Source organism: Bacillus sp. ISL-18, from assembly GCF_018613415.1.
Lineage (GTDB): Bacteria > Bacillota > Bacilli > Bacillales > Cytobacillaceae > Neobacillus.
In genome coordinates, this window is record NZ_JAGGQG010000002.1 from 748,105 (window position 1) to 863,447 (window position 115,343).

General features: G+C 40.4%; 100 protein-coding genes and 1 tRNA gene (2 of these 101 only partly in view). 95 read left to right on the forward strand and 6 right to left on the reverse strand.

Annotated features, from left to right (window positions below; all coding sequences use genetic code 11):
- From J7E81_RS03750 to J7E81_RS03995, 50 genes are all read left to right on the forward strand, one after another.
- On the forward strand, window positions 1-668 hold the 3' portion of the coding sequence (locus tag J7E81_RS03750) for a phosphatidate cytidylyltransferase (protein ID WP_215040780.1). The gene continues 127 nt to the left of window position 1, outside the view; 668 of the gene's 795 nt are visible here — the last part of the coding sequence; its start codon lies beyond the left edge, outside the window; the stop codon is at window positions 666-668.
- A 35-nt stretch (window positions 669-703) separates the two neighbouring features.
- Window positions 704-1,846, forward strand: coding sequence for a 1-deoxy-D-xylulose-5-phosphate reductoisomerase (gene dxr, locus J7E81_RS03755; RefSeq protein ID WP_215040781.1), 1,143 nt, complete (start codon window positions 704-706; stop codon window positions 1,844-1,846).
- A 40-nt stretch (window positions 1,847-1,886) separates the two neighbouring features.
- Window positions 1,887-3,146 (forward strand): RIP metalloprotease RseP, encoded by a 1,260-nt coding sequence (gene rseP / locus J7E81_RS03760; protein WP_215040782.1) that lies wholly within the window; start codon window positions 1,887-1,889, stop codon window positions 3,144-3,146.
- A gap of 159 nt (window positions 3,147-3,305) precedes the next feature.
- On the forward strand, window positions 3,306-7,631 hold the full coding sequence (locus tag J7E81_RS03765; protein ID WP_215040783.1) for a PolC-type DNA polymerase III: 4,326 nt from the start codon (window positions 3,306-3,308) through the stop codon (window positions 7,629-7,631).
- Window positions 7,632-8,235: 604 nt separating this feature from the next.
- Window positions 8,236-8,706: a ribosome maturation factor RimP gene (gene rimP, locus J7E81_RS03770; protein WP_215040784.1), complete on the forward strand. Its 471-nt coding sequence runs from the start codon at window positions 8,236-8,238 to the stop codon at window positions 8,704-8,706.
- Window positions 8,707-8,744: 38 nt separating this feature from the next.
- Window positions 8,745-9,869 (forward strand): transcription termination factor NusA, encoded by a 1,125-nt coding sequence (gene nusA / locus J7E81_RS03775; RefSeq protein ID WP_215040785.1) that lies wholly within the window; start codon window positions 8,745-8,747, stop codon window positions 9,867-9,869.
- A 16-nt stretch (window positions 9,870-9,885) separates the two neighbouring features.
- Window positions 9,886-10,158 (forward strand): RNase P modulator RnpM, encoded by a 273-nt coding sequence (rnpM, locus tag J7E81_RS03780; protein WP_215040786.1) that lies wholly within the window; start codon window positions 9,886-9,888, stop codon window positions 10,156-10,158.
- Between the two features lie 8 nt (window positions 10,159-10,166).
- Window positions 10,167-10,469 (forward strand): YlxQ family RNA-binding protein, encoded by a 303-nt coding sequence (locus tag J7E81_RS03785; RefSeq protein ID WP_215040787.1) that lies wholly within the window; start codon window positions 10,167-10,169, stop codon window positions 10,467-10,469.
- A 21-nt stretch (window positions 10,470-10,490) separates the two neighbouring features.
- Window positions 10,491-12,809, forward strand: a complete 2,319-nt coding sequence (infB, locus tag J7E81_RS03790) for a translation initiation factor IF-2 (RefSeq protein ID WP_215040788.1) — start codon at window positions 10,491-10,493, stop codon at window positions 12,807-12,809.
- The gene (locus tag J7E81_RS03795; RefSeq protein ID WP_215040789.1) at window positions 12,806-13,087 is read left to right on the forward strand and encodes a DUF503 domain-containing protein; all 282 of its coding nucleotides are present in this window, start codon (window positions 12,806-12,808) and stop codon (window positions 13,085-13,087) included. The genes infB and J7E81_RS03795 overlap by 4 nt, the downstream gene beginning before the upstream one ends.
- Before the next feature lie 17 nt (window positions 13,088-13,104).
- Window positions 13,105-13,479 carry a 30S ribosome-binding factor RbfA gene (gene rbfA / locus J7E81_RS03800; RefSeq protein ID WP_215040790.1) on the forward strand — a complete coding sequence of 125 codons (375 nt, stop codon included), beginning with the start codon at window positions 13,105-13,107 and terminating at the stop codon, window positions 13,477-13,479.
- A gap of 82 nt (window positions 13,480-13,561) precedes the next feature.
- Window positions 13,562-14,479, forward strand: coding sequence for a tRNA pseudouridine(55) synthase TruB (truB, locus tag J7E81_RS03805; RefSeq protein WP_215040791.1), 918 nt, complete (start codon window positions 13,562-13,564; stop codon window positions 14,477-14,479).
- A gap of 33 nt (window positions 14,480-14,512) precedes the next feature.
- Entirely contained in the window at window positions 14,513-15,463 is a 951-nt protein-coding gene (gene ribF, locus J7E81_RS03810; RefSeq protein ID WP_215040792.1) for a bifunctional riboflavin kinase/FAD synthetase, read from the forward strand.
- A gap of 170 nt (window positions 15,464-15,633) precedes the next feature.
- On the forward strand, window positions 15,634-15,903 hold the full coding sequence (gene rpsO / locus J7E81_RS03815) for a 30S ribosomal protein S15 (RefSeq protein WP_024026799.1): 270 nt from the start codon (window positions 15,634-15,636) through the stop codon (window positions 15,901-15,903).
- A gap of 223 nt (window positions 15,904-16,126) precedes the next feature.
- Window positions 16,127-18,244 carry a polyribonucleotide nucleotidyltransferase gene (gene pnp / locus J7E81_RS03820; RefSeq protein ID WP_215040793.1) on the forward strand — a complete coding sequence of 706 codons (2,118 nt, stop codon included), beginning with the start codon at window positions 16,127-16,129 and terminating at the stop codon, window positions 18,242-18,244.
- A gap of 127 nt (window positions 18,245-18,371) precedes the next feature.
- Complete coding sequence (locus J7E81_RS03825) at window positions 18,372-19,319, forward strand: polysaccharide deacetylase family protein (protein WP_215040794.1); 948 nt, start codon at window positions 18,372-18,374, stop codon at window positions 19,317-19,319.
- Between the two features lie 240 nt (window positions 19,320-19,559).
- On the forward strand, window positions 19,560-20,798 hold the full coding sequence (locus J7E81_RS03830; RefSeq protein WP_215040795.1) for a M16 family metallopeptidase: 1,239 nt from the start codon (window positions 19,560-19,562) through the stop codon (window positions 20,796-20,798).
- A 169-nt stretch (window positions 20,799-20,967) separates the two neighbouring features.
- A complete protein-coding gene (locus J7E81_RS03835; protein ID WP_215040796.1) occupies window positions 20,968-21,216 on the forward strand; it encodes a YlmC/YmxH family sporulation protein in 249 nt (82 codons plus the stop codon).
- 156 nt (window positions 21,217-21,372) lie between these two features.
- A complete protein-coding gene (dpaA, locus tag J7E81_RS03840) occupies window positions 21,373-22,275 on the forward strand; it encodes a dipicolinic acid synthetase subunit A (RefSeq protein WP_215040797.1) in 903 nt (300 codons plus the stop codon).
- Complete coding sequence (gene dpaB / locus J7E81_RS03845; RefSeq protein ID WP_215040798.1) at window positions 22,272-22,871, forward strand: dipicolinate synthase subunit B; 600 nt, start codon at window positions 22,272-22,274, stop codon at window positions 22,869-22,871. The genes dpaA and dpaB overlap by 4 nt, the downstream gene beginning before the upstream one ends.
- 147 nt (window positions 22,872-23,018) lie before the next feature.
- The gene (asd, locus tag J7E81_RS03850; protein WP_215040799.1) at window positions 23,019-24,068 is read left to right on the forward strand and encodes an aspartate-semialdehyde dehydrogenase; all 1,050 of its coding nucleotides are present in this window, start codon (window positions 23,019-23,021) and stop codon (window positions 24,066-24,068) included.
- Window positions 24,069-24,100: 32 nt separating this feature from the next.
- Window positions 24,101-25,336 (forward strand): aspartate kinase, encoded by a 1,236-nt coding sequence (dapG, locus tag J7E81_RS03855; RefSeq protein WP_215040800.1) that lies wholly within the window; start codon window positions 24,101-24,103, stop codon window positions 25,334-25,336.
- Window positions 25,337-25,419: 83 nt separating this feature from the next.
- Complete coding sequence (dapA, locus tag J7E81_RS03860) at window positions 25,420-26,292, forward strand: 4-hydroxy-tetrahydrodipicolinate synthase (protein WP_215040801.1); 873 nt, start codon at window positions 25,420-25,422, stop codon at window positions 26,290-26,292.
- A 240-nt stretch (window positions 26,293-26,532) separates the two neighbouring features.
- Window positions 26,533-28,200 carry a ribonuclease J gene (locus J7E81_RS03865; RefSeq protein WP_215040802.1) on the forward strand — a complete coding sequence of 556 codons (1,668 nt, stop codon included), beginning with the start codon at window positions 26,533-26,535 and terminating at the stop codon, window positions 28,198-28,200.
- A gap of 171 nt (window positions 28,201-28,371) precedes the next feature.
- Window positions 28,372-29,124, forward strand: coding sequence for a ClpP family protease (locus J7E81_RS03870; protein WP_215040803.1), 753 nt, complete (start codon window positions 28,372-28,374; stop codon window positions 29,122-29,124).
- Window positions 29,121-29,357: a YlzJ-like family protein gene (locus J7E81_RS03875; RefSeq protein ID WP_215040804.1), complete on the forward strand. Its 237-nt coding sequence runs from the start codon at window positions 29,121-29,123 to the stop codon at window positions 29,355-29,357. Before J7E81_RS03870 ends, J7E81_RS03875 begins: the two co-directional genes overlap by 4 nt.
- A 128-nt stretch (window positions 29,358-29,485) precedes the next feature.
- Window positions 29,486-31,843, forward strand: coding sequence for a DNA translocase FtsK (locus tag J7E81_RS03880; protein ID WP_215040805.1), 2,358 nt, complete (start codon window positions 29,486-29,488; stop codon window positions 31,841-31,843).
- A gap of 350 nt (window positions 31,844-32,193) precedes the next feature.
- Window positions 32,194-32,919, forward strand: coding sequence for a GntR family transcriptional regulator (locus J7E81_RS03885; RefSeq protein ID WP_215040806.1), 726 nt, complete (start codon window positions 32,194-32,196; stop codon window positions 32,917-32,919).
- A gap of 87 nt (window positions 32,920-33,006) precedes the next feature.
- Window positions 33,007-34,083, forward strand: coding sequence for a BMP family lipoprotein (locus J7E81_RS03890; RefSeq protein WP_215040807.1), 1,077 nt, complete (start codon window positions 33,007-33,009; stop codon window positions 34,081-34,083).
- A gap of 200 nt (window positions 34,084-34,283) precedes the next feature.
- Window positions 34,284-35,819 carry an ABC transporter ATP-binding protein gene (locus J7E81_RS03895; RefSeq protein WP_215040808.1) on the forward strand — a complete coding sequence of 512 codons (1,536 nt, stop codon included), beginning with the start codon at window positions 34,284-34,286 and terminating at the stop codon, window positions 35,817-35,819.
- Window positions 35,812-36,858, forward strand: a complete 1,047-nt coding sequence (locus tag J7E81_RS03900; RefSeq protein WP_215040809.1) for an ABC transporter permease — start codon at window positions 35,812-35,814, stop codon at window positions 36,856-36,858. The genes J7E81_RS03895 and J7E81_RS03900 overlap by 8 nt, the downstream gene beginning before the upstream one ends.
- Window position 36,859: 1 nt before the next feature.
- Window positions 36,860-37,819: an ABC transporter permease gene (locus J7E81_RS03905; RefSeq protein WP_215040810.1), complete on the forward strand. Its 960-nt coding sequence runs from the start codon at window positions 36,860-36,862 to the stop codon at window positions 37,817-37,819.
- A 368-nt stretch (window positions 37,820-38,187) separates the two neighbouring features.
- Complete coding sequence (gene yfmF / locus J7E81_RS03910) at window positions 38,188-39,468, forward strand: EF-P 5-aminopentanol modification-associated protein YfmF (protein WP_215040811.1); 1,281 nt, start codon at window positions 38,188-38,190, stop codon at window positions 39,466-39,468.
- Window positions 39,468-40,760, forward strand: coding sequence for an EF-P 5-aminopentanol modification-associated protein YfmH (gene yfmH / locus J7E81_RS03915; protein WP_215040812.1), 1,293 nt, complete (start codon window positions 39,468-39,470; stop codon window positions 40,758-40,760). The genes yfmF and yfmH overlap by 1 nt, the downstream gene beginning before the upstream one ends.
- 189 nt (window positions 40,761-40,949) lie before the next feature.
- On the forward strand, window positions 40,950-41,672 hold the full coding sequence (ymfI, locus tag J7E81_RS03920; RefSeq protein ID WP_215040813.1) for an elongation factor P 5-aminopentanone reductase: 723 nt from the start codon (window positions 40,950-40,952) through the stop codon (window positions 41,670-41,672).
- Window positions 41,673-41,754: 82 nt separating this feature from the next.
- A complete protein-coding gene (locus J7E81_RS03925; protein ID WP_215040814.1) occupies window positions 41,755-42,012 on the forward strand; it encodes a DUF3243 domain-containing protein in 258 nt (85 codons plus the stop codon).
- A gap of 190 nt (window positions 42,013-42,202) precedes the next feature.
- Window positions 42,203-42,991: a DUF3388 domain-containing protein gene (locus J7E81_RS03930; RefSeq protein ID WP_215040815.1), complete on the forward strand. Its 789-nt coding sequence runs from the start codon at window positions 42,203-42,205 to the stop codon at window positions 42,989-42,991.
- Between the two features lie 20 nt (window positions 42,992-43,011).
- On the forward strand, window positions 43,012-43,908 hold the full coding sequence (locus J7E81_RS03935; protein WP_215040816.1) for a helix-turn-helix domain-containing protein: 897 nt from the start codon (window positions 43,012-43,014) through the stop codon (window positions 43,906-43,908).
- Between the two features lie 51 nt (window positions 43,909-43,959).
- Complete coding sequence (pgsA, locus tag J7E81_RS03940) at window positions 43,960-44,544, forward strand: CDP-diacylglycerol--glycerol-3-phosphate 3-phosphatidyltransferase (protein WP_215040817.1); 585 nt, start codon at window positions 43,960-43,962, stop codon at window positions 44,542-44,544.
- 29 nt (window positions 44,545-44,573) lie between these two features.
- A complete protein-coding gene (locus J7E81_RS03945; protein WP_215040818.1) occupies window positions 44,574-45,827 on the forward strand; it encodes a competence/damage-inducible protein A in 1,254 nt (417 codons plus the stop codon).
- Between the two features lie 655 nt (window positions 45,828-46,482).
- Entirely contained in the window at window positions 46,483-47,526 is a 1,044-nt protein-coding gene (recA, locus tag J7E81_RS03950; RefSeq protein ID WP_215040819.1) for a recombinase RecA, read from the forward strand.
- Between the two features lie 319 nt (window positions 47,527-47,845).
- On the forward strand, window positions 47,846-49,405 hold the full coding sequence (gene rny, locus J7E81_RS03955; RefSeq protein ID WP_215040820.1) for a ribonuclease Y: 1,560 nt from the start codon (window positions 47,846-47,848) through the stop codon (window positions 49,403-49,405).
- A 112-nt stretch (window positions 49,406-49,517) separates the two neighbouring features.
- The gene (locus J7E81_RS03960; protein ID WP_215040821.1) at window positions 49,518-50,315 is read left to right on the forward strand and encodes a TIGR00282 family metallophosphoesterase; all 798 of its coding nucleotides are present in this window, start codon (window positions 49,518-49,520) and stop codon (window positions 50,313-50,315) included.
- Window positions 50,316-50,540: 225 nt separating this feature from the next.
- Window positions 50,541-50,801, forward strand: a complete 261-nt coding sequence (gene spoVS, locus J7E81_RS03965; RefSeq protein WP_003211281.1) for a stage V sporulation protein SpoVS — start codon at window positions 50,541-50,543, stop codon at window positions 50,799-50,801.
- 442 nt (window positions 50,802-51,243) lie between these two features.
- Window positions 51,244-52,980 (forward strand): 2-oxoacid:acceptor oxidoreductase subunit alpha, encoded by a 1,737-nt coding sequence (locus J7E81_RS03970; RefSeq protein ID WP_215040822.1) that lies wholly within the window; start codon window positions 51,244-51,246, stop codon window positions 52,978-52,980.
- Entirely contained in the window at window positions 52,981-53,847 is an 867-nt protein-coding gene (locus J7E81_RS03975; protein WP_215040823.1) for a 2-oxoacid:ferredoxin oxidoreductase subunit beta, read from the forward strand.
- 267 nt (window positions 53,848-54,114) lie between these two features.
- The gene (gene miaB, locus J7E81_RS03980) at window positions 54,115-55,659 is read left to right on the forward strand and encodes a tRNA (N6-isopentenyl adenosine(37)-C2)-methylthiotransferase MiaB (RefSeq protein WP_215040824.1); all 1,545 of its coding nucleotides are present in this window, start codon (window positions 54,115-54,117) and stop codon (window positions 55,657-55,659) included.
- Between the two features lies 1 nt (window position 55,660).
- Window positions 55,661-56,116, forward strand: a complete 456-nt coding sequence (locus J7E81_RS03985) for a YlbF/YmcA family competence regulator (RefSeq protein ID WP_215040825.1) — start codon at window positions 55,661-55,663, stop codon at window positions 56,114-56,116.
- Between the two features lie 232 nt (window positions 56,117-56,348).
- Window positions 56,349-56,894, forward strand: a complete 546-nt coding sequence (locus tag J7E81_RS03990) for an outer spore coat protein CotE (protein WP_215040826.1) — start codon at window positions 56,349-56,351, stop codon at window positions 56,892-56,894.
- A 218-nt stretch (window positions 56,895-57,112) separates the two neighbouring features.
- Window positions 57,113-57,313 carry a hypothetical protein gene (locus tag J7E81_RS03995; protein WP_215040827.1) on the forward strand — a complete coding sequence of 67 codons (201 nt, stop codon included), beginning with the start codon at window positions 57,113-57,115 and terminating at the stop codon, window positions 57,311-57,313.
- A 9-nt stretch (window positions 57,314-57,322) separates the two neighbouring features.
- Here the strand turns inward: J7E81_RS03995 and J7E81_RS04000 are convergent, their stop codons facing one another.
- Entirely contained in the window at window positions 57,323-57,877 is a 555-nt protein-coding gene (locus J7E81_RS04000; protein WP_215040828.1) for a GNAT family N-acetyltransferase, read from the reverse strand.
- A 172-nt stretch (window positions 57,878-58,049) separates the two neighbouring features.
- Between J7E81_RS04000 and J7E81_RS04005 the strand changes: the two genes are divergently transcribed.
- The 39 genes from J7E81_RS04005 (at window position 58,050) to J7E81_RS04195 (ending at window position 102,805) form a co-directional block, all read left to right on the forward strand.
- A complete protein-coding gene (locus J7E81_RS04005; protein WP_215040829.1) occupies window positions 58,050-58,703 on the forward strand; it encodes a serine/threonine protein kinase in 654 nt (217 codons plus the stop codon).
- A 62-nt stretch (window positions 58,704-58,765) separates the two neighbouring features.
- Window positions 58,766-59,509, forward strand: a complete 744-nt coding sequence (locus tag J7E81_RS04010) for a prolipoprotein diacylglyceryl transferase (protein ID WP_308162129.1) — start codon at window positions 58,766-58,768, stop codon at window positions 59,507-59,509.
- Window positions 59,502-60,923: a radical SAM protein gene (locus J7E81_RS04015; protein ID WP_215040830.1), complete on the forward strand. Its 1,422-nt coding sequence runs from the start codon at window positions 59,502-59,504 to the stop codon at window positions 60,921-60,923. Before J7E81_RS04010 ends, J7E81_RS04015 begins: the two co-directional genes overlap by 8 nt.
- Before the next feature lie 33 nt (window positions 60,924-60,956).
- Complete coding sequence (locus tag J7E81_RS04020; protein ID WP_215040831.1) at window positions 60,957-61,235, forward strand: hypothetical protein; 279 nt, start codon at window positions 60,957-60,959, stop codon at window positions 61,233-61,235.
- 14 nt (window positions 61,236-61,249) lie between these two features.
- Entirely contained in the window at window positions 61,250-61,714 is a 465-nt protein-coding gene (locus tag J7E81_RS04025; RefSeq protein ID WP_215040832.1) for a flavin reductase family protein, read from the forward strand.
- 419 nt (window positions 61,715-62,133) lie between these two features.
- Window positions 62,134-63,333, forward strand: coding sequence for an MFS transporter (locus J7E81_RS04030; RefSeq protein WP_215040833.1), 1,200 nt, complete (start codon window positions 62,134-62,136; stop codon window positions 63,331-63,333).
- 130 nt (window positions 63,334-63,463) lie between these two features.
- On the forward strand, window positions 63,464-65,761 hold the full coding sequence (locus J7E81_RS04035; RefSeq protein ID WP_215040834.1) for an arylsulfatase: 2,298 nt from the start codon (window positions 63,464-63,466) through the stop codon (window positions 65,759-65,761).
- Window positions 65,762-65,849: 88 nt separating this feature from the next.
- A complete protein-coding gene (locus J7E81_RS04040) occupies window positions 65,850-67,106 on the forward strand; it encodes an anaerobic sulfatase maturase (protein WP_215040835.1) in 1,257 nt (418 codons plus the stop codon).
- Between the two features lie 188 nt (window positions 67,107-67,294).
- Complete coding sequence (locus J7E81_RS04045) at window positions 67,295-68,140, forward strand: alpha/beta fold hydrolase (protein ID WP_215040836.1); 846 nt, start codon at window positions 67,295-67,297, stop codon at window positions 68,138-68,140.
- A gap of 121 nt (window positions 68,141-68,261) precedes the next feature.
- Window positions 68,262-68,915: a GntR family transcriptional regulator gene (locus J7E81_RS04050; protein ID WP_215040837.1), complete on the forward strand. Its 654-nt coding sequence runs from the start codon at window positions 68,262-68,264 to the stop codon at window positions 68,913-68,915.
- A 32-nt stretch (window positions 68,916-68,947) separates the two neighbouring features.
- Window positions 68,948-70,141 (forward strand): acyl-CoA dehydrogenase family protein, encoded by a 1,194-nt coding sequence (locus J7E81_RS04055; RefSeq protein WP_215040838.1) that lies wholly within the window; start codon window positions 68,948-68,950, stop codon window positions 70,139-70,141.
- 93 nt (window positions 70,142-70,234) lie between these two features.
- A complete protein-coding gene (locus J7E81_RS04060; RefSeq protein WP_215040839.1) occupies window positions 70,235-71,188 on the forward strand; it encodes a VOC family protein in 954 nt (317 codons plus the stop codon).
- Between the two features lie 45 nt (window positions 71,189-71,233).
- Complete coding sequence (locus J7E81_RS04065; RefSeq protein ID WP_215040840.1) at window positions 71,234-71,716, forward strand: flavin reductase family protein; 483 nt, start codon at window positions 71,234-71,236, stop codon at window positions 71,714-71,716.
- A 92-nt stretch (window positions 71,717-71,808) separates the two neighbouring features.
- Window positions 71,809-73,668, forward strand: coding sequence for a V4R domain-containing protein (locus tag J7E81_RS04070; protein ID WP_215040841.1), 1,860 nt, complete (start codon window positions 71,809-71,811; stop codon window positions 73,666-73,668).
- A 381-nt stretch (window positions 73,669-74,049) separates the two neighbouring features.
- Entirely contained in the window at window positions 74,050-75,363 is a 1,314-nt protein-coding gene (locus J7E81_RS04075) for an MFS transporter (RefSeq protein WP_215040842.1), read from the forward strand.
- A gap of 224 nt (window positions 75,364-75,587) precedes the next feature.
- Window positions 75,588-76,427, forward strand: a complete 840-nt coding sequence (locus J7E81_RS04080) for an alpha/beta fold hydrolase (RefSeq protein WP_215040843.1) — start codon at window positions 75,588-75,590, stop codon at window positions 76,425-76,427.
- A gap of 14 nt (window positions 76,428-76,441) precedes the next feature.
- The gene (locus J7E81_RS04085; RefSeq protein ID WP_215040844.1) at window positions 76,442-77,395 is read left to right on the forward strand and encodes a VOC family protein; all 954 of its coding nucleotides are present in this window, start codon (window positions 76,442-76,444) and stop codon (window positions 77,393-77,395) included.
- A gap of 59 nt (window positions 77,396-77,454) precedes the next feature.
- A complete protein-coding gene (gene tcuA, locus J7E81_RS04090; RefSeq protein ID WP_215040845.1) occupies window positions 77,455-78,954 on the forward strand; it encodes an FAD-dependent tricarballylate dehydrogenase TcuA in 1,500 nt (499 codons plus the stop codon).
- Window positions 78,955-79,009: 55 nt separating this feature from the next.
- Window positions 79,010-80,182 carry an acyl-CoA dehydrogenase family protein gene (locus J7E81_RS04095; protein WP_215040846.1) on the forward strand — a complete coding sequence of 391 codons (1,173 nt, stop codon included), beginning with the start codon at window positions 79,010-79,012 and terminating at the stop codon, window positions 80,180-80,182.
- 31 nt (window positions 80,183-80,213) lie between these two features.
- Complete coding sequence (locus J7E81_RS04100) at window positions 80,214-81,083, forward strand: FAD synthetase family protein (protein ID WP_215040847.1); 870 nt, start codon at window positions 80,214-80,216, stop codon at window positions 81,081-81,083.
- A 461-nt stretch (window positions 81,084-81,544) separates the two neighbouring features.
- The gene (locus J7E81_RS04105; protein ID WP_215040848.1) at window positions 81,545-82,240 is read left to right on the forward strand and encodes a GntR family transcriptional regulator; all 696 of its coding nucleotides are present in this window, start codon (window positions 81,545-81,547) and stop codon (window positions 82,238-82,240) included.
- A 480-nt stretch (window positions 82,241-82,720) separates the two neighbouring features.
- Complete coding sequence (gene tcuA, locus J7E81_RS04110) at window positions 82,721-84,235, forward strand: FAD-dependent tricarballylate dehydrogenase TcuA (protein WP_215040849.1); 1,515 nt, start codon at window positions 82,721-82,723, stop codon at window positions 84,233-84,235.
- The gene (locus tag J7E81_RS04115; RefSeq protein WP_215040850.1) at window positions 84,216-85,778 is read left to right on the forward strand and encodes an ABC transporter substrate-binding protein; all 1,563 of its coding nucleotides are present in this window, start codon (window positions 84,216-84,218) and stop codon (window positions 85,776-85,778) included. The genes tcuA (J7E81_RS04110) and J7E81_RS04115 overlap by 20 nt, the downstream gene beginning before the upstream one ends.
- Window positions 85,779-85,799: 21 nt before the next feature.
- Complete coding sequence (locus tag J7E81_RS04120; protein ID WP_215040851.1) at window positions 85,800-86,744, forward strand: ABC transporter permease; 945 nt, start codon at window positions 85,800-85,802, stop codon at window positions 86,742-86,744.
- A 16-nt stretch (window positions 86,745-86,760) separates the two neighbouring features.
- Complete coding sequence (locus J7E81_RS04125) at window positions 86,761-87,600, forward strand: ABC transporter permease (RefSeq protein ID WP_215040852.1); 840 nt, start codon at window positions 86,761-86,763, stop codon at window positions 87,598-87,600.
- A 17-nt stretch (window positions 87,601-87,617) separates the two neighbouring features.
- Complete coding sequence (locus tag J7E81_RS04130) at window positions 87,618-88,640, forward strand: ABC transporter ATP-binding protein (RefSeq protein ID WP_215040853.1); 1,023 nt, start codon at window positions 87,618-87,620, stop codon at window positions 88,638-88,640.
- Window positions 88,615-89,607, forward strand: a complete 993-nt coding sequence (locus tag J7E81_RS04135; RefSeq protein WP_215040854.1) for an ABC transporter ATP-binding protein — start codon at window positions 88,615-88,617, stop codon at window positions 89,605-89,607. Before J7E81_RS04130 ends, J7E81_RS04135 begins: the two co-directional genes overlap by 26 nt.
- Before the next feature lie 109 nt (window positions 89,608-89,716).
- A complete protein-coding gene (locus tag J7E81_RS04140; protein WP_215040855.1) occupies window positions 89,717-91,063 on the forward strand; it encodes an MmgE/PrpD family protein in 1,347 nt (448 codons plus the stop codon).
- Between the two features lie 207 nt (window positions 91,064-91,270).
- Window positions 91,271-92,158 (forward strand): isocitrate lyase/PEP mutase family protein, encoded by an 888-nt coding sequence (locus J7E81_RS04145; protein ID WP_215040856.1) that lies wholly within the window; start codon window positions 91,271-91,273, stop codon window positions 92,156-92,158.
- 25 nt (window positions 92,159-92,183) lie between these two features.
- The gene (locus J7E81_RS04150) at window positions 92,184-93,605 is read left to right on the forward strand and encodes an FAD-binding protein (protein WP_215040857.1); all 1,422 of its coding nucleotides are present in this window, start codon (window positions 92,184-92,186) and stop codon (window positions 93,603-93,605) included.
- Between the two features lie 46 nt (window positions 93,606-93,651).
- Window positions 93,652-94,389, forward strand: coding sequence for an SDR family NAD(P)-dependent oxidoreductase (locus tag J7E81_RS04155; RefSeq protein ID WP_251028413.1), 738 nt, complete (start codon window positions 93,652-93,654; stop codon window positions 94,387-94,389).
- Window positions 94,390-94,425: 36 nt separating this feature from the next.
- Complete coding sequence (locus J7E81_RS04160) at window positions 94,426-94,863, forward strand: GlcG/HbpS family heme-binding protein (protein WP_215040859.1); 438 nt, start codon at window positions 94,426-94,428, stop codon at window positions 94,861-94,863.
- 147 nt (window positions 94,864-95,010) lie between these two features.
- Window positions 95,011-96,294: an MFS transporter gene (locus J7E81_RS04165; protein ID WP_215040860.1), complete on the forward strand. Its 1,284-nt coding sequence runs from the start codon at window positions 95,011-95,013 to the stop codon at window positions 96,292-96,294.
- 38 nt (window positions 96,295-96,332) lie between these two features.
- On the forward strand, window positions 96,333-97,709 hold the full coding sequence (locus tag J7E81_RS04170) for an FAD-dependent oxidoreductase (RefSeq protein WP_215040861.1): 1,377 nt from the start codon (window positions 96,333-96,335) through the stop codon (window positions 97,707-97,709).
- 249 nt (window positions 97,710-97,958) lie between these two features.
- On the forward strand, window positions 97,959-98,816 hold the full coding sequence (locus tag J7E81_RS04175; RefSeq protein WP_215040862.1) for an aspartate/glutamate racemase family protein: 858 nt from the start codon (window positions 97,959-97,961) through the stop codon (window positions 98,814-98,816).
- Between the two features lie 157 nt (window positions 98,817-98,973).
- Window positions 98,974-99,657, forward strand: a complete 684-nt coding sequence (locus J7E81_RS04180; RefSeq protein ID WP_215040863.1) for an electron transfer flavoprotein subunit beta/FixA family protein — start codon at window positions 98,974-98,976, stop codon at window positions 99,655-99,657.
- Between the two features lie 12 nt (window positions 99,658-99,669).
- Window positions 99,670-100,650, forward strand: coding sequence for an electron transfer flavoprotein subunit alpha/FixB family protein (locus J7E81_RS04185; RefSeq protein ID WP_215040864.1), 981 nt, complete (start codon window positions 99,670-99,672; stop codon window positions 100,648-100,650).
- A gap of 93 nt (window positions 100,651-100,743) precedes the next feature.
- Window positions 100,744-101,550 (forward strand): ABC transporter ATP-binding protein, encoded by an 807-nt coding sequence (locus J7E81_RS04190; RefSeq protein ID WP_215040865.1) that lies wholly within the window; start codon window positions 100,744-100,746, stop codon window positions 101,548-101,550.
- A gap of 139 nt (window positions 101,551-101,689) precedes the next feature.
- Window positions 101,690-102,805 (forward strand): thermonuclease family protein, encoded by a 1,116-nt coding sequence (locus tag J7E81_RS04195; RefSeq protein WP_308162130.1) that lies wholly within the window; start codon window positions 101,690-101,692, stop codon window positions 102,803-102,805.
- An 87-nt stretch (window positions 102,806-102,892) separates the two neighbouring features.
- Here the strand turns inward: J7E81_RS04195 and J7E81_RS04200 are convergent, their stop codons facing one another.
- Window positions 102,893-104,011 (reverse strand): serine hydrolase, encoded by a 1,119-nt coding sequence (locus J7E81_RS04200; protein WP_215040866.1) that lies wholly within the window; start codon window positions 104,009-104,011, stop codon window positions 102,893-102,895.
- A gap of 262 nt (window positions 104,012-104,273) precedes the next feature.
- Here J7E81_RS04200 and J7E81_RS04205 point away from each other — a divergent pair, with 262 nt between their 5' ends.
- Entirely contained in the window at window positions 104,274-106,280 is a 2,007-nt protein-coding gene (locus J7E81_RS04205; RefSeq protein WP_215040867.1) for a catalase, read from the forward strand.
- Window positions 106,281-106,433: 153 nt separating this feature from the next.
- Here the strand turns inward: J7E81_RS04205 and J7E81_RS04210 are convergent, their stop codons facing one another.
- Complete coding sequence (locus J7E81_RS04210; RefSeq protein WP_215040868.1) at window positions 106,434-106,898, reverse strand: low molecular weight protein-tyrosine-phosphatase; 465 nt, start codon at window positions 106,896-106,898, stop codon at window positions 106,434-106,436.
- A gap of 284 nt (window positions 106,899-107,182) precedes the next feature.
- On the opposite strand from J7E81_RS04210, the gene J7E81_RS04215 reads away from it, so the two are divergent.
- The 3 genes from J7E81_RS04215 (at window position 107,183) to J7E81_RS04225 (ending at window position 108,855) form a co-directional block, all read left to right on the forward strand.
- Window positions 107,183-107,599 (forward strand): VOC family protein, encoded by a 417-nt coding sequence (locus tag J7E81_RS04215; protein ID WP_215040869.1) that lies wholly within the window; start codon window positions 107,183-107,185, stop codon window positions 107,597-107,599.
- 475 nt (window positions 107,600-108,074) lie between these two features.
- A complete protein-coding gene (locus J7E81_RS04220) occupies window positions 108,075-108,362 on the forward strand; it encodes a putative quinol monooxygenase (protein WP_215040870.1) in 288 nt (95 codons plus the stop codon).
- 100 nt (window positions 108,363-108,462) lie between these two features.
- Window positions 108,463-108,855, forward strand: coding sequence for a VOC family protein (locus tag J7E81_RS04225; RefSeq protein WP_215040871.1), 393 nt, complete (start codon window positions 108,463-108,465; stop codon window positions 108,853-108,855).
- Between the two features lie 147 nt (window positions 108,856-109,002).
- Here J7E81_RS04225 and J7E81_RS04230 read toward each other — a convergent pair.
- Both J7E81_RS04230 and J7E81_RS04235 read right to left on the reverse strand, forming a co-directional pair.
- Window positions 109,003-109,076 (reverse strand) — tRNA-Arg (locus tag J7E81_RS04230).
- Window positions 109,077-109,137: 61 nt separating this feature from the next.
- Entirely contained in the window at window positions 109,138-109,878 is a 741-nt protein-coding gene (locus J7E81_RS04235; protein ID WP_215040872.1) for a YwaF family protein, read from the reverse strand.
- A 370-nt stretch (window positions 109,879-110,248) separates the two neighbouring features.
- Between J7E81_RS04235 and mutS the strand changes: the two genes are divergently transcribed.
- Window positions 110,249-112,861, forward strand: coding sequence for a DNA mismatch repair protein MutS (gene mutS / locus J7E81_RS04240; RefSeq protein WP_215040873.1), 2,613 nt, complete (start codon window positions 110,249-110,251; stop codon window positions 112,859-112,861).
- 13 nt (window positions 112,862-112,874) lie between these two features.
- On the forward strand, window positions 112,875-114,803 hold the full coding sequence (gene mutL, locus J7E81_RS04245) for a DNA mismatch repair endonuclease MutL (RefSeq protein ID WP_215040874.1): 1,929 nt from the start codon (window positions 112,875-112,877) through the stop codon (window positions 114,801-114,803).
- Between the two features lie 339 nt (window positions 114,804-115,142).
- Here mutL and mreBH read toward each other — a convergent pair whose 3' ends face one another.
- A protein-coding gene (mreBH, locus tag J7E81_RS04250; protein WP_215040875.1) for a rod-share determining protein MreBH crosses the window boundary here: on the reverse strand, window positions 115,143-115,343 show its final stretch. It continues 807 nt past the right edge of the window; only the last 201 of its 1,008 coding nucleotides appear in the window; its start codon lies beyond the right edge, outside the window; its stop codon occupies window positions 115,143-115,145.

Sequence of the window (115,343 nt, forward strand, 5' to 3'; positions counted from 1 at the left end):
AAATGAAACAATTAAGTATCTTTTCGGTTCATGGACTACTATCGCTTTTATTTTTATGGGTGATTATTTTTCCTAAGCAATATCAACATGTTCTCTCGGATTTTTATTATTCGAAAACAGAGATCGCGATTATATTTATTTTGTTGTTTTTAGCCTATACGGTTGTTACAAAAAATCGATTTACCTTTGAAGATGTCTCATTTTGTATACTATCGGCGATTTATGTAGGAATTGGGTTTTACTTTTTTATTGAAACCCGCGAAGCAGGACTTGTTTATGTTTTTTATTCCCTATTTATCATTTGGGCCACAGACTCTGGCGCTTATTTTGTTGGCAAAGCAATGGGAAAAAACAAACTATGGCCTGAAATTAGTCCCAACAAAACAGTAGAAGGATCATTAGGCGGTGTTGTATGTGCTGTAATCGTGGGAATATTATTTTCGTTATTTTCCACGACCATCCCTGTAGGCCTGGTTACTTTAATGGGAATTACCGTTGTTCTTTCTGTTTTTGGACAAATAGGCGACCTTGTCCAATCTGCTTTTAAACGTCATTTTAACGTAAAGGATTCAGGAAACATTCTTCCAGGTCATGGGGGGATTCTTGATCGCTTTGATAGCTTATTATTTGTATTGCCATTATTAAACCTATTCCATCTTTGGACATAGTGGCGGTTCTTTTTACTTATTAGGAGTTGAAACACTTGAAGACAATTAGTTTATTAGGTGCTACGGGTTCAGTAGGAATCCAAACGATTGATATCATTCGTGAGCACTGTAACGAATTTCAACTAGCAGCATTTTCAGTTGGAAAAAATATTGAATTAGCACGTAAATTAATTATTGAATTTAAACCACTGCTTGTCTCTGTGCAGGAATCTAGTGATTGTGCTTTATTAAGAGCAGAATACCCGAACACTAAGTTTACTTTTGGCAATGAAGGATTGATTGAGGTAGCTGTCTTTGAAAAGTCAGATATCCTTGTCAATGCTGTCCTTGGCAGTGTAGGACTGCATCCCACATTACAAGCCATTGAATGCGGAAAAGTCATTGCAATCGCGAATAAAGAAACGTTAGTTACTGCAGGACATTTAGTAATAGAAGCGGCTAAACGAAATAATGTACCGCTCCTCCCTGTTGACAGCGAACATTCTGCCATTTTTCAAGCTTTGCAAGGAGAAATGGATAAAAATATTGAAAGATTAATCTTAACAGCATCTGGCGGCAGTTTCCGTGACCGTACCCGGGCGGAGCTAAAGGATGTGACCGTAGAACAGGCGTTAAACCATCCGAACTGGTCGATGGGTGCGAAAATTACCATTGATTCAGCGACAATGATGAATAAAGGGTTAGAGGTAATCGAAGCACATTGGTTGTTTGGAGTTCCATTTGAAAAAATAGATGTTTTGCTGCACAAAGAAAGTATTATTCATTCAATGGTAGAATTTCATGACTCTAGCATTATTGCTCAATTGGGAACACCAGATATGAGAGTGCCAATCCAATATGCACTGACCTACCCGGACCGGCTTCCGCTGCACTCGACTAATCGGTTGAATCTTGCGGAAGTGGGTAAGCTGCATTTTGAGGAAATGGATTTAAAACGTTTCCGCTGCTTAGATTTTGCCTATCATGCTGGTAAAATAGGCGGCACCATGCCAACGGTGCTAAATGCAGCGAACGAAGCGGCAGTGGCTGCTTTCTTAAAAGGGAAAATACGTTTCTTACAGATTGAGGATTTCATTGAACAAGCATTAAATAAACATCAAGTCATTGAAAATCCAAGTTTAGCTATAATAGAAGAAGTTGACAAAGAGACTCGTCAGTTTGTACACTCACTTCTATAGGAATGATCCTTCCCTATCCTGAAAAAAGGTGGTTATGTCATTGACTACAGTTATTGCCTTCATAGTGATTTTTGGCGCACTGGTCTTCTTCCATGAATTCGGACATTTCTTTTTTGCAAAAAGAGCGGGTATTCTCTGCCGTGAATTTGCGATTGGGATGGGACCAAAGGTGTTTACTCATAAAAAAGGAGAAACTACCTATACCATCCGTCTATTACCGATCGGCGGCTTCGTCCGAATGGCAGGTGAAGATCCGGAAATGGTCGAAATTAAGCCTGGTTACCGGATTGGACTTATGTTTGATAAGCAAGAAAACGTCAATAAAATCATTTTAAATAATAAAGAGAAATATCCTAAAGCAAGGATTGTTGAAGTCGAGTATGCTGATATTGAAAAGGATTTAATCATAAAAGGATATCCGGAAGACGAAAACGAAAGTTTACAGACCTTCTCCATTGATCCTAAAGCAGTGATTGTTGAAAATGGGATTGAATCACAAATTGCCCCAATTGACCGTCAATTTGGATCTAAAACTTTACCACAAAGATTTATGGCCATTTTTGCGGGTCCTATGATGAATTTTGTTTTAGCATTCGTTTTGTTTATAATCATTGCTTTGTTACAAGGTGTGCCATCGAATGACCCTAAATTAGGCGTCATTACTCCTGATGGAGCTGCAAAATCGGCAGGTCTCCAGAAAGGGGATATTGTCCAAAGTATTAATGATTCGGAAATTTCAAGCTGGTCAGATGTAGTCGAAATTATCCGGAAAAACCCAAATAAAAAACTCGATTTCTCCATCGTTCGAAATGGAAAAGAAAAAGAAATTGAAGTAACTCCGCTTGAAAAGACAGTTGATGGCGATAAAATGGGGATTATCGGTGTTTATAGCCCTGTCGAAAAATCACCTGTTCAAGCTGTGAAATCTGGATTTACCGAGACCTACTTCTGGACAAAGCAAATATTTGTTATGCTAGGTAAGTTGGTTACAGGTCAATTTTCAATTGATGCCCTATCAGGTCCGGTTGGAATCTATAAGTCCACAGATGAAGTAGCCAAATCAGGAATCTTTTATTTAATGAAGTGGGCTGGTATATTAAGCATTAACTTGGGAATTATGAACTTACTGCCAATTCCTGCCCTTGATGGTGGAAGGTTAATGTTCTTTGCAGTTGAAGCGGTTAGAGGAAAACCAATTGACAGACAAAAGGAAGGAATGGTCCATTTTATCGGCTTTGCTCTCCTTATGCTGCTCATGCTGGTAGTTACCTGGAATGATATCCAGCGATTTTTTCTATAAATGATCAAGTAAATTTGTTATCCTTAATAAGGATCGCCTAGACGCGGTCCTTGTTTTTTTGTGGAATAAATGTCGAAATAAACCGAATCAGCGGTTATCGTGGTATAATTAATTTTTGATATAGATAAATAATAGTTTTTAATAGATGGGAGAGAGACGATGAGCGAACATGCCTTAGGCAATAAAGAGCGATTCCAACTCTTGCTCCAGCAGCTGCAACTGGTAGAAGATGCTGTAGTAGTACATTTCCAAAATGCACAAATTGAAAGGCTTCTGGTTGAAAAGAAGGAAAGGAAGTGGCACTTTCAATTTTTATTTGAAAACATACTTCCATTCAATGTGTATCTCAAGTTTACTACACAACTCGAAAGAACATTCACAAACATCGCAACCATTTCCTACAATATCCAGGTAACGAATCAAGCCAGCACACCGCAGCTTTTGCTAGAATATTGGAATTACTGCATTCAGCAAATTGACGGTATTGCACCGCCGCTTGTTAAACTTCTAAATGAACAAATCCCTGAAGTCAGCGGGAATAAACTAACCGTTTCTGTAAGAAATGAAGCGGAAGGACTCGCCTTAAAGCGAAAATATGGTCCTGTTATCGGAAATATCTATCAGTCCTTTGGTTTTCCACTGTTAGCGATTGATACTGAAATAAAAAGTGAAGAAAAAAATGAAGAATATCAGCAATTCTTACTGGCTAAACAGAAAGAAGACCAAGAGCGTGCTCACATGGCCGTTATAGAAATGCAAAAGAAAGAAACGGATAAGGCTCAAGCGGGAGGAGAGGCCCCTTCAGGTCCGCTTTCAATTGGGTTAACGATCAAGGATGATAGCGAGCTTCGCAGCTTGATTGATATCGTTGATGAGGAAAGACGAGTTGTCGTCCAAGGGTATATCTTTGATGCGGAAATAAGGGAGCTTCGCAGCGGACGTTCCCTATTAACTTTTAAAATTACAGATTATACAAGCTCGATCATCGTAAAAATGTTTTCTCGTGATAAAGAAGATGCTGCCCTATTTCAGCTGGTTAAAAAAGGCTTATGGGTAAAGGTTCGGGGAAGCGTTCAAAACGATACCTTTGTCCGTGATCTAGTCATGATTTGTAATGATATCAATGAAATAAAACCTGCTGGACGAAAAGATACAGCACCTGAGGATGAAAAACGGGTAGAATTGCATCTTCATACACCAATGAGTCAAATGGATGCCGTGACTCCAGTAAGTGCACTAATTGCACAAGCAAGTAAGTGGGGTCATAAAGCGATTGCTGTTACAGATCATGCTGTTGCCCAGTCATTCCCTGAGGCTTATGGGGCAGGGAAAAAGAATGATATTAAGATCCTTTACGGTGTGGAAGTGAACTTGGTGGATGATGGGGTACCAATCGCTTATAATGATGCCCATCGTTTGCTGGCCGAGGATACATTTGTTGTATTTGACGTTGAGACAACAGGACTTTCTGCTGTATATAATACGATCATTGAGCTCGCAGCGGTTAAAATTCACAATGGGGAAATTATTGACCGGTTCGAATCATTTGCAAATCCACATCAACGTCTTTCAGCCACAATTATTAACTTAACTAGTATTACAGATGACATGCTTAAAGATGCTCCAGAAGTTGATGAAGTAATTAAGAACTTTTATGACTGGGCAGGAGATGCTGTTTTAGTTGCCCATAACGCTTCCTTTGATATGGGCTTCTTGAATGTAGCCTATAAGCAAATAGGCTTAGAAAAAGCCAAAAATCCTGTCATTGATACTTTAGAGTTAGGGCGTTTTTTATACCCAGAAATGAAAAATCATCGCTTAAATACATTAGCCAAAAAGTTTGATATTGATTTAACTCAGCATCACCGGGCCATATACGATACCGAAGCAACTGGCTACCTGCTCTTGAAAATGCTAAAGGACGCTCTTGAAAAAGGAATTGAGTATCATGATGAGTTCAACAATAACATGGGTAAAGGAAATGCTTATCAACGTGCACGTCCTTATCACTGCACCCTTTTAGCCCAGACAGAAGCAGGTTTGAAAAACCTATTCAAACTAATTTCGATCTCACATATTGAGTATTTTTACAGGGTTCCAAGACTCCCAAGATCCGTATTGCAAAAATATCGTGAAGGAATTTTAGTTGGGTCAGGGTGTAATAAAGGGGAAATATTTGAAGGCATGATGCAAAAATCCCCTGAAGAAGTCGAAGCACATGCCGGCTTCTATGACTATCTTGAAGTCATGCCAAAAGAAGTGAACGCACCGCTGATCGAAATGGAATTGGTACGTGACGAGAAAGCGATGGAGGACATCATTGGTAAAATTGTTGCCCTTGGTGATAAATTGGGGATTCCTGTCGTCGCGACAGGAAATGTTCATTATTTAACTGAAAATGATAAAATTTATCGAAAAATATTAATTAACTCTCAAGGCGGGGCAAACCCATTAAACAGACATCAACTGCCAGATGTTCATTTTAGAACGACCAACGAAATGCTTGATGCTTTCTCGTTTTTAGGAGCAGAAAAAGCGAAAGAAATAGTCGTCACCAATACGAATAAAATTGCCGACATGATTGATGTTATTAAGCCAATCAAAGATGATTTGTATACACCTCGAATTGAAGGTGCAGATGAAGAAATGCGTGAAATGAGTTACGCAATGGCACGGAGTATTTATGGTGATCAGCTTCCAGAAATCGTCGAAGCGAGGCTGGAAAAAGAATTAAAAAGTATCATTGGACACGGATTTGCCGTTATTTATTTGATTTCACATAAATTGGTTAAAAAGTCACTCGATGATGGCTACCTTGTTGGATCAAGGGGATCTGTCGGTTCATCGTTAGTTGCGACCATGACAGAGATTACAGAGGTAAATCCACTGCCGCCGCATTATGTCTGTCCGAACTGTAAACATTCTGAGTTCTTTAACGACGGTTCGGTCGGTTCCGGATTCGACTTACCGGATAAAGATTGTCCAAATTGCGGAGGAAAATACCGGAAAGACGGTCATGATATACCCTTCGAAACATTCCTAGGTTTCAAGGGAGACAAGGTCCCCGATATCGACTTGAACTTTTCCGGAGAATACCAGCCGCGTGCCCACAACTATACAAAGGTATTATTCGGTGAGGAATACGTGTATCGTGCCGGAACAATTGGTACGGTTGCCGATAAAACGGCGTTTGGTTATGTGAAAGCCTATCAGCAGGATAATAACCTGCAAATCCGTGGTGCTGAGATTGAACGGCTGGCTTCCGGCTGTACGGGCGTAAAAAGGACAACCGGTCAGCATCCAGGGGGAATTATTGTTATCCCCGACTATATGGATGTCTATGACTTTACTCCGATTCAATTCCCGGCCGATGATCGAAATTCAGAATGGAAAACAACTCATTTTGACTTCCATTCCATTCATGATAACGTCCTAAAGCTTGATATACTTGGACACGACGATCCGACCGTCATCAGGATGCTTCAGGATCTTAGCGGAATTGATCCCAAAACGATACCGACGGATGACCCTGAGGTAATGAAAATTTTTAGCAGTACTGAATCATTAGGTGTAACAGAGCAGCAAATCATGTGTAAAACCGGTACCTTAGGAATTCCTGAATTTGGTACGCGATTTGTTCGGCAAATGCTAGAAGATACGAAGCCAACGACCTTCTCTGAGCTTGTCCAGATTTCCGGCTTATCACATGGAACGGATGTATGGCTTGGAAATGCACAGGAATTGATTCATAACCAAATCTGTAACTTAAGTGAAGTAATTGGTTGCCGTGATGATATTATGGTGTACTTGATTTATCAGGGACTTGACCCTTCCTTTGCCTTTAAAATCATGGAGTCTGTGCGTAAAGGGAAAGGTTTAAGCGAAGAAATGGAAGCAGAGATGCGCAGAAATGAAGTGCCAGAATGGTACATTGATTCCTGTAAAAAAATTAAGTATATGTTCCCTAAAGCTCACGCCGCTGCCTATGTATTAATGGCAGTCAGGATTGCTTATTTTAAGGTTCATCTTCCACTTCTTTATTATGCTGCCTACTTCACGGTTCGTGCTGAGGACTTTGATATTGAAGCTATGTCAAGGGGTTCTGAAGCAATCCGGGCCAAACTTGAGGAAATTAATGCAAAAGGTCTGGAGGCTTCAAATAAAGAGAAGAACTTATTAACCGTCTTAGAGCTTGCCCTTGAAATGACGGAAAGAGGCTTCAGCTTCCAAAACTATGATCTATATAAATCGGATGCATCCGATTTTATTATCGAAGGAAATACCTTAATTCCTCCGTTCAATTCTATTCCGGGATTAGGAACGAATGCTGCCTTTAATATTGTAAAGGCGAGAGAAGATGGAGAATTCCTCTCAAAAGAAGACTTACAGCAGCGTGGTAAGGTATCTAAGACCATCCTTGAATATCTCGATAAACAAGGCTGTCTTGCAGCCCTGCCTGAACAAAACCAGCTTTCACTGTTCTAGCAAGGCGCTTCCGGTTTTGATCATCCAGCTGCAGCGCCTAGGGGCTCGGGGTCATAAGCTTATCCAGTTGCGGCTCCTTGGGACTCGAAGCATAAGCCACCCTCTGAAGAAGGCAAAAAGCGCCTTCTTGCAGGGTTCGTCTTATGCTTTCGTCCCAGGACAGTCGCCTCCACATTTAACTCAATCCGTCAGGAAGGTTAAAGAACAACCTTCCCGCCGGCTTGTCTTATGCCTGTCGCTCCTGTACAAGGCGCTTTCGCTTTTGATTATCCAGCTGCAGCGCCTAAGGGCTCGGGGTCATAAGCCAATCCGACAGAAAGGTTAAAGAGCAACCTTTCCGCCGGCTCGTCTTATGCCTGTCGCCCTTGAGCAAGGCGCTTTCGCTTTTGGTGTTTGCATATAAACTATGGTTATGGTATAGTTTTATTGGAAATACTAAGAAATACTCTCGAGTTCAAGAGTGGGGAAACCCACTCTTTCGTTATGTAACCAAGCTGCTTTAAATGCATCTTGGTTTTGTTTACTATTTGTTTTTTATATTTGATAAAACTTTCCGTGAACTACATAGAATTTGGGTGAAATAATAGAGAAAAGGAGGTAAAGCATGAGCAAAGTAACGGAAGTTGTTGAAGAGCTGGCTGCACCAATTTTTCAAGAGCTTGGATTAGAGTTAGTGGAAATCGAGTACGTGAAAGAAGGAAAAAGTTGGTTTCTTCGCGTATATATCGATAAGGATGCCGGTGTAGATATCGAGGACTGTGGTATCGTCAGCGAACGGCTGAGTGAGAAATTGGATGAATTAGACCCCATTCCCCATAACTATTTCCTAGAGGTATCCTCCCCAGGTGCAGAGAGGCCATTAAAAAAGGCAAAAGACTTTGAAAAGGCTGTAGGTAAAAATGTCTTTATCAAAACCTATGAGCCCATCGATGGGGAAAACAAGTTCGAGGGCACTTTAGTGGATTTTGATGGCCAACATGTTACCGTTGAAATTAAGATTAAAACCCGGAAAAAATCAATACAAATTCCATTTGAAAAAGTAGCAAGTGCACGTTTGGCTGTTACCTTTTCATAAAAAAGAAAATTAAATAAGGATTAGGGGGATACAAGCAAATGAGCAGCGAATTATTAGATGCTCTTACAATACTGGAAAGAGAGAAAGGCATTTCCAGGGATGTTTTAATGGACGCCATTGAAGCAGCACTAATTTCAGCATACCGCCGAAATTTCAATCAGGCTCAAAATGTCCGCATCGATTTAAATTTAGGAACAGGTTCTATGCGTGTTTTTGCACGTAAAGAGGTAGTTGATCAAGTTTTTGATCCTCGTCTGGAAATATCGATCGAAGATGCCCAACGAATCAACCCAAATTATCAAGTTGAAGATGTTGTCGAAATGGAAGTAACACCTAAAGACTTCGGCAGGATTGCGGCACAAACAGCAAAACAAGTGGTTACCCAGCGTGTAAGAGAAGCAGAACGGGGAATTATTTATTCTGAATTTATCGACCGTGAAGAAGATATTATGACGGGTATCGTTCAAAGACTAGACTCAAAATTTATTTATGTCAGCCTCGGAAAAATTGAAGCTTTACTGCCCGTAAATGAACAAATGCCGAATGAACGATACAAACCGCACGATCGTATCAAAGTTTTTATTACAAAGGTTGAAAAAACAACCAAAGGACCACAGATTTTTGTATCGCGTACGCATCCGGGGTTATTAAAACGATTATTCGAAATTGAAGTTCCGGAAATTTATGACGGTACAGTGGAAATTAAATCCGTTGCCCGTGAAGCAGGGGATCGCTCGAAAATTTCTGTACATTCCGATAATCCTGAAGTTGACCCGGTTGGATCATGCGTTGGTCCAAAAGGAACCCGCGTTCAGGCTGTTGTCAATGAATTAAAGGGTGAAAAAATTGATATTGTTAAGTGGTCTGATGACCCAGTGGTGTTTGTGGCTAATTCATTAAGCCCATCTAAGGTGCTTGATGTTATGGTAAACGAAGCTGATAAAGCAACCACGGTTATAGTACCTGACTATCAACTTTCACTAGCTATTGGGAAACGCGGACAAAATGCCCGCCTTGCTGCCAAATTAACCGGCTGGAAAATTGATATTAAATCAGAAACAGAAGCACGGGAATTAGGAATTTATCCACGTGAGGAAACAATCAGACTATTCGACGATCAAGTCGAAAATGATTTTGATTTTGATGAAGAGTTAGATGATTAGGTGAGGTGAATGACGAGTGAACACTAGAAAAAAAGTTCCTATGCGCAAATGTGTGGCAACCGGTGAAATGAAACCGAAAAAAGAACTCGTTCGCATCGTTCGTTCAAAAGAAGGGGAAGTTTCAATCGATTTGACTGGAAAGAAATCCGGCCGTGGTGCATACCTTTCTTTGAACAAAGAAGCTGTATTGTTAGCCAAGAAAAAAAACACCTTATCTAATCACTTAGAGGTACCGATAAATGATTCGATCTATGAAGAACTACTTGAGTTAATAGAGAAGGAGAACTGACTATCCAAATGAAGGACAATCAATGGATGTCATTGCTTGGCTTAGCCAATCGAGCACGTAAAATCATATCAGGTGAGGAACTTGCCCTTAAGGAAATTCGAAACAATAAGGCAAAACTCATTTTAATAGCCGCAGATGCATCTGCAAATACAACGAAAAAATTTACAGATAAATGTAATTCTTATCATGTGCCTTTAAAAATGGTGGAAAATCGTCATCTTCTTGGTCAGGCAATTGGCAAAGAAGCCCGCGTTGTTGTAGCTGTTTTGGATGGTGGATTTGCAAAGAAATTGGTAACGTTGCTCGATTAAATCTAGCGGGGGTGAAACAAAATGAGTAAAATCCGTGTATATGAATACGCAAAGAAACACAATATTTCAAGCAAAGAAATAATAAATAAATTAAAAGAAATGAATATAGAGGTATCCAATCATATGGCAACAATAGAAGATGCAGATGTAAAAAAGCTGGATGCCACATATAACAAAAAGGCAGAAGGTTCTACTTCCCAGCCAAAACAAAATAGTGGTCAGCAAAACCGTTCAAATAGCCGTCCAGGAGGGCAGCAAAACCGTCAAAATTCAAGACCTGCGCAAACAGGTCAAAAACCTCAAGTACAGGCGAGATCACCAAAAGCATTTGAAGAAGCTGCAGATAAAAATACAGCTCCTAGCAAGGTGAAAGTTGTCTCACCACCAAAGAAGGTGGAAGGCAAAAAGCAAAACCAAGAAACTCAATCAAAAGAAAATAAAGTATTTAATAATGCTGATAAAGCTAAGGCTAGACCATATAATAATAACCAAAATCGCAATAATAACCAAAATCGTAATAATAATAAAAAGAAATCTCATACCCCAGTTCAACATTCTCAGCCTGTTAAGAAAAAGGAAAAAGAGCTTCCAGCAAAAATTACCTTTACAGAATCTTTAACGGTTGGAGAATTAGCGAAAAAAATCTATCGTGAACCATCTGAAATCATTAAAAAGCTGTTTTTACTTGGCGTAATGGCAACCATCAATCAGGTGCTTGATAAAGATGCGATTGAATTAATTGCTGGTGAGTATGGCGTTGAAGTAGAAGAAGAAATTAAAATCGATACCACAGATTTAGAAGTGTATTTCACAGAAGACGCACCAGAAACCTTAGTGGAGAGACCTTCGGTTGTAACCATTATGGGTCACGTTGACCATGGTAAAACAACCTTACTTGATTCCATTCGGAACACAAAGGTAACAGAAGGCGAAGCTGGTGGAATTACCCAGCATATCGGTGCTTACCAAGTTGTTGAAAATGGTAAGAAAATTACCTTCCTAGATACTCCTGGACACGCTGCCTTTACAACGATGCGTGCCCGTGGTGCTCAAATAACGGATATTACCATTCTTGTGGTAGCAGCCGATGACGGCGTAATGCCACAAACGGTTGAAGCGATTAACCACGCAAAAGCTGCAGAAGTACCAATTATTGTCGCAGTTAATAAAATGGATAAAGAAGCTGCCAATGCTGACCGTGTTATGCAGGAATTAACTGAACATGGATTAGTAGCAGAAGCATGGGGTGGGGATACTATCTTTGTACCACTTTCCGCAAAAACAGGAGAAGGTATCGACAACCTGCTTGAAATGATTCTGCTTGTCGGCGAAGTAGAAGAATATAAAGCAAATCCTAACCGGAATGCAGTTGGAACAGTAATCGAAGCCCAATTAGATAAAGGACGCGGCTCTGTTGCAACATTATTAGTTCAAAATGGTACACTAAAAATAGGTGATCCAATCGTTGTTGGAAATACATTTGGCCGTGTTCGTGCCATGGTTAATGATAAAGGACGCCGTGTGAAAGAGGCAGGACCATCTACTCCTGTTGAAATCACAGGTTTGAATGATGTACCGCAAGCAGGGGATCGTTTCGTCGTATTTGAAGACGAAAAAACAGCTCGTCAAATTGGTGAAGCCCGTGCCCAAGTGGCATTAGCAGCCCATCGCGGTGAAAAGTCAATTGTGAGCCTGGATAATCTATTTGAGCAGTTGAAGCAAGGTGAAATGAAGGATCTAAACATTATTCTAAAAGCTGATGTTCAAGGATCCGCTGAAGCCGTAGCAGCTTCCCTGCAGAAAATCGATGTGGAAGGTGTTAATATTAAAATCATTCATAATGGCGTTGGTGCTATTAATGAATCTGATATTTCTCTTGCGGCTGCATCAAATGCGATCGTAATTGGTTTTAACGTTCGTCCGGATGTAAATGCAAAACGTGCGGCTGAGGCTGAAAAAGTCGATGTTCGTCTGCACCGGATTATTTATAAAGTAATTGAGGAAATTGAAGCAGCAATGAAAGGGATGCTTGACCCAGAATTCCAAGAAAAAATTATTGGTCAGGCTGAAATTCGTCAAACCTTTAAGGTATCAAAAGTTGGTACGATTGCTGGTTCTTATGTTACCGATGGTAAAATCACTCGTGACAGCGGAATCCGTTTGATCCGTAATGGTGTTGTCATCTTTGAAGGGCAAATTGATGCTTTGAAACGATTTAAAGACGACGCTAAAGAAGTTGCCCAAGGTTACGAATGTGGAATCACAATTAAAAACTTCAATGATGTTAAAGAAGGAGATATCATTGAGGCATATGTAATGGAAGAAATTGAGCGTAAATGATTGTTGGTGTAGCCGAATGTGAATGCTTAATCTATAATGCCCATTCATTAAAAGAAAAACGGGCAGTGCTGCAACGGATTCTAACCCGGTTAAAACAGAGATTTAATGTATCTGTTGCAGAAGTAGATTATCAAGATACCTGGCAAAGAACAAAAATTGCTATTGCAGTCGTTACCTCTACGCGGGTAGCTACCGAGCAGGAATTGCAAAATGCATTCAAACTAATCGACTCATTTCCAGAAATAGAAAGAACGATCACCGAGATAGAATGGCTTTAAGTTAAGAGGTGAATGCAATGAGCCACAGAGCAAATCGTGTTGGAGAACAAATGAAAAAAGAACTTAGTGACATTATCGGCCGCAAAATTAAAGATCCGCGGATCGGTTTTGTGACCGTTACAGATGTTCAAGTTACAGGAGATCTTCAACAAGCTAAAGTATTTATATCCGTTTTAGGTGATGACGAGCAAAAGGAGAATACATTAAAAGGCCTAGCTAAAGCAAAAGGGTTTATCCGAACCGAAATAGGTCACCGTATCCGCCTTCGTAAAACACCTGAAATCATCTTTGAATGGGATGAATCAATCGATTACGGAAATCGAATTGAAACCCTTCTACATCAATTGCATACGGACGATGATAAACCGTATGAAAAGCACGAAGAAGAATAGAGGATAGACATCATGTCTATCCCTTTTTTTAATGGTTCGTTAAAAATAGTAGATAATCATATGGAAAGAAAGGAGAAGTTAAATGGAAGGAATACTGCCATTATATAAGCCCGCCGGATTAACATCCCATGATTGCGTTTTTAGGCTGCGGAAAATATTAAAAACAAAAAAAGTGGGTCATACCGGTACGTTGGATCCAGACGTTACGGGTGTCCTGCCAATTTGTATTGGCAAAGCCACAAAGGTAGCGGAATACATAACAGATGCTGGAAAAGCCTACTTAGGGGAAGTAACAATTGGATTCTCCACGACAACGGAAGATTCTTCTGGTGAGGTAGTAGAATGTAAAGCGGTTAATCGCGTGATTACAAGGGAAGAAATTCTACAGGTGCTGCAAACATTGACAGGGGAGATTGAACAAACACCGCCCATGTATTCAGCCGTTAAGGTAGGAGGTGTCCGTCTTTACGAATATGCCCGAAAAGGGATAGAGGTGGAACGGCCAACAAGAGTGGTATCCATTTACTCCATTGAATTACTTGATGAACGAGAGCAATTTGAGGGAGAAACCATTTCATTTCGTTTTCAGGTTCGTTGCAGCAAAGGAACCTATATCCGTACGTTAGCGGTGATGATTGGGGAGATTCTTGGTTTTCCTGCTCATATGTCCTATTTACAAAGAATTCAATCAGCCAGTTTTCATTTGGAGGATTGTTTAACCTTTGAAGACATTGAAAAGTGTATGGAAGAGGGGACGATTTCGAACGTTTTAAGACCGTTAGAAACCGCACTCTCTCATTTGCCGAAATTTCGTATTAATGATACAGTAGCAGAGAAAGTGAAAAATGGTGCACTGTTACAAATACCAGATCATTTAAAAACAATTAACGGACCAATTATCGCTGAAACGGACGATGGAACGGCACTAGCTATTTATGCTAAGCATCCTAGCAAGCCAGATCTCCTCAAACCCGTTAAGGTGTTACGAAACGATCGTTAATAATAAGGTACGGAATAGAAAAGGTGAGTTTCATTGGAAGTAATACGGCTTAGTTACCCCATTAATATTGATGCAGAGTTCCCTTCTTTAGCAATGGCTTTAGGTTATTTTGACGGTGTCCACCTCGGACATCAACAAGTAATTCTTGAGGCAAAAAGACAGGCGGAAGAAAAAGCTCTATCTAGCGCTGTGATGACATTCGACCCTCATCCATCCGTTGTATTAGGGAAGAATACACAGCATGTTCACTATATTACCCCCTTATCTGAAAAGGTGACAATCATTGAAGAGTTAGGGATTGATTATTTATTTATAATTGAGTTCACCCCAGAATTTGCCTCTCTTTTACCACAAGAATTTATTGACCAATATGTGATTGGTCTAAATGTTAAACACGTTGTGGCGGGATTTGATTTTACCTATGGCAGGATGGGGAAAGGAACGATGGAGACCTTGCCATTTCACTCACGAGATCAATTTAGTTATACGGTTGTTCCGGAATATGTGCAAGGGAATGAAAAGGTAAGTTCCACAAGAATCCGCCGTCTGCTCAAGGAAGGTGAAACGATGGAGCTTCCGATTCTACTTGGTCGCTTCTATACGACAACAGGAATTGTCGTCCACGGAGATAAACGCGGGCGGACAATCGGTTTTCCTACAGCCAATGTTGATCTTTATGACGAATATATAATTCCGCCAACTGGTGTTTATGCCGTTAGATTTAAGGTTGCTAAGCGCTGGTTTGATGGAGTATGTAATGTTGGCTATAAACCTACCTTTAACAAAGAATCATTAAAACTTTCTGTAGAAGTTCACTTGTTTGATTATAATGAGGATATCTATGGCAATGAGGTAGTAATTGAATGGCATCTTTACCTTCGTAAAGAACAGAAATTTTCTGGTATCGACGAACTGGTTGCCCAGATTGAAAAAGATAAACAAAACGCACTTGCCTATTTTGAGAAAAATCGACATTCTTTCTAACTTCTTGGCAAAAAGAAGGATTTCCTACAATATGTTCAGGTTTTAACTTGCATTTTGCCGTAAAACCATGTATTCTTAAATACGTATTAAAACAAACCTTTACTTGGCAAGTCGAGTCTCCGACGCTTGCTCGGTAACAGGGGATATGAAAATTTTAGGAGGTGAACCGGATGGCAATCACTCAAGAACGTAAAAACGAACTTATCAATGAGTACAAAACTCATGAAAGCGACACTGGATCTGCTGAAGTTCAAATCGCTGTCCTTACAGAATCAATTAATAATTTGAACGAGCACTTACGTACACACAAGAAAGATCACCACTCACGTCGCGGTCTTTTGAAAATGGTAGGTAAACGTCGTAATCTTTTAACTTTCTTACGTAATAAAGATGTTCAACGTTACCGTGTACTTATTAATAAGCTTGGTCTACGTCGTTAGTTAACAGAAGCGGGATTTTTCCCGCTTTTTTGTTAGCAAAAAAACATTTTTTTTATACATAATTTTAAGTCTAAGCTTTTCTGTGCATACTATTAATAATTTGGTTTAAACAATAAGCTTTAAAGGCTTTTTTTATATGAGTTAGAATTAGTTTGATGATTAACCGAGAGGGTTTTTCTTTCGTATCATCCTTCTAAGGATTTAGTTAGAGAGGGGTAAAAATATGGAACAAATAAAACATGAATATTCTATGGATTGGGCCGGCCGTAAATTAACGGTTGAAATTGGCCAATTAGCGAAGCAAGCAAGCGGTGCAGTGTTGGTCCGTTATGGAGATACAGCCGTATTAAGTACTGCTACTGCATCAAAAGAGCCAAAAAACCTCGACTTTTTTCCATTAACAGTTAACTACGAAGAACGTCTATATGCGGTTGGTAAAATCCCTGGCGGCTTTATTAAACGGGAAGGACGACCAAGTGAGAAGGCCATTTTAGCAAGCCGTTTGATTGATCGTCCGATTCGTCCGCTTTTTGCTGATGGGTTCCGAAATGATGTACAAGTTATCAGCATTGTCATGAGCGTTGATCAAGATTGCTCAACGGAAATGGCTGCTATGTTCGGCTCTTCGTTGGCACTTAGTACATCTGATATCCCTTTTGAGGGGCCAATTGCGGGTGTTGTAGTTGGACGTGTAAATAATGAATTCGTTATTAATCCAACAGTTGAGCAGGCGGAAAAAAGTGACATTCACTTAACGGTTGCCGGCACAAAAGATGCGATTAACATGGTAGAAGCAGGGGCTTTGGAAGTTCCCGAAGAAATCATGCTTGAAGCCATCATGTTTGGTCATGATGAAATCAAGCGGTTAATTGAGTTCCAAGAAAAAATTGTCGCTGAAATTGGAAAAGAAAAACGACAAATCAGCTTATATGAAATCGATCAAGAACTTGAAGCTGAGGTTCGAGGACTTTGCGAAGCTGACATGGTAAAAGCGATTCAGGTTCAAGAAAAGCATGCTCGTGAGGATGCCATTAAAGAGGTTAAAAACCAAGTTATAGCCAAATACGAAGAACAAGAAGCTACCGATGAAGATATGAAGCAAGTTAAGCAAATTTTGGACAAGATTGTTAAGGGTGAAGTCCGCCGGTTAATTACGGTTGAAAAGGTACGTCCTGATGGCCGTAAAATAGATGAAATTCGCCCATTGTCCTCCCAGGTAAGCATATTACCTCGTACGCACGGTTCCGGTTTATTTACCCGTGGACAGACTCAAGCATTAAGTATTTGTACCCTTGGGGCAATGGGGGATGTTCAAATCCTTGATGGATTAGGAATTGAAGAGGAAAAACGGTTTATGCACCACTATAATTTCCCATCCTTTAGTGTAGGGGAAACAGGTCCGATCCGTGGTCCAGGCCGTCGTGAAATTGGACACGGTGCACTTGGAGAACGTGCCCTTGAACCAGTGATTCCGTCCGAAAAGGATTTCCCATATACAATCCGCCTTGTTTCTGAAGTACTTGAATCCAATGGTTCCACATCACAGGCTAGTATTTGTGCAAGTACACTAGCGATGATGGATGCCGGTGTTCCGATCAAGGCTCCAGTTGCCGGGATTGCGATGGGACTAGTTAAATCAGGTGAGCATTATACGGTTTTATCTGATATTCAAGGAATGGAAGACCATCTTGGGGACATGGACTTTAAGGTTGCTGGAACAGCAAAGGGTGTTACAGCTCTTCAAATGGATATTAAAATTGAAGGTCTTTCTCGTGAGATTTTAGAAGAGGCCTTGCAACAAGCAAAAGTGGGCAGAATGCATATCTTGGATTCCATGCTCGCTACGATTACGGAACCAAGAACAGAGCTATCGCAATTTGCTCCAAAAATCTTAACGATGACCATCAATCCAGATAAGATTCGTGATGTTATTGGACCAAGCGGTAAACAAATCAATAAGATTATTGAAGAAACCGGCGTTAAGATTGATATCGAACAAGATGGTACAGTCTTTATTGCCTCTACTAATCAAGAAATGAACCAAAAGGCGAAGAAAATCATTGAAGATATCGTCCGTGAAGTTCAAGTAGGCGAAATGTACCTTGGTAAGGTTAAGCGGATTGAAAAGTTTGGCGCCTTTGTTGAAATCTTCGCTGGAAAAGACGGTCTTGTTCATATTTCTGAACTTGCTGAAGAGCGAGTAGGAAAAGTGGAAGATGTCGTGAAAATTGGCGATGAACTTTTGGTAAAGGTAACGGAAATTGACAAGCAAGGCCGAGTAAACCTATCTCGTAAAGCAGTTTTAAAAGAACAGCGTGAAAAGGCCGAAGAAAAACAGTAATGTTGAAGTCATAGGTAAAAGGAAAAAAGTCAGGGAATCCCTGGCTTTTTTTTGTAAACCGGCTTAGATTTCTAATGTTCTACCTTGTCCTCTTTAGACATAATCTTTAAGGAAGGGGGAATGGTAGATGAAAAAGGCTGGTATTTTAATTGTCATTTGTTTAGCAGCTTGGTTTTCCGTCAACAATCCTATTGTTGAAGACTATATAGCATCGTTAACAGAATCTGCACTTCCGGTCGTGAAGCAGACAGATCCTCTGTATCAAAAAATAGTAAAAAATGCACATACATATGAAGTCCCGCCTTCCGATGCAAAGATTGATCCTGTTTGGAAGGCCATTCCTGGATATAATGGAATGAAAGTAGATATTGCAGCGTCCTATAAAAAGATGAAGGAAAGAGGCGAATTTGATGAGCAAAAGCTTGTATTCGTCCAAACAAAACCAAAAGTGCATCTTGAAAATTTGCCGCCCACTCCTATTTATAAAGGCCATCCTGATAAACCAATGGTTTCGTTTATTATAAATGTAGCATGGGGAAATGAATATTTATCCGATATGCTTGCAACATTAAAAAGGCATAACGTATCGGCCACCTTTTTTCTTGAAGGGAACTGGACAAAAAAAAATCCTGAACTCGCCAAAATGATTGTTAGTGCTGGTCATGAGGTAGGAAATCATTCCTATTCACATCCAGATATGAGCAAGCTGACCGCCGCGAAAGCAAAAGAACAAATAATCAAAACAAATGAAATTATAGAAGCCGCCACAGGTGAAAAAAGTGTATGGTTTGCACCGCCAAGCGGGAGCTACCGTGATGAAACGGTTAAAATTGCTCATGATTTAAACATGAAGACAGTGATGTGGACGGTTGACACAGTTGATTGGCGAAAGCCGTCTCCAGACGTTTTGATTAATCGAGTTATCTCTAAAATTGACAAAGGCTCAATGGTTCTTATGCACCCTACTGAAGCGACAGCAAAATCTCTAGATCGGTTAATTACGTTAATTGAAAAAAAGAATTTGCACATAGGTACGGTTAGTGAATTAATGGATGAGGAAAGAATAATAAAATAATTAAGGCAAATTATCTCAGAAATTGGAGAAAATACATTTAAGTAAGTATAATAAATAATTGGAGTAGCAGCGTCTGCATTTTAATCCTACTAAACATGAATAAGAAGACAACAGCTTTTGAAAACTTAGAGGAAGATATTCTATAGGCGGGGGCCAGCTGCCTGTAAAAGTCCGATTAGTTTAGGCAGTGGGGCATCCCCTTGCTGTTTGAAGTTTCGCTGTATAGACAGGAGGAAGTCAATGATTAATAAGTACACTTGCCAAAACGGAGTAAGAATTGTTCTAGAAAATATCCCTACCGTAAGGTCAGTTGCGATTGGTGTATGGATTGGAACAGGTTCTAGGAATGAGGATCCGCAAACAAATGGTATTTCTCATTTCCTTGAACATATGTTCTTCAAAGGAACAACAACAAGATCAGCAAAGGAAATTGCTGAATCATTTGATAGTATTGGCGGTCAAGTAAATGCCTTTACATCGAAGGAGTATACTTGCTACTACGCAAAAGTACTGGATACCCATTCTAAGTTTGCCTTAGATGTATTAGCCGACATGTTCTTTAACTCTACTTTTGTCGAAGAAGAGTTAAACAAAGAAAGAAATGTTGTCTTGGAAGAAATCAAAATGTATGAAGATACGCCAGATGATATTGTTCATGATTTGTTGAGCAGGGCAGTATTCGAAGATCATCCGCTTGGATATCCGATCCTTGGGACCGAAGAAACCTTGAATACATTTACAGGTGAGTCATTAAAGGAATATATTCATCAGCGGTATACACCCGAAAATGTCGTTATTTCGATTGCCGGAAATGTATCCGAGAGTTTTATTAAGGAAGTTGAAAATTATTTTGGTTCTTACCAAGGTGATTCAAAGGAAGCACCTGAGAATATCCCTGTTTTTCATTCAAACCGAATTTCCAGAAAGAAAGAAACTGAACAAGCTCACCTCTGTATTGGTTTTGAAGGCTTGAAGGTTGGACATGAGGATGTTTATAGTTTAATTACCTTAAATAATATTTTAGGCGGCAGCATGAGTTCCAGGTTATTTCAAGAGGTACGTGAACAACGAGGGCTGGCCTATTCTGTATTCTCGTACCATTCAGCCTATTTAGATAGCGGGATTTTGACAGTCTATGGAGGAACCGGGGCTAAACAGCTGGACCTCTTATTTGAGACCATTCAAGAAACGTTAGATAAGTTAAAACAAGATGGTATTACCGAAAAGGAACTTACAAATAGCAAAGAACAATTAAAGGGCAGTTTGATGTTGAGTTTAGAGAGCACCAATAGCCGCATGAGCCGTAATGGAAAAAATGAGCTTCTATTAAAACGCCATCGCTCACTCGATGAAATTATCGAGCAGATCGATGCGGTTACGAAAAAGAGTGTTGATGGAATGGCAAGAGACATCTTTACTGACAAATACTCGGTAACTTTAATTAGTCCGAACGGTGAATTCCCAAATAAATTAGCTTAATGGAACGAGGTATCCCAGTTTTAGTGGATACCTCTTTTTCTGTCATGTTAGTTCAAACTCCTAGCAGCTTAGAACTTGCTTGCTAAACCTGCGAATTCGCTTTTCTTATTCTAAAATTTGTCCTCCCTTTATACACTAATAGAAAAAGTGATGGTGGGGGGTTAAGGCTATGAGGTTAAGTGAATTAAGCGGGAAAGAAATTGTCGATGTAAAAAAGGCAGAGCGCCTTGGGGTGTTAGGACAAACAGATTTAGAAATAAATGAGAACACAGGTCAGATTCAGGCACTGCTAATTCCCTCCCTAAAATGGTTTGGTTTTCGTAAACAAGGGGAGGAAGTCAGAGTGCCATGGCAGCATATTAAAAAAATAGGTTCCGATATGATTATCATTGATGTTCCAGAAGAAGATAGCCGCTAGGAAAGAAGCCCAAGCAAAATAACCGTTGCTTGGGCTTTTTTTATTTCCTTTCATGGAAAACTCACCGAATCAACCAATCTTACATAAGATGTTGAAGTGATAACAGTAAAAGGAATTCTAAGTTGGATTTATAAAAAAAAGAAGGTGAATGTTTTCATGCTGACAGGGATGCAGATAGCCGTAATGGGCGGTGATGCCAGACAGCTGGAAATCATCCGTAGGTTAACCGAATTAGACGCGAGATTATCGCTTATTGGATTTGAACAGCTTGATCACGCCTTTACCGGTGCCGTCAAAGAAAGGCTCGATGAAGTTGATTTTTCCAATGTGGATGCCCTGATTCTGCCAGTGCCTGGAACAAACTTAGAAGGACAGGTAGAAACCATCTTTTCAAACGAAAAGGTAATTTTAACAGGTGATATTTTAAGCAAAACACCCGAACATTGCACCGTGTATTCAGGCATCACCAACTCTTATTTAAATGAAATAACAAAAGTGGCAAACCGGCCCTTGATTCAATTATTTGAACGGGATGATGTTGCCATTTACAATTCGATCCCGACTGTCGAAGGAACCATTATGATGGCCATTCAGCATACAGACTTTACTATTCATGGATCGAATGTGACCGTACTAGGTTTAGGCAGAGTGGGGATGAGTGTAGCAAGAACTTTTGCAGCTCTTGGAGCAAAGGTAAAGGTTGGGGCACGAAAAAGCGAGCACCTGGCAAGGATTACAGAAATGGGTCTTACTCCATTCCACTTAAGTGAATTGGTGAATGAAGTAAAAGATACCGATATTTTAATTAATACGGCACCACATCTAATTGTTACAGCCATGGTCATCTCCAAACTCCCTGCCCATACCCTCATTATCGACCTTGCCTCCAAGCCTGGCGGTACGGATTTCAGATATGCAGAAAAGAGAGGGATAAAAGCACTGCTCGCTCCCGGCTTACCAGGAATTGTAGCGCCTAAAACAGCAGGTCAAATACTTGCCAATATCCTAGCCCAACTGCTTCAAGAGGATGTTGGAAAGCGAAAGGGGAAAGTGAAATGAGTTTAAAAGGTAAAAGAATTGGCTTCGGTCTAACAGGCTCACATTGTACGTATGATGCTGTATTCCCGGAAATAGAAAAACTCGTTCAAGCCGGTGCGGAGGTAATTCCAATTGTAACCTTTAACGTTCAAAATACAGATACACGTTTTGGCAAGGGGGAAGATTGGATTCAAAGAATTGAAGACTTGACTGGAAATAAGGTCATTGACTCGATTGTAAAAGCAGAGCCGTTAGGTCCTAAAATTCCTCTGGATTGCATGGTCATTGCGCCTTTAACAGGTGTTTCGATGAGTAAGTTTGCAAATGCTTTGAATGATAGTCCGGTATTAATGGCTGCTAAGGCGACACTAAGGAATTTAAAACCCGTTGTCCTTGGAATTTCCACAAATGATGCTCTAGGGTTAAATGGAATCAACCTCATGAGATTAATGGCCACCAAAAATATTTATTTTATTCCATATGGTCAAGACGATCCTGAGAATAAGCCAAATTCAATGGTTGCCAGAATGCCGCTTTTAACACAAACAGTAGAAGCTGCGCTTGAAGGAAAACAACTCCAGCCTGTTTTAGTGGAGAGATATAAGGATTCCGACTAAATTTCCCCCACTTTCGCTAAAAAAGGTTATTTCTTAATAAGAATATGTTAAAATAAATTAATCTTTCATCAGAGGGGTCAACCCCTTCTGATGTAAATTTAAGAATAACCACTAATGTTCAGTGCAGGTTTGAAAGGGGAACTAGAAATGAGTCAGCAAAAAGGTTTTCACGTTGCGGTGGTAGGAGCAACAGGAGCGGTTGGACAACAAATGATCCAAACACTAGTGAAAGAGAATTTTCCTATTAGCAAACTTACCCTACTATCATCGGCCCGCTCGGCTGGAAAAGTAGTCGAAGTAAATGGACAGGAAATTACCATTCAAGAAGCAAAGCCTGAAAGCTTTGAAGGTGTTGATATTGCATTATTTAGTGCAGGTGGTAATGTGTCTAAGGAACTGGCTCCAGAAGCGGTTAAACGTGGTGCCATCGTCGTGGACAACACTAGTGCATTCAGAATGGATGCAGATAAGCCATTAGTTGTACCTGAAGTAAACGAAGCGGATTTACATGAACACACGGGCATTATTGCCAACCCAAACTGCTCTACGATTCAAATGGTTGTTGCGTTAGAACCAATCCGTCAAAAATTCGGCTTAAAAAAGGTCATAGTTTCCACCTATCAAGCAGTTTCTGGAGCAGGGGCTGTGGCTGTTGAAGAATTAATGGAACAAACCAAATCGATTTTAGCGGGAGAATCAGTCGAACCTAAAATTTTACCGGTGAAAGCTGACAAAAATCATTATCAAATTGCATTTAACGCAATTCCACAAATAGATAAATTTCAAGAAAACGGCTATACATTTGAAGAAATGAAAATGATTAATGAAACGAAAAAAATCATGCATCTTCCTGATTTACAAGTTTCTGCAACTTGTGTAAGACTTCCTGTTGCAGTGGGACACTCAGAATCAGTTTATTTTGAAGTGGAAACAGATGGTGTCAGTGCTCAGGAAATCAAGGCTTTATTAAAGGATGCTCCTGGAGTAGTTTTACAGGATGATCCAGAAAATCAACTATATCCGATGCCTGCACATTGCGTAGGAAAGAATGATGTGTTCGTAGGACGTATTAGAAAAGACATTGATGAAGACCGCGGCTTCCATATGTGGGTGGTTTCAGATAACTTACTTAAAGGGGCAGCTTGGAATTCAGTTCAAATTGCGGAAAGGTTAGTAGAATTAGGTCTAGTTAAATAAGGCTACATCATAAAGGCAGGGTTTGGTGTTAAATGAAAATAATTGTACAAAAATTTGGCGGGACATCTGTTAAAGATGACGAAAGCAGAAAACATGCCCAAGGCCATATTGAAAAAGCATTAAGTGAAGGCTACAAAGTGGTTGTAGTGGTTTCTGCTATGGGTAGAAAAGGAGACCCGTATGCAACTGATACACTTTTATCCTTAATCGGCGGCAATCTTAGCAAGATATCCAAACGGGAACATGATCTCCTTTTATCCTGCGGTGAGGTTATCTCGAGTATTGTCTTTACCAATATGTTACTAGAGAGCGGAATCAACGCTGCAGCCTTAACAGGAGCACAAGCAGGCTTCCGTACTAATAATGATCATACGAATGCAAAAATCATTGAAATGAAATGTGACAGAATTCTAAGGGAATTAGAGACGAATGATGTTGTCGTTGTGGCAGGGTTTCAAGGAGCTGCGAAAAATGGGGATGTAACCACGATTGGACGCGGCGGTAGTGATACATCCGCTGCTGCTTTAGGTGCCGCTTTGAACGCTGAATGGATTGATATCTTTACAGATGTTGAAGGGATTATGACGGCCGACCCGCGTATTGCTGAAAACGCACGGCCACTTTCTGTTGTTACCTATACAGAGGTATGTAACCTAGCCTATCAGGGGGCAAAAGTTATTCATCCTAGAGCGGTTGAGATTGCTATGCAGGCAAAAGTACCGATTCGAATTCGCTCCACTTATTCTGATTCACTTGGGACATTGGTCACGTCCGTTAATAAAGATAATCGCGGCAGTGATATTAAAGAACGCACCGTGACAGGGATCGCCCATGTATCTAATGTTACACAAATAAAGGTCTTTGCTAAAAAAGATCAATATAACCTTCAGGCAGAAGTATTTAAAGCAATGGCAAATGAAAAAATCAGTGTTGATTTTATCAATATTTCTCCGAACGGAGTTGTCTATACGGTAACAGATGAAATGACCGATCGGGCAATTCAGGTCCTGAAAGAAATAGGTCATGAACCGGTAGTTGAGCGCCATTGTGCAAAGGTTTCCGTAGTAGGTGCAGGGATTGCAGGAGTACCAGGAATCACCTTTAAAATCGTAACAGCCTTATCAAATTATGGAATTCGTATTTTGCAATCAGCAGACAGCCATACAACTATTTGGGTACTGGTTAAACAAGAGGACTTAGTTAAATCCGTCAATTCCTTGCACGATGCCTTTCAATTAGAGGAAGAAACAGTTGAGTATGATTTCTGAGGCAATAAAGAAGAAAGAACGTTTTTATTGAATGCTGCTTGTTGCAGCAGATAAGTTCCGATTGTATTGAAAGGAGTACTAAAATGGTTCATTTCGGGCGAGTATCAACAGCAATGGTAACCCCTTTTGATAAAAATGGGCATATCGACTTTGGAAAAACCACTCAATTGGTTAATTATTTAATTGATAATGGCACGGATTCCCTCGTAATTGCAGGAACAACAGGAGAATCCCCGACGCTTTCCAAAGAAGAAAAGCTGGCTCTATTTGATCATGTAGTGAAAGTTGTCAAAAAACGTATTCCAGTAATCGCTGGAACGGGGAGTAATAATACGTACGCCTCGGTAGAATTAACCAAAAAGGCTGAGCAGCTCGGTGTTGATGCTATTATGGCGGTCGGTCCTTATTATAATAAACCAAACCAAGAAGGTTTGTACCAGCATTTTAAGGCCATTGCAGAAGCCACAACCCTGCCGATGATGGTTTATAATATTCCGGGGAGATCATCCGTTACGATTCAGCCGCAGACAGTGATCCGTCTTTCTAAAATTCCAAATATCGTCGCGGTAAAGGAAGCCAGCGGCGACTTAAACGCCATGACGCATATCATTGCAAATACGGCAGATGATTTTGTCCTCTATAGCGGGGATGATAGTTTAACCATCCCGGTTCTATCGATTGGTGGTGCAGGGGTTATTTCGGTGGCGTCACATGTGATTGGAAATGAATTACAAGAAATGGTCAAAGCATTTTTTGATGGAGAACAGGCTAAATCTGCTAAATTACATCAACACTTGCTTCCGCTCATGCAAGGGCTTTTTGCTGCACCAAGCCCTGGGCCAGTTAAAACTGCCTTACAAATCAAAGGGCTGGATGTAGGGCCAGTCAGGCTTCCGCTTGTAGGTCTAACGGGGGAAGAACGAGCTACACTCATATCGCTTCTTAAAAGTATATAAATGACAGAGGGCTAATCGAATGTTCTGTTCGATTAGCTCTTTTTTTGAAAAACAGCGATATTACTTTAAAAAAATGATTATTGGTTGTAAAGGTTTTCAGGTATCAAGTATAATAATTATAACTGATCTTGGGTCGGCGATTGAAAGTGAACAACCATATTTAGCTTTTACTCATTCATGGTTGCTTTGCTGGGCTTTATTTGAGTATCTATTTATTGTCAGCATAGGAGGAAACGCAAATTGGTAAAGAAAAAGAATACATCCATTAAGTTGATTACACTTGGTGGTATTGGAGAAATCGGAAAAAATATGTATCTTGTTGAGGTGGACAAGGACATATTTATTATTGATGCTGGCTTAATGTTCCCCGAGGAAGAAATGCTCGGTATCGATATGGTCATACCTGATATTACATATGTAAGAGAAAATAAGGAACGGGTGAAGGCCATTTTTTTAACACATGGTCATGAAGACCATATTGGTGCGCTGTCTTATGTACTCTCACATGTTGATGTCCCTGTTTATGGAATGAAACTTACCCTTGCACTAGCAAATGCAAAGCTAAGGGAACAAGAATTTACTGGTACTGCTAATTTGATCGAAGTGGATTCAGACACGACGGTGGAATTAGACACAGTACAGGCAAGTTTTTTTAGAACGAATCATAGTATTCCGGACTCTGTCGGCGTTTGCATTCATACGTCCGAAGGAATTATTGTCTATACTGGTGATTTTAAATTTGACCAGGGGGCAACCAAGCTTTATAAGGCAGAAGTCGGCAAGATGGCTGCCATTGGAGACCAAGGAGTATTGTGCTTATTATCCGATAGTACAGAGGCTGAAGCCCCTGGATATACCACTTCAGAAACCAAGGTTGAACGAGAAATGTCTAATGCCTTTTATAATGCCCCAGGCCGAATTATTGCCGCTTGTTTTGCATCTGACATAAACCGGATCCAGCATATTTTTAATGCTGCGAGTGAAAATGGACGTAAAGTTACGGTTGTTGGAAAGAGCCTTGAACAAATTTATCATATCGCACTCGATTTAGGTTATTTAGAAGTTGATGAGGATCTGATTATCCCTGTTAGCGAAATTAAAAATTACCAGGACCGTGAAATTGTCGTTTTAATGACAGGCAGCCAGGGTGAACCGATTGAGGCATTACAGAAAATGGCCAAGCAATCACATAAACTTTTAAATATCCAACCAGGTGATACCGTCTTAATTGCCGCCTCACCTCTAAAGGGAAGTGAAGTCTTTTTATTTAAAACGATTGACATGCTTTTTAGAGCGGGTGCTAATGTGATTTCTGGCAAACGGGCCCTTCATGTATCCAGTCACGGCAGCCAAGAAGAATTGAAATTCATGATTAATTTAATGAAACCGAAATTTTTCATTCCTGTCCACGGAGAATATAAGATGCTCAAAGCACACAGGAAAGTGGCATTGGAATGTGGACTTACCGATCAACAAATCATCATACCTGATCGCGGTGATGTGGTTGAATGGAAGGAAGGCGGCATTGGTATTACCGGTAAAGTCCCATCAGGAAATGTTTTAATTGATGGGATTGGTGTGGGTGACGTGGGCAATATTGTGTTACGTGATCGAAAGCTTTTATCTCAAGATGGTATTCTGATTGTTGTTGTCACGTTGACAAAACAGGAAAAGAAAATTGCTGCTGGACCTGAAATTATTTCAAGAGGCTTTGTTTATGTACGTGAGTCAGAAAAGTTAATGGATGATTCTACAAAATTAGTCCGTGATATCGTAGAAAGGAATACAGCAAAAGGTACGTTTGAATGGGCCAGCTTAAAACAGGAAATAAGAGATGAGTTGAATCGATCTTTATATGAAAAAACAAAGAGAAGACCAATGATACTTCCAATCATAATGGAGATTTAAAAGCGGAAGCGCCTAGATGCTGAAGCTTGATAATCTAAAAGTCAATTTTGAAACTATTATTTTTTAGAGCACGGCACTGGTGGGATGAACCAGTGCCTTTTTATATTTAGAGCATGAAATTGTATCTCGAGTAAATACTAAACATATATCATGCTTGAAGGGAGTAGTAGGATGAATAACGAATATCAAGGTAATGATACCGGCAAACAAGAAGGTCAAGAGCCTCAAAAAGAGGAAAAGACTTCTCCATTATTAGAAAAAATACAACAATTGGGCCAAACAAATGTGCCGCAGCTCTCAGCTGATTCTAGTATTCATTGCTTAACCATAATAGGCCAAATAGAAGGACATCTTGCCTTACCGCCACAAAATAAAACAACCAAATATGAGCATTTACTTCCACAGTTAGTCGCTATTGAACAAAACCCGAAAATTGAAGGGGTCCTAATTATTCTGAATACGGTTGGCGGTGATGTAGAAGCCGGACTAGCCATTTCAGAGATGATTGCTTCCCTATCAAAACCAACAGTTTCAATTGTCTTAGGGGGAGGACATTCCATCGGGGTGCCAATTGCTGTTTCGTGTGATTATTCATTTATTGCTGAAACTGCTACGATGACCATCCATCCTATTCGCCTGACCGGACTCGTGATTGGAGTCCCTGCAACCTTTGAATATTTAGATAAAATGCAAGAGCGGGTTGTTAAATTTGTGACAGGACATTCGAAAATTAAAGAAGAAACCTTTAAAGATTTAATGTTTGCGAAAGGTAATTTAACGAGAGATATTGGGACAAATGTCATTGGTATTGATGCGGTTAAATACGGATTAATTGATGAAGTAGGCGGTCTAGGACCTGCGATGAAGAAATTAAATGAAATGATTGAACTCCAAAAAGGGGAAAATGAGGGGCTGATTCAATGATTTTATATACGATGATGCCAAGTGAACTGATCTTTCCCGCCGAACAAGTGGAAGAGAGCAAACAAAAATTGATCACTTATCAGGGTGTCTCCATGCTGGTAGAGCAAACAGACTCAGAGCATGTAGAAGTAGTTCGTATTCTAAGCAGTGACCCGCAGCATTATTTAAATCAGCAGCTTTGCCCGGGAGCAAAAATTTCTTTTGCTAACCTCGGAGGTTTATCGGCATTGTAATAGTAGATTATGGTATAATTATCAAAGAGAAAAAAAGCAGCCAAATTTGGGCTGCTTTCTTTATACATATATATGAGTTAACGTTAGTATATTTCTCCAATAACATATTTTTCGTACAAGGTGATAAAATGGCCAAAAAAAAGAGAAGACAACCAAAAAAGAGAGACAATCATTTAAAACGGACCGTTCAATTTGAACTATCGGCCCTTGCCATTTTAGCGCTAGCAATCATTTCAATTGCCAAGCTCGGGGCAGTTGGAAAAGCCACCGTTCTATTCTTCCGTTTTTGGATGGGCGAATGGTATATGCTTGGTTTGTTAGGGCTAGTTATATTAAGTGTTTATTTAATGTGGAAAAGAAGTATCCCTTTTTTCTTTCATATTAAATTAGTTGGCACCTATTTTATTATTTCGGCAATCCTCCTATTGAGTCATGTAACACTATTCCATTTGCTTACTAATAATGGGAAATTTAAGGACCCTAGTGTAATAAGTAACACTTGGGAGTTATTTATGATGGAAGTCAGAGGGGAGACAAGCACCACTGACCTTGGCGGAGGTATACTTGGAGCTATTTTATTTGCCTTATTTCACTATCTATTCGCAGAAACAGGAACAAAAATTATTGCATTTATATTTATATTAATCGGAATCATTTTGCTAACAGGAAAGTCAATAGGTGATTTCGTTGGAAAAATTATTATGACTGTTTTCGATTTTTCAAGAGGTCAATGGGAAGCCTTTAAACTGGATATGTCCGAATGGAAGCAGAAACAAACAGAGCGCCGTAATGAGCGCATTGCTGAAAAACAACAGGAAAGAGAGAATCGGCAAAGACAGCCTGCCCCAGTCCTCAACAATGTTCCACATGAACAGGAAGAAACCATTATTCCTGAGCCTATTATCTCTAGTTTTGCGGATCGGGCCTATGTAGAAGAACCATCCATCTCTAAACCTGAAACAGAACAAGCAAAAGGGAAAGAACAAAAGAGTAAAACAGAAGAGGTTGATGATGACAATACCCCGCCAATCTCATTTACTGAAGAGGTAGTGGAAAACGTAACATACGAATTACCGCCGCTCCGGCTGTTAAAGGCGCCAAGGAAGACAGATCAGAGTGGTGAATATGAATTAATACACGCCAATGCGGCAAAGCTCGAACGGACATTCCAATCCTTCGGGGTAAAAGCCCGCGTTACCCAAGTTCACTTAGGACCTGCTGTTACAAAATACGAGGTCCATCCTGATGTCGGAGTAAAAGTTAGTAAAATTGTCAGCTTAAGTGATGACATTGCCTTAGCCCTTGCTGCTAAAGGGATCCGGATTGAAGCACCAATTCCAGGCAAATCGGCGATCGGAATTGAGGTTCCAAATTCCGAGGTAGCCATGGTTTCCTTACGGGAAGTACTTGAAGCTACTCAGAATGATAAGCCCGATGCCAAACTATTAATTGGGCTTGGCAGGGACATCACTGGAGAAGCCGTTCTAGCAGAATTAAATAAAATGCCGCACTTACTTGTTGCCGGGGCTACCGGAAGCGGAAAAAGTGTTTGCATCAATGGAATCATCACAAGCGTTCTTATGAGAGCAAAACCACATGAAGTGAAATTAATGATGATTGACCCGAAAATGGTCGAATTAAATGTTTATAATGGTATTCCACACCTGCTAGCACCGGTAGTAACCGATGCAAAAAAAGCATCACAAGCCTTAAAAAAAGTAGTAAGTGAAATGGAAAGACGATATGAACTGTTTTCTCATACAGGTACACGTAATATTGAAGGCTATAATGAGCATGTAAGAAGACATAATCTTGAAGAAAATGATAAGCAGCCCTTATTACCATATATTGTCGTCATTGTCGACGAGTTGGCGGACCTAATGATGGTTGCTTCATCAGATGTTGAAGATTCGATTACACGACTAGCGCAAATGGCCCGCGCAGCCGGAATTCATTTAATTATTGCCACCCAGCGTCCGTCTGTGGATGTCATAACTGGAGTTATTAAAGCGAATATTCCATCACGAATTGCCTTTGCCGTTTCAAGTGCAACCGATTCAAGGACAATCCTCGATATGGGCGGCGCAGAGAAACTGCTGGGAAGAGGGGATATGCTATTCCTGCCTGTAGGAGCATCCAAGCCTGTCCGCGTTCAAGGTGCCTTTTTGTCAGACCAAGAGGTAGAAGATACAGTTGAATTTGTGATTTCGCAGCAAAAGGCACAATATCAAGAAGAAATGATTCCGGATGATATTCCAGAGGTAACAGGAGCCGTCGATGATGAATTGTACAACGATGCCGTCGACTTAATTATTGATATGCAGACGGCATCTGTATCGATGCTGCAGCGCAGGTTCCGGATTGGATATACGAGGGCTGCACGTCTTATCGATGAAATGGAGGCCCGTGGTGTGGTAGGACCATATGAAGGAAGTAAGCCGCGGACCGTATTACAGGCAAAACCAAATGAAGAGCAGAGTTCCTAAACTCATTTAGAAAAGGAAGGAATTTCTCAACTAGATAAAAAAGTAGTAAAAAAGAGCCATCCGGCTCTTTTTTTGTAAGTCTAATTTCTATAAAAAGTGATACTATAGTAGTGGAAGGAAGTGATAGCTCATTAATTGATTATTGCTACTTTTCTACTTTTTTCGACATAATTCATGGTTTTCTTCCGTAATTTGTAAGCGTTTTTATAAATGTTAGCTTATTTCCCCCTTTTTTCGACGAAATTCCATATTCCTATTTATTTATCACAAAAAAAATGTTAATATAAATCCGATTAGTAGGAATGATATCAGATGTCTGATGTCTTAGGAAAAAGGCTGGAGGAAACAGCATGTCTATAAAGTCAGATAACCGGCACTTATATTTACAAGTAATCGATCGGTTGAAGCAGGATATTGAAAATGGAGTCTATAAAGAAAAAGAAAAACTGCCTTCAGAATTCGATCTTGCGAAACAACTGGGGGTAAGCAGGGCAACTCTTAGGGAAGCACTCCGTATTCTTGAAGAGGAGAACGTTATCATAAGGCGCCATGGTGTTGGTACCTTTGTAAACGGAAGGCCTATGTTTACTTCTGGGATTGAACAACTAAATAGTGTCACTGACACGATCAAACAAGCTGGGATGAAGCCCGGGACTATTTTCTTAAGTTCATCAACTCAAGGTCCTACCGAGGAGGACATTCGTCGTTTTTCATGTTCTGCTAATGAGGAGATTTTCGTGATGGAGAGGGTTAGAACTGCAAACGGAGAACCGGTTGTTTACTGCATAGACAAGGTTCCGGAAAGCATTTTGCCTGAAACATTTTCCCATGAGGAAGAATCTATTTTTCAGATTTTAGATGAGGCGGCAAATCGTAGAATTACATACGCAGTTGCCCAAATAGAACCTTTAGGTTACCACGAGAAAATTTCACCCATTTTGGAATGTGATCCAGAAACTGCTTTGTTAGTGTTAAAGCAAATGCATTTTGATGAAACGGATGAACCTGTTCTATTCTCGGTAAACTATTTTAAGGCGGATAAATTTAGTTTTCATGTATTAAGAAAAAGAACATAATTTTTTTGTTAATAGGTGTAAACGCTAAACAAATGAAGTGTAAACATTTCTACTAAATCAAACAACATTCTTAGGGGGTATATTTCTTTGAAATTGCGTAAAATTGGAATGGCGCTTTCTCTAGTTCTTGCTGCTGGAACACTTTTAGGTGCTTGTGGAAAAAGCAATGATACAAGCAAGGGTGGAACAACAGATAAATCAAAAGCATTCTCTGTAGCAATGGTTACTGACGTTGGCGGTGTAGATGACAAATCATTTAACCAATCAGCTTGGGAAGGTCTTCAGAAATTTGGTAAAGACAATAACATGTCCAAAGGTAAAGGCGGATATGATTACGTACAATCAAAATCTGACGCTGACTATTCTACTAACTTAAATACACTTGCTCGTCAAAATTTCAGCTTAGTATTTGGTATTGGTTATTTAATGCAAGGTGCAGTTGAAGAAATTGCTAAGCAGCAAAAAGATAAGCATTTCGCCATTGTTGACTCAGAAGTGAAACAGCCTAACGTTGCTAGTATTCTATTTAAAGAACAAGAAGCTTCATTCCTAGCGGGCGTTGCAGCAGCAATGACAACCAAATCCAACAAGATTGGATTTATTGGCGGTATTGAAGGTGCTGTTATTGAACGTTTTGAATCAGGATTTGTAGCGGGTGTTAAAGCGGCGAAGCCAGAAGCAACTGTTGACATTCAATATGCGGGTGCATTTGATAAAGCAGAACTTGGCCAATCTATCGCTTCAAAAATGTACTCTTCCGGCGCAGATGTCGTTTTCCACGCAGCTGGTGGAACCGGTGTTGGTTTATTTAAAGAAGCTAATGACCTTAAGAAAAAAGATCCATCTCGTGAGATTTGGGCAATCGGGGTAGACAGTGATCAAGCTAATATGGGTCCAGATGTTGTTTTAACTTCCGCTCTTAAACGAGTAGACAATGCTGTTATAGACGTTTCTACAAAAGCAAAAAATGGTAATTTCCCTGGCGGAAAAGTTGCCTTATACGGTCTTGCTGAAGACGGTGTTGGTTTATCACCAATCAATAGCAAAGCACCAAATAAAGCCGCTATTGAAACTGCTGTCAAAGAATGGACGGACAAAATTAAAGCGGGTACTGTAAAAGTTCCTGGTACTCGTGCAGAATTAAAAACATTTAGCGCAAAATAATAATAAAGGGGAATAAGCTGGCCTTGCTGCCTGCTTATTCCTTCTTAATGAAATCCTAACTGAAGTGTAGAAGCATATTCTACCTTTCATTTAAGATTTTAGTGGGGAGGAATCCCTGTTTTTTTAAAAATCTGAAAGGTCTGACCTCTTACTACTATTGGTCAAATTTTCCTTTTATCTTATCGCAGGGAGTGAGAAAGATGGATTTTGTAATTGAAATGCTCAACATTCGTAAAGAATTTGGCGGTTTCGTTGCGAATGATAATATTACCCTTCAGTTAAAGAAGGGCGAAATTCATGCATTACTTGGTGAAAATGGTGCAGGTAAATCCACCTTAATGAACGTACTTTTTGGGCTATATCAACCGGAGCAAGGTGAAATTCGTGTCAAAGGGAAACCTGTGAAAATCACCAACCCTAACATTGCAAATGATCTAGGAATAGGTATGGTGCACCAGCACTTTATGCTTGTCGATACTTTTACGGTAACAGAAAATATTATACTTGGCAGAGAAATCACAACTGGCGGAAGAATAGATCTTAAAAAGGCAGAAAAAGAGGTTCGTGAAATTTCTGAACGTTATGGTCTAGCAGTTGATCCGCAAGCAAAGATATCTGATATTTCCGTGGGAATGCAGCAAAGGGTCGAAATTCTAAAAACTTTATACCGTGGTGCGGAGATCGTCATTTTTGATGAACCTTCTGCTGTACTTACGCCTCAGGAAATTAAAGAACTTATGCAAATTATGAAAACGCTTATAAAAGAAGGTAAATCTATTATTCTCATTACCCACAAATTGAAAGAGATTATGGAAGTGGCTGACCGCTGTACGGTCATCCGTAAAGGTAAAGGGATCGGTACCGTTAATGTAAGTGAAACAAATCCTAACGAACTGGCGAGCTTAATGGTTGGACGTGAAGTGGTCTTTAAAACAGAAAAGACTGAAGCAAAACCACAACAAGACGTCCTATCTGTTCAAAATTTAGTTGTAAAAGATCCACGCGGCATTAATATTGTCAACGATTTAAATCTAAGTGTGAAAGCTGGTGAAATTGTTGGTATCGCCGGGATTGATGGTAATGGGCAAACTGAATTAATTGAAGCCATTACCGGATTACGAAAGGCAGAAAGCGGCAGCATTAAATTAAACGGAAAAGAACTAATTAACCAAACACCACGCAAGATTACAGAATCAGGGGTTGGCCATATCCCGCAGGACCGTCATAAACATGGACTGGTTTTAAACTTTCCAATAGGCGAGAACATGGTGTTGCAAACGTATAATAAAAAGCCATTCTCAAAAGGCGGAGTCCTAAACTTTAAAGAAATTTATAAAAAAGCGCGAACTTTAATTAGTGAGTTTGATGTTCGAACACCAACCGAATATACTTTGGCTCGTGCCTTATCCGGCGGTAATCAGCAAAAGGCGATTATTGGCCGAGAGGTCGATCGGAATCCGGATCTGTTAATTGCAGCACAGCCTACACGCGGCTTGGATGTCGGGGCAATTGAATTTATTCATAAACGTCTGATTGAACAGCGTGACAATGGTAAAGCCGTTTTACTCGTTTCATTTGAATTGGATGAAATTCTAAACGTAAGTGACCGAATTGCTGTTATCTATGAGGGGAAGATCGTTGCTATCGTCAATCCTAAAGAAACATCGGAGCAGGAGCTTGGCTTGTTGATGGCTGGGTCAAATAGAAAGGAAGCAGGTGAACACTCCCATGCTTAAACGCTTTAATAGTATTTTAACACCGATTATTTCTGTTTTATTAGGTATTATTGTTGGTACCATTATTATGGTTATCAGCGGTTATGATCCTGTGGCAGCTTTCTCGGCCCTCTGGAATGGGGCTTTTGGTGAGTCTTATTATATAGGGGAATCGATCAGACAAGTTACACCTTATATTCTTGCTGGTTTAGCGGTTGCATTTGCCTTCCGTGTAGGCTTGTTTAATATCGGGGTAGAAGGACAATTTCTCGTCGGCTGGCTTGCGGCAGTGTGGGTGGGAGTAGCCTTTGATCTTCCAAAAGTTATTCATCTACCACTTGCCATTTTAGCGGCCATGGCAGCAGGGGCTTTGTGGGCATTCATTCCTGGTTTTTTAAAAGCTCGTTTCCGCGTTCATGAAGTAATCGTAACAATTATGATGAACTATATTGCCTTACATGTTTCCAATTACATTATTAAAAATATCATTACCGATAATAAAGATAAAACCGATATGATTAAGGAATCTGCATCCTTAAGATCTGACTGGTTACAAAGTATTACGGATTATTCACGGCTCCATTGGGGTATTGTAATTGCCATTATTGGTTGTATTGTTATGTGGTTTTTACTTGAAAGAACAACAAGAGGATTTGAATTACGTGCTGTTGGTTTTAACCAGCATGCGGCTCATTACGCAGGAATGAGTGTAAATAAAAATATTATCCTTTCTATGGTTATTGCTGGTGCTTTTGCTGGATTGGCAGGATCAATGGAAGGATTAGGTACTTTCGGCTATGCGACAGTAAAAGGCGGTTTCACTGGTGTCGGATTTGATGGGATTGCGGTTGCCTTACTTGGTGCCAATACCTCATTAGGTGTATTTTTCGCGGCATTACTATTTGGTTCATTAAAAGTAGGGGCATTGAATATGCCGCTTGAGGCCGGTGTTCCCAATGAACTAGTTGATATCATTATTGCCTTGATTGTATTCTTTGTTGCTTCAAGTTATATAATAAGGGTATTTCTTGACCGATTTAGTAAAAAGGAGGTGAAGTAAGTTGAGCTTAATGGAAATTTTAATCATCGTCGTTCCATCCACATTGTTATGGGCAGCTCCTCTTGTCTTCACTGCATTAGGCGGTATTTTTTCAGAGCGTTCAGGTGTTGTAAACATTGGTCTTGAGGGTTTAATGGTAATCGGGGCATTTACTGCGATTGTTTTCAATCTTACCTTTGTCGACACGTTTGGAAGCTTAACTCCATGGCTTGCGATCATTGTTGCTATGGTTGCAGGTGCGATCTTTTCATTGTTACATGCGGTTGCAGCCATCACTTTCCGTGCTGACCATACCGTTTCCGGTGTGGCGATAAACTTATTAGCAACAGGTTTAACCTTGTTCCTTGTCAAGCTTATCTATGATAAGGGTGAAACAGATATTATCAACAAAGGTTTTAACAAAATTGATATTCCAGTTTTAAAAGATATCCCGATTATTGGGGAAATATTCTTCCAAAACACTTATTGGACATCATTCCTTGCTATTATTGTGGCAATTATCGTTTGGTACATTGTCTATAAAACACCATTTGGTCTTCGTCTTCGTTCTGTTGGGGAACATCCAATGGCGGCAGATACAATGGGGATTAACGTGACAAAAATGCGTTACCTAGGTGTAATCATTTCAGGAGCATTAGGTGGAATCGGCGGCGGAGTTTACGCTCAATCGATTACCTCTAACTTCAGCCACTCTACGATCAGTGGTCAAGGTTTTATGGCAATCGCAGCGATGATTTTTGGTAAATGGCATCCACTTGGTGCAATGGGTGCAGCGATTTTCTTTGGTTTTGCTCAAAGTATCAGTATCATCGGTTCAAGTTTACCGTTCTTAAAAGAAATTCCAAATGTCTACTTGTTAATTGCTCCATATGTATTAACCATCCTTGCTTTAACCGGATTTATCGGCCGTGCCGATGCTCCGAAAGCAAGTGGTACCCATTATATTAAAGGCAGTCGGTAAATGGAAGAGCTCTCAGTTAAATGAGAGCTCTTTTTTTAATGGCTGTGTAAATCTTGAATGTTGATTTCCGCTCCAGGCGGCTTCGCTTTCCGCGGGCGTGCCGGGGAGCCTCCTCGGCGCACTTGCGCCTGTTGGGTCTCCCCTGCCCCGTACTCCCGCAGGAGTCTTCGCCGCCTTCCGCTCCAATCACATGCTGAAAATTAACAGTAACCTTTAACACAACTTTTTTAATAAATAAGCGTAATTTCTTGTATTGTACGGGCTTGGCAAATTATAGTAAGAAGTATAGGTATTTTTACAAAAGGAAAAGATATAAAGAAAAATGTTTACATATTATAAGTAAGCCCTTTAGAAAAAGGAGGATTACAATGGACTCAACTGCAGAAAAAATCACAGAATTGCAGGGTTATAAACTCCATGTGATTGCAACTGAAAAGTATAAGACCAATACATTCGTTTGGCGAATGAAAGCACCTTTAACAAAAGAAGATGTAACGAAACGGGCCCTGCTTCCGCATGTATTACAAAGCAGCTCAGCCAAACATACATCTACAACAGCATTACGCTCTTATTTAGATGAGCTTTACGGTGCAACTCTTTATGTTGATTTGGCTAAAAAAGGTGAATATCATGTGATGAGTGTATCCTTAGAAATTGCCAATGAAAAATTTTTAAGTGACCCAGCCCCGCTGTTAAAAAAAGGATTTGAACTGTTATCAGAAATTTTAACGAATCCAAATGCAAGCGGAAATGCCTTTGACCGGGATACAGTGGAAAAGGAAAAAAGAGTCCTTAAATCTCGGATTCAATCTGTTTTCGATGATAAAATGCGCTATTCGAGTGTCCGCCTATTAGAAGAAATGTGTAAAGATGAACCGTATGCCCTCCAGGTTAATGGGGAAGCCAGCGATGTTGATGCAATCACACCGGAAAATTTATATGAATATTATCAAAAGGCCTTTTCAGAAGATGAAATGGACCTTTATGTAATTGGTGATGTGAAAGAAGAGGAAGTAAAACAACTAGCAGGCCAGTTACTACAGTTTGAAAATCGTACCCCGAAAAAAATTCAAACTGAAAAGTCAGCCCCTAGATCGAATGTGAATGAAGTAAAAGAAGTACAGGATGTAAAACAAGGTAAGTTAAATATCGGGTACAGGACAAATATTGTTTATGGAGATCCTGATTATTTTGCTCTTCAAGTATTTAATGGGGTTTTTGGCGGCTTTTCACATTCTAAACTATTTATTAATGTTCGTGAAAAGGCAAGTCTTGCTTATTATGCGGCTAGCCGGCTTGAGAGCCATAAAGGCCTAATGCTGGTCATGTCAGGGATTGATTTGAAAAACTATGACCAGGCAGTCGGAATCATTCATGAACAGATGGATGCGATGAAAAAGGGCGATTTTACCGACCAAGAATTAGAGCAGACCAAAGCCGTTATCCAAAATCAAATTATGGAGACAGTGGACACGGCCAGAGGCCTAACCGAAATTCTTTATCATAATGTGGTTGCAGATACGACGATTTCTCTTGATACCTGGATGAATGAAATGAATAAAGTGACAAAGGAAGAAATCACAGCTGTGGCAGAAAAGATTCAGCTTGATACGATTTATTTCTTAACGGGAACGGAGGCGGGCAAATAATGGAGAAAATTACGTTTGACCAGCTTCAAGAAGAACTTTTTCATGAAAAAATGTCTAATGGCTTAAATGTATATATCCTGCCAAAGAAAGGTTTTAATAAAACCTATTGTACCTTTACAACCAAATACGGTTCGGTAGACAATACCTTTGTGCCGCTAGGCAAAGACGAGTATGTCAAGGTCCCAGATGGGATTGCCCACTTTCTAGAGCATAAACTGTTCGAAAAAGAAGATGGCGATGTGTTCCAGCAGTTTAGCCGTCAAGGAGCATCGGCCAATGCGTTTACATCGTTTACGCGGACGGCTTATTTATTTTCTAGTACGTCTGATGTCGAAAAAAACTTAGAAACACTGATTGATTTTGTCCAGAGCCCTTATTTCTCCGAAAAAACGGTCGAAAAGGAAAAAGGAATCATTGGTCAGGAAATTACCATGTATGATGATAATCCTGATTGGCGGTTATACTTTGGTTTAATCCAGAATTTATATCAAAATCATCCAGTGAAAATTGATATTGCTGGTACCATTGAGTCGATTGCGGAGATTGATAAAGATTGGCTGTATGAGTGTTACAATACCTTTTATCACCCAAGCAATATGCTATTATTTATTGTTGGTCCTGTTGACCCGGAAAAAATAATGACGCAAGTGAGAGATAACCAGGCCAAAAAAGATTATAAGGCGATGCCGGAGATTAAACGGAAATTTGAAGAGGAGCCGCCGCAGGCTGCTGAAAAGAAACAGGTTCTTCAAATGAATGTGCAAACTTCCAAATCTCTCTTAGGAATTAAAGCCCTTCATGTGGATCAGACAGGTGAAGTGCTGCTTAAAAACGAGCTAACCATGAATGTGCTGCTTGATTTATTGTTTGGAAAAAGTTCGGATAACTATACTAAGCTTTATGACGAGGGTCTTGTCGATGAAACTTTTTCCTATGACTATACGCAGGAACAAGGCTTTGGCTTTGCGATGATTGGAGGAGATACGGCGGAGCCGGATAAACTCTCTGACAGTCTGAAACAAATGCTTCTTGATGCCAAACAAGGCAGTGTGTTTAATGAGGAACAGTTAGTAAGAGCGAAAAAGAAGAAAATCGGTGCCTTCCTGCGAGCTGTGAATTCACCTGAATATATTGCCAACCAGTTTACTCGGTATGCGTTTAATGATATGAATTTATTCGACGTTGTGCCAACGCTCGAAAAGATAACCCTGCAGGACTTACAAACGTTAGCTTCTGAAGTGATTTCAGAGGAACGATTTTCGGTATGCCAAGTGATCCCGAAACAAAAGTAGGCGAGGAAGCGTCGTAACCCGGCGCTTCTTTGGCGTTGGAAGGGTGAGAAGTTGTGTTGTGTGGGTTTACTGGCGGATAGTATTTGGTTAGTGGCGCAAGAGATGAAACACTGGCACAAGAGATAAAATACTAGCGGATAGCAACAAATTAGTGGCGTGTGGGCCTTACTAAATGAAAGAGTGATGTAATTGAAAAAATATGTGTTAGTAACGGGAGCAAGTGGAGGAATTGGACAAGCGGTGGCCATGAATTTAGCCGCTAAAGGGTATCATTTGTACCTGCATTACAATCAAAACGAACAATCGATCAGGAATTTAATCACCAAGCTTGAATCATATGGCGGTGAATATATCCCCATTCAGGCTGATTTTTCCACAGCTAATGGTTATCAATCTGTGCTGCCGCAAATCTTTTCCTTAGATGCGATCATCCATTGCGGGGGGAAAAGTCATTATGGTCTGCTGATCGATTTAAAGCATGACGAAGCCGAAGAGTTAATGAATATTCATGTACTAAATCCCCTGATGCTAACCAAAGAATTATTACCTAAATTAGTATCAAAACGGACAGGGAATATTATTGTTATTACCTCTATTTGGGGGCAGACAGGTGCTGCTTGTGAAGTAGCTTACTCTGCTGCAAAAGGGGCACAAATTGCCTTTGTAAAAGCGCTAAGTAAAGAAGTGGCTTTAAATGGAATTCGCGTCAATGCCATTGCTCCAGGCGCTGTGGATACACCCATGATGGAGGCCTTCACCTCTGAAGAACGAGAGCAAGTTTCATTTGAGATTCCAATGGGACGAATGGCAAAGCCTGCAGAAATTGCTGCCAGTGTCGCCTTTTTACTTTCGGATGAGTCCTCCTATATCACAGGTCAGGTGTTGTCGGTCAATGGGGGATGGTACACCTAAAAAATATTTCATCGTTTGCAATGAATAGTTCAGGGTCCTTCTTCGCAAAATAACCTTGTACTATTCTAAAGGAGGGAATACAATGTCTGTTTTAGAAAACTGGAAACAGTGGGAAGACTTCTTAGCGGATCGTTTACATCATGCACAAAGCGAAGGCATGAGTGAAGGTGCTGTTAGTAACCTTGCTTTTCAAATTGGTGACTACTTAGCAAACCAGGTAGAGCCTAAAAATGAACAGGAAAGAATTCTTGCAGATCTTTGGTCTGTTGCGGATAAACAAGAACAGCAAGCAATTGCTAACATGATGGTAAAGTTAATTTCAAATAACGGATCACGCTAAGAGAGAGGGACCTAAGGGTCTCCTCTCTTTTTGGTTTTTGCAAACATTATTGTCTCTCCGCTTAGATTTTTAATAAATATGTCATATTCATTGTTTTTCCTTTCATCTTCTATCAAAATCATTTATTATAAGGTTTAGACGTGACAGTGTAAAAAATTTGTCGAAACTTCTTTTTGGGGGTTTTTTATTAATGAAAAAAGAATGGTACTTAGAATATGAGATTCAGAAAAACCGACCTGGTCTTTTGGGTGACATTTCCTCTTTATTAGGGATGCTTGCAATTAATATTGTCACCATAAATGGTGTGGATGAAGGCAGGCGTGGATTGTTAATCTTAGCAAAAGATGATGATCAAATTAAACGGCTTGAGTCAATTTTAAATACTATGGACACAATAAAACTAATAAAACTAAGAGAGCCAAAACTTCGTGACAGGCTGGCAGTTAGACATGGCCGTTATATTCAAAGGGACGCTGATGATAAAAAAACATTCCGGTTTGTGAGGGATGAGCTTGGATTATTAGTTGATTTTATGGCAGAATTATTTAAGCAGGAGGGGCATAAACTAATCGGTATTCGTGGAATGCCTCGCGTTGGTAAGACAGAATCACTCGTTGCAGCAAGTGTTTGTGCGAATAAGCGCTGGTTGTTTGTTTCATCGACTTTGTTAAAACAAACGATCCGTAATCAGCTGATTGAGGATGAATATAACGCCAACAATTTGTTTATCCTTGATGGAATTGTCTCTACTAGACGTGCTAATGAACGGCACTGGCAGCTAGTACGTGAAATTATGCGCTTGCCTTCCGTTAAAGTGATTGAGCATCCTGATATCTTTGTGCAGAACTCAGAGTACACGCTAGACGATTTCGATTATATCATTGAACTTCGCAACGACGCTGAAGAAGAAATCACCTACGATGTCGTTGATCAGCATAATATGTTCTCCGGATCTGATTTTGGAGATTTTGATTTTTAATAAATTGGAAGGTGTTAAAGGTGACGGAACTAGGGAATCGATTAAAGGAAGCCCGAATAGCTAAAAACTTAAGCTTAGACGATCTTCAGACTATAACCAAAATTCAAAAGCGATATTTAGTAGGGATCGAAGAAGGTAATTATGCCAGCATGCCTGGGAATTTTTATGTGAGGGCTTTTATTAAACAATATGCAGAAGCGCTAGATCTAAATCCCGATGAAATCTTTGAAACCTATAAAAACGAAATCCCAGCCTCCCATAATGATGAAATCCATCATTTATCACGAGTGAATACGCACAAAGCGATCTCAAAAGGCGACTCAAAAGTATTTGATTTCCTGCCAAAGGTTTTAATAGGTGTTTTTGTCATAGGGATTGCTAGTCTTTTATATTACTTTATTGCCAACCATGCCGGTAATACGAAGAATGAAACAATCAGTAATGACCGGGAGCAGGTTAAACTTGAAAAATCAACCAAACTTGAAAAGGTTAAAGCAGATGAAGTAACCAAAAAAGACGAGACCAAAAATGACACAGAAACAGCTAAGCCAAATGAGGAAACGACCCCGCCAGTTGAAACACCAAAGCAGGTGGTAACAGCTGTTCAAACACAAGGGAACACCACAACCTATGATTTAAAAAATGCTGATAAATTTGTCATTAAGTTAGTTTCCAAAGGACAAACTTGGGTAAGCATCAAAAATGGAAAACAGAAGACCTTTTTCCAAGGAACCCTTAGAAAAGGGGCAACTGAGAGTCAAACTCAAGATTTATCCGCAGAAAATTTGGCTGTGATTAGGGTCGGAAATGCTGCAGATACAGATATTTATATTAATGATCAAAAGCTTGAGTATGCAATACCAGCAACAGCTAATGTTCAGAATATCAAGATTCAACATGTTCTGAAGAATGAATAGTCATCTGCTGATGGCTATTTTTCACTTTTTCAATGATAAGGAGAAAAAAATATGAATATTCCTAATAGAATAACGGTATCAAGGATCCTATTAATTCCATTATTCTTAATTATGATGCTTGTACCTTTTGACTGGGGAAACATGCATCTTCTTGGGGCAGATTTACCTGTTACCCATTTTGTAGGTGCACTCATTTTTATAATTGCTTCATGCACAGACTGGGTGGACGGTCATTATGCCCGTAAATATAACCTTGTGACGAATATGGGGAAATTCCTTGATCCATTGGCTGATAAATTACTAGTGTCAGCTGCTTTAATTGTTCTTGTTGAACTTCCTGATGTCTATGCACCATCTTGGATCGTCATCATTATTATCAGCAGAGAATTTGCGGTAACTGGACTTCGCTTGTTACTTGCCGGGGAAGGTGAGGTTGTTGCAGCGAATATGCTTGGCAAAATTAAAACATGGACCCAAATTATCGCCATTTCTTCACTTTTATTACATAATATACTTTTTGAAATGATCTCATTTCGATTTGATATTTTATCATTATGGGTAGCCATGATTTTTACGATTTGGTCTGGCTGGGATTATTTTGCAAAAAACAGCCATGTACTAAAAAATTCAAAATAGGACTGCCATGTTTTTAAGGAGGAATAGGTTTGAAGAATGCTGAAATCATTGCAGTAGGTTCGGAGTTATTGCTCGGGCAAATTGTCAACACCAATGCCAAATTTATTTCACAGCAATTAGCGGATCTGGGCATTAATGTTTATTTTCATACCGTTGTAGGGGACAATCCTGACAGGCTGCTATCTGCCATTAAAACAGCGGAAGGCCGAGCGAACATCATTATCTTTACCGGTGGTTTGGGACCAACCAAGGATGATTTAACCAAGGAAACAATTGCCCGCCACCTAAGTAAAAATCTGGTGATGGACCAACAGGCATTAGTGTCGATTGAGCAATATTTCGCACGGACCAGTCGTGTGATGACGGAAAATAATCGTAAGCAGGCATTGGTATTAGAGGGCGCGCATATTCTTCCAAATGACAATGGTATGGCTCCTGGAATGGTACTGGAGACAAACGGTAACACGTATATGCTTTTACCTGGCCCTCCAAAGGAAATGGAACCGATGTTTCAGCATTATGGCTGCCCGGCCCTGGCCTCTAAGGATACGGCGAATGAGAAAATTGTTTCTAGGGTACTGCGTTTCTTTGGAATCGGGGAAGCGGCCTTGGAAACGGAAATTATCGATATCATAGATGCACAGAGTAATCCTACGATTGCCCCGCTAGCCGGCGATGGAGAAGTGACCCTGCGCTTAACGGCAAAACACGAGGACGAGGATGTTGCCCAGTCGATGCTGGATGAAGTGGAAAAGACAATTAGTCAACGAGTTGGTCAGTATATCTATGGATATGATCAAACTTCATTATTTGCTGAATTGACGAAGGTATTGAAAGAACGGAACCTAACAATTACGGCTGCGGAGAGTTTAACCGGGGGCTTGTTCCAGAAGGAGTTAACTGCGATTGCTGGTGTAAGTTCTGTTTATAAAGGTGGAGTGGTTTGCTATTCAAATGAAGTAAAGCACAAGATTTTGCAAGTGAAACAGGAAACGCTTGAGAATGATGGTGCGGTTAGTGAACAGTGTGCGTTAGAGCTTGCGGAAAATACTGCTTCGTTAGTAGGCGCTGCTATTGGGATCAGTTTCACGGGTGTAGCAGGTCCGGATGAGCTGGAAGGAAAGCCGGTGGGCACGGTTTATATAGGGGTTTCGCGTAAGGGAAGGCCGACGATAGTAGAAAAGCTAACTCTTGGAGGAACAAGGGAAGCAATCCGCAATCGTGCGGTGAAATATGGTTGTTATTTTGTTTTGAAAACGTTAAAAGAATCACAGAATGCTTAATAGCGTTCTGTGGTTTTTTTTTGGGAGTGGTGTTGGTCGGGAGAGCGTGATGTTTTGTTGCTGTTGAACAAGTTATTAGATGGCGAGGGGTTTTTGTTCAAAAGGGTGGTTCTAATGGACAGTATAGGTTCGATGAAAGAGGATTTTGTCCAATAGGCTGATTCTATTGGACAGTATAGGTTCGATGAAGAGGATTTTGTCCAATAGGGTGATTCTAATGGACAGTTTAGGTTTGATGAAAGAGGATTTTGTCCAATAGAGTGCTTCTATTGGACAGTTTAGCTAAGGAATAAGAGGGTATTGTTCTATAGAGGCCTCCTATTAGACAAATTACAAGAGCATCAAAGGAATTTGTCCAATAAGCAATTTCTAATGAGGATCTGATTTCTCTAAAAAATCCTTCTTTAAAAGATTATAGAAGTTTCACTTTTCAGATAAAGGGAAAAAATGTAATTATCAGCTAGTTTTAAACAGTTAAAAGCCAAAAACAGGGTTAATACAGCTGTTTTCCTAGTATAAAATGTTAATAATTAAGTCGAATAAATGTTCGCTTTTTTACTCGACAAATAGACTAAAAGAAGGTATAGTAATAATAGGATTTATATTCATAGACTTCAACACTTTAATTCTTTATATATAAAAGGAGGAACTATTTGTGAGTGACCGTAAGGCCGCCTTAGAAATGGCGTTAAAGCAAATAGAAAAACAATTCGGTAAAGGTTCCATTATGAAAATGGGAGAAAAAACCGAAACAAGAATACAAACTGTTCCGAGCGGCTCCTTAGCACTTGATGTGGCACTTGGAGTGGGCGGATACCCTAGAGGACGTATTATTGAAATTTATGGCCCAGAAAGTTCTGGTAAAACAACCGTTGCCCTTCATGCAATTGCAGAAGTACAAGCAAAAGGCGGACAAGCTGCGTTTATCGATGCCGAGCACGCACTTGATCCAACCTATGCACAAAAACTTGGTGTTAACATTGATGAATTACTATTATCACAACCTGACACAGGTGAACAGGCACTTGAAATCGCTGAAGCTTTAGTACGAAGCGGTGCAGTTGACATTATTGTCATTGACTCCGTTGCTGCCCTAGTTCCTAAAGCAGAAATCGAAGGCGAAATGGGTGACGCACACGTAGGTTTACAAGCACGCTTAATGTCGCAAGCCCTTCGTAAACTATCAGGGGCGATCAATAAATCTAAAACAATCGCAATCTTTATTAACCAGATTCGTGAGAAAGTCGGAATCATGTTCGGAAATCCAGAGACGACACCTGGTGGTCGGGCCTTAAAGTTCTATTCCACTGTCCGTCTTGAAGTACGCCGTGCGGAAACTTTAAAGCAAGGCACTGAAATGGTTGGTAACAGAACCAAAATTAAAGTCGTAAAGAACAAAGTAGCTCCGCCATTCCGTACGGCTGAAGTTGATATTATGTATGGAGAAGGTATCTCTAAAGAAGGCGAAATCGTCGATTTAGGTTCTGAATTAGATATCGTCCAAAAAAGCGGTTCATGGTACTCCTATAACAATGAAAGAGTTGGCCAAGGCCGTGAAAATGCGAAGTTATTCTTAAAAGAAAATACTGAAACCCGGGATGCAATCAGCCAAAAAATCCGTGAACACTTCGGTTTAGATGGGGAAAAGATTGTAACGGAATCAGAAGATGAAGATGAACAGATTAATTTATTAGAATAGGTCTGAGTAGAGCAAAGCCTGGAAATGGTTTTGCTTTTTTGTTAAAATGAATAAATATCCATCCATATTTATAAATATACACATTGGGTATTATAACCTATTGATTAGATTAGACTAATTTCTAAATATTTCAAAAAGCTAATCGGACAAAGCCTTGACAATAAATATTCACAGCTTTACAATTAACATGTATATTTTACATTTTTGGAAATATTACATTGCGAAAAGCCTTGGTGCTTGCTGTATGTTGAGTCTAAACAATGTACATGCCGACACTTAAAAAAAAAACAAAAGTTCATAGCAAGAGGAGGTGTAACGATTGGATTTAATTACTATCATCTCCATTTTGCTTGGCCTTATCGTCGGTGCCGTTGTTGGCTATTTTGTTCATAAATCCATTGCTGATGCAAAAGTAGCAGGTGCAAAGAATGCTGCAGAGCAGATTCTTGAAGATGCGAAACGTGATGCTGATTCATTGAAAAAAGAAGCTTTGCTAGAAGCAAAGGATGAAATTCACAAGCTTCGTACTGAAGCTGAACGTGAGGTTCGTGAACGAAGAAATGAAATGCAAAAACAAGAAAACCGTTTACTGCAAAGAGAAGAGAATTTAGATCGAAAAGAGGAAACGTTAAACAAGCGTGAAAATCTTTTAGAAAAGAAGGATGATTCTCTAAACCAAAGACAACAGCATATTGAAGAGATGGAAAGCAAAGTGGACGAGTTGGTACGAAAACAACAAACTGAACTCGAACGTATTTCGAGCTTAACGCGCGAGGAAGCAAAAACAATCATTGTCGACAGAATGGAACAAGAATTATCCCATGACACGGCTATAATGATTAAAGAAAGTGAAAATCGAGCGAAAGAGGAAGCCGACAAGAAAGCGAAGGAAATTCTTTCCTTAGCCATCCAGCGTTGCGCTGCTGACCATGTTGCGGAAACGACTGTTTCTGTCGTCAACCTTCCAAATGATGAAATGAAAGGTCGGATTATCGGCCGTGAAGGACGAAATATTCGCACCCTTGAAACCTTAACTGGAATTGATTTGATTATTGATGACACTCCTGAAGCTGTCATTCTATCAGGCTTTGATCCTATTCGGAGAGAGACGGCTCGCTTAGCTTTAGAAAAGTTAGTTCAAGACGGACGAATCCATCCAGCCCGAATCGAGGAAATGGTTGAAAAGTCCCGTCGGGAAGTGGATGAATATATTCGTGAAGTCGGGGAGCAAACAACTTTTGAAGTGGGAGTACATGGACTTCATCCAGATCTTATCAAAATTCTTGGCCGCTTAAAATTCCGTACTAGCTACGGTCAAAACGTCCTTAAGCATTCTATGGAAGTGGCTCAGCTTTCAGGGTTATTGGCTGCTGAACTTGGTCAGGATGAAACACTGGCCCGTCGTGCAGGATTGCTTCATGACATAGGTAAAGCAATTGATCATGAGGTAGAAGGAAGCCATGTGGAAATCGGGGTAGAACTTGCAACGAAATACAAGGAGCACCCAGTTGTAATCAATAGTATTGCATCCCACCATGGCGATACAGAACCTACATCCATCATTGCCGTCCTTGTGGCCGCAGCAGATGCTTTATCAGCTGCTAGACCAGGAGCTCGTAGTGAAACACTCGAAAACTATATCCGCCGCCTTGAAAAGCTTGAGGAGATTTCAGAGTCTTATGAAGGCGTTGAAAAATCTTTTGCGATTCAAGCAGGTAGAGAAGTCCGTATTATTGTAAGACCAGACGCAGTTGATGATCTTGCTGCACATCGATTGGCACGAGATATTCGAAAACGAATCGAAGAGGAACTTGATTATCCTGGACATATTAAAGTAACGGTAATCCGTGAAACACGGGCTGTTGAATATGCAAAATAAAGCGGTGCGAATGCACTGCTTTATTTTTTTGATCGGCCTTATTTGGATTAAATAAGAACCATATGTGATACAATTTAAACAATACGAATTTTTATCAACGAAAGGGAATAAAATGAACCTACTTTTTATCGGTGACGTCGTCGGCTCCCCTGGTCGAGACATGGTGAAGGAATATCTGCCAAAGTTAAAGGAAAAATACCGGCCCCATTTTACCATCATTAATGGAGAAAATGCAGCGGGTGGAAAAGGGATAACCGAAAAAATCTATCGTGAATTTTTGAGCCATGGTGCCCAAGCGGTTACGCTGGGTAATCATGCATGGGATAACCGAGAGATATTTGAATTTATCGATTCGGCAAAAAATATGGTGCGGCCTGCGAATTTCCCAGAAGGAACACCGGGAAAAGGACTTGCCTTTTTTAAAATAAATGAATTCGAAATAGCTGTTATTAATCTTCAGGGTCGAACCTTTATGGCGCCATTGGATTGTCCTTTTAAAAAAGCGGATGAATTAGTCCAAATTGCCAGAGAAAGGACGCCGTTCATTTTTGTGGACTTTCATGCGGAAGTCACCAGTGAGAAGCAGGCCATGGGCTGGTATTTAGATGGAACAGTATCGGCTGTTGTTGGTACCCATACGCATGTCCAAACGGCTGATAACCGGGTTTTGCCAGGCGGTACTGGCTATTTATCAGATGTGGGCATGACAGGCCCTTACGACGGTATTCTTGGGGTGGAAAGGGAGGCTGTACTTAAAAGGTTCCTAACAAGCCTGCCAGTCCGATTTGAAGTACCAACGTCCGGCAGAAATCAGCTGAGTGCTGTTTACATTGAATTAGATCGAAAAACAGGATTTTCTAAAAAGATGGTCCCAATCCTAATTAATGACGACCATCCATTTTATAGTTAAAAACTTCCGATTAGGAAGTTTTTTTGAGTCTTTTTAAAGTATGATGGTACTCCCTAAAAAAATCGCCAATTAATGAGTTAGTTTTATTGCGAATATATTGACTTTTTTCGTCCAAGCCGGAATATGTCATTTCACAGCTGAATATAGTAGCAGTGGAATGTTATAACCTGATTTGTTCATGAAATGCTCATGCGGGATCGGGATTTTTCTAAGGGGGAGCTAGGAATGGAAATATTAAAAGTTTCAGCAAAATCTAATCCTAATTCTGTAGCTGGTGCACTTGCCGGAGTTCTGCGTGAAAGAGGTGCAGCAGAAATACAGGCAATTGGTGCGGGTGCATTGAATCAAGCCGTTAAGGCAGTAGCGATTGCAAGAGGATTTGTAGCACCTAGCGGAGTTGATTTGATCTGTATCCCTGCGTTCACCGATATTTTGATTGACGGGGAAGAACGTACAGCCATTAAGCTAATTGTAGAGCCGCGTTGAAAGAGATAGGCCTCAGGACATAAACAGCAAAAACCTGCTTGGAAATCATTCCAGCAGGTTTTTTGCTGTTAATGGTATATAAAAATTAAGAAAATACTATTCTGCTATATAACACAAACTTAAACGAGAATACTAATTATAGTAAAAAAATCCAGTATTTGCGTATCTAAACGTTTATTTTAACCCAATTTTCCTAGTGATGTAATAGCCATTTTTTAATAATAAAAAAATATTCATATTTTAGACAATATTTGATGCCAAAGGGTTGCAATTTTGAGTTCTTAGGTCTAGAATTGTAAGCGTTTAGTACATATTCTCAATTCTGACTATTTAGTCTTCATGGCGTTTTCATAGGCTAATTTCTAGTGGGTTACTTGGAATTGTGCTACAATTAAAATGATTTAGACTACTTAATTATACATATCCAAAGGGGTGTAAGGGAATGATCAATCAACTTTCGTGGAAAGTTGGCGGACAACAAGGGGAAGGTATTGAAAGTACTGGGGAAATCTTTGCTATCGCACTGAATCGCCTAGGATATTACTTGTATGGCTATCGTCACTTTTCATCACGTATTAAAGGCGGTCATACAAATAATAAAATCAGAGTTAGTACAACAGAGGTTCGCTCTATTTCTGATGACCTGGATATCCTTGTAGGATTCGACCAAGAAACTATTGATGTTAACTACAAAGAACTGCACAGTAATGGTGTAATCTTAGCTGATGCAAAATTTGATCCAAAGAAACCTGAAGACACTGAAGCCTCCTTGTATGCGGTTCCATTCACTGAAATTGCAACAGAATTAGGGACTTCCTTAATGAAGAACATGGTTGCCATTGGGGCTACCTCTGCCGTTCTTGATTTGGATATTCAAGTTTTTGAAGAAGTAGTTCGAGAGATTTTTGGTAAAAAAGGTGATAAGGTTGTAGCCAAAAATATGGATGCCATTAAAGCAGGCTACGATTACATGAAAGAAAAAATGGATGCATCTGTACCGACGATGGTACTTGAAAAAGCAGACGGCAAACGCCGGATGTATATGATTGGAAATGATGCAATCGCACTAGGTGCTATGGCAGGCGGATGCCGATTCATGGCTGCTTACCCTATTACACCTGCTTCTGATATCATGGAATATTTAATTAAGAAATTACCGGCTGTTGGCGGCACAGTAATTCAAACAGAAGATGAAATTGCTGCATGTACAATGACGATTGGTGCAAGTTACGGTGGTATTCGTGCGATCACAGCTTCATCTGGTCCAGGATTATCCTTGAAAATGGAAGCAATCGGACTAGCTGGTATTACAGAAACTCCGCTTGTTATTGTTGATACACAACGTGGCGGCCCTTCTACTGGTCTTCCAACAAAGCAAGAACAGTCTGACTTAATGGCCATGATTTACGGAACACATGGTGAAATTCCAAAAATCGTTTTAGCACCAAGTACTGTTCAAGAAGCATTCTATGATACTGCAGAAGCATTTAACCTTGCTGAAGAATACCAGTGTCCGGTCATCGTATTGTCTGACCTTCAATTATCATTAGGTAAGCAAACGGTTGAACCTTTAGATGTATCTAAAGTAGAAATCCGACGCGGAAAGCTTGTAACCGAAGAGCTTCCTGAAATTGAAAACAAAGGTTATTTCAAGCGCTATGAAGTAACAGAAGATGGCATTTCACCTCGTACCATTCCTGGTATGAAAAACGGAATCCACCATGTTACTGGTGTTGAGCATGCGGAAACAGGTAAACCATCAGAATCAGCTTCAAACCGGATTGCGCAAATGGATAAACGCTTCCGTAAAGTTGAAAAGATTCGCTTTAACACACCTGTTTATAAAAATGCACCATATGAAAATCCAGACATCTTAATCGTAGGGTTTAACTCTACTCGCGGTGCCATTGAGGAAGCAATGGTTCGATTAGAGAAGGACGGCTTGAAAGTAAATCATGCCCAAATTCGCCTAATTCATCCATTCCCAACTGAAGAAGTACTTCCATTAGTTCAAGCTGCGAAAAAGGTACTCGTTGTCGAAAACAATGCAACTGGACAGTTAGCAAACATTATGAAAATGAATATTGGTCATGCTGATAAAATTACTAAATATGTTAAATACGATGGGAACCCATTCCTACCCCACGAAGTTCATTCAAAATGTAAGGAGTTGTTCTAAGTGGCCACTTTTAAAGACTTTAGAAATGATGTTAAACCGAACTGGTGCCCTGGCTGTGGCGACTTCTCTGTACAGGCAGCAATGCAGCGTGCAGCAGCAAACTGTGGTTTAGAACCAGAAAATTTAGCAGTTGTTTCAGGGATCGGCTGTTCAGGACGTATCTCTGGTTATATTAATTCGTACGGCTTCCATGGCATTCATGGCCGTTCGCTTCCAATTGCCCAAGGTGTAAAAATGGCAAACCGTGATTTAACTGTTATTGCTTCCGGCGGTGATGGAGACGGGTATGCGATTGGAATGGGCCACACCATCCATGCGATTCGTCGTAACGTTGACATTACTTACATTGTTATGGATAACCAAATTTATGGTTTAACAAAGGGACAAACATCCCCTCGTTCGGCTGTAGGTTTTAAAACAAAATCCACTCCAATGGGTTCGATTGAACAAGCTATTTCTCCAATGGAGATGGCACTAACAGTTGGCGCTACATTTGTCGCACAAAGCTTCTCGACAGATTTAAAGGATCTGACAGCATTAATTGAAGCAGGAATTAAACATAAAGGATTCTCCTTAATTAACGTGTTCAGCCCATGTGTCACTTACAATAAAGTCAACACATATGACTGGTTTAAGGAAAACCTTACAAAGCTAAGTACAATTGAAGGATATGATCCTTCTAATCGCGAACAAGCAATGCAGACATTAATGCAGCATAACGGCTTAGTAACCGGTCTAATCTACCAAAACACTGAGCGTCCTTCCTACCAAGAATTAATTCCTAGTTATTCGGAAGAACCATTAACGAAGGCAGAATTGAATCTTGATCAGGCACACTTTGATAAATTAGTTGCTGAATTTATGTAATTGATGAAACACCACCCGTGGACAATCCACGGGTTTTTTAGCGTTTTTTTAAACAGCCGGCTATTAAAGAACATCTATTTAATAATATTTCTTATCAGTGATTTCTCATGATAACTCGCGTGTTGACAGGGATTTCTATTGTTTTCAGTCATGTAAACCTTTATACTATTATAATGTGTGGACTTTCATATAAAGCACAGGTAATAAATAACAATTGGAAAATTAATAGACATTTGAGGCTATTTTTAAAGAAAGGGGTTTAGGAACATGAATGAAAAACAACGATTAGAAGGTCAACAAGTAGCAGCTGCTAATTCTTCGGACAAAAAATCCGCCAAGGATTACAGCAAATACTTCGAACAAGTGATTACGGCACCTTCTTTAAAAGATGCGAAAAAACGTGGTAAGGAAGAAGTAAAGTACCATAATGACTTCGCGATACCTGAAGAATTTCGTGGAATGGGTGAAGGCCGTAAGTTCTATATCCGTACTTATGGATGTCAAATGAACGAACATGATACGGAGGTTATGGCAGGGATCTTTCTTGCATTAGGCTATGAACCAACCGACAACACGGAGGATGCGAATGTTATTCTTCTTAATACATGTGCGATCCGTGAAAATGCGGAAAACAAAGTTTTCGGCGAACTTGGACATTTAAAAGCACTAAAATTGGAAAAGCCGGACTTGCTCATAGGCGTTTGTGGCTGTATGTCACAGGAAGAATCGGTTGTTAATAAAATTCTAAAAACCTATCATCATGTGGATATGATTTTTGGCACACACAATATCCACCGCCTTCCAAATATTTTGAATGAAGCATACATGTCAAAAGAAATGGTTGTCGAAGTATGGTCAAAAGAAGGCGACGTTATTGAAAACCTTCCAAAAGTACGTCGTGGAAAAATCAAAGCATGGGTCAACATTATGTACGGCTGTGATAAATTCTGTACCTATTGTATTGTTCCGTATACACGTGGGAAAGAACGAAGCCGCAGACCAGAAGAAATTATCCAGGAAGTTCGCCATTTAGCCGCACAAGGTTATCAGGAAGTGACCTTACTAGGTCAAAACGTAAATGCATATGGAAAAGACTTAGAAGGAATGAACTATGGTCTAGGAGACCTAATGGATGAATTACGTAAAATTGATATTCCAAGAATTCGTTTTACTACAAGCCATCCGCGCGACTTTGATGACCGTTTGATTGAGGTTCTTGCCAAGGGCGGTAACCTAATGGATCATATTCACCTTCCAGTTCAATCAGGGTCAACAGATGTCTTAAAAATTATGGCTCGTAAATATACAAGAGAACAATATCTAGAGCTAGTAAGAAAAATTAAGGCAGCGATCCCAAATGTAGCCCTGACAACCGATATCATTGTTGGCTATCCTAATGAAACAGATGAGCAGTTTGAAGAAACAATGTCCCTTTATCGTGAGGTAGGGTATGAATTAGCGTATACCTTTATTTATTCCCCGCGTGAAGGTACACCAGCTGCAAAAATGGAAGATAATGTTCCGTTAGAAGTGAAGAAAGAACGTCTTCAACGTTTAAACAATTTGGTGAATGAGCTTTCGTTAGAAGCCATGAAGAAGCATGTAGGTCAAACCGTTGATGTATTAATCGAAGGGGAAAGTAAGAACAATCCGGACGTCCTTGCAGGTTATACGACGAGAAATAAGCTTGTAAATGTGATCGCACCAAAATCAGCGATTGGAAAAATCATTAAAGTAAAGATTACAGATGCAAAAACATGGTCATTAAATGGAGAAATGGTTGAAGAATTAGAACCAGTTGAGGTGAAATAAAGTGGCGAAGTATACAAAAGACGATATCGTCGCTCGTGCAGCAGATCTAGCTCGAATGATTGCAGAAACAGACGAAGTAGATTTTTTTAAACGGGCAGAAGCTCATATTAATGAAAACCAAAAGGTTAAAACGTTAATTTCTGATATTAAGGGACTGCAAAAGCAGGCTGTGAACTTACAGCATTATGGTAAATCAGAAGCATTGAAGAAGGTTGAAGATAAAATATCTACAATCGAAAAGGAATTGGATGAGATTCCAGTAGTTCAGGATTTCAAACAATCCCAATTGGATGTAAATGAACTGCTTCAGTTGATTGCTTCCACTATTTCTAATACGGTTACCGATGAAATCATCCTTTCCACAGGTGGAGACGTATTAATGGGGGAGACAGGCTCGAGCTTGAAAAATGGCGGCGGGGCTTGTGATAACCATAACGACTGTGATCACGACCATTAAAATAGCTGACCAGACTTCGCAATGAAGTCTGGTTTTCTTTTTGTTCTTTTTTAGACAAAATCATCATCATCGTCCTTTTTAAAGTACAGGCATTGTAAGTCACACACCTATAAATCCCGCATAAAATGAAGCATGACTAAACTTTTAACCAGTATTCACAAAATTATATATCACACTAGTCTAAGTTCACGCATACGATGAAATGAAAATGAATGAGGAGGGTTCGCGCGAAATGGGAGAATATAGAGAGATAATTACAAAGGCCGTAGTAGCGAAAGGACGAAAATTCACTCAGTCCAATCATACGATTAGCCCGGCGCACAATCCAACAAGTATTCTTGGCTGTTGGATCATCAACCATAAATACAAAGCGAAAAAAGTGGGCAAAACGGTAGAGATACATGGCTCGTATGATATCAATGTTTGGTATTCATATAATGATAATACCAAAACAGAGGTTGTAACTGAATGCGTTCAGTACAAAGATACCATTAAGTTAAAGTATCGTGACCATGACTGCCTCGATGACAATGAAATTTGTGCTCGAGTGCTGCAACAGCCGAACTGCTGTGAAGCCGTCATCTCCCCTAATGGTAACCGCATCATCGTCCATGTCGAAAGGGAATTCCTTGTCGAGGTTATAGGCGAAACGAAGGTATGTGTCCGAGTAAGCCTAGAAGCATGCAAAGACAAAGATGATGAATGGGGATTAGATGTGGATGACGAAGAATTTGAGGAACTAAACCCAGATTTCTTAGTCGGCGGGGAAGAGGAGTAAGGACACTAGGAAGGTAACACTTCCTAGTTTTTTCTTTTTATTAACATATGAAAAAAAATCCGGGTTTAGACTGACAGAATAAACGAAGCCCCAAATGATAGGAGCAGCGCCCTGAGGACCTTGACGGTTGGCGGATGTACTGATGAATTCTGCCTGGATGTAAGTTTGATGAATGAATATTGAAAAACTCAGCAAGCTAGATTCTAGGAGGTGCTAATATGGAGCCGCGACAAACTGGAAATAAAAAAATGCCTGATTTTGATCAATTAAATGATCGGATCATTCTTGAAAGTACACCAACACCGATGATCGTGATCAAAACGAATCTTGACCCGAAGAACGTAACAGAAAATAATCCTTATTATCAGGATGAAGAAGTAAAAGACCCAAAAGCTGTAAAGGATTACTTTGAAGAATAAAAGCCAGGATTATTTTTCCTGGCTCTTTTCCCATTCTGGTTTTAATAACGATAACATAAACGTATCATGGAACTGCTCCTCTTGAAACATATAGCCTCGCAGTAACCCTTCATGTCTAAAACCTAATTTATCCAGTAATGACAGGGAGGCAATATTTTCTGGATAAACAATTGCACCGATTCGATATAATCCCAGCTGTTCAAAACTAAACCGAATGACTTCACTGACGGCCTCGGCTGCAAACCCTTGTCTCCACAAAGCGGGATGCAGCTCATAGCCGATTTCCGCCCGTTTATTTTTAAGATTGAGAACGTTTAGACCAACGGTACCAATGATTCTTTGATTTTCCCTTAATTTGATTCCCCAGCGAATTCCCCGCTTATCCAAATAGTGCTTGTGATACATATCAATTAATCGAGTGGCTTCTGCTTGTAAGGTAAAGGGACTGGTTCCATAAAAACGAGTCACTTCATCTAATGATAGTATCTCATAAACCGCATTCATATGTTGATGGGTTAGTTCAATTAGTTTTAATCTCTTCGTTTCCAAAATCGGAAAAGTCATCGGCACACCTCTTTTTTTCACCGTTTCCATCTAAAATGGCAGTCAGAGTAAATATTTCTTTAATTGTATATTGGCTGAATAGAAATATCTAGGCTAAACCCAACAATGGATGAATATTTTTGGTAAAATGCAACCAAAGGGACGAAAGTCAAGAATGATAGAAGGTGTGTAAATGAACGTTAAAGACTATATTAACCTGATCGATACAGAATTATTGCCGAATATAAACTTATCTGTGTTAAATCCATTTGATCCAATCGTGGTGGAAAATCGCTCCAGTTCATGGAAGACGATAGGCTGTGGCAATTATGCAGGGGTTTTCTTACATGAGTCCTACCCGGATTTAGTAGTAAAAGTGTATGGCCGAAATCATGCGGAGCTTGTCAACGAGATGGAGGTTTATCAAAAACTAGGGATACATGAAACCTTTTCAAGACTTTATGCTTATGGAGAAAATTACTTGGTCTTAAAAAAGCTAGAAGGCATCACGTTATTTAATGCACTGATAAAAGGGATTCAGATTCCTAAGCTCGTCATTGAGGATATTGATGATGGTTTAGAGTATGCCCGATCAGTCGGTTTAAATCCTTTTGATGTCCATGGAAAGAATGTTGTAATGTTTGCGGGAAGAGGCTATATAGTGGATGTATCTGATTTTTATAAACAAGGCTATTGCCAAAAGTGGGACGATTTGAAAAAGGCTTATTACAAAATTTATCGGCCTTTTCTGTTTAAATACCATCCGCCCATTCCTTTTTCAGTTGTTGACGGAATTCGTAAAGGTTATCGAATGTATCGAAGATTAAAAAGAAAATGGAAAAAATAAACTATTCGCTAAGTTTTCTGATAATATAGAATAGTATCTATAAACGGGAAGGAGACTGTAATGTGCATTTCCCTGTCTATCTTTTTGGCATGCACCCACACCTCTTGTTCGAATCACTGGCCTATTTTATTGGGTTCAGGGTTTATTTATATACAAGAAATAAGGAAAGAATTCCATTAGATAAAGCCATTTGGGTGGTTGTGGGTGCAACATTAGGTGCTGCGATAGGATCAAAAGTTTTATATTGGTTTGAAAGCCCAGTGAAAACAGTTGAAAACTGGAATAATATCATTTACTTAGTCGAAGGGAAGACGATTGTGGGCGGGTTATTAGGCGGACTCATTGGTGTTGAAAGTGCCAAAAAGTGCATTGGCTGGACACGATCGACCGGTGATGACTTCGTGCTGCCAATAACAATTGGCATGATGATTGGTCGAATCGGCTGTTTTTTAACCGGGTTAGATGATCATACCTATGGGACTCCAACTACTTGGATAACGGGAATTGATTTTGGTGATGGGATAAACCGGCATCCCACCCAGTTATATGAAATCATTTTTTTACTTTTACTCATCATCATTCTAACTTATCTAAAAAGAAAGCAGCTAGGCTGGGAAGGCTTCTTGTTTCAATTATTTATGCTTGGTTATTTAATCTTTCGTTTTTTGATTGATTTTATTAAACCAACCCCGCATCCGTACTTGATTCTTAACAACATTCAACTTGCTAGTTTACTAGGAATCATCTATTACATAGCGCTTGTCTTAAAAAAACAAACGGAAAAAAGGAGAGAGATTCATGCCTAATCGCCCTTATTTATTTTATGAGCTGACAAATAGTATTTGTTCCACCTGTTTAAGAAAAGTAGAAGCGAAAGTAATCATCGAAAATGAGAAAGTCTATTTGGTGAAAAATTGCTTCCAGCATGGGCGGGAGAAGGTACTGATATCGACCGATGTTGCCTATTACAAATGGTGCCGGGAGTTTATCAAACCATCCGAAATGCCTTACCGCTGGAATACCCCCATTAAGTATGGCTGTCCATATGATTGCGGCTTATGTCCGGATCATGAGCAGCATAGCTGTTTAACTCTGTTAGAAGTAACGGAACGCTGTAATTTGAAATGTCCCATCTGCTATGCTGAATCCTCACCTCAAAAAGGCAGTTTCCGCAGCTTAGATAAAATTGAATTTATGCTTGATAATATTATTAAAAATGAACGGCATGCTGATATTGTCCAAATTAGCGGCGGGGAGCCTACAATCCATCCCCAGTTCTTTGACATTCTTGATTTGGCAAAATTAAGGCCTATTCGTCATATAATGGTTAACACGAATGGTCTTCGCATTGCGACCGATAAGGAGTTTGTGAAACGCTTGGCTGCTTATTCTCCCGGCTTTGAAATCTATCTTCAATTTGATAGTTTTGAGAAAGAAGCACTTGAGGAGCTAAGAGGAGTGGACCTAAGGGACATACGAAAGCAAGCTATCGAAAATTTAAATGAGTATAATATCTCGACGACCCTAGTTGTGACCCTTAAGAAGGGATTGAATGATCACGAGGTTGGAACCATCATTCAATATGGCCTGAAACAAAGATGTGTGAGAGGAGTAACGTTTCAGCCGATCCAAGCGGCAGGGCGATTGGAAGAATACGACCCAGCGACGAACCGGTTAACGTTAAGTGAAGTACGGCAGATGATCATCGATCAATCGGAAGTGTTTGGCCCAAAGGATATCATTCCTGTCCCATGTCACCCTGATTGTTTAGCAATGGGTTATGCGTTAAAACAAAATGAATCGGTTACGCCATTAACCGGTCTGATTGATCCTAACATTCTCTTAGAAGGTGAACGAAATACAATTGTATTTGAACAAGATGATCATATAAAGGAAATGATTTTTAAACTATTTTCTCTGAATCATTCACCAGATTCATCGGCATTATCCTTACAAGATCTTTTGTGCTGTCTTCCGAAGGTATCGATGCCAGGACAAATTGGTTATGATAATGTTTTTCGGGTGATTATTATGCAATTTTTAGATGCATATAACTTCGATGTTCGTTCCGTCAAGAAATCCTGTGTTCACATCGCACACCCGGATGGGAGGATTATTCCGTTTGATACTTATAATTTATTTTACCGTGATGATAAAGAGCAGGAATTAAAGAAAATCCAGGCTGAACTTGAGGGGAAAACTTACATTCAGGCAGAATAATTCTTTTTCAAATTGTGGTTAGGGGGTCATTTATTGAGCAAGAATCAAAACGATGGTTCATTAAAGCAACTATGGTTGGGAATAGGGATTGCGCTGGGTATATACCTTCTGGGTGTAATATTATTAATAGCTTCTTCCACCCTAACTCTTCCTTATATGCTGTTTGCTGGAATTGCACTTATCGTCTTCCCAATCGTATCCTTCTCAATGGGAAAGAAACGCCTAGGGCAGGGGGCATTAATTGGCTTAGGGTTAAATATACTGTTATTTTCAGCGTGTGCTGGAATTTTGATAGCCAATTTAGGCGGATGAGGGGGAGAAGCAGGATGGATGATCGTCACTTTCGCAATGCAATGGGCAAGTTTGCCACAGGGGTAACCGTTGTGGCTGTGGAAGTCGAGGGGAGCGTGCATGGCATGACGGCGAATGCCTTTATGTCTGTATCACTCAGCCCAAAACTGGTAGTAGTCTCTATTTCTGAAAGAGCACAAATGTTAGAAAAAATGAACCAAAGCGGAAAATTTTCCGTTAATATCCTAAGCCGTTCGCAGCAGGAGCTATCGATGATTTTTGCGGGGCAGCAAAAAAATCAACAAGAGGTGAAATTTGAGCGGTTAGGCGGGGTTCCGGTATTAGCTGGTGCCGTGGCACAGATTGCCTGTGAAATTTCTGCGGCATATGTCGAGGGGGACCATACCCTGTTTATCGGAAGGGTAACGGACATCCATATCGAAGATTTTGAGCCGCTCATTTATTTTAGTGGAAAATACCGGGCTCTCGCAGAAGAATAAGCTCATATAATAGTTTTTTACTAATTTTAAAGCTTAAACGCTAAATAACGCGGTAAATGGTAAGGTTATTCGTAATATTTTATTAGATAGTCGGGATAAAAAATACGCTGAAAAGATCAGCGTATTTTTTTGTGTTTTCGTACAATAATGATTTTTGTTCTGAAAATAAAAAATATTTAGAATATGTTGACAAGTATATTTGGCCTATGTAGAATTACAGTTAGTAAAAGAAAGCGCTTTTTTTACCGTTTTCACTCAGTAATTATCCGAAATCTATAAGGTTGAAATTTTAGTTTGGGTAAGCTACGACTTTTTTTCTGTTGTTCTTGGTGGCCAACAAAACAACAGAAAAAGTTATTCTGTATCATCACCTCTGGGTAACATCTTTGCATCTATTTTAGATTATAGGAGGTTCCACAATGGCAATGAAGACAATCAGTAGAAATTTTCTTAAGTTTTTGGTTGTAATTCTTGCATTTCAAGATGTAGCTGCAGGGGTAGCAGGATCGATCATGGCAGATATTATTAAAGCATTTCCAAACTACGACCCGACGATTGTCATGCTAGTCGCAACCTTTCCTGGATTAATTCAAATAGTACCAGCCCTCTTTTATGGAAAACTTTCCAAAACGTTTAAGAAAAGAACACTTCTTTTTGTTGGTCTAGGTCTTTTCATCATAGGTGGTACGCTGCCAACATTTATGGACAGTCTGCCATTGATTATAGCGATGAGGGGAGTTTTAGGGTTAGGTGTAGGGATTACCATGCCTTTATCAGTGGATGTCATTACTGATTTCTTTGAAGGCAGAGAAAGAGATTTCTTAATTGGCTTTGGGACCTCTACGATTGCCTGTATCGGGGCCATCTTTTTCCAGCTAGTCGGTGGAATTTTAGCTGATGCTTATGGCTGGCAATATGGGTTTTTAACGTACCTCTTCCCGATTTGGATCTTAGCTGTAACAATTCTTTATTTACCGGAGCCTGAAAAGAAACAGCCAATTGAATCAGCAGGAAATGAAACTCGTGTAAAAGTGAAATTACCAAAAGCAATCTATTGGGTGTGCCTTGGACAAGTTTTATTCTCAGGACTAATCTTTGGTTATGTTACGAATATTTCCGTTGTTATTCAAGCAGATAAATTAGGAAGTGCAACTGAGGCGGGCTTGGCAATCTCTGTTTTTACTTTTGGAACGCTGCTTGCCGGGTTTTTATTCGGGAAAATCAAGCATAAACTTCCGAATTATTACTTGCCGATTGCAGTCATCATAACAGGAATTGGGATGGCGATCTGTTATTTTGCACCTTCCTTGCCAGTTATATTTGCCGGAAGCTTAGTCGGCGGGTTTGGGATGGGGGTTGGACTTCCTGGAGTATTTACAAAGGTTACCGAGCTTACACCGGCTGGAGCCGCATCCGGAGCGGGTTTAGTTGTTGTCGGTCAAGGACTTGGCGGAATTCTTGGGCCATTTGGGTTCCAAGTAGTTCAAAATCTGTTTCATCAAGGAATTGGCAGATTCCCATTAGCGGTAAGTGCGGCAGGTTTAGTTGTTTTGGCGCTTATCTGGGCGTTGTCAATTAGAGCACCAAAAAGTGACGTAGAGGTTCCAATCGGACAGTAAGACTAGAAAAATAGTAATATTTAAAGCTAAAATAATGCGGTCATTTTTCATTATTTTAGCTTTACTAATTTCTTGGAATGGGATGTGAGGTTGAAAGGTTAAGCCCATGAAGATTTAGGAGGAGGATTTAATGGATAAAGGGTTAAAGGTACTAAGAAAATCACCGTTTCAAAAGTTGACAGTTGTAGCTTCTGCTTTAGCTTTAATGTCAGGCTGTTCCTCTAAGATGATCACGGGTCAGGAAGTAAAAGCAGAAGTTTTAAAAACAAAGTCCAACGAACAAAATAAAACTCAGAAAAATGGAGAAAATTCGTCTAAACCAAATATCGTCTATATCGTTTTAGATGACTCCGGGTTTTCTGATATTGGCAGCTACGGTTCAGAAATTAAAACTCCAAACCTAGACTGGTTAGCGGAAAATGGACTGCGATATAACAATTCTCATGTCACACCAGTTTGCTCACCAACACGTGCCTCTTTACTTACAGGAAGAAATCCTCATGATATCGGAATGTCGACAGTAGCTAATTTTGATATGGGTCCTGACTATCCTAATAAACGCGGCCGGATTTATCCTGAGGCGGGCACGATTGCTGAAGTACTAAATGAACATGGCTATAACAATTATGCTTTAGGTAAGTGGCACTTAGCTCCTGCCCATCAAGTTACCCCTGCAGGTCCTTATGAAAATTGGCCGCTTGGAAAGGGCTTTGACCGCTTTTATGGCTTTCTTGAGGATTCTGGTGATCAATACAGACCGGAACTTATACAAGATAATAGTCCAGTAGATGTACCTAAAAAAGAAAACTACCATTTTTCAGAAGATATTGTAGATCGAGCTAACCAATATGTGACGGACCAAGTATCTGTAAATCCGGATAAACCTTTTTTCCTTTATTTATCGTTTGGAGCACAGCACCAACCCGTACAGGTCCCTCAAAAGTATATCGATATGTATAAGGGGGTTTACGACAAGGGCTGGGATAAAATCCGTGAAGATCGATTTAATAAGCAGAAGGAATTAGGGATTATCCCAAAGGACACCAAATTAACTGGACTGAACCCAGGTGTAAAGCCGTGGGCGCAACTTTCGGAGGAGGAGAAAAAGGTATTTGTTCGTTTCCAAGAAACCTATGCCGGCTTTTTAACGCATACAGATGAGCAAATAGGCAGATTTATCCATCAATTAAGCACTTTAGGTCAATTGGATAATACCATGATTGTCTTTCTATCAGACAACGGGACAAGTTCTATGGGGAAAAATACGGGTTCCATCAATCATACATTACCTTATAATGACGTACCAGAAAAGTTAGCGGATGTTGTTAAACACATAGACGATATTGGAAGCGATCGAGCAGGAGCAGAATTTCCGACAGGATGGGCACAAGTAAGTAATACCCCATTCAAATTTTATAAGGCCACAACCTTTGAGGCCGGTGTACATACACCATTGATCATTTATTATCCAAAAAAGATCAAGGATAAGGGGGGCATACGAAATCAATACCTTCACGTAAGTGATATTACACCAACGGTATATGATGTTTTAGGAATCGATTTGCCAAAGGAAATTAATGGAGTAAAACAAATGCCCCTTCAAGGGAAAAGTTTTGCTGACACATTTGACAATCCAAAAGCTTCCGGCAGGGATGTCCAATATTATGAAAACAATGGTCAACGTGCCATCTATGAAGACGGTTGGAAAGCGGTGGCCCTCCATAAGTCGGGTGACCCTTATGAAAATGATAACTGGCAGCTTTATCATACAGCGGAGGATTTTTCTGAGACTCAAGATCTCGCAGCCAAATATCCAAAAAAGCTAAAGGAGTTACAAGCGTTATGGGAGAGGGAAGCCAGGAAGTACGGAGTTTTCCCAATGACAGATATAGCAGGGGATGGTTTTTTAACGATTCCTTCCGATTCTAACCGTGCTAAAAATAGTTTCACGTTTTATCCGGGAATGTCACGTTTGTCCGAGGCCGCTTCCCCCTTTATCATAAATCGCTCGTATTCCATTACAATCCCAATAAATCGTAATAAGGCTTCAGATGATGGTGTTCTCCTTGCATTAGGAGGCTACGAAAGCGGCTATGCCTTATATATTAAAAGTAATAAGCTCATTTACGAATACAACATGGGAAATGCTGTCTATAGAATTCAATCCAATAGTGAGGTACCTACTGGTCCATCCACTATTCGCTACGATTTCACGAAAACGGAAGCAAACAAAGGCATAGGTTGTTTATTTATTAATGGACAGGAAGTAGCCGAAGGAACAATTGAGCACACCCATCAATATAAAATTGCCTTTGAAGGGTTGGATATTGGAAAGGACACGCTTTATCCAGTTAGTTCAGAATACAAAGATGAAGGTGAGTTTAAATTCACAGGGGAAATAGAGAAAGTGATTTATCAACTAAATTAGGATAAGGTCTATTAAATAATCAAAGGACAGAAGCCAGTAACATTCAAATTTGTTACTGGCTTAAATTTTAGAAGTGAGGGAAGTTAAAATGAGCAACGTTCAAGAGCAAGATAAGGGATTTCACATAATAGCAAAACCATCAGGCCCGATCTGTAATTTAGATTGCAAATATTGTTTTTATACGGAAAAGGAGGCTTTATTCACGGGTAACAGGTATCTTCACATGTCAGAGGAGGCCTTAGAGGAGTTTATTCGGCAATACATATCCTCACAAAAGGTGATCGATATTCCTTTCGTTTGGCAGGGAGGAGAACCGACTTTAATGGGGCTGGACTTTTATAAGAGAGTGGTAGAATTACAAGCAAAATACAGCAAAGGCAAGCGAATTACGAATTCATTGCAGACTAACGGTACTCTATTAAATAAGGAGTGGTGTGAATTTTTAGCGAAAAATCATTTTTTAGTGGGATTAAGTATCGACGGACCAGAAAATATTCACAATCATTACAGGGTAGATAGGGGGGGAGGGGCGACGTTTAAAAAAGTTCAACACGCCTTACATCTTTTAAAAAGATATAAGGTCGAGTTTAATGTATTAGTTTGTGTAACCAGCTACTCTTCAAACTATCCCCTTGAAATCTATCATTTTTTAAAAGATCAAGGTGCAGCGTTTATTCAATTTATTCCAATTGTGGAACGATTGCCGGATGTGGAAGCAAAAAAACTGGGTCTCCGTCATGCAACACCGCCACCTGTTAATCACGCAGATTTACAAGAAACCGTTTCCTCTTGGACTGTCGAATCAGAGAAATATGGAGACTTTCTGATTGCTATTTTTGATGAGTGGGTGAGAAATGACGTAGGTACCGTACATGTAATGAATTTTGAACACGCGCTAACCTCCTGGCTGGGGCTGCCTTCAACATCCTGTATCTTTGCCGAGACCTGTGGCAGGGCAGCAATGATAGAACATAATGGCGATGTCTACTCTTGCGACCACTATATGTACCCAGAGTATAAATTGGGTAACATTTTTGATGCTACCTTTACTGGAATGATGGAGTCTAATCAACAGCGAGTATTTGGTGAGAATAAAAAGACTTCACTTCCGAAATACTGCCAAACATGCGAGGTGCGTTTTGCTTGTAATGGAGAATGCCCTAAGCATCGTTTCCTCCACACACCCGATGGGGAACCTGGGCTAAATTATTTGTGTGCAGGCTACAAAAAGTACTTTCATCATATACACCGATATCTGAAAGTCATAGTGCAGTTGATTGAAAATGGACTACCTGCATCCGATGTAATGAAGGTTATTGAAAGACCGCTTATATTGAAAAAATAGTAGGCTGATTCTTTTAATGAAAAAATATTTAGAATTTATTGACAAGGAAAGATTGATAGAGGTAAAATTATAGATAATTAGAGAAAGCGCTTTAATCAGGGGGATTTACCCTTTTAACAGTGGTAATTTCTAATACTAAAATTTTAGTTATGAATAATGAACATAATTCTGGTAACGGAGGTAAACGAATGACATTTGTTGAAACCAAGAAAATTCAGACTGGAAACTACCAAACTTACATCCATGAGGGCGGAGAAAAACCTTCTGAGACAATTATTTTTCTTCATGGAAGCGGACCAGGGGCAAGTGCTAATACAAATTGGAAGCATATCTTACCGAATTTTAAAGAAAAATTTCATGTAGTCGCACCTGATATTTTTGGGTTCGGTCAAACCGATCATCCAAATGAATATCCCAAAAATGGCGCTGAATGGATGAGTGAGCGTGTGCAGCAAGTATTGGCTATAATGGACACATTAGAAATAGAAAAAGCTCACTTAGTTGGAAACTCTCTTGGAGGTGTGATTGCTCTTCATCTCCTAATGTATGCTCCGAATCGGTTTGATCGTGTGGTCTTAATGGGGGCTGGCGGTGGTTTAACGGAACCAACTCCAGAGCTTGCCAAACTGGCAAACTTCCATAAGGATCCTAATCCAGTAGCCTTTAAAAACTTATTAAGCTGGTTCTTATATGATAAAAGCATGCTTGAAAATGAACTCGACGCCATCGTGGCCGAGCGATTAGAGATGTTTTTAAAACCGGAAGTACGTAGATCTTACGAGGAGAATTTCACCAAATCACATCTTTCAGATATGCTAATCCCACCTTCTGCCTTAAAACAAATGGATCATCCAATCTTACTTATCCACGGACATGGAGACCGATTCGTACCAATGGAAAGCAGTCTTTATGTTATGGACTATCTGCCAAATGCTCAACTCCACATTTTTAAACGCTGCGGCCATTGGGCACAGGTAGAGCAAAAAGAAAGATTTATAAAATTAACATCCGATTTTTTCAACGGTGAACTTTAAAATCAACATCCCATACACCGTTGCTTCCCTATTATTAGTAGTTTAGATAATAATAGACACCATGAAAAAATTACCATAATATAGGGGTAACTAAATCCTTGAAAACTAGTAGGTGTATGTGATGAAAATTGAAAAGGCTTATCGTTATATAAAAAGATTAATTATCGAAGGAATTTTAGAGCCCGATACCGCCATTAATGTGAATGAAATTGCCGAGACCTTAAAGATGAGCCGGACACCCGTACACAAAGCGCTATCCAAGCTGGAACAAGAAGGCTTTCTTTCGATTGTGCCGCAGGTAGGAGTCTATGTGAAAAGACCTGATCCTGAAGAAGTATTAGAACGTCTTCTAGTCTGTGCGAATCTGGATGCATTGATGACCGAGCAGGCCGCGTTATTCTTAACGCAAGAAGAATTTACTTATATGGAGTCCATCTTAGAACGAATGGATCAACCGGAATTGTCTGCTGACGAATATGGCAGCCTCAACATTGACTTTCACCGTACCATCTATGAAGCCTCTAAGTTAACCTATACCTTCAACTTGGCAAAGCAGCTATGGGATTATCTGAATTTCGTCGGAAATCCGGAGGACTTATTCACTAGTGACAGACGGCAACAGTCACAAACCGAGCATTGGATGATTTTCTATTACTTGAAGGAAAATGATAGCAAGTCCGCTAAAAATCTGATGGAAAAACATATGCGCCGAGTAGCCAAGCTGGTTGGTGAAAAATATCAGGGCATTGAACTGAGCCGGCGTATCCTAAGCTAGTCCAAAAACTACTAATCCAGGAGGTCCTATTAATGGAGCAAAGTGTGGTTGAATTAAAAAAAGAATTGGTGGAGAATGCTCGGTCCCTGATCCCAACATTACGGGAACATAGTGAGGAAATTGAAAAAACAAATACGTTACCCCAGGTAATTATTGAGGAAATGAAAAATAAAGGCACCCTTAAAGTGTTACGCCCTCATCTCTTTGGCGGTTATCAAACCAATATGCGGACATATACCGAGGTTGTAACGGAAATTTCACGAGGTAATGGATCGGCTGGCTGGTTTGTGGCGTTAAGTAATATACGGGATTATATGATCTCTTATACGTTTGGTGAAAAGGCACTAAGTGAAATTTATCCTCCTGGAAAAGATGTAGTGCTGGCCGGTAACTTTAAGCCAATCAAATGCAATATTAAAAAAGTAGATGGCGGCTATTTTATCGAAGAAGCACAATGGCCGTTTGTTTCCGGCAGTCCCCACGCTGACTGGTGCTATTTTGGCTTCCCGCTTGTCGATGACAACGGCGGGATCGAGATGGCAATTATGGTAATTCCACGGGACGAACTAGAAGTACTAGATGACTGGTATGTAATGGGTCTTAAGGGATCAGGCAGTAATAGCTGCAAAATCCAAAACGTCTTTGTTCCTGAACATCGCGTGTCGTTGGATCGTCTGGCAAGTAAAGGTCATTATTTAATTGACCCGCTTAAGGATGTTGGATTATATCGTTCGTCCTTTGTGCCATCACTAACCTTATCGATCGTTGCCCCGGCATTAGGACTTGCTCAGGCTGCAATGGATTTATATATGGAGAGACTTCCAAAGGCTGGAATTGGGAACACCTTCTACAATAAGCAAAACGAGGCACCAATCACTCATCTGCAGGTTGCGCAGGCACAGCTTAAAATTGATTCGGCAGAACTTCATCTCTATCGGGCTGTAGACAAGATTGATGATTATGCAGAACGGGGAGTCGAAATGGATAAAGCTGAAATTGTCAAAGTGAAAGCGGACTTTGGTTATGTAAATCAATTATGTAAGGAAGCGATTGATCTCCTTGTTGCTGGAGTAGGTTCGATGTTCACTTATGAGACAAACGCATTGCAAAGGGTTTATCGGGATTTCTTGACGATGCATTTACACGGCTTTATCACTCCATCCAGTTTAATAGAAACGTACGGCAGAATACTGTGCGGACAGGAACCGAACACTTATTTTGTATAAACAATACTTCTAGAGTAGGACCAACAGGCTAGCGCAATTTCTTTGAAAAAATGTAAGGGCTTTCCTAATAAAAATAGTCTAGGAGGATTTAAAATGAGTTTACCAGAGATTGCAAAGTTAGGACATGTCGCATTAGTGACGGAAGACTTAGAGAAATCACTTTGGTTTTATAAGGATGTCATCGGCCTCGAAGAAACTGAAGTGGTAGACGGGACCCATTATTTACGTGCTTGGGGAGATTTTGAACACCATACCCTTTCAGTCAAAGCAGGAGGCAAAAATCATCTCGACCATATCGCCTGGAGAACCAAGCGCCCTGAGGATGTAGAAGGTTTTGCAAATCTATTAACAGAAGCAGGGACAGAAGTTACTTGGATTGAGGCAGGAGTGGAGGCCGGGCAAGGCAGAGCCATACGTTTTCAATTACCGAGTGAACACCGCTTTGAAATTTACTATGATATGGAAAAAACGTTAGCTGAGCCATCAAAACGTTCCGTCTTGAAGAATCAAACCTATAAATCCTGGGCCCGCGGGGTATCGCCGCGTCGCATTGACCACGTAAACCTGTTAACATCTCTCAAAGCGAATGTGATTTCAGACTACTTAAAGGAGAAGTTAGGTTTTAAAATGAGGGAATACGTAAAAGCACCAGATGATTCGTTAGTGGGGGCTTGGTTAAGTGTAACGCCATTGGTTCATGATATCGCCGTCAGCCATGATCCATTCTCACCAACAACACACCAAATCCATCATATTTCCTATTGGCTCGATAATTCCCAGGACCTGTTAAGAGCCGCCGATATTTTAAAAGAGAATGGAATCTTCTTTAAAGGACCTGGTAAGCATGGAATTTCACAAGCTATGTATATCTACGCCATCGATCCAGGCAGCGGATTACGAATAGAATTGTTTACAAACGGTTACTTAATATTTGAACCTGACTGGGAGCCAATCGAATGGACATTGGATGAGATGGACATCGGCTTTACATTCTGGGGCGATCAAATGGACAATAAGCCAGAAAACAATCCAACAATAGAAGCATAGCGTTACAATATGACAAAGTTTAAAGATAGAAAGGGGAACAACGGGATGGATGATCGTCAATTTCGAACAGCAATGGGGAAATTTGCAACAGGTGTTACCGTGATTGCCACTGATGTGGATGGGGATGTACATGGAATGACAGCGAACGCCTTTATGTCTGTTTCACTCGACCCGAAGCTGGTTGTCATTTCGATTGGAGAAAGGGCTCGTATTCTTGAGAAAATTAAACAGAGTAAAACATTCTCTGTGAATATATTAGCGGCAGATCAACAAGAACTGTCGATGATTTTTGCAGGACAGCTAAAGGAGCACCGAGAGGTAATTTTTGACCGCCTTGATGGAAAGCCGGTATTAGCTGGTGCGGTTGCCCAAATCGCTTGTGAGGTATCAGCCGAACATGTGGAGGGGGACCATACCCTCTTTATTGGCAGGGTAACAGATATTCAGCTTGAAGATGCCGAACCGCTCATTTTTTACAGCGGCCGTTACCGTTCATTAACCGAAGAAGAAGCTGTAACGCTTAAATAACGATGTGTGTAAGACTCCTTGCAGAAAACGATAAGGAGTCTTTCTTTTATAAAGAATGCTTCGATTTTAATTAGTCGATAAGGGGTGTGGCCATGAAGGGGAACCTGGCTAGTATACTGGAGCTAACTACTAGTGAAGAAAAGAATAAAAAAATGATCACCACTTCCTCCGCCTTTGGACTGTTACGTAAAGGGATTATTGAGAATTTAGGAATGACACGGGCAAAGGGATTTCTGCTTCGTTACGGCTGGAGCCTTGGTGTTACCGATGCCGAGGAAGCAATGAAAAAAACTTCCAATATTGATGAACTCCTTCAGCAAGCTGCGATCCTTCATTTAAGCACAGGCCATATTAAAGATATTCAATCGGAACGAATTATCGAAATGAGCGATTCTGACACGATAAAATCGATTCTTGGCAAAGGAAAATGGATTGATTCCTTTGAAGCGAACGAACACTTAAAGCATCATGGTCAATCAGATATTCCAGCCTGTCATACCCTAACCGGCTATGCTAGCGGGTATATGTCTACGGTTTGCAAAAGAAGTGTCATTGTAAAAGAAATTAGCTGTATTGCCAAGGGGGATCCTGAATGCTGTTTCGAAGCGAGGCTGCAGGAAGATTGGGGTTCTGAGATCCAAGAGGAATTAAAATTTTATAACGAAATTAATATCATCGAGGAACTCGAGTATACCTACGAGCAATTGCTAGAGCAGCGTAAACTTGTGGAAATGGTTTCTAAATTCCATAAAAAACTAACGGAAAGTGTCTCAAATGGGAGTAATCTTCAAGATATAGCTGACATTACCTTTAAACTACTAGGCGTGCCCATTTCCATTGAAGATTTAGGCTTCCAAAAAATTGTTTATGCAGGAATAGAGAAAGAAGAGTACGAAAACTTGAGTCTCGAATTAAAGGATAGTTTGGTCCGAAAAAGTCGAAAAAACAACTCGAGTCTGCCAGTGTTTACTGAAACAACTAGATTGAAAACAGTTCACCAAGAACGCCTGATCACACCGATTATTGTCCAAAAAAAGGTAATTGGTTATTGCAGCTTCCTCTATCCCAAACGTTCTCGGGCTAGTAGAGAAGACAATAACATTATGTTTATTGAACGGGTAGCCAACGCCGCCTCTTTGTATCTCCTGAATGAAAAAACGAGTTTTGAAGCTCTGGAAAAAATGAAGGGTTACTTTTTGGAGCAAATCCTAAAACGCCAATATTCTGCCCGAGAAGAGGTAATCCATCGAGGCAGGTATATGGGGATTAATTTAGAAGAACCGTTTTTTGTGGCAGCATTAGACTTAAAGGAAAAGGGGAATACCTCAGGGATTAGGAAAGACCAATACGACCAATTTCTCGAGACCATTGCCAAGTATTTAGATATTCAGGGGTATAAAGCGTTAATTGGCCAATATGGAGGTCAAATTATTATGCTGATTCCCGAATCAGCTCAACTGTTAAGTCATCTTGGTAAAATGATAAAGCATGTCGAAACGACACATTCTCTCTATGAATGTAAAATGGGGATAAGTGACTCTGCTGAAGAGATTGAGAGCGTTCTGGAAAGCTTAGAAGAATCATTGATTGCCTTAAGGATGGCAACAGGAAAAAAGATTATTCATTTTAAAGATTTAGGAATTGTCGGTGTGTTGATTAATTCCAAAAATGTCAGCGGAATTAAGAAAATAGCTAAACAAGAATTAGGACCGCTCTTTAAATTAGGCGAGGCCAAACAAAAGGAATTAGTTAAAACTCTCTACGTGTTTCTAGCGAATGGAGGTAAGCTGCAGCAAACGATGGATGATTTGGCTCTATCCATGAGTGGTCTGATGTATCGAATCAATAAAATTGAAAGCCTGCTTCAAAAAGATTTACGTGATTCCACTCAAAGTTATCAGTTGCAGTTAATTTTAGATTCTCTTTTGGCATTAGGGGAGCTAGATATTTAATCCTGCGAAGCATTCCATCAAGAGGAGTGCTTTTTTTGTTAGCTGCGTTAAACTTGAATGTTGATTTCCGCTCCAGGCGGCAAGCGGTTCGCGGGCGTGCCGGGGAGCCTCCTCGGCGCTTGCGCCTGCGGGGTCTCCCCTGCCCCTTACTCCCGCAGGAGTCTTCGCCGCCTTCCGCTCCAATCAACATGGCTCAAAATCAACAGTATCCTTTAATACTACCTTTTTTAAAACCAATAAAGACTTCCGAAAAATTATTTCCAATATAAATTAGTTAAAAATCACAAGATGTTAACTACTTTTTATTCTAGTAATAGTTAATTGAATTTTCTAAAATCAATAAATGTAAGGGTTTTCATTAACGAATAGGGGGAAACGATATTGAATCAAGCTCAATCGATTGAAAAAAGTACGGTCAAGAAAACGATGAACAGGATTTTGCCGTTTATTTTACTTTTATATGTTGTGGCTTTCTTGGACAGGGTTAATATGGGCTATGCTGCCTTAGAAATGAATGCTGATTTGTCCTTAACCGCAGAGGCATTTGGCTTGCTGTCAGGCTTATTCTTTATCAGTTATTTTATCTTTGAAGTTCCAAGTAATTTGATTATGCACAAAGTCGGGGCAAAATTGTGGATTTCACGAATTATGATTTCGTGGGGCATTGTGGTGATCTTAACAGCATTTATTCAATCGGCCACTCACTTATACATTTTGCGGTTTTTACTGGGCGCAGCTGAGGCAGGCTTTGTTCCTGGAATCGTCCTTTATTTAACGTATTGGTTTCGAAGCCGTGAGAGGGGGCGGGCAACCGCGTTATTTTTCGTTGCCTTGCCATTAAGTGCGTTAATTGGAGCACCACTGTCAACCTGGATTATGGACACCATTTCGTGGGGAGGTTTAGCAGGCTGGAGATGGATGTTTATTATCGAAGGTATTCCGGCCGTACTTTTGGGGATTGTCGTTCTATTTTATTTGACCAATAAACCGGCCAATGCCAAGTGGTTAACCGAAGCGGAAAAGACCTGGCTCGAAGGGGAATTGGACAAGGAGCGAGCCTTAAGTGCAAAGTTAAATAAAACCTCCCATCTAGGTATGTTGAAGGATTCAAAAGTATGGAAGTTAGCTTTATTTAATATTGCTGGTTTTATTGCAGTCAATGCCTTGTCGTACTGGATGCCAACAATCATTAAATCTTTATCGGCCTCTTCAACAACCAACCTGCAGATCGGCTGGCTAGCCATGATACCTTCGATTATAGCTATTCCCTCTATTCTATTTACGGGTTGGAACGCGGACCGAACGAATTCACACAAATGGCATTTGGCGGCATGTGTAACCGTGGCGATGGTCGGCTTTTTAGGTTGTGCCTTCGTGTCAAGCGTTCCCATGATGGTTTTGATGCTTTCGATTACTTCTGCAGGACTATATGGAATATCCGGAACTTTTTATGCCTATATTACTTTCTTCTTCTCTGAATCAACGGCACCAGCCGGCATCGCCTTAGTAAGCACTCTTTCCTCATTAGGCGGATTCGTGGGGCCGATGATTATGGGTGTTTTCAATTTTACCCAAGCCATGTTCATCATCGCAGGCTTCCTTTTAATCAGCTTGATTACACTTACAACTTTAAAATTATTCCCTAATAATAAGACTGATCTGGCCGAAGACAATATCATAGAAGTACCAAATTAATAGAATCAGTAAGTGACCTACTTTAGTCCGGGCGTATAACCCGGATTTTCTTATGTAAAAGTTAAACCAAAACCAATAAAAAATAGTTGAAAATTGAATTAAATCAAATGGTTTTTTCTCTAGAATTAAAACACTCAATTTTCTAAAATTTAAATCAAGAACAAGATTAAGAATAAATGTAAAGGGTTTCATTAACACCTTACCTAAAGAAGGGAGAATTTAATTTGGATCAGATTAAACAAAAAGTAATTAAAACCAAAAACTTTGAAACATTTCTTAATCGTACAGGGGAAGGAAACTCTGAGGCCATTTTATTTTTACACGGATCTGGCCCGGGGGTGTACGCATGGGCGAATTGGCGTTATGCCTTAAACGCCTGCAGTGAGCACTATGATTGCCTTGCTCCTGACCTGCTTGGTTTTGGCAATAGCAGCCATCCCGAAACTCTGCCCAAGAATCGCCAGGGCTGGGCCGATCTTTGGGTCAATCAAATCATCGAACTGTTGGATGAATTGGGAATTCAAAAAGCTCATGTAGTAGGCAATTCGTTAGGTTGTTCGATCGCTCTAGAATTGCTCTTGGAGCATCCGGAACGGTTTAGCAGTGTTGTCTTGATGGGGCCTGGCGGGACGCCTAATACCAAACTTAGTACGGAGCTTGCCCGTGCGAAGGGATTCTATGAGAATCCGTCGGAAAAGAAAATGCGCCAGATTATGAGCTGGTTTGTCTATGATGCTGAAAAACTAGCACCGGAAATTGATGCCTTGGCAGAATCCCGTTATGAAACGGCAATGCGTCCGGAAATTCAACGCTCCAATGATGCCATCTTTGCTACTGCTGCTGTTCCCGTCCCTGTTACGGCTTTAAAACGAATTCAGCACCCCGTTTTATTAGTACACGGACGAGACGATATGGTTTGCTCGATTGAATCAAGCTATTACTTGCTATCTTATTTGCCAAATGTCCAGCTTCATGTCTACGGTCAAACAGGACATTGGACGCAAATTGAACAGAAAGATAGTTTTAATCAATTAATCCAAGATTATTTTTCTAATAAACTCTAATGGAGGTTTTGGGAATGACTTTACCGGAAATTGCAAAGCTGGGACATGTGGCCCTTGTTACACCTGACCTTGAAAAATCACTGTGGTTTTTCAGGGATGTAATAGGCTTGGAAGTAACCGAAGAGAAAAATGGAATCTATTATTTGCGCGCCTGGGGGGACTTTGAACATCATACGCTTTCCCTTACAGCGGGGGACCGAGGCTATATTGACCACATTGCTTGGAGAACCAAACGTTCTGAGGATGTTGAAGGATTTGCGCAGTTGTTAGAAAAGGCTGGAACAGAAGTCAGATGGATTGAAGCAGGCGAAGAGACAGGGCAAGGACGGGCCATCCGGTTTAAATTGCCGAGTCAGCATTCTTTTGAAATCTATTATGACGTAGAAAAACCAAAGGCAGATGAAAAGAGACGATCCGTCTTGAAAAACCAGACCTATAAATCATGGGCCCGCGGCTGTTCGCCTCGAAGATTTGATCATGTCAATATTGCTACTTCGATGGATGTTGGTGAAATTCTTGATTACTTAGGGAGTCAGCTCGGCTTTAAACTCCGTGAATATGTGAAATACAATAATGGAAAAAAAGTGGCAGGCTGGATGAGTGTCACTCCATTGGTTCATGATATTGCCGTTATCTCGAGACCGCAGGCAGAAACGCCAAACCAGCTGCATCATATTTCGTATTGGCATGATAACGCCCAAGACATTTTAAGGGCTGCTGATATTTTAAAAGAAAATGGCATTAATTTTATCGGACCTGGAAAGCATGGTGTATCTCAAGCGTTTTATCTCTATGTATTGGATCCTGGAAGCGGCTGCCGTGTCGAATTGTTTAGCGGTTCCTACTTAATACTAGAGCCCGATTGGGAGCCGGTTGAGTGGACAGAAGCAGAGCACTCGATTGGTAATACCTACTGGGGGGATTCTGTGATGGATAAGGAAATGAATAAACCGACCATTGAAGCTTAATTAAAGTGCTGACTCATCACCATATTGAGTCAGCTTTTTTAAAAGAAAGGGAGAGGTCTGTGACTGAAATACGAAAATTTGAAACAGATATAGTGGTTATTGGAGCTGGAAATGCTGCTATGTGTGCGGCCATATCCGCACGAGAAAATGGCGCTTCGGTCATGGTGCTGGAAAAGGCACCTGAATCCGATAAAGGCGGAAATAGCACATTCACCCATGGTTCGATTCGGTTTGCTTATGAGGGCAATGAAGACTTACAACAAATCATGCCTGATCTGACTGCAGAAGATTTTGCCATCACAGACTTCGGATCCTATCCGGAAGAGGAATTTTTTAATGATATGTGCCGCATGACGGAATACCGTACCGACCCAGAGCTCGCATCACTCCTAACTGGCAATAGTTTTGAAACGATGAAATGGCTGGTATCCCATAAGGTACGATTTGTGCCGATTTATGGCCGACAAGCATTTAAAGTAGATGGTAAATTCAAATTTTGGGGCGGGATGATTGCAGAATCGGTCGGAGGCGGTCCAGGTTTAGTCGGGTCACTGCACGAGGAAGCCTCGCGGTTAGGTGTGCAAGTATTATTTAATGCCATGGCGTCAGAACTGATTCATGATGATGATGGAGTCCATGGGGTTATTTTTAAACATAAAGGGAGAACCTCGGAAGTTCGTGCTAAAGCAGTAATCTTAGCTTCCGGGGGCTTTCACGCCAACCCGGAAATGCGGACACGGTATTTAGGTCCGAAATGGGATTTAGCTCATGCAAGAGGCAGCCGTTATAACACGGGTGAAGGGATTCAAATGGCATTAAATATTGGTGCAATTGCCAGTGGAAACTGGTCAGGCTGCCATTCGGTGGGCGGAGACCGGTACCTGCCGGAATTCACGGAAGGCTTTCAAAGGCTAAGCTATCCATTTGGCATTATCGTAAATGCGGAGGGCAAACGCTTTGTTGATGAAGGCGCAGACTTTCGCAACTATACGTATGCAAAATACGGCAAGCTGATACTGGAACAGCCTAGCCAATTTGCCTGGCAGATTTTCGATCAAAAGGTGTCAGGTCTATTACGGGAAGAATATCGTGGCAAACAAGTAACAAAAGTCAAAGCAAATACATTGGAAGAATTGGCCGAGAAGCTTGACGGTGTCGATCCTAACGGATTTTTACAAACTGTCAAGGAGTACAATGAGGCGGTCCGGGCTGATATTCCGTTTAATCCTAATATCAAGGATGGCAAGTGTACAGAAGGGCTGGCGGTTAGGAAATCCAATTGGGCAAATACCCTGGATGAAGGCCCATTTGAAGCCTACGCTGTTACATGCGGCCTCACCTTTACTTTTGGCGGGTTGAAAATAAATTCGAACGGAGAAGTGCAGGACGTTTTATATCAATCGATTCCAGGGTTATATGCGGCTGGTGAACTGGTGGGCGGCTTATTCTACTTTAATTATCCTGGTGGTGCAGGCTTAATGGCAGGTTCTGTTTTTGGAAAAATTGCAGGCGAAAATGCTGCACGATTTGTCCATCTAGGAAAAGAAGAGTTGGTTTAACGGTAAAGATTAGTTGTTTTCTTGTTAGAGATAACATTAAAGAGGGGTGCGAAATATGGTAAACAATGTATTGGATGAAAACAAATCCGATTTGAGCTTGTTGTTAAAAGGGGCAGAAATGGTTGGCAAAATTGCAGAATCAGAAGCGCTCGAAGCAGACCAGAATAAAACCGTTTCAAAAAATGTCATTGATGCGATAAAAGAAGCTCGCTTATCCAAGTTATTACTGCCGAAAAAATATGGAGAGCCTCAAGTGAATTTAAGAGAGTATTCCCAGATTATCCACACGGTTGGAAAATATAATACCTCTGCTGCTTGGTTAACTTTTCTTTATTCCATTCATAATAGTTTAGTAGCATTTATGACGAAACAGGGAGCAGAAGAAGTGATTAATCAGGGGGGATTAATCGCAGATATCTTTGCTCCGATAGGGAAAGTGGAAAAGGATGGGGATGGTTTTCGGATCACTGGTAAGTATAGTTTTGTAAGCGGAATCTTATATAGCGACTGGGTGTCTCTTGCCGTCAAATTAAAATTAGACGGCAATGAAGAGAATGAGCTATGCATGCTGACATTACCGGTATCTGATGTACAAATAGTAGAAAATTGGGATACGTTAGGCCTTAGGGGAACAGGAAGCAACCAGGTAATTGTTGATAATGTCTACGTTCCAAAGCATCATCTTATACGGCTTACTGTTGCAGATCGTACAGGCAGACCTCCTGAAGGTTATGATAAAGACTATCCTCTTTATGATGTTCCATTTTTCTCATCTTTTTGTATTGGATTCCCTATGGTCGCACTAGGCGGCGCGGAGCGTTTACTAGAGGAATTTAAGAAACGGACGGAAAAGCGAGTCCGATTAGGAGGAAATTCTGCTAAAGATTCCCGTCATCAGGGAGTATTAGCTGAATTAACGATTAAATATTACGAATCAGAAGGTCTATTAGACAGATATATTTCTTTATTAGAAAACTATGAAATGGGCAAAGAAGATAAACGTGGTGAATTTGCTGCCATTAGGGCAAAAATCACGAAAAACGTAGCGGATATTGCAGTGAAAATTTTGTTGACACTTGGCGGATTTTCGATGTTTAAAGGAGATCCAATCGAAATGTTCATTCGCGATCTTTTGGCTGTATGTACACACCGATCCAATCTTTACGAAGACTCGGTTGAAGCATTTGGAAAAACACAATTTGGCTTTGATGTATCGATTAATGGGTAAGGCTTATGTGAACTAAGAAGGAGGCACCTGCATGGAAACGATTTATTTGAATCCCGATAATCTGACACACTGGCAGCAAAAGGCAGAACCGAGCGTCATGGCGCTAGGATTTTTTGACGGCATTCATATCGGTCACCGTGAAGTCATTCAAACCGCTTTTAGGAAGGCAAAAGAGGAAAATCTACTTTTAACGGTAATGAGTTTTTTTCCGCATCCCAAAACCGTTTTATCAAATGGAAAAACAAAAGTAGAATATCTAATGCCGTTACCTGAGAAAGAGAAACTGTTCTCTGAACTTGGTGTCGATCTATTTTATATTGTTGAATTCGATCGGGAGTTCGCATCGCTGTCGCCAGAAAAGTTTGCTGCTAAATATATACTCAATCTCGGTGTCGTCCATGCAGTTGCAGGTTTTGATTATACGTACGGCTTTCGCGGTGAAGGGAATATGGATCGATTGAAACGAGATTCAGGCGGAGTCCTCGAAGTTACGAAAGTCAATAAAGTTGAATGCCGTGGTGAGAAAATTAGTTCAACAAGCATTCGGGAAAAATTAGCAAAGGGAATTGTAGAAGACTTGCCTGCCTTTTTAGGACGGTCTTATGAAGTGGGCTGTGAATGGGACGGCAGTGCATTAAAAGTTAAACCTTATTATACCCTGCCAGGTCAGGGCAAATATGCTGTTACGTTAACAAGTGGATGTCATTCACAAGAAATAGAGGTATTTGTGACAGGTGAAAACAAAATGATTCCACTTCTAAATGTTTCGGAACGATTCATAAAGAGTGATACAGCGGTTTCGGTTACTTGGCACCAGCGGTTAACGAAAGATAGAAGGATTTCAATTAGCGAAAGGGATTGGTTACACTCTTCGAAATACAGTTTTGTTTGGAATGGATAATAAGATAAAAGAAGAAATATTCAGAGGTAGAAAACGGCAAATACTCTAAAATTTTTTTAAAAAATTAGCAAAAAGCTAACTTTGAACAGAACCCAAAAAGGTGGATTAAAATAGTAAACTAATTGCTAGGTGGTAAGAATTCTGTACTTTACAGGAGTCTTACCACCTAGTTTTTTTTCTTACGATTGAAATTTTAGTAACCAAATCTATCTGCCGAACTGCCGAAGCCTGAGTTTCGGAAAAACATGTGGATAAAAGTATATCACGTCAATTTAACATTTATTTTTAATAGGGAAAATAATAGTGGTTATTTGATTGTAAAAATATATTGACAATTAGAGCAAATTTCTAATAAAATTAGGCTAACACATATAATTGTATACAATTACACAAATGTACTGTTATACAATTTTATTTACACTATTAAAATTACTAAATTAACTAAAAAGGGAGCTTAAATAATGCTGAATTCATCTCAAATGAATCGGAGGTTATCTACAAAGGACTTTGTTTATTTCGAAATAAAGAAAAAAATTATTGAGGGTATCTTAGCTCCTGATCAACCAATTAATGAAGAGTATTTAGCAACTGAACTCAATATAAGCAGAACACCTATTAGAGAAGCCTTACAGAGGCTGGAAATCGAAGAACTTATCCAGAGGTTACCAAATGGGCGCCTTAAAGTAGCACCTATCTCAATTCAAGAGGTTGAGGAAATTTTTCATGTTAGAAGCTTACTTGAAGGGCTGATAGCTAGGGAGGCAACGACAAAGGCAACTGCAAACGATATACAAAAGTTAGGTCAATTTACTCAACTTATTGTCACTGCGGCTAATAATGATAGAGGAGAAGAAGTTGTTTATTATGGAAGTGAATTTCACTCATATCTTTATCAAATTAGCAAAAATAAAACTGCAAATAAGATTTTAAATCAACTTAATGATCACATATCTAGATACCGTAGGTTAGGACCTATTAAAAATAATGAGAGAAGTAGAAAGGCCGCAAAAGAACACCAAGAAATGTTTGAAGCAATCTCCAATAAAAACCCCGATAAAGCTGAGAAATTAATGAGAGAACATATTAACAATAGTTTAAAGGCCGCGGTTCATACAATTGAAGTACATCTTCAACAAAATATTGATGAAAATAACTGATTAATAGCATCTTTAAGTAGAGCTCAAAAATTGAGCTCTTATAATATAAGTTAAATTTTCGAAATATTTAAAATAGATAGATGATAGTGATTGCTCATTTTAATATCCAATACAACCCTAAATTTTAGGAAACAAATAAAGAGAGATAATACCATTGGATTAAATTATCCCGGAAGAAATGGCATTTTAACCAGAACCCCCCGTGCTACATTACATTTGGCTCTGGTTGTGATTAAATAAACAAAATTGAGTTCAGTCAATTGATTTTTCAAATGTCATAGCCATTTCATCCTTGTTCAAAATGAATACGTTTACATTTTTGGAGGTTGATGCATTTGGGAATTTTGTAGACTAGTTGATTTTTAGTGTTCCTCATGTCAATAGAAAACTAATGTCCATAAAAGGCATGAGATTGTGCAGGCTGTCCTAATTAGATCCTTAAAAAATTTTGGGGGAAATTTACGAAAGAAGGGGAAATATGTGAATGCAGAAAGGAAATATGAAACAGATATTGTAATTGTTGGGGCGGGGAATGCTGCCATGTGTGATGCTATTGCAGCAAGGGAGCAGGGAGCCAACGTTATTGTCCTAGAAAAGTCACCTGAAAATGAAAAAGGTGGAAACAGTGCTTACACCCATGGATCTATTAGGTTCGCCTATAACTGTATAGAAGATCTAATACAAATTATGCCGGACCTTACAACTGAAGAAATTGAGAATACAGACTTCGGAATTTACTCTGAAGAGAATTTCTACGATGATTTATGTCGACTAAGTGAATATAGGACTGATCCTGAATTATCATCACTATTAGCAAGTAAAAGTTTTGAAACGATGAAATGGCTTAGATCTCATAAGATTAGATTTGTGCCTATGTATGGTCGTCAGGCTTTTAAGGTGAATGGAAAATTCAAATTTTGGGGTGGGATGGTTGTCGAATCAGTAGGTGGTGGGAATGGTTTAATAGAAACTCTTCATAATGAAGGAAAAAATTTAGGGATTCAAATACTTTATAATGCTATGGCTACAAAGCTTATACATGATGATAAGGGTGTCCATGGAGTTGTTTTTAAGCATCATGGCGAAACAAAAGAAATTTATTCAAAATCAGTGATTTTAGCTTCCGGAGGATTTCATGCTAACACAGAAATGAGAACTCGATATTTAGGTCAAAAATGGGATATAGCAAAAGTTAGAGGGAGTCGCTTTAATACAGGGGAAGGTATCCAAATGGCATTAGATATTGGTGCTGTTTCCCATGGAAACTGGTCAGGAGCACATGCAGTTGGTGGAGATCGATATGCACCAGAATTTGGTGAAGGTTTTCAAAAGCTAAGCTATCCTTTCGGAATTATAGTAAATGCAAAGGGGGAGCGTTTTGTAGATGAGGGCTCTGATTTTCGCAATTATACCTACGCGAATATTGGAAAACTAATACTAGAACAACCCGGACAATTTGCCTGGCAAATATTTGATAACAAGGTATCCCATCTTTTACGTGATGAATATAAACTTAGACAGGTTACTAAGGTAACAGCAAATTCAATAGAAGAATTAGCTAAAAAACTTGATGATATTGACCCTGACGGTCTTTTACAAACAATAAAGCAATACAATGCATCTATTCGCAACGACATACCATTTAACCCCAATATTAAAGACGGTCGATGTACAAAAGGGTTATCAATAAACAAATCAAATTGGGCTAATACTTTGGATCAGGCTCCTTTTGAAGCATATGCAGTTACATGTGGCATTACCTTCACATACGGGGGGCTACGGATTAACTCTAATTCTGAGGTTCAGGATACATTGCTGCAATCCATTTCAGGATTGTATGCAGCTGGAGAACTAGTAGGTGGACTATTCTATTTTAACTACCCAGGTGGCGCTGGGTTAATGGCAGGCTCTGTTTTTGGGAAAATTGCGGGCGAGAAAGCAGCTCAATTTGCAAGTTATAGGGGGAATAATCAATATGAAAAAAATCAAATTTAAAATGAGTTTTATAGTTTTATTATTAATTACATTTACAATCGTTTTAGGGGCTTGTTCCTCAAAAACTGACACAAAGGCTTTAGAAAACAGTAAAAAAGTGGTGGATGAAGGTACCCCTCAAAAAGGTGGAAATGCAACGATCGCTTATGAAACAGATGTAGCTAATTTTGATCCAATTAAGGCAAGCGGAGGAATTAATTTCCCTTTATTGTTTCCTGTCTATGACACTTTAATTCACTTTTCTCCTGATCTAGAGCCTCAACCAGGATTGGCCGTGTCTTGGAAATACTCAAATGATTCTACTTTGATTCTTACATTAAGGGAAAATGTTAAATTTCATGATGGTACTCCCTTCAATGCAGAAGCAGTAAAATTTAATATCGATCGCATAAATTCTGATAAATCTATGTTGACCGATTTGAAAAATATCATAAGTGTAAAAGTGATAGATGAGAAAACTGTTCAATTAAACTTAAAACAACCAGATTCATCAATTTTATTAGCGCTATCGGATCAAGCTGGAATGATGGTTTCACCAACTGCTGTTGAAAAAAACGGAGAAAGTTATTCTCAACATCCTATTGGAACTGGTCCATTTAAAATGTCAAGACATGTACCAAATGGTGAAATTGTTTACGAAGCAAATAAAGAATACTGGGATAAAGACCTTCCATATTTAGATAAAATGACGGTTAAAATTATGCCGGAAGAAACTACTAGAATAAATGCACTGAAATCAGGTGAAGTCGATTTTGCAGAAAATATTTCTCCTGGTACTGTTTCTTCACTAGTAAATGATAAAAATCTTAAAGTGTTACAAGAAATATCATTACCATTTAAAATGTTGTATTTAAATGATGCTAAAGCTCCGCTAGATAACAAAGCCGTACGACAAGCCATTAATTTTGGTATTGATCGAGAAGCACTTATTAAAGCTATTAATTTTGGAATTGGGGAACCTGCATATCAGCCATTTCCAAAAGCATACTGGGCTGCAAATAAAGATTTAAAGATTAACTATGACCCGGAAAAAGCAAAACAAATTCTAAAAGAAGCTGGGATTAACAAAGTTTCATTTACTTTGGTGCATCATTCAATGGCCTATGATCAGAGGGTTGCTGAAGCAATAAAAAGTCAACTAGCGGAAATTGGAATTGAGGTTAAACTGCAAGCGATGGAGCAACAGGCTGCTCTAGCTAACTTTTGGGATGAAAAAAAAGCAAACAGCTTCCTTGGAAGATGGTCAGCCCGTCCAGATCCGCAGATTACAATGAAAGCATTATATTCTAGTGGGAGCTACTATAATACAGGCCATACCACAGCAGAAATTGATAAACTGATTGCTGAAGCGGGGAAGACTTATGATCAAGAAAAGCGTGCTAAATTATATAGGCAGATTAGCGAGAAAGCAATTTTAGAAGAAGCAATTGGAATCCCATTATTCTTTACGCCAAGAACAGCCATCATGAATCAATCGTTAAAGGGATATGTGCCAAATAAATTAGAAAAGCCAGTTTTTTCAACACTTTGGAAAAAGGAATAAACGACAAAGGGAGCGATTAAATTGTTTTTAAAATTTTTACTTCGGCGTATATTATACGTAATTCCAATGCTATTAATAACAACCCTCATCGTATATTCTTTTATCCTTTTGATACCAGGCGATCCAGTTTTAACTTTGCTTGGAGAGAATGCAACCCCAGAAAAAATAGCCCAGTTGCGCCAGCAACTTGGGCTAGATCATTCGATTATTTCGCAATACTTCGATTGGTTAATAAATGCCTTAAAAGGGGATTTAGGGCGATCTGTATTTACAGGACAATACGTACATGAAGCAGTAATTGAACGTTTAGCCGTTACATTTCAACTTGTTGTAGTAGCAATGATTATTTCTATTTTTGGTGGAATGTTTTTTGCTATTACATCTACTTTTTCCCCAAATAGTTGGATTGATTATGTCTCAAGGTTCTTTGGAACACTTGGAACTGCACTACCTAATTTTTGGCTAGCAATGCTGCTTATTTTATTTTTCAGTCTACACCTTGGTTGGGTCCCAGCGACAGGTTTTACCAGTATTACTGAGAATCCTGTTGATTTTTTTAAAGGGATATTGTTACCTGCCATTTCTCTTGGTGCAGTTGGAACTGCGCAAATTACAAGGCATTTACGGTCATCATTGATGGAAGTAATGGGTGCGGACTATATACGAACAGCTTATTCTAAGGGAGTTAATCGTTGGCAAGCTATTCTAAAACATGGTATCCAAAACGCTATGCTACCTGTTGTAACGACAATTGGGATTTTATTTGGTCATTTGTTAGGTGCAACAGTTGTTATCGAGACGGTGTTTGCCATCCCTGGTATAGGACAGCTTGCAGTAAATTCGATATTACAGCATGATTTCACTATGCTTCAGGGGGTTGTCCTGATTATGATTGTCATGGTCATTCTCATTAATTTTATTACTGATATCGTTTATGCGCTTTTAGATCCACGGATCGAGTACTAGTAGAGGGGTTGTGACTGTGAGTTTTCAAACTATCGTTAAAAGGTTAATGTCCGAAAGGATGGCCTTTATTAGTTTCTTCTTTTTAGTTTTCCTTATAATCATGTCATTAATTGGGCCTTATATTGTTCCACACGATCCATTAAAGCAGAATTTAACAAAGGTTTTGCTTAGTCCGAATACCGAATACTGGTTAGGTACAGATGAGCTTGGACGTGATATTTTTAGCAGATTAATAATCGGATCTCAGGCTGCAATCAAAGCTGGTTTGTTCGCTATACTGATTCCACTTTTTATCGGAGTGCCCATTGGAATTCTTTCAGGATATTTAGGAGGAATTGTTGATGATATTTTAATGAGAATTGTAGATGGAATTATTGCTATTCCTTCCATATTATTGGCACTTGGAATAACAGGGGCATTAGGCATTAGCTTATGGAACGCCATGATTGCCATTGGAATAGTCTCGATTCCCCAATTTGCAAGACTTGCAAGAGGACAAACCTTACAAATCAGAACAGAGCCCTATGTTGAAGCAGCCAAAATTTCTGGCGCTGGAGCGAGTTGGATTATGATAAAACACATTATTCCGAATATTGCTCCGCCGGTAATAGTTCAGGCTTCGTTTAATCTAAGCTATGCCATTCTTGTTGAAGCATCTCTTAGTTTCCTTGGCATGGGAGCGCAGTCTCCTCAAATTAGCTGGGGGAATATGATACAACAGGCATACAGCATGATTAATATGAAACCTTGGATGATTGTCTACCCAGGTTTTGCAATCATGCTTACTGTACTTGCTGGGAACTTTCTTGGAGATGGTCTACGGACAGCACTTGACCCAAAGTATAAAAAGGTCTAACAAAGGGGGACAGAAGTATGAAAACAACACCACTTCTAGAAGTAAAGAATTTGAAAACTTTCATTCCTATTCCTAAAGGTGAAATCAAGCCGGTTAACGACGTTTCATTTACTATTCAAAAGGGGGAAATTATGGCATTAGTAGGAGAGTCAGGAAGTGGAAAAAGCGTTACATCTCTCTCTATAATGGGGCTCAATGCTAGTCCAATTCAATATAAAACCGAAAGTAGGATTTTATTTAATGGGCAGGATTTATTGAAATTGAAAGAAAAGGAAATGCAGAAAATACGTGGAAATGACATCGCAATGATCTTCCAAGATCCAATGTTTTCCCTTAATCCAGTCCACCAAATCGGCAAGCAAATTGTGGAGTCTATTATACTTCATAAAAAAATTAAGTATAAGGAAGCCGAAAAGATAGCATTAGATTTACTAAATAAGGTAGGAATTCCTGATGCACAACGTCGATTAAGAAACTATCCACATCAGATGTCAGGCGGGATGAGACAGAGAATCATGATTGCGATGGCACTTGCTTGTAATCCACAACTCCTTATTGCTGACGAACCAACAACAGCACTTGATGTAACCATTCAGGCACAAATCTTGAATATATTAAAAAATCTTCAACATGAATTTGGTATTTCTATTCTATTAATTACTCATGATCTCGGAGTTGTAGCCGAAATAGCGGATCGTGTACTAGTAATGTATTGCGGTAAGATTGTTGAAGAAGGAACAGTCAAAGAAGTGTTTAAAAATCCACGTCATCCTTATACCAAAGGGTTAATGGATAGTGTTCCTGAATTAACTGGGCCGAGGATAGACGAATTGGAAACAATCCCTGGTGTTGTTCCAAATCCATTAGATTTACCATCTGGCTGCAATTTTGTAACCCGTTGTTCATTTGCAACAGAAAAGTGCAGACAAGTAGCGCCCGTACATGTGAAGTATTCTACAGGAAACAGCGTTTCTTGTTGGAATCCCCTTGTAAAGGAAGGAGTGAGTTTGGATTATGCAACAACCTCTAGTGTCTCTTAGAAACATAAAAAAGTACTTCCCTGTTGGCAGCGGACTATTCGGAAAAAAAGATCAAGTTGTAAAAGCCGTAGATGGTATTAGTCTTGATATCTTTCCTGGTGAGACCATTGGACTGGTCGGGGAATCTGGTTGTGGAAAATCAACGACTGGAAGAATGGTTGTTGGATTAGGCCAACCGTCCAGCGGTGAAATCCTATTTGAAGGAAAAAGATTAAGTGATTTCAAAAACAAAAAGGAATTAGGAAAAAATCTACAAATGATTTTTCAAGATCCCTATTCGTCATTGAATCCAAGAATGACAGTAGCCAATATTATTGCTGAACCGCTTTTTCTGCATAAAATTGGCTCAAAAAAAGAAATTAAGAAAAGGGTGGATGAATTACTCGAAAGAGTTGGGCTCGCTTCCTACCATGGCACTCGGTACCCCATTGAATTCTCCGGCGGACAAAGACAAAGAATTGGGATTGCACGTGCGCTTGCTTTAAGGCCAAAACTCATTGTTTGTGATGAGCCGGTTTCAGCCTTGGATGTGTCCATTCAAGCCCAAATCTTAAATCTATTAAAAGAAATTCAACAAGATTTTGGATTATCTTATATTTTTATTGCTCATGGAATCCAAGCTGTTAAACATATTAGTGATAAAATTGCTGTGATGTATCTCGGAAGAATTATTGAATTTGCCAAGACAGAGGAATTATTTGAATCTCCACATCATCCCTATACTAAAGCACTGTTCTCGGCTGTACCTCAAACTAATCCAGATATGAGAGAAAGAGAACGAATTATCTTACAGGGGGATTTGCCGAGTCCTTCAAACCCTCCACAAGGCTGCCATTTTCATACTCGTTGTCCAGTGGCGATGGAAAAATGCAAAAGTATTGAGCCTGCTTTATTACAAACGTCCATTAACAGTTTGACAGCTTGTTTATTATTTCAAGAACCAAAAAAGGAGCAGATCGCAACTTAATAATTCTGAATTAAAATTTTCATATACTCCCTTAGATATTGATGAGTTTTGAAAGCAGGGAGGATTTTTTATTTGGAAAACTATTTTGAGAAATATTGGGGGCTTATATTTGTCATCATTGAGCTTTGATATTATTAATGCCATTCGCCAAAGACAAAAACGGGGTTTGCCAGAGGAAGTCCGTAAAAAGGTAATACTTCATATTTCTGATACTATAGGAATCTCATTGGCGGCTCATAAAGGAGCACCTATAGCTTTACAATCGATATCTGGGATATCTTTGGGAGTACAAGGTGGTGATGGCCGAGTAATTGGAAGTGGTCATCAATTACCTCCTGCCTATGCAGCATTTTCCAATACTGCTTTGGCACATGCACTAGATTTTGACGATATAAATGATTTAGCGAGAATACATCCTACTCCAATTATTTTAGCTTCTGCATTAGCTGCTGCTGACATTGAAGATTCTAGATTTACGGATCTTGTCACTGCGGTAGCACTAGGAAATGAGTTGATTTGCCGGCTTGGATATGCAATTGAACCTAGAGGTACAGGCGTTGATTCCAAATGGTTTTTAAGTCAACTTTTTGGTTATCTTGGTGCTGCAATCACTGCCGGTCTTGTTCTAGGGTTAGATGATTCTAAATTAGTCCATGCCCTAGGTCTAGCTTACATGCAATTAGCTGGTGGAAAAGAGCCAGGAGTTGGTGTAGGTTCTCAAGCTAGGTCGATCTATCCTGCCTTTGCATCTATGGGAGGTGTTCAAGCAGCATTTTTGGCACGAGAGGGAGTATCGGCTCCATCGAGTAGTTTGGATGGTAAAACAGGTCTTTTTAGAAACTATTTTGGGAAAAATCTTAGCGAAGGTCAACGAAAAATATTATTAGATACTGAAACGTGGGCATTTTCAGATACATCAATAAAACTTTTCCCTAGCTGTCGTTATTCACACCCTTACATAAAATCGGCGCTAGACCTTCGTAATGAAGTAAAACACAATCAAATCGAAAACCTTGTAATCGGAGTAAATGAAACGGCAAGTATGTTATGTCATCCAATGCCGGAGCGTTGCCATCCCCAAACATTACAAGATGCTAAATTTAGTATCCCTTTTATGGTTGCGTTTGCATTTGTGCATGGAAATGTCAATTTGAATAATCTTACAGATAAGGCTCTTATGGATTTGCAAGTATTAGAATTGTCAAAACTTGTAAGGGTTGAACAGACACAACCTAATACGCTTGGGCTTCCTCAAGGTGATATTAAGGTAATAACTGCTGAAGGAACCAAAAGACAAATAGAACGTTGCCTTCCTATAGTGACTTTTGATGAGGTTAAGAATAAATTTATTGATTGTTGTTTATTTGCAAACATAGATGCTCCAGAAGAAGTATGGAAAACGATAAGTAATAGCCTTGATTATGACTTATTAAATAAATTACCTCTAATTCACTAAAAATTTTTGAAATTAATAAATAAGAAACACTTTATCACTTTTTAATGATTTTTCACCATTTCAAAAACTATTAAAGTAATTTTATAAAGAAAAACTAGCAAAAATTATTGGAAAATTGCCAAAAGTCGAATGGTTTTTACCTTTGTAATTAATGTTTTAATTTTCTAAAATTTAAATGTATATAAATAAAAAAAGGAGATCCAATAAATGAATAAAACTAAAGATTTCCAGGAACTTTTGAAACAACAAGAATCATTTATCCTGCCAGGAGCTTATGATTCGATGTCTGCTAGATTAATAGAAGAAATCGGATTTAAAGCAATTTACGCGACAGGGGCTGGAATATCTAATGCCCAATTAGGCTGGGCAGATGTCGGGCTGACTTCTTTAAAAGAAGTAGTTGATATCGTAGCTCGGATGGCTGATGTGACAACAGTTCCGATTGTTGTGGATGCTGATACAGGGTTTGGTAATGCCATTAATGTTATGCGAACAGTTCGTGAGTTTGAACGTGCAGGGGTTGCGGCCATTCAAATGGAAGACCAGGTGTCACCGAAAAAATGCGGTCATTTCAATGGGAAGGATGTTATTTCAAAAAGTGAAATGGTTGGAAAAATCAAAGCAGCCTTGGATACAAGGCAAGATGAAAACCTCGCAATTATTGCCCGCACGGACGCATTAGCTGTAAATGGGATGGAGGATGCCTTGGACCGGGCACATGCTTATGCGGAGGCTGGCGCCGATATTATTTTTGTGGAAGCGCCTACAACGATCGAACAACTTAGGCAAATAACCAGTTCTTTAACAGGTATCCCCCAGATCATTAATCTAGTAGAGGGCGGTAAAACCCCGCTGGTTTCTTTAAAAGAAGCGGAAGAGATTGGTTTTAAAATCATGCTTTGTGCCAATACCGTTCTTCGTTCAGCGATTAAAGGTATCACGGAGTCACTAAAAATCTTAAAAGCAGAAGGCTCACAAGAGAATGTTCACGACTTGATCTGTACATGGGAAGAGCGCCAATCCCTCTTTAAACTTAATCAGATTAAAGAATGGGAAAACAAGTATGCAGAAAATCAGTCATTAATTAATAAGTAAAACTTATTTAGAGGAGGATGCTGAAGTGGTGAGAGAAGTAGATTATGACATTGTAGTAATTGGATGTGGAGTGGCTGGTACCTCAGCAGCATTAGCTGCTGCAGAAACAGCGAAAAAGTCTAATAAAAACTTAAAAATTGCTATCCTGGAACGGGCCGATTATGACCACAGGGGCGGGAACTCCCGTTGGACAGCTTCGTATATGCGAATGAAAAATCTCGATGAAGTCGCCGACAACTTCGTGGACGATATGCTGGCTTTTTCAGACAACTATTCCGATCGAGAGTACATAGAAACTCTCGCCGAGAACGCCGGCAACACATTACGGTGGGTAGAGGAAAAAGGCGTTGAGTTCGACTACCTGCCAACGATGTTTTTAACCGCATCGAAGCCGCGTTTATTGCCAGTGGGCGGCGGACGGGCGATTATTGACACCTTAGCGCGCCGTGCTGGTGGACTCGGTGTTGAAATTATTTACGAATCTACTGCTTGGAAATTACTTCTTGATGATGAAGGTGCGGTCAATGGGTTAATGATTCGTGTAAAAGGCGGGGCGTCCCTTCAATTAACCGTCGGAGCAGTTGTATTAGCATCCGGTGGATTCCAGGGAAATCAAGAGATGATGGCCCAATATGTTGGCAGAGATGCCCATAAGATTCGGACAGTTGCCGAGGGCGGCTTATTCAACAAGGGTGAAGGAATTCGAATGGCCATGTCCATCGGTGCCAAAACGGCAGGACAGTTTGATTCATTTCATGCTGAACCGGTCGACCCTAGAAGTAAGCGGGAAGAAGCGGCTGTCATGACCTATCCTTACTTTATTTTAGTCGATCAACATGGAAACCGTTTTGTCGATGAGGGGAAAGCCACTGTCGACGAGCAATATGAAGAAGTAGCCCGGAAAATTTTTCATGATCTTCCTGGTCATATTGCCTATATGATCGGCGATCAAAAAATGTATGATATTCCAAATTATGAGCGCGCAGTAGAAACGGATAAACCTGCTATTGTTGCTGACACACTTGAAGAATTAGCTGAGAAGATAGGCGTGCCGGTTGAACAATTAACGGCTACCGTGGATTCCTATAACGCAGCCATTCAACCGGGTGAATTTCACTGGGATAAAAAAGATGGCAAACAAGCGGTCGGAATAACGCCTCCAAAGTCTAATTGGGCAATCCCTATTGATCAGGCACCTTATATAGCCTATCCAATTGTCTGCTCGAATGTATTCACAAATGGCGGTTTGGCTACCGACACAAACGGTCGTGTCTTATCACAGGATCATGATGCCATTCCTGGTTTATATGCGGTGGGTGAAACGGCAGGGCTGTATTACGGAAAGTATCCAGGCGGAACATCGGTATTAAGAGGACTTGTATTTGGACGCAAGGCCGGAGAACACGCCGTTTCCTATGTGTGTCAGTCAAAGAAACTCGAGGTTTAAGCAAAATTAGCTAAAAAGCCATTATGTTACGTTATTTAAGGAAAGGATGATTTTCTTGGAATTAAAAGGAAAGGTAGCCTTTGTGACTGGCGGCGGCCGGGGAATTGGCAGGGAAACCTGTATACTTTTAGCCAAACAAGGTGCCAAAATTGCTGTTTTTTCAGATAACGAAGCAGAAAGCAAAGAAACGGCTGCTTATATTAAGGATGAATTAAAAGGGGAAGCCATCTTCATCGTCGGAGATGTTCGTTCCGAATTCAATGTCTATAAAGCGGTCCAAGAAACAGAAGAAAAACTCGGCTCCGTTGACATTTTAGTAAATAATGCTGGTGTAATGAGTTTAAAACCATTTCTAGAGACAAGCGTGGAAGAATGGGACTTTTTACAAGAAGTCAATGTAAAAGGAAGCTTTTTATGTTCTCGGGCAATCGTGCCGAAAATGATTGAAAAAAAGCACGGCGTAATTATTAATCTTTCATCTATTTGGGGAACGAAAGGTGGTCCCGATCGAAGTGCCTATATTACCTCAAAATATGCGGTCATCGGTTTCTCCAAAGCATTGGGTGAAGAATTAAAGCCACACAAAATTAGGGTAAATGCTGTCTGCCCAGGTCCTGTCGACACAAAGATGATGGAAGATTTAGCACCTGATGTGAATAAAGACAATTGGCTGCGACCAATAGATATCGCCAATGTCATTGTCGATTTATGTTTACCTAAATCTGTTGCGGTAACAGCCACAGCCGTGGAAGCATTTGGCAGCGGCCGGCCTGTTAACGTATAAAAATATTAATTTTAATAGATGGAAGGGGAAAGAATCATGACAAATTTAAAAACGGTAGTAGAAACAAAAAATATTAGTCTAGCATTGGCAAATAAATTATTAGAAGCAGCCTTAGCTAAGGGAGAGGAACTCGGAATCCCGTTTAGTATTGCGATTGTTGATAAACCAGGTAATATAAAAGCATTTGCGGCCATGGACGGTGCACCAGTGTTAAGTTTGGAGATTTCGCAGAATAAAGCCTTTTCCGCAGCTGCTTATAACAGACCGACACATGAATGGTACGACAAAATTAAGAATGACCCGCCATTGCTTCATGGAATTGTCCACACCGAAAGATTGGTTATTTTCGGAGGAGGTTTTCCTATTAAAATTAATGGCGAGCTGATCGGTGGTATCGGAGTTAGTGGTGGACACTATACACATGATATGCAGGTATGTGAAGCCGCATTAGAAGTGATCAAAAATTTCGAATAAATAAATCAGTAATGATCTTATATAAAACTTGTACTCTTAACCCGGCCGAGGACTTTTGTTGATAGAGTTCATTGGCCGGAATTCTATAAGAATTTCCTAGAGTTTTATTGCAACAAAAAATGCTTAAAGCGGGGAGGGGCTTATACTGTGAGCACAACTAATTATCCCAATCAACCGGAAAAAATGGACTCCGCCAAGTATAAAGTCTTTTTTGGTGCTTATATTGGCTGGATCTTTGATTACTATGAGGTTTTTGTCCTCAGTTTTTTAGTCATTCCAATGGCTGCATCCCTGTCATTATCAACAGGGCAAGTAGCATCCTTATTCTCCGTTCAATTGGCCTCATTGGCTTTAGGCGGCATTGTATTTGGTTTACTTGGAGATAGAGTGGGCCGTAAAAAGATTTTAATTTGGACACTAGTCATTTTTTGTTTTGCTACTTTAATGAGAGCATTTACTTTTGATTATTCTTGGCTAGTGTTTTGGACGGCGGTTGCAGGTTTTGGTCTAGGAGGAGAATACGGGGCGGGCCAGGCACTAGTTAGTGAAGTGGTACCAGCCAAACAACGGGGATTTTGGAGCTCTCTTCTCTATGGCGGAGCCTATATAGGGATTTTTATGGGGGCATTTATAGGAGGATTTATATTACCGGTTATTGGCTGGAGATGGACGTTTGCCATCTCAGCAGCTCCTATATTAATAGCGCTATATCTTAGAAAGGATGTCGAAGAATCAAAGGTATGGGAAAAAACAATTAAAACTGCCGGCGCTTCCGATTTTAAGAAAAAGTTTGGCCTGAAGCGTTTTTGGAAGCCATTTATCATAGCTTTGGTTGCAGCTGTATTTCAATATTTTGCTTATTATGGAATAACCAACTTTTTACCTACTTACCTCGTAAAATATGAAGGGTTCGAAATGGGGAAAACAGCCTGGTGGTTATTCTTTACAGCCTTCGCCGGATTGGTTGGTTCACTTATTGGAGGCTATACAGCCGACAGGTGGGGAAGAAGGATTACTCTTTCGTACTTAGCATTTATCGCGGCTGCTGGCGGTTTGCTTCTATATTTTACTTGGGATTCATTATTGCACTCTTTATGGATACTCGTCCCAATTTTCTTCCTCTACATGGGATCGAATGGGGCTACCATCTTCGGTTCGTTGTTTAGTGAGATATTTCCAACTGATGTAAGAAGTACAGGGATTTCTTGGGCTCTTCAAATTGGAAGAGGACTTGCATTTGCCCCGCCTTTAATTACGGCTGCAATTTTTCCGGTTTATGGGTACCAACCGATCATATTAATGGGAGCAGGATTCTTCTTCGCATTATGTCTTTGGGCTTGGGTCTTCCCGGAAACGAAAGATAAGAATTTAGATATTGACTCATCCGAGCCAATCGATATTCCTCACAATGGTAAAAACATTACTAGTTAGAAAAATAATAGAAAACAAATGTAAGAGGATGTGAACTGATGGAATCCTATGAATTGGTTATTTTAGGCGGAGGGCTGGCCGGCATGTGTGCGGCAGTCGAGGCTGGAGAGAAAGGGGCCCATGTCCTCCTCCTTGAAAAACTAGACGAGCTGGGCGGAAGCACTGTTTTAAGTTCCGGCTATATGGCATTTGCCGGCACTGATATGCAAGAGGCGGCAGGGATAATAGATTCCAATCAATCTCTTTTAAACGACCTTATAGAAGTGGGCGGAGGCGTGAATGACCCTTCGTTACTAACGTTTTATGCAGAGAATCAGTTGGAGACCTATAAATGGCTTTTAGAGCATGGGATAGAGTTTCGCTCATTAGAGGCGGTAAGCGGTCACAGTGTTCCTCGTGGACACATTATTGACCCGCATCAAGCCATTCAAACACTATATAAAAGAGCAAAACAGCTTCCGAATGTAACCATCCGTTTTTGTGCACCTGCCAAACGACTGTTAAAGAACGGCGAAGGAAGAATTGAACGAGTCCTTTATGAGCTGGATGGGACCGAACAAATAGTTGAAGCGACTAAAGGGGTAGTGGTTGCTTCCGGTGGTTTTGCAAAGGATGAGTCATTGCTCGAACAGTTTGCCCCACATTTAAAGGGAGCCCTTCGAATTGGCGGCAGCGGGAACCATGGAGACGGTATTAAGATGGCCTGGGAACACGGGGCCTGGGTTAGTGATTTACCTTATTTGAACGGAACATACGGATTCCATCCGAGTGCATCCGGAGCAGTTAAAACGCAGGGGCTGGCCTTTTATAAAGGGGCAATCATGGTGAACCAATTGGGGAAACGATTCGTTAATGAATCGATCTCCTATAAGCTGCTAGGAAAAGCAGCCTTCGAGCAGCCTGATAAAATTACTTATCAAGTGTGGGATCAAACCGTGATGGATAAGAGTGTGGCCGATGACCCGCTCTATGATTTCGAGCTGCTCCGCCGCCGCCGTCTTCTTTATATGGCGGATACTTTAGAAGAACTGGCAGATTGTATTGATGTACCTTTGGAGGTATTAGAAGAAACCATTTCTAGATACAATCAGGGGATACAAACCGGCGAGGATCCTGATTTTGGCAGGAAGACGTTAACACATAACTATGGAAAACCAACTCCGATAGAAAAAGCACCTTTTTATGCTTTTGAATCGACTGTGGCGATGTTAGCCACTTATGGAGGAGTCGCGGTCAACTCCGCTGCCCAGGTCCTTAATCCGTTTGGAGAGCCAATCCCGGGATTGTATGCGGCAGGGGAGGTAACCGGCGGGTTCCACGGTGCGGGTTATATGACGGGAAGTTCGCTTGGAAAGGCAGCGGTGTTTGGAAGGGTGGCTGCGGGAAGGGCATTATCGGAGTTAATTGGAATGTAATTAGAGCTTTCATTTGAAATCGCCGATAAAGATGTAAAAACCGCTGATAAATACATGAAAACCGCCGATAAATAGGTAGAAACCGCCGATAAACATGAAAAAACCGCCGATAAATAGTTGAAACTATCAATAAGCATGTGAGAACCGCATATAAACATCAAAAACCGCCAATAAACATAAAAAAACGCTGAAAAAACAAAACTCGAAGAAACGAGCGAACAGCTTTCCCTAAAAAAGGAGGTAATCAAGATGAAAATTTGGCATCAAAGCTTAACCACAATCGACCGCGTTCCCCAGTATCGCGATGCCATAGTCAATCATGTCCGCCGGATTGCCCGGCCCGATGTGGAGGTCGTTTTACACGGAATGTCGGAAGAAACCTATCCCACCCATTATCCGGGACAGTTTATCACCTATTCTTACTTGCAAAACCTGCACCGTGAACAGTTTGTACGGGCTGCCTTAATGGCTGAAAAAGCCGGCTACGATGCTATGTTTATTGCGACCATTCCTGATGTTGGTCTTTTAGAGGCCCGAACACTAGTCGATATTCCAGTAGTTGGCTATGGCCAAGCCTCTTTTCATATGGCCTCCATGCTGGGAGACAACATTGGCGTAGTGAATTTCCTTGGCCCGCTTGCCGATGAACTGCGGCAAAATGCTGCCCGCTATGGATTAGGCAGTAAGCTGGGGCCAATTGTTCAAACTGAAGTAGGTTTTGATCAAGTTTTAGCTGGTTTTAATGATCCGGAACCCGTAATTGCTTCCTTTAAAAAAGCTGCTGAAGCCGCGATTGCAGATGGGGCCGATATCATTGTTCCAGGTGAGGGACCGATGAATGTGTTCCTTGCCACCCATGGCGTTTCGAGAATTGGCGATGTTCCCGTGATCGATTCTTTTGCCGCTGGAATCAAAATGTGTGAGTCCTTAGTGGACTTGCGCAAAAACTCCGGAGTTTACATGACCCGCCGCGGTTATTTCAATGCCAAACCACCTGCAGAAGCAGTTGAAAGACTTCGGGAATTATACAACCTCGAAGCATCGCCAGACCCAAAGCAGGAGCGGGGAGTAGCAGTTAGAGCGAGCGAAACGAACCCTGTGCAGTAATTCTGTATTTTTTTAATAGATTACAAGATAAAGAGGTGATGTGTTAATGCATATCGTCGTGTGTCTCAAACAGTCATACGATCCAGAAATTACTCCACGACATTTCAAGTTAGATCCTAAAACAAATCGGCCGGAAAATGTAGACTCAGATCTGGTATTGGATTCTTTTGCAGAAAATGCGCTTGAACTAGCGATTCAGCTTCGCGATAAAACGCCAGGCGCGACTGTCACTGCTGTCTGCTTAGGTGATGATGAATCAGAAGATGCCTTGCGCCGGGCGCTTGCCTTCACCGCTGATTATGCAGTGCGAGTTTGGGACGAAGAGTGGGAGGATTTAGACGGTCAGGCTGTTGGTCATATCCTGGCCCAAACGATTAAGGAACTCGGCGGTGCGCAGCTAGTTTTAACAGGATGCCAAGCCAGTGATATAGAGGAAGGACTGGTGGGGCCCGTTCTAGCTGAAGAGCTGGGCGTACCTTGTCTAACATCAGTTTCCGAAATGGAAATAGAAGAAAGTCATCTGAAGGCTACTCGTGAAGCAGAGGGCGGTTACACCGTGGTGAGCGTTCCGGCTCCTGCTGTCTTCACGATTATTAGTTCTGAGACAAATGTTCCGAGGCTGCCGAAAGTAAAGGATATTCGGCTGGCGAGAACGAAGCCGATCAAAGTTTATGAGGCGGAAGATCTCGAACTAGATGAAGAACGGAGTCAACCGGGTGTTAAACTTGAGCGGGCCTACGTGTTAAACAGAGAAGTTACGTGTGAAGTCCTGCCTGGTACAGATGGAGCAGAACTTGCGGGTGAATTAGCTGACAAGCTCTTGGCGCTCAAGATTCTTTAGGAGGAATCCAACATGTCCAATATTCTTGTTTTTGCAAATCAGCAGGGAGATGCCTTAAGTTCGAGTGCTAAAGAGGCATTAGCGTTTGCCTGTCAGTTAGCCAAGAGCACAAGTGGAGAAGTCGCCGCCGTTTTAACAGGTCCTGCTGCCGTGGCTTGTTCCAAGGAAGCAATTGCTTGCGGTGCGAATAAAGTCTACACGGTTTCTAATCCGTTGCTTGCCGAATATCAGGCCGACGCCTATGTGGATTGTCTTTCTTCCGTATTTAAGCAATCCGGTGCAGATATTTTTGTCCTTTCCTTTGATCAAATCGGCAAGGACCTTGTGGGCCGGATTGCAACAAGGGTGGGCGCCTCTGCCATGACGGAAGTGGTTGATTTTAAAACTGAAGATCAAAAGATCATATGGGTTCGTCCTATTTATGGGGATAAGGCATTTGGAGAATATTCGGCCAACAGGTCTCATGTGGTAGTGGGGATCCGCCAAAAAAGTCAAAACTTGCCTTTGCCTGATGAATCACGTACGGGGGAGATCATTTCGGTAGACTATCAACCTAAAGAAGAGCTTGTTTTAACAAAGCTGGTCGTGAAAATTCAGTCGGCCTTGTCAGATATTCGCCTGGAAGATGCAACCATTATCGTTTCCGGTGGACGAGGGCTGGAAGGACCTGATGGTTTTGCAGAACTGCAGGCCTTGGCAGATGTGCTTGGGGGAGCAGTGGGAGCATCCCGGGCAGCCTGTGATGCAGGCTGGGTTCCGTCCAATTTCCAGGTTGGTCAAACAGGAGCGGTTGTAGCACCTGATCTCTATATAGCGGTAGGTATTTCAGGTGCCAGCCAGCACTTAGCCGGCATTACCAATGCCAAAACGGTCGTGGCAATCAATACGGATGCGGAGGCGGCTATTTTTAAACGGGCCGATCTTGGTGTGATTGCGGATTATAAGCAGGTCATTCCTGCGCTGACGGAGCAACTAAAAAAAGTTCTCGTATAAAAAAGGGGAGGCAGGAACCTGTTAGATAGTAGGTTCCTGCTTTTTTGATTCAGAAAATTTTGATATTATTAGAGAATGAAAGGTGTGATAGAATTGGTTGTTCAACTAGAAAACGTCTCCTTAAAGCGGGATGGGAAATGGATTCTGCAAGATATTAACTGGCAAATTAAAAAAGGAGAACATTGGGTCTTATTTGGATTAAATGGTTCTGGAAAAACAGCCATTTTAAATTTACTCAATGCCTATAATTTCCCGACTAAGGGGAAAATTACGGTACTAGATTTGGAGTTTGGAAAAACCTATTTGGGAGAAAAACTTCGTAAACAGATTGGTTTTGTTTCATCATCGCTCCAAGAAAAATTTCACCCGGATGATAACGCATTCGAAGTCGTCTTAAGCGGTGCCTTTGCCTCGATTGGTTTATACGAGACACCAACCGACGACATAAGAAAAAATGCAATTGCGCTTCTTGAGGAACTAGGCTGCATGGAGTATGCCAATCGCGACTATACCACGCTATCACAGGGCGAAAAACAACGCGTCCTTATTGCGCGGGCATTAATGGCCCATCCATCGTTGCTGATTCTTGATGAACCGACAAATGGCTTAGATTTTATTGCTCGCGAACAATTATTGGAATCGGTTGAAAAGATCACCAATAAACCGGATGCACCGACCATCATTTATGTTACCCATCATGTGGAAGAAATCCTGCCTGCTTTCAGTAAAACCTTCCTTTTGAAAAAAGGACAAGTTTTTGCAGCTGGAGAAACGAAAGCGATGATATCCAGCGATACGCTCACACAGTATTTTAACTTACCTGTTAAGGTGCAATGGGACAACGGCCGTCCACTACTGTCCAAACAGACGGTAAAAGAAACGGTCGAAATGAATTCTTAAAATAGGAACAACAAAGGCACATGAACATCCATGTGCCTTATTTCAATGGGAAATGGTGAGCTAGAATTGTAAAAATCTGATCGTAAAAAATAATAACTAGACATAATAAGTAGAAGTGAGCAAAAGGGGAGAAAGAGAAGTGAAATTCATCAAAGCTATTCTTATTATACTAGCCATATTGTTTATGCTCGTTATGGGTATAACAGCGCCCATTTCTTTTATCGGTTTTGTTATTTTTCTAATCGGATTGGTAGTAAACAGCCAATACAAAAAACGAAACATTCGGTTTGCTAAGGGCAGCTGGCTGATTGCGGCAGGGATCATCTCATCCTTTCTACTAGCAATGGTGTTCTCGGAACCCGCGAAACAGAAACAAGTAACGGAACCCTCAAAAACAGAAGCGGTGAATAAGGAAAAGGAAGCAGCCAAGAAAGCGAAAGCAGAAAAAAAGGCAAAGGCTGAAGAAGCGAGAGTTGCCGAAGAGAAGGCAAAAGCAGAGGAAGAAAGAATTGCAGCAGAAAAGGCAGAAGCAGAAAAAGCTGCACAGGAAAAACAGGCAGCAAAACAATCGCAGGAAGAATTAGCAAAGAGTATGGGGTTAGAGTTGATTACCGTTGGCCGAGTGGTGGATGGGGATACCTTTGTGACCTCTGATGGACGGAAGGTCCGTTTAATCGGCGTCAATACACCAGAATCGACGACAAGACATGAGCAATACGGCAAAGAGGCCAGTAATTATACAGTGTCAAAGCTAAATGGGAAGCAGATCTGGATGCAAAAGGATGTTTCCGAAACAGACCGATATGGGCGATTGCTAAGAATCATCTGGTTCGGAGTACCGACGAATGATCGGGATGAAAAGGAAATTCGCTCGAAAATGTTTAATGCTGATTTAGTGTTAAACGGGTATGCCGATCCGTCCACTTATCCACCAGATGTAAAATATAGTGATTATTTTGTTAAGTTTGCCCGAGAGGCAAGGGAGGCAAATAAAGGTCTTTGGGCATTCGGCAGTCAAGGGACAACAAAGGGGGATTTAGATTCAAGCTCAAGCAGCAATGGTTCTGGTGCTTCGACTGGGAGGAATCCATCGAATGGTTCTTCAAGCGGAAAGGGCAAGACTAGTACCGGTACGGAGTCGTTTAAGAATTGTACGGAAATGCGAAAAGTGTATCCAAATGGTGTGCCATCCACGCATCCTGCTTATGAGGCAAGGCATGACCGCGATAAAGATAACTGGGCTTGTGAACAATAATACTAGAAAAAAGAAAGGCCGCAATCTAAAATGATTGCGGTCCTGTTTGTTTTATCGATATATGATTGTCGTGTCCCAAATTGGTTATCAGTGTTTGACTGTTACTGTTTTCCCAGGTAATGTCGTAACACGTCCGTTCATACTTGTTTCGCGAATGGTCACAGCATGCTTTCCGTTCCGATACTTGGTAGTGTCAAGGAGGTAATGAAAGCCAGCTTTGCCATTGTTGTATTGAGGATAGGCTTTTTGGACATCCGGTCTCGGATCCCCATAGACCGCTTTACCGGCCAATATCCCATCTACTAATATTTCAATCTTGGAAACCACGCTTTTATCCAGGAACCAGCCTTTTACGGTACTTTTTCCGATAATAGTTGAATTATTCGCAGGTGCATCGATATACCCAATCGCCGGATAGGATGCCGGAACTTCATTCCATACTAAGCTTGAAATTTTATTGATGGTATCTTTCCCATAGGAGAAGGATTTATTATTGGTGGTGAGCACTGCAATTACATAGTTTTTACCTTGTCCATTTATGTATCCGACACTATTGACATAGAGTTTACTTGGCGGATTGGAAGTGACCCAGCCATTTTTTAAGGCAATACTGACACCAAAAGGAATTCCATACCCTGTGCCCCAGCGTTGATCAGACTGGACATGCCGCATAAGATTCAGACCATACGCTCTTTGTGAATCAGTTAATAATGCATTATGAAAAGCAAAGTATTTCATCATGGTAAGCTGATCCGAGACCGTTGTGGTGGTGCGTCCCCACCAGCCGCCAGTACCGGCAGTTGTTTGAAGCATCCCCACTTTTCGGAAAAAGGGTTGAACCTTTTGTTCACTGCCAAGCTGGCGCCAAATTGTACTTGCGGCACTGTTATTACTATTTTCGATCATTTTAGTCAGCAGGGAGTTTTCATAACTGGTAATCGGTGTTTTATTGTAAAGCAAATTTGCCAACATCGACATTTTTACAACACTTTCAGTATAGTAAGTTTTAGAAGAGTTGTATGTATAAGTTTTACCCGTGTTTGCATCGTAAACACCCACGGAAATGGTATTACCTCTGGAATGAATATAGTTGGTTACTTCAGGGCCTAAGATTGTGCTTGCTGATGCGTAAATTGGCGCTTTCCAAAACAACAGCGCTAACATCCCCATCAAGACAAGCGCAGCTACTTTTTTAAACAGTTTCATGTTTTCATCCTTCCTACAAATAATATACCTATTCTATGATACTGCTCTTCTAGTAAAAAAAATACAAAAAAATACTACTTTTGTCATAATTTATAGGTAAAAACTAGAATATAGCATTTCTTGTTGTTCATTTTCTCGAAAGCTTTGTTATATCCAATGATCACGATACGTTTCACTTTCCTGCAAAAAGGGTACCGAAGGAGGGGGTATTCATTTACCTGCTAATCTTTTTATAGTACATATTTTTGTGAGGAGGATCACGATGGTAAATAAGAAGGCCGTTCAATTAGAGAATTTTTCAATTGATAATGAAAAAAAGGCACCATTGACTACTAACCAAGGGCTAAAGGTGTCGGAGGACGAGTTTTCTTTAAAGGCTGGGTTAAGAGGGCCGACATTAATGGAGGACTTCCATTTTCGAGAAAAGATGACCCATTTTGACCATGAACGGATCCCTGAACGGGTTGTTCATGCCCGCGGCGTAGGGGCCCATGGAATCTTTCAACTCTATGAATCGTTGGTTGAATATACCAAGGCTGACTTTCTCACAGACACAGCCAAAACGACTCCGGTTTTTGTCCGCTTCTCAACGGTCCAAGGCTCAAAAGGATCAGCCGATACAGTTCGTGATGTCCGCGGATTTGCAACCAAATTTTATACAGACGAAGGAAACTTTGATCTAGTCGGGAATAATATGCCAGTTTTCTTTATTCAAGATGCGATTAAATTCCCTGACTTTGTCCACGCTCTTAAACCTGAACCGCATACAGAAATTCCACAAGGCGCGAGCGCCCACGATACATTTTGGGATTTCATTGGCCAAAATCATGAATCAGCCCATATGGTGATGTGGGCCATGAGTGACCGTGCCATCCCGCGCAGTCTACGGATGATGGAGGGCTTTGGTGTACATACTTTCCGACTGATCAATGCGGATGGGGAAGCCCATTTTGTAAAATTCCATTGGAAGCCTGTCCTTGGCATTCATTCACTCGTCTGGGATGAAGCACAGAGAATTGCCGGTAAAAATCCAGACTTCCACCGTCAAGACTTATATGAAGCAATTGAAAAAGGAGATTTCCCGGAATGGGAGTTAGGTCTGCAAATCATCCCTGAAAAAGATGAATTCAATTTTGATTTTGACATTTTAGATCCAACCAAATTATGGCCGGAAGAGGATGTTCCCGTAAAAATCGTTGGTAAAATGACCTTGAATCGTAATGTCCACAACTTTTTTGCAGAAACTGAGCAAGTCGCTTTTCATCCCGGTCATGTAGTGCCAGGTATCGATTTTTCAAACGATCCACTTTTACAAGGCCGTTTATTTTCCTATACAGATACACAGCTTACCCGCCTGGGAGGTCCAAACTTCCATCAGATCCCGATCAACCAGCCTGTCTGCCCATTTCATAACAATCAGCGGGATGGAATGCATCAAATGGCGATTCATCAAGGGCAAACAAGCTACCATCGCAACGGTCTAAATGCCAATCAGCCTGAACCGGCGCCAGTTGAACTAGGCGGCTATGAATCTTATCAGGAAAAAATTGAGGGGCGTAAAATCAGAGGCCGAAGTGAGAGTTTTCTAGATTTCTACTCTCAAGCGAAGTTATTCTACAACAGTCTTGCTCCATTTGAACAACAGCACCTGAAAGATGCCCTGAGTTTTGAACTTGGAAAATGTAAATCGGATATGGTTAAAAATAACGCAGTGGCACTTTTAAATCATATCGACCGGCAAGTAGCCGTAGAAGTCGCTGACAATATTGGCGCGGAGCTGCCTGAGGAAAATCTTGAAGTAAAATCGGATAAAAAGTCTCCTGCTCTAAGTATGGCAAAAACCGTAAGCCAACCGTCTACTAAATCTGCAGCCATCTTGTTAAACGGTGAACCCGATGATGAAAAAGTAACGGATTGGGTTCGAACGCTGGCACAATACAATATAAATTTTAGTATTGTGGCAAAGAAAGTCTATACGATTAGCCCTGTACTAAAGGTAACTGATACGTTTGATACGGCAGATTCCAGTCTATTTGATGCCGCCATTTTAATTAGTAGTAGTGCTGAGGTCGAGCCATGTGCATTGGAATTTCTGGAAACGACCTTTAAACACTTTAAACCTTTGGCAGTGGCTGTTCCAGATAACAAAGTGCTTGAACGATGCCGTGTGAACTTGGATGCACCTGGTGTATATAATTTATCCGAAGATGATATTACTCCATTTATCGAGGGGATGGCACAGGGACGTTTTTGGGAACGGCCGTTATAAGGATTTATTTTTTCTTTAGGAAAATGGAAGATGGTATTCATAACGGGGCAATGCTTAAATATGGGCATTGCTCTCTTTTTTTTTCGACTTGGTAGGTTAAAAATAAAAGGCAGTTCAAATTTTGAGCATTGGGTTAAGATAGATTCAAATTTGTTATATGTTTTGTTCGCTGCGTATCTTTTTGAGTAATGCCCGGCAGCCGGCTGAAATAAGACGATAGGTTTGTTCAAAATCACCTGTGAAAAATGGATCGGGGATATCTTGTTTGTATTTGGTCAAATCGAGCAGCCTAATGATCTTGGGGTGATTAGGCTTGCAGGTGATCTTATAAATATTTTTTATGTTGCTGTTGTCCATACCGATTATATAGTCAAACTTCAAAAAGTCCTCTTTCTTTAAGGGGCGTCCAACAAGCCCTTTAGAAGAGATATGGTATTTCTTGAGAATCTCAAGAGTTCCTTTATGCGGACGGAAGCCAATTTGCCATGAACTGGTTGCAGCGGAATCAACGGCAATTTTTCTTGACAACTTTTCTTTTTTGACTAATGCGCGGAACAAAGCTTCAGCCATTGGTGAACGGCAAATATTCCCGAGGCATACAAATAAAACGTTTATCATGGATGTAACCCCTTTTCATTTCTTTTCCTTTTTCCACTTTGATTTTCTTTTTTATAATGCATTATGTATATAGAGATTAGTGAATTGGACTGGTGCGTTTATTAATTACAAAGTATGTATAAAACAGAAATATGAAACGGCCCTTTCTTAAATTTAGATGGAAGGGGGATGAGAATAGCTCCACAAGGATTTTATTTCCAACCAAGAAGGGAAGATTAGGATAAGCATTGAATTTATTATAGAAGTGAGTGATCACTGTTTTCTATAACAGGGGGTTGTTAGATATGTCGAGAGAAATATGGTTGAACCTTCCAGTCCGAGATCCAGAACGGGCAAAGGCTTTTTATATTGAGATTGGTTTTCGATTGAATGAGCAGTATGCGAGTCAAGATGGTTCAGTGAGTTTTATCGTTGGCGATAATCAGGTTGTTTTAATGCTTTTCCCGGAATCCACGTTCAGTGGTTTTGCTGGTAATACGGTGGCAGATTCGCGGCAGGGCACGGAAGTGTTATTCTCCTTGGGGGCGAACTCCAGGGAAGAAGTTGATGAGCTCGCTGTTAAAGCAGAACGAGCCGGCGGAACTATATACGGTAAGCCGGGCGAAAAGGGCGGCTGGATGTATGGCTGTGGTTTTACCGATCCGGACGGCCATCGTTGGAACGCGTTGTATATGGATATGAGCAAAATGCCGCAACGCTGAGAGACCAATTCGCCATTACGTTACGAGAAGTTAAGCAGAAAGTAATTAGTTTACTTAACAACTAGGCTAATTTTTTGTTTTAAATTTGTGGAAAAAATGAAACCCTGTAAAACCAACCTTGAAGTATTGGTTTTACAGGGTTTTTTGTACATCCCTAAGAGGGGCCAATTATGGATTCATATACGTTTTCTAAAATGGCGCTAAGACTTAAGTTAATGGGAGACTCATTGACATGGTAAATAAACCTTATTATACTAAATGTAACCTCATTGTGGTACAACTGTACTGTAATGCGGTTAAATGTAAAGCGGGAGAACATTTTCAAAAATGAAGTTCAAGATTAAATGACTTCTTAGACGTTCTATTATTTATAAAAACTAAAAAATAGACAAGTAAATCTATGAATATAGTTAAAATTAGTACGATGGGAATTGGAACGAAATTTGATAATTAAAATAGAAAAGGGGCCAATAAGATGATTAGAGTAGTTTGTAAGGCAAAACTTAAACCAGGCGTAAACGTTGAAGAATATTTAATTCTTGCTAGAAAAGTTGTATCAGAAACCAGAAAAGAAAAAGGCTGCATCATGTATACTCTTCATGAAGACCTCAATGATCCATCCATCATTACAATGATTGAAGAATGGGAGACTGAAGAGGATATCAACCAACACAATAAAAGTGAACATGTAGTGAAATTTGTTCCAGAGCTGAGGAAACTGAGAGAAAGCACAGAAATCAACCTTTATAGAGAATTAAAATAATTAAGTAATTAAAAAAGGAATAAGTACGCCAAATTATGCCCTTGGAAGAGACTGCTTTTGTGCCAAAAGAAATAGTAGAAGAAAAATGGAGGGATAACAGATGATTAAAGGGATTAATCACAAAGCATTCCATGTTGTAGATATGGAACGGTCATTGGATTTTTATTGCAATAAGCTTGGTTTTAAGAAAGCGTTTGAATTGAATCAACCAAATGGTGAACCGTGGATTGTATATGTGAAAGTGGCTGACGGATGTTTTATTGAATTATTTTACGGAGGTACCGAGGGTGCTAAAAACAGAGCGGAACACATCTGTTTCGAGGTAGATGATATCCATGAAACGGCGGATCAATTGAAGAAAAAGGGAGTCCCATTAGAAGATGAAGTTTCTCAAGGCAGGGCTTTGAACTACCAATTCTGGGTATTAGACCCCGATGGAAATTGGCTTGAGTTTATGGAAATGAATCCTGAATCCCCACATATGAAAAGTTAGGTTAGAAAAATACGTACCTATTCCAATTATCAGGAAGCCTTCTACCACGGAAGGTGACTAATAATGGAATAGATAATATCAAAGGTAATTCGATGAATACTAAAAGTATGAAACAGAAAAACCCTTGCAATCGCAAGGGTTTTTAGACGTCCCAAAGAGGATTCGAACCTCCGACCTACAGTTTAGGAAACTGTTGCTCTATCCTGCTGAGCTATTGGGACATTTATTAGGAACGTTATTAATTATAATAATTAAATTTAAAAAGGTCAATAAAAAGATCAGTTAAGGCATTGGGAAGTTCCTCTCCACTTCCGTTTGTCTTTCTGTTTTTTCACGAAAGAGGGCCCAAACAATCAGGCTTAATGAAATTAATAAACCTTCCAATGATAAGATATACCAAGGATAGGAGCCAAGAACATCTAACAAACTTGTGCTGTTTGGTTTGTGGCTTAGGAACATATAATTTCCCCCAACCATCTTATTAATCAACATAATAACCGGCATCAGGACATTTAAAAAGATAAACAACTTCAAAACTGACCAAAGGGTAGGGCGATATCCTTTTACCCAAGTAAAATAAAGCGGAACAAAAATGCTCATTAAGTGTGTATAAAAGAAATGAAAAAATCGAAAATGCGGAAAATCATAATTTAGTAACGGAGTGAAAATCGCCTGTGAAGCGCCCAACAAAGCGGTAAATAACAGAATTTCGTAGATGAGCTTTTTTTCAGATAGCAATAGTAACACTGTTAATAGGAGGCTAATGCTGCATAATTCTAGCGGGATCGCATGACTAACATGCCAACTGCCATTGGTCAACATCCAAACATGATAGGTTGCTTCTATTATAATTAGCGAAATGGCTGTTCCAATCTCCCAAGGTCTTAATTGTGCAGACTGAAGTTTACCCCTGTACAAAAATAGGCATGTTACACCTAAAACTAAAAGGGTTATAATGATAAAATGGCTTACGGAAAACATTTCAAAATCATAGTTTTTATAGATTCGGCCAAACCACCCCATACATAAATCCCCCCTTGATTTGCATCATATCATGGTTAACCTACGGAAATAGTCGAAAGTAAGAACCATTTATTCTATTAATTTGGCAAATATTCAACGGGTGCCTGACACCACTCGGATATGATATAATAGTTTGTCGAAGAAAATCGAATATAGATAGTAAGAGCCAAGAAATTTGTTATGAGGACAGAGAAAGTAAGAAACGATTCAACTATGTCCGCATGAAGCCGTCATGGGGATAAGAAAAGCTAGAAAAGCTCCAACCATGTCCACATGAACAACTCTCTAAGGACAAAGAGTGTTTCTTAAAAATTACCCAATCAAGAGGGGAACCCCCTTAAAATAAAAGATTAATACCCTGGAGGTCATTATGGCTGGTTATACGCCGATGATACAACAATATCTAACGATTAAGGCAGATTACCAAGATGCCTTTTTATTTTTTCGCTTAGGCGACTTTTATGAAATGTTTTTTGACGATGCCATTAACGCATCGCAGGAACTAGAAATCACGCTTACAAGCCGTGAGGGCGGCTCGGAAGATCGAATCCCTATGTGCGGTGTGCCTTATCATTCCGCACCCAACTATATTGAACAATTGATTTCAAAAGGCTATAAAGTAGCCATTTGCGAGCAAATGGAAGATCCAAGACAAACAAAAGGCATGGTAAAAAGGGAAGTTGTTCAGCTTATCACGCCGGGTACCGTAATGGATGGAAAAGGGTTAACAGACAAAGAGAACAACTATCTTGCATCCATTACAGCCTTTGGCGACCAAACCTATGGATTTGCTTACAACGATATCTCAACTGGAGAGAGCCGGGTCACACTCCTTTCCACTAATTTTGACGAAGTTCTCAACGAATTGGCGGTCTTAAGTGCCAAAGAGGTTGTGGTTGCCAGTAATTTTGATGGGGAACTGCAAAAGAAGATGCGTGAACGAGATGTGCTAGCGATTTCGATAGAAGATAACAGTTCAATAGAAATGAACTTTGCCCATCTGCTTGAAGGTCTGAATCAGGAAAAATTAAAGCAAACGGCAGCAAGGCTGTTTCATTATTTATTCCGCTCACAGAAGAGAAGTCTTGACCATTTGCAACCTGTAACGACGTATCAAATTCAGCAATATATGAAAATCGATTACTATTCAAAACGAAATCTCGAACTAACCGAAACGATTCGTTCAAAGGGAAAAAGAGGCTCCTTGTTATGGCTGCTTGATGAAACAAAAACAGCCATGGGTGGACGGATGCTAAAGCACTGGATCGATCGGCCGTTGATTCAGCAATCAGAAATTGAGCAGCGGCATAATTTGGTGGATGTGCTCATCCAACATTATTTTGAGCGTCAGGAGCTCCGTGAAAACTTAAAAGAAGTTTACGATTTAGAGAGATTAGCCGGACGGGTGGCGTTTGGAAATGTAAATGCCCGTGATTTAGTTCAGCTAAAGCGCTCCTTAATGCAGGTCCCTTTTTTAAAACAAATCCTGTTTGGAATGCAAAATGAGCAAATGAATGAAATTGCTGAAAAGCTTGACCCCTGTGAAGAGGTAACCGACCTCCTTGAACAGGCCATTGTGGATAATCCACCGCTTTCTTTAAAAGAAGGAAATATCATTCGCGACGGCTATCATGATCAGCTCGATCAATATCGGGATGCCAGCCGCAACGGAAAAACGTGGATTGCCCAGCTAGAACGGGAAGAACGCGAGAAAACCGGAATTAAGTCCTTAAAAGTTGGCTATAATCGTGTATTTGGCTATTATATCGAGGTTACCCGTGCGAACCTGCACCTTTTAACAGAAGGGCAATATGAGCGGAAGCAGACGTTAACCAATGCTGAACGTTTTATTACACCGGAATTAAAAGAAAAAGAGGCTTTAATTTTACAAGCGGAAGAAAAATGCGGAGAGCTGGAATATGATTTATTCACCGGAATCCGCGAAATGGTTAAGGAACAAATCCCGCGTTTGCAGGCATTAGCCAAAGCCGTTAGTGAATTAGACGTTTTACAATGTTTTGCTCAAGTCAGTGAAGAACGCCGTTATGTCAAGCCGCAATTTTCGAATGAGCGCCGGGTTGTACTGAAGGATGGCCGTCATCCGGTTGTAGAAAAAGTGTTGAACACACAAGAATATGTGCCAAACGACTGCATGATGGACAGCGATCGAGAAGTCCTCTTAATCACAGGACCTAATATGTCTGGTAAAAGTACGTACATGCGGCAAATCGCTCTGATCGCGATATTGGGGCAAATTGGCTGCTATGTCCCAGCATCAGAAGCAGTATTGCCGATTTTTGATCAGGTCTTTACCCGGATCGGGGCAGCGGACGATTTGATTTCTGGACAAAGTACCTTTATGGTGGAAATGCTTGAGGCAAAAAATGCGATTGCAAATGCAACGCAAAATAGTTTAATTTTATTCGATGAAATCGGCCGGGGAACATCCACCTATGACGGGATGGCCCTTGCACAGGCGATTATTGAATACATTCATGAGCGAATTGGAGCGAAGACCTTATTTTCAACCCATTATCATGAGCTAACCGTGTTAGAGGAAGAACTTTCGAAATTGAAAAATATTCATGTTAGTGCAATTGAACATAACGGCAAGGTAGTTTTCCTTCATAAAATTAAAGAAGGTCCTGCTGATAAAAGTTACGGTATTCATGTAGCGCAGCTGGCGGAACTACCGGCGGAGTTAATTAAACGGGCGAGTGAAATTTTAGCAGAACTGGAACAGACAGATGCTCAGACAGCTCCCGTGAAAAAAGTGGTCGAGCAGCCCGTCGCAGAGGTGGAAAAACCAGTGGAGCAGCCGGCCCAGTTATCCTTTTTCGATGAGCCCGCATCACCGAAAAAAGCGGAGCCAACTCCTAAAGAAAAACGAGTGTTAGAGAAGATTAAAGAAATCGATTTATTAGATGTAACTCCATTACAAGCGATTAACCTGCTGTATGAGCTCCAGAAAAAGTTAAAGTAAGGGGGCTTTATTGATGGGCAAGATTATTCAATTAGATGAAATTTTATCAAATAAAATTGCGGCAGGAGAGGTTGTCGAACGGCCTGCTTCTGTCGTGAAAGAACTGGTTGAAAATGCGATTGATGCTGGCAGTACGGTGATTGAAATTGAAATCGAAGAGGCCGGGCTCGCTAAAATCCGCATTACAGACAACGGCTATGGGATTGAGGAAGAGGACGTATTAATTGCCTTTCAGCGCCATGCCACCAGTAAGATTAAAAATGAAAATGACTTATTCCGGATTCGCACGCTCGGATTCCGTGGCGAAGCTCTGCCGAGTATTGCCTCCGTTTCCAGACTGGAGATGAAGACTTCGACAGGGGAAGGTGCCGGAAACAGAGTGGTGATTGAGGGCGGCAAGGTTGAGGTTTTTGAAAAAGCATCGGCTCGACGCGGTACCGATCTTACGATTACGGATTTATTTTACAATACGCCTGCTCGTTTGAAATATATGAAAACCATTCATACAGAGCTTGGCAACATTACGGATGTTGTGAACCGCTTGGCGCTTTCCCATCCTGAGGTAGCATTTCGGTTAATTCATAATGAGCGGAAACTGTTGCAAACGAACGGAAACGGCGATGTCCGCCAAGTGTTGGCGGCGATTTATGGGATGGCTATTGCGAAACAGCTTGTCCCGGTTTCCGGTAAATCGCTAGATTATACGATTAGCGGTTTTGCCTCAATGCCGGAAGTAACAAGGGCTTCAAGAAACTATATTTCTACGATGATTAATGGCCGTTTTATCAGGAACTACGCTTTGGCGAAGGCTATTCAGGAAGGGTACCATACGTTGCTTCCAATCGGACGATTTCCGATTGTTCTTCTTAATATTGAGATGGACCCGCTCTTGGTTGATGTCAATGTGCACCCATCGAAAATGGAGGTCCGCATCAGTAAGGAAGCCGAACTGAATGAGCTGGTCACCACAATGATTAAGGATACCTTTAAATCGAAAATCTTGATCCCAACCGCTTACACACCTGTGAAAAAAGAAGAACCCAAATCAGAGCAAACGGCGTTCGTTTTGGATGAAGGGACGCCACATACAAGTAAGCTGATCGAAACTCCGTGGGAGCGTCCGGTATTTGCTCAAACGGTTCAAGAAACGACGACGATTCCGGTTCCAAGATTTGACTATGTTCCAGTTAAGCAGGAGGTACCAAAGTTTGCAATTTCGGATGAAACTCCTTTTGAACCCAATGAGGAAACGTTTGAACCAGAGTATTTCGATCATGCGTCAACGTCTGAAAGCGAACCAACTGATGGTCAGCCACAGACAGAGTATCATGCGCCTGTTGATTCCGATGATATCAAAAGTAGGATCCCGCGTCTTTATCCCATTGGTCAAATGCATGGGACGTATATTTTTGCGCAGAATGAAAATGGCTTATATATTATCGACCAGCACGCCGCCCAGGAACGATTGAAATATGAGTATTTCCGCGAAAAAGTAGGACAAGTTCAGTCCGAGCTACAAGAAATGCTGGTGCCGATTACTTTGGAGTATTCAACTGATGAATATGTCAAAATAACAGAGAATCTTAGTGAACTAGAAAAAGTCGGTGTGTTCCTTGAGGAATTCGGTTTGAATAGTTTTATTGTCCGCTCGCATCCGCAATGGTTTCCTAAAGGGGAAGAGAAGCAGATTATAGAGGATATGATTGAACAGGTATTATTGATGAAAAAGGTCGATATTAAGAGGCTTCGGGAAGAGGCGGCGATCATGATGAGCTGTAAAGCCTCAATTAAAGCGAACCGCCATCTGCGAAATGATGAAATCCAGGCGCTTCTCGATGATCTCCGCAAAGCATCTGACCCGTTTACCTGTCCGCACGGCAGACCGATTATCGTTCACTATTCGATTTATGAGATGGAGAAGATGTTTAAACGGGTGATGTAGTATGTTATTGTGACCGTGAGATCTGTAAAATGAGGTGGAACGGTCACAATAAAAAATTATTATACCCGTTTAAGCTGAAAAAGAGAGTGGTCGGTCACAATAAAAGAGAATAGTGCCCGTGGACTCCGAAAAAAAGGTGGACCGGTCACAATAAAAGAGAATTATGCCCGTGGACCCTGAAAAAGAGGGAAGCCGGTCACAATAAAAGAAATTTGTGCCCGAGATATCCGAAAAAAAGAGTACACACTCAAAAAAAGAACTGTGCCGCTAGAAAACAACACAAAACTATGAAAATAACAAAAGGCTGCAGGAAAACATCCTGCAGCCTTTTAAAATACCCTATTTTACCCCAACATGAATCTTATTAATAAACTGCAATGCCTGTCCAGTCCCAACAGCCACCGATTCCAATGGACTTGATGCCAGCTGAACCGGAACAAAAATCTCCTCGCTCAACCAGGCTTCCATTCCATTTAACAACGAACCGCCGCCAGTCAGAATCACGCCTCGATCGACAATATCACCGCTCAACTCGGCTGG

Coding starts and splice junctions, on each gene's coding strand:
- J7E81_RS03765 (WP_215040783.1), top strand. CDS start 3,306: ATGAGCGAACATGCCTTAGGCAATAAAGAGCGATTCCAACTCTTGCTC.
- rimP (WP_215040784.1), top strand. CDS start 8,236: ATGAGCAAAGTAACGGAAGTTGTTGAAGAGCTGGCTGCACCAATTTTT.
- nusA (WP_215040785.1), top strand. CDS start 8,745: ATGAGCAGCGAATTATTAGATGCTCTTACAATACTGGAAAGAGAGAAA.
- J7E81_RS03785 (WP_215040787.1), top strand. CDS start 10,167: ATGAAGGACAATCAATGGATGTCATTGCTTGGCTTAGCCAATCGAGCA.
- infB (WP_215040788.1), top strand. CDS start 10,491: ATGAGTAAAATCCGTGTATATGAATACGCAAAGAAACACAATATTTCA.
- J7E81_RS03795 (WP_215040789.1), top strand. CDS start 12,806: ATGATTGTTGGTGTAGCCGAATGTGAATGCTTAATCTATAATGCCCAT.
- rbfA (WP_215040790.1), top strand. CDS start 13,105: ATGAGCCACAGAGCAAATCGTGTTGGAGAACAAATGAAAAAAGAACTT.
- truB (WP_215040791.1), top strand. CDS start 13,562: ATGGAAGGAATACTGCCATTATATAAGCCCGCCGGATTAACATCCCAT.
- rpsO (WP_024026799.1), top strand. CDS start 15,634: ATGGCAATCACTCAAGAACGTAAAAACGAACTTATCAATGAGTACAAA.
- pnp (WP_215040793.1), top strand. CDS start 16,127: ATGGAACAAATAAAACATGAATATTCTATGGATTGGGCCGGCCGTAAA.
- J7E81_RS03825 (WP_215040794.1), top strand. CDS start 18,372: ATGAAAAAGGCTGGTATTTTAATTGTCATTTGTTTAGCAGCTTGGTTT.
- J7E81_RS03830 (WP_215040795.1), top strand. CDS start 19,560: ATGATTAATAAGTACACTTGCCAAAACGGAGTAAGAATTGTTCTAGAA.
- J7E81_RS03835 (WP_215040796.1), top strand. CDS start 20,968: ATGAGGTTAAGTGAATTAAGCGGGAAAGAAATTGTCGATGTAAAAAAG.
- dpaA (WP_215040797.1), top strand. CDS start 21,373: ATGCTGACAGGGATGCAGATAGCCGTAATGGGCGGTGATGCCAGACAG.
- dpaB (WP_215040798.1), top strand. CDS start 22,272: ATGAGTTTAAAAGGTAAAAGAATTGGCTTCGGTCTAACAGGCTCACAT.
- asd (WP_215040799.1), top strand. CDS start 23,019: ATGAGTCAGCAAAAAGGTTTTCACGTTGCGGTGGTAGGAGCAACAGGA.
- dapG (WP_215040800.1), top strand. CDS start 24,101: ATGAAAATAATTGTACAAAAATTTGGCGGGACATCTGTTAAAGATGAC.
- dapA (WP_215040801.1), top strand. CDS start 25,420: ATGGTTCATTTCGGGCGAGTATCAACAGCAATGGTAACCCCTTTTGAT.
- J7E81_RS03870 (WP_215040803.1), top strand. CDS start 28,372: ATGAATAACGAATATCAAGGTAATGATACCGGCAAACAAGAAGGTCAA.
- J7E81_RS03875 (WP_215040804.1), top strand. CDS start 29,121: ATGATTTTATATACGATGATGCCAAGTGAACTGATCTTTCCCGCCGAA.
- J7E81_RS03880 (WP_215040805.1), top strand. CDS start 29,486: ATGGCCAAAAAAAAGAGAAGACAACCAAAAAAGAGAGACAATCATTTA.
- J7E81_RS03885 (WP_215040806.1), top strand. CDS start 32,194: ATGTCTATAAAGTCAGATAACCGGCACTTATATTTACAAGTAATCGAT.
- J7E81_RS03895 (WP_215040808.1), top strand. CDS start 34,284: ATGGATTTTGTAATTGAAATGCTCAACATTCGTAAAGAATTTGGCGGT.
- J7E81_RS03900 (WP_215040809.1), top strand. CDS start 35,812: ATGCTTAAACGCTTTAATAGTATTTTAACACCGATTATTTCTGTTTTA.
- yfmF (WP_215040811.1), top strand. CDS start 38,188: ATGGACTCAACTGCAGAAAAAATCACAGAATTGCAGGGTTATAAACTC.
- yfmH (WP_215040812.1), top strand. CDS start 39,468: ATGGAGAAAATTACGTTTGACCAGCTTCAAGAAGAACTTTTTCATGAA.
- J7E81_RS03925 (WP_215040814.1), top strand. CDS start 41,755: ATGTCTGTTTTAGAAAACTGGAAACAGTGGGAAGACTTCTTAGCGGAT.
- J7E81_RS03930 (WP_215040815.1), top strand. CDS start 42,203: ATGAAAAAAGAATGGTACTTAGAATATGAGATTCAGAAAAACCGACCT.
- pgsA (WP_215040817.1), top strand. CDS start 43,960: ATGAATATTCCTAATAGAATAACGGTATCAAGGATCCTATTAATTCCA.
- J7E81_RS03960 (WP_215040821.1), top strand. CDS start 49,518: ATGAACCTACTTTTTATCGGTGACGTCGTCGGCTCCCCTGGTCGAGAC.
- spoVS (WP_003211281.1), top strand. CDS start 50,541: ATGGAAATATTAAAAGTTTCAGCAAAATCTAATCCTAATTCTGTAGCT.
- J7E81_RS03970 (WP_215040822.1), top strand. CDS start 51,244: ATGATCAATCAACTTTCGTGGAAAGTTGGCGGACAACAAGGGGAAGGT.
- miaB (WP_215040824.1), top strand. CDS start 54,115: ATGAATGAAAAACAACGATTAGAAGGTCAACAAGTAGCAGCTGCTAAT.
- J7E81_RS03990 (WP_215040826.1), top strand. CDS start 56,349: ATGGGAGAATATAGAGAGATAATTACAAAGGCCGTAGTAGCGAAAGGA.
- J7E81_RS03995 (WP_215040827.1), top strand. CDS start 57,113: ATGGAGCCGCGACAAACTGGAAATAAAAAAATGCCTGATTTTGATCAA.
- J7E81_RS04000 (WP_215040828.1), bottom strand. CDS start 57,877: ATGACTTTTCCGATTTTGGAAACGAAGAGATTAAAACTAATTGAACTA.
- J7E81_RS04005 (WP_215040829.1), top strand. CDS start 58,050: ATGAACGTTAAAGACTATATTAACCTGATCGATACAGAATTATTGCCG.
- J7E81_RS04015 (WP_215040830.1), top strand. CDS start 59,502: ATGCCTAATCGCCCTTATTTATTTTATGAGCTGACAAATAGTATTTGT.
- J7E81_RS04025 (WP_215040832.1), top strand. CDS start 61,250: ATGGATGATCGTCACTTTCGCAATGCAATGGGCAAGTTTGCCACAGGG.
- J7E81_RS04030 (WP_215040833.1), top strand. CDS start 62,134: ATGGCAATGAAGACAATCAGTAGAAATTTTCTTAAGTTTTTGGTTGTA.
- J7E81_RS04035 (WP_215040834.1), top strand. CDS start 63,464: ATGGATAAAGGGTTAAAGGTACTAAGAAAATCACCGTTTCAAAAGTTG.
- J7E81_RS04040 (WP_215040835.1), top strand. CDS start 65,850: ATGAGCAACGTTCAAGAGCAAGATAAGGGATTTCACATAATAGCAAAA.
- J7E81_RS04045 (WP_215040836.1), top strand. CDS start 67,295: ATGACATTTGTTGAAACCAAGAAAATTCAGACTGGAAACTACCAAACT.
- J7E81_RS04050 (WP_215040837.1), top strand. CDS start 68,262: ATGAAAATTGAAAAGGCTTATCGTTATATAAAAAGATTAATTATCGAA.
- J7E81_RS04055 (WP_215040838.1), top strand. CDS start 68,948: ATGGAGCAAAGTGTGGTTGAATTAAAAAAAGAATTGGTGGAGAATGCT.
- J7E81_RS04060 (WP_215040839.1), top strand. CDS start 70,235: ATGAGTTTACCAGAGATTGCAAAGTTAGGACATGTCGCATTAGTGACG.
- J7E81_RS04065 (WP_215040840.1), top strand. CDS start 71,234: ATGGATGATCGTCAATTTCGAACAGCAATGGGGAAATTTGCAACAGGT.
- J7E81_RS04070 (WP_215040841.1), top strand. CDS start 71,809: ATGAAGGGGAACCTGGCTAGTATACTGGAGCTAACTACTAGTGAAGAA.
- J7E81_RS04085 (WP_215040844.1), top strand. CDS start 76,442: ATGACTTTACCGGAAATTGCAAAGCTGGGACATGTGGCCCTTGTTACA.
- J7E81_RS04095 (WP_215040846.1), top strand. CDS start 79,010: ATGGTAAACAATGTATTGGATGAAAACAAATCCGATTTGAGCTTGTTG.
- J7E81_RS04100 (WP_215040847.1), top strand. CDS start 80,214: ATGGAAACGATTTATTTGAATCCCGATAATCTGACACACTGGCAGCAA.
- J7E81_RS04105 (WP_215040848.1), top strand. CDS start 81,545: ATGCTGAATTCATCTCAAATGAATCGGAGGTTATCTACAAAGGACTTT.
- J7E81_RS04115 (WP_215040850.1), top strand. CDS start 84,216: ATGAAAAAAATCAAATTTAAAATGAGTTTTATAGTTTTATTATTAATT.
- J7E81_RS04130 (WP_215040853.1), top strand. CDS start 87,618: ATGAAAACAACACCACTTCTAGAAGTAAAGAATTTGAAAACTTTCATT.
- J7E81_RS04135 (WP_215040854.1), top strand. CDS start 88,615: ATGCAACAACCTCTAGTGTCTCTTAGAAACATAAAAAAGTACTTCCCT.
- J7E81_RS04145 (WP_215040856.1), top strand. CDS start 91,271: ATGAATAAAACTAAAGATTTCCAGGAACTTTTGAAACAACAAGAATCA.
- J7E81_RS04155 (WP_251028413.1), top strand. CDS start 93,652: ATGATTTTCTTGGAATTAAAAGGAAAGGTAGCCTTTGTGACTGGCGGC.
- J7E81_RS04160 (WP_215040859.1), top strand. CDS start 94,426: ATGACAAATTTAAAAACGGTAGTAGAAACAAAAAATATTAGTCTAGCA.
- J7E81_RS04170 (WP_215040861.1), top strand. CDS start 96,333: ATGGAATCCTATGAATTGGTTATTTTAGGCGGAGGGCTGGCCGGCATG.
- J7E81_RS04175 (WP_215040862.1), top strand. CDS start 97,959: ATGAAAATTTGGCATCAAAGCTTAACCACAATCGACCGCGTTCCCCAG.
- J7E81_RS04185 (WP_215040864.1), top strand. CDS start 99,670: ATGTCCAATATTCTTGTTTTTGCAAATCAGCAGGGAGATGCCTTAAGT.
- J7E81_RS04200 (WP_215040866.1), bottom strand. CDS start 104,011: ATGAAACTGTTTAAAAAAGTAGCTGCGCTTGTCTTGATGGGGATGTTA.
- J7E81_RS04205 (WP_215040867.1), top strand. CDS start 104,274: ATGGTAAATAAGAAGGCCGTTCAATTAGAGAATTTTTCAATTGATAAT.
- J7E81_RS04210 (WP_215040868.1), bottom strand. CDS start 106,898: ATGATAAACGTTTTATTTGTATGCCTCGGGAATATTTGCCGTTCACCA.
- J7E81_RS04215 (WP_215040869.1), top strand. CDS start 107,183: ATGTCGAGAGAAATATGGTTGAACCTTCCAGTCCGAGATCCAGAACGG.
- J7E81_RS04220 (WP_215040870.1), top strand. CDS start 108,075: ATGATTAGAGTAGTTTGTAAGGCAAAACTTAAACCAGGCGTAAACGTT.
- J7E81_RS04225 (WP_215040871.1), top strand. CDS start 108,463: ATGATTAAAGGGATTAATCACAAAGCATTCCATGTTGTAGATATGGAA.
- J7E81_RS04235 (WP_215040872.1), bottom strand. CDS start 109,878: ATGGGGTGGTTTGGCCGAATCTATAAAAACTATGATTTTGAAATGTTT.
- mutS (WP_215040873.1), top strand. CDS start 110,249: ATGGCTGGTTATACGCCGATGATACAACAATATCTAACGATTAAGGCA.
- mutL (WP_215040874.1), top strand. CDS start 112,875: ATGGGCAAGATTATTCAATTAGATGAAATTTTATCAAATAAAATTGCG.